The following is a 115,343-nucleotide window of genomic DNA, read 5'->3' as shown; positions in this document are numbered from 1 at the left end:
GTTCCACGGGCGCTCCGAGTCCACATTGCCGAACTGCATGGCCCACGAAATCAGGTCAAACTGGATGTTCAGGCTGGAAGCATCCTGCGCCAGGACGTTTTCCACCGGCAGATCCAGCAGTTCCGCCCAGATAGCGCGGATATCAGTAATGCCTTTGGCGTTGCCGTAATTGCGGACGTCCTCCCCAGAAGCCGAAATGTAATCCGGCGCTGGGAGACCCAGCAGGGCGTTTGCGAAATCAAGCTGCTCCGACGACGGCTTACCACGAGTCAAATTCAGTGCGAGGTTACGGGATTTCAGTTCCTCATATGCCTTCGCAAACTCATCCTTGTGTGCCGCCAGCTGCTGAACATCGAAGGAATCCACGGCCATGGTGTACGCACCCTCCCAGGTATCGGACATAAGTTAAAACCTGACAAAACTGGCACGGAAAGCTTTTCCCCGCGCCGCATCCGGCTTTGCAACCAAGTGTAAGGCATACCCCGGATTGGGATTTCTACAACTTCCCCGACAGCGCATCCAGACGCTGCTTACTCGGCCCCTCCAAGCCGATAATTTCCACCTCTTTGCCCCGGTCAGCAAACTTGACCCGCACCGAATCCAGCGCCGCCACCGTGGAAGCATCCCAAATCTCAGCCTCAGACATATCGATGACAATCCGCTGCGCAGGATCGGTGTAGTCGAATTGGTACACCAGGTCGTTACTGGAGGCGAAGAACAACTGACCCCGCACCTTGTACGTCCGGGAGTGGGCGCTGGGGTCGTCGTCAAGCACTTCAATCCTGACCAGGTGAGCGACACGGCGCGCGAACATCAGCGACGCCACGACCACACCCAAAATCACCCCGATGGCGAGGTTATCCGTCGCCAGCGTGGCGATGACCGTCACCAGCATCACCGCCGTCTCCGAACGCGGCATCAGACGCAACGTCCGCGGGGAAATCGAGCGCCAATCGACCGTGTCCACCGACACCACGACCATCACCGCAACCAGCGCCGCCATCGGAATCACTCCAACTGCAGAACTGAGCAGAAGGACCAGAATGAGCAGGAAGACACCGGAAAAGAGCGTCGTCAAGCGAGTGCGTCCCGACGATTCCTTCACACCCACCATCGTCTGACCGATCATCGCGCAGCCAGCGATGCCGCCGAAGAAACCGCCCGCGATGTTCGCCACGCCCAGCCCCCACGTCTCGCGGGTCTTGTCCGAATGTGTGTCGGTGATGTCGTCCACGAGCTTCGCCGTCATCAGCGATTCCATGATGCCGACAATCGCCACGCCCACCGAATACGGCGCAATCAGCTGCAGAGTCTCCCAGTTCAAGGGCACATTCGGGATCAGCAGCTGCGGGAGGGATTCCGGGAGCTCGCCCATATCGCTCACGTTCGGCACGCGCCAATCCGCCACCACCGCAACAAGCGTGACGACGAGCACAGTCACCAGCGGAGCCGGAATCGCGGTGAACACGCGGGGCAGGAACACCATAATCGCAATACCAAAAGCGACCAGCGGATATACCAGCCACGGCACATCGATGAGATGCTCCAGCTGCGCAGTGAAAATGAGGATGCCCAGCGCGTTAACAAAGCCAATCATGACCGCGCGCGGAATGAAACGCTGCAGCTTAGCGATACCCAGCGCCGCAAAAGCAATCTGCAACACACCCGCGAGCAGCACCGTTGGAATGAGGTAATCCATCCCGTACGTCCGCGACAACGGCGCGACGACGAGCGCAACCGAACCAGCGGCAGCAGTAATCATGGCCGGGCGGCCACCCGTAAAGGCAATCACGATGGCCATAATCACCGAGCTAAACAGCCCCACCGCCGGGTCCACGCCCGCCAGGATGGAAAACGAGATGACCTCGGGGATTAGCGCGAACGACACCGCAGCACCGGCCAGCAGCTCGGTGCGCAGGCGCTTCGGTGAAGAAACTGCGAACCGGAAGGAGTCCCACACGCCCATTGGCGCTGGGGTTTCTCGGGTTTCTGGTGGTCCTGGAGTTTCTAGCGGTTCTCGTGTTGTCTGTGGTGGCACTCGCGTGTCGTCTGCATCGCTCATGCACAGTATTCTTCCAGACCAGCGAACGCGACCACTTGTGGCCAAGGTATTCACCTATCGATGCGCTGCAGCGTGGCCATAAGTGAATAGCTCATCGATAGGTGAAATGGCCTGGCCAATTTCGCGGGGATAAGTGCCGAAAAAACATCGATAGGTCACAGGAAACCGCCGACAAGTGCCCGAAACCTAGCCATAAGTGCCAGAAGAACGCCGGGGATAAAAAAAGGGGACCCCACGCACCCGTCAGAGCTCGCTGACCCTTGCTGCATTCCTGCCCTGGGGGAGTTCACGAGATGGACGCCACATGGGATCCGTGAAGACAGCCTACTACAGGCCCACGCAAAAAGTCACACTGCTAGCGCTCGCCGCACCGTTCAGCGAAGAACTGCCACACTAATCAGGGCGTTGCCACCACGGATTCGTCACCAGTTTCGTGACAGCATCCATGACAGCATCCATGACAGTTCCCCGCCTCCCCGCAGCCCCCGGCATACACTGCAAATCCGGGTTAAGTAAAGAAAAGTGTGTCCGCATGCCACCATAACCCCAGACCACACACCACAAATCACCAAAGAATAGCTCCCCGAAAGCTATTACCCACACCATCCCGCACCTCCGGCCACATTTGTGCTAACCGCACACCGGTTGGATTAAAGGATGACCACCAACCGCCCCAGCTGCCCACTATGCGGCAACAACACAAAGAAAAACGGCACCACCAGCAAATCAACCACCCGTTGGCGCTGCACCCACTGCGGACACTCCTTTACCCGCAACACCCAAACCCACAACAAAAACACCGCCACCATGGCTTTGTTCATCCAATGGGCCACCGGCACCCAATCTCTAACCACCTTCGCCGCACACCATGGCGTAACCAGGCAAACCATGCACCACCGATTCCGATGGTGCTGGTGGATCATCCCCACACCCACCATCGACTCATTCCGCATCCATGACCAAATCTTCCTCGACGCGACCTATCTAAAGTCCGGATGCCTCCTGATCGCAGCCAGTAAAACCCACGTCATCAACTGGACCTGGGCCAGACACGAAACCACCGCCGCCTACACCGAACTCCTACGCCCCATTGCCGCACCACTAATCGCAGTCACAGACGGCGGACAAGGTGCCCAATCAGCCATCCACCACTGCTGGCCAACAACACGCATCCAACGCTGCCTCGTCCACGCCCAACGAACAGTCCGCCGCCACACCACCAGCAACCCCCGCACCGATGCCGGCAAAACCCTCTACCGCCTAGCCCTGAAACTCACTCGCATCACCGACCTTGACCAAGCATCCACATGGGTCGCCCACCTGCACGAATTCGACCACACCTACCGGGAATGGATGAACGAGAAAACCACCATCAAAGACCCTGCTACCGGCGCCTACACCAAGGTCTACACCCACCAACGCGTCCGAGCGGCCTATCAATCATTGCTATCTCTGCACCGCAGAGACCTGCTGTTTACCTACCTGCAACCCCCACCAACAACCATCGACCCCGACAACCTTGCAGCAACAACAAACAGCCTCGAAGGTGGCATCAACGCCCCCATAAAAGAACTAGCCCGCAGACACCGCGGACTATCACTACCGCATCAACGCACAGTGATGGATTGGTGGCTGTATCTACATACAGAAGTCCCTGACGATCCGGTCAAGATCGCCAGGGACCAACGATGGGGTCAAGACGCACTTTCCACAGCAACAGACCTGATCACCCACAACACCACAGCCACTACCAATGACATCGGTGCACCAGCAGAATACGACACCGCCATCGACACCAGCTACCAACACAACCTCGGCATCCAAAAAGGCTGGATCAAATAACCGCAACACGCCCGGAAAAGACACACTTTTCTTTACTTAACCCGCCCCCGGCATACACTGCAAATCCACTCACCTGCATAAATACAAGAAAACCCCCGGCGTAAACCGGGGGTCTTCACTCTGCGGAGGATGTGGGATTTGAACCCACGAGGGATGTGACTCCCGCACGCGTTCCAGGCGTGTGACATAGGCCGCTAGTCGAATCCTCCAACGTCGTTAAAGACTACCCAACAAACCCCATTTTCCCAAAACGCGCCCCCTACCAGGGAAAACGAGGCATTTAAGCGGTACTTCTTCGCAATCGGTGCCACCAACAGCAACCAACTCCGGTTGCCGACTGCCGACTGCCGACTGCTGTTTCGCCCCCCCACTCCCGGAATTTTTCCGGGAGTTACTTAGCCAGCCGAGCAATCGCCGCCGAGGCCTCCTCCAGCTTGGCGTCCAACTCCTCCGGGCCGCCCTCAGCCGCATGCACCACACAGTGATGGAGGTGAGCATCCAGAAGAGTTAACGCCAACGACTTCAACGCCGAATTCACCGCCGAAATCTGGGTCAAAACATCGATACAGTACTCTTCGTTCTCAATCATCCGACCAATGCCACGAACCTGCCCCTCAATGCGACGGATACGGGATTCATAACGCCGCTTCTCCGCGAGGTAACCGGGATCAGTGGTGTCATGGCAGCAAGAATCGTCGTCAAGCGAATGCGATTGCGACGAACAACAAGACTCACTCATGAGTTACTCCTTTTTGAATAGCTGGTTGACTCGGAGAAAAACCGCGCAGACGCAGACTGTTGCCGACCACAAAAACCGACGAAAACGCCATCGCAGCGCCAGCCAACATCGGATTCAGCAACCCCAGCGCGGCGACGGGAATTGCCAAAACGTTGTAGAAAAACGCCCAAAAAAGATTCGAACGAATCGTGCGAAGCGTCCGGCGTGACAACCGCAGCGCATCCGCAGCCGCCAACAAATCACCACGCACCAGCGTGATATCCGCAGCCTCCATCGCCACATCGGTGCCCGTGCCCATCGCCATGCCCAAATCCGCCTGCGCAAGAGCCGCAGCATCATTGATGCCATCGCCGACCATCGCCACACACGCGCCGCCAGCCTGCAACTTCTCAATCGTCGCGACCTTATCCTCCGGCATCACTCCCGAAATCACATCCTCGCGAGCAATACCGACCTCATCTGCGACCCGAAACGCCGGGTCGGCGGCGTCGCCGGTCAGCAGAATCGGCCGCACCCCCCACTCCCGGAATTTCGCGACCGCAGCCGCCGACGTCAGCTTCACCGAATCCGACACCTCCAATGTGCCCAGGAGCTCGCCGTCGCGGCGCACCGCAACCACCGTCCCCCCACTCCCGGATTTTTCCCCGGAGCGACCGACCTCGATGCGGTGGCCATCCACGGTGCCTTCAACCCCCACTCCCGGAATATCCCGGAAATCAGAAACCGGGAGTAGAGAATCCGGATCCGCCGCGCGCACAATCGCCTGCGCAATCGGGTGGTGCGACGCCGCTTCCACCGAAGCGGCAAGTGGCAGCAGATTTTCGGGAGTGGGAGGGACCTCCGTCACCTCCATCACACCCGTAGTCACCGTGCCGGTCTTATCCAGCACAACCGTGTCGACCTTCCGCGCCGACTCCAGCACCTCCGGGCCGCGCAGCAACACACCCGCCTTGGCACCTTCACTCGTGCCGACCAGGAGCGCTGTGGGCGTCGCTAAGCCAAGCGCACACGGGCACGCGATGATGAGCACGGCGACCGCAGCCGTGACCGCCTCACTCGCGCCGTGCCCCGTAAACAACCACGCGCCCAGCGTGACCGCGGCGATCGCGATGACGGCGGGCACGAACACTCCCGAAACCCGATCCGCCAGCCGCTGCACCGGCGCCTTACCCGTCTGCGCCGCCTCGACCATCGCCGCCATCTGCGCCAACTGCGTCTCCGAGCCCACGCGCGTCGCCCGCACGAGCAGCCGCCCAGACGTATTGATCGTCGCCCCCGTCACCTCATCGCCAGGGCCGACCTCGACAGGCATCGGTTCGCCGGTCAGCATCGACGCATCCACCGCCGACGCGCCCTCCACGACAACGCCGTCCGTCGCGATCTTCTCACCAGGCCTAACGACGAACACCACTCCCGGACGGAGCTGTTCCACGGGCAGCCGCTTCTCCACTCCCGAACTTTCGAGAACGGAGACATCCTTGGCGCCAAGCTTCATCAACTCCCGGAGTGCCTGACCGGCGTTGCGCTTGGAGCGCTTCTCGAAGTAACGACCAATCAGCACAAACATGATGATGCCGGCCATCGCCTCGAGGTAGATGTTCATATCGGCATCACCAGGAGTGACCGTGAAGTGGAACTCGTGCTTGAGCCCCGGCAGCCCGGCACGCCCGAAGAACAACGCCCACACACTCCAGAGGAACGAAGCGGTCGTCCCCATAGTGATCAGCGTGTCCATGGTGACCTCGCCATGACGCAGATTCTTCAGTGTCGCGCGGTGGAACGGCCAGCCGGCCCACACAAAGACCGGCGCCGAGAGCGTGAGACACAGCCACTGCCAATTAGTGAACTGGAGGGCAGGGATCATCGACATTGCGATGACGGGAGCGGTGAGGATGACAGCGCCGATGACTCGGTTGCGCAAGTCTTCCAGCTCCCGGTCTTTCCCTTCGGGAGCAGCACCCGGTTCCTGTTCGGGCTCCTCCTGCGGAAGCTCAGCGGTGTACCCCGCTGCCACGATTGTGTCGATCAGTTGCTGCGGGTTGATGTCCGCCGGCGCCTCCACATGCGCCTTCTCGGTCGCATAGTTCACGCTCGCGTTAACGCCATCAAGTTTGTTCAGCTTGCGTTGGATACGGTTTGCGCACGACGCACACGTCATCCCGCCGACGGGGATATCAAGGGTGAGAAGTTGCTGCTCAGACATCCGCTTTCCTCTTTGGGGGTTTAGTTTGCGACCGCCTTGTAGCCAGCTTCATCCACTGCTGCGATTACGGCAGCGATGTCGATGTCTGCATCCGAGGTCACGGAAAGGAAATTCCGGGAGCGGTCAACCTGGACATCAGTGATTCCCGGGAGTTCAGAGACTTCCTCCCGCACCGATGCCTCGCAGTGTCCGCATGTCATGCCAGTAACAGTAAAAGTTTGATTAGCCATACCCCAAAGTATACCCCCTACGGGTATATCTGTAAAGCTATTCGCGCTGACGGTAGCCCGAGTAGGCCCGCCCCGCGAGAGCTGTCGGGTAGGCAAGGTTGAATTCGGGCGGCGCGTGCGGAGACGGCGGGTGGCGGTAGACCGCGCCGGAGCCGTCGTCACGCTCGAGGTGCCCGTTGAGGCCTTGCCTGTCGTCATCGTTGGCGGCGTTGTGTTCTTTGCAGGTCATGACCATGTTTTCCATAGTCGTGGCGCCGCCGTTTTTCCTGGCGACCAGGTGATGGGCCTGCCCGGCGTGGGCGGGGCGCGGGCACCCGGGCCACGCGCAGATGGGGTTGTCGAGGATCATCGCGATGCGCTGTTCCTCCGTCGCCAGGCGCGGGTTGTGTATCGGGAGTAGGTCGGTCGGAGTGTTGTGCTCGTCGTAGACCAGCACCCAGCCGGTGTCCGCGAGCAATGCCTCGACGAATTGTCCGGGAGTGAGGACGGAGCCGTTGGAGGTCGCCGCAAACCGCGGACTGTACTCCACGATGTCTTGCGCGGTTACGATGAGCGCGGGCTGGTAACGGAGCTTGTCGACGTCGTCAAGCGGCCCCTCCGACCCGTGTGCCAGGCGTTCTGCCAGCGCCTGACCGACACACCGATCCCGGGTGTAATCCTCGTGCGCTTTGGCGATTTCAGCTGCGCGCACGGTCAGCGGCGCGACCAGGTCGTCAATCATGTTCGCCGGACCGGTGACCTGCAGATGCTTCATCCCGCGGATGTCCGGATTCCGGGAGACGTGGGCGCGCAGGTGCTGCGGCGGCTCGTCGGTGCGGTTGAGCTCCTTGACCTTGGTGCGCATGTAGGTGTCGAGGCCCTCGAAGTCGTAGGCCGCGGCGGCGCGGGTGAAGTCCAGGCGGTAGTACTCCCGGATTTCGACGTTGTTGAGTTGCCCGGAGCGCTTGTCGATCTGCATGACCGTGTCCAGCGACAGCTTCAGCTCCCGGGCGATCGCGACGGCCTTGTCGCGGGATTCGACGTCAACATCCTTCTCGACCGTGCCGAACAGTCGCTCCGCACAGCGCAGCAGGCGCTTGAGCCGGAAGGGGTCGAAGCCGATGCTGGCTGCCAACTCCCGGTGCCCGGTGGATTTTTCCGGGAGTGCGGCGCGCAGGTCAGCGAGCACGTCAATACCCCGTGTCGCCAGCGCGCTGAGCAGTCCCAATGTCGTCATGGGGCTAAGGCTAGTTTCCGGGAGTGGGCGGCTTCAATCGCTTTTTGGCGTTGTCCACAGCCGTCGTAAAGCATGCACAATCTGCACAAACGGGCTTGACGACGCACTCCCGAAAGTGCCCTACCGGAACGCGACCTCTCCCACCGGCCGTCGCAACTTCCGGGAGTGGAGGGTGTCGGGAGCCGCGGCCATGTCCTCGCACGCGCGCACGGCGGCCATGAGGTGCTCTTCCTTGGAGGACTGGTAGAACTCGCGGGCGGATTTCGGGAGTTTGGGTTTGTCGTGCAGCGGCATGTCGGAGACGCTGAGTAGCGCGCCGTAGGGCACGCGGAAGCGGTAGCCGTTGGCGGCGATGGTGGCGGATTCCATTTCGACGCCGATGGCGGTGGATTTCTGCAGCTCTCGGTAGAGGTCGGCCTGGGAGCGCCACTCCCAATTGCGGTCGGAGGTCGACAGTACGGTGCCGGTGCGTAGGCGCTTTTTCAGCTCATCGCCGGTGAGTCCGGAGACGCGGGCGAGCGCGTTGGTGACGGCGAGCTGAATTTCCGCAATTGGCGGGATGGGTTTTTCCAGGGGCACGTAGTTGTCGAGGACTCCGTCGGCGCGGTCGTAGCCGTTGGCGAGAATCATGTCGCCGATGCGCATGCGACCGTCGAGACCGGCGCAGTGTCCGACCATCATCCAGCAGTGCGGTCGCGTGACGGCGAGGCAGTCGGTGATGGTTTTGGCGTTCGAGGGGCCGACGCCGATGTCGATGATGGTGATGCCGCATTGGTCGTCGCGGAGCAGGTGGTACGCCGGCATCTGCGAGGCGTGCGCGTGCTGACGGCAAACTCCGGGAGTGGGGATGGCGCCGATGTCGTAGCGCTGCCCACCCGGGCACGCCAGCGCCGTGTACCCGTGCGGATTTCCGGGAGTGAGGGTGGCGGCGTATTCGAGGAACACGTCCGTGTGCAGCTGGTAGTTGGTAAATAGCACGAAGCGCTGGATGTTTGCGGCGTGCGACCCGGTGTAGTGCTCGAGGCGCTGGAGGGCGAGGTCGATGCGCTGGGCGGTAAAGAGGCTCAAGGGTTTGATGAGCAGGCCCAGGTAGTCGGCTTCGCCGTCGGCGATGGTGTCGTCGATGCTGGCGGAGTCGATGGGGGTGAACGTCTTCTCCACTGCCGCCAGCATGCTTGCCGACGCCCCTTCCCTCCCCGCCGCTTCCTCGGCGGCCGCATCGAAGCCGCGGCACATCCGGAGTGGGATGGGCTGGTCGGAGACGCGCACCTCGACTTCGCCGCCGTGGTTGGCGAGCAGGTCGGTAATTTGCTCGATGAGGTAGGTGCGGAACATCACCGGGCGGGTGATGGTGGTGGCATACACTCCCGGACGGTCGACGAAGCCGTGTGACAGGGAGGGGTCGACATCCTCCACGGCGCTGCCGGCTGGAACGGTGAAGCGTAGTTCGGGGTAGTAGGCGCGCACCGGCCCACTCCCGGAATTTCCTTCGGTGGCGGCGGTGTACTGCTCGACTAGGTAGGCCATTCCTGCCCGGTGGATTTCGGTGAGCCGGTCGACGGCTGCGGCGGCGTCGGTGTAGAAGTCGCCTTCGCCTTCGGTGGGCCAGAACGGGGGTGTTGCGGAGTCTCGTACCTGCATAGCCCAAGGCTAGGCGGAGAGGTTCCCGCTCGCATCCGCGCCGCGCTCATCACGCCAGGCACGCTCACGCAACCAGCTCAGTGCCGGCTCCACACTCCCTCGCGGCTGCGGCGGACCTCAAAGACCTGGTGCACATGGTAGCCGCCGATGGTGGGGATGGTGAGGAAGTGACGACCGTCGTCAAGCTCGTGCCAGAGTATGCGGCCGTAGCGTACGCCGTCGCGGACGTGGGCGCTGAGGTAGTCGGCGCGTTGCTGGCCGCGGAGGGTGGCGTAGAAGGCGGGGTCGACGGGTAGTTGGACGAGATTCCGGGAGTGGGGGTCGATGTCGGCTTCTTGCAGCCGGATGGCGACGGGTCGGCCGTCGACGAGAAGGTCAGCGGTGTGACGGCTGAGATGGATGATGTGGACGTCGCTTATTGTGGTGTGCATTTGGCGCTCCTATTCGCTCTTCCCCGCAGGCGGTCTGTGGGGCTGATCTTCCTTTGGGGCACCGGGTCCGCGAATCGGGCGGTTGCCTATCGACGCTGTCAAAGGCCATTTCTCGTCGATATCTTGTGATCGTGCCGCCCACCCTAACACCAACTAGACAGCTTTGTCTACCATCTCCCGCACGCTTTACGACGAGGCCCCCACCTCCCCCTCCCGGAAGCTACCCCTTCCCCGTCAGCACCAGGACCACCAGCGCCACGTTGAGCGCGATGATGAGCCCGCAGATAACCCACGCGACCCGGCGCAGTAGTGGGGTGTTGGCCCAGATGCCCATCTCGGCACGCGAGGAGGTCATGCGCACCAGCGGGACCAGCGCAAACGGGATGCCAATCGACAGCACCACCTGACTGAGCACCAGCGCCCACGTCGGCTCCACGCCGCTGGCGATAATGAGCAGCGCCGGAATGATGGTGACTATTCGGCGCACCAGCAACGGCACGTGCACCTTCAGCAGGTCGCGCATAATCAGGTCACCGGCGTAGCAACCGACAGAGGACGACGCCAGCCCGGAGGCCAACAACCCAACGCCGAAGAGCACGCCCACCACGGGGCCAAGCACGCTGGTCACGGCAGCGTGAGCGCCTTCGATGGAGTCAGTCCCCTCCACTCCCGGAAGTGCTTCGGCCGCGAGACACAGCATGCCGATATTCACCGACCCAGCCAGCACGAGGGCACCGAAGACATCGATACGCGTGGCCCGTAGGTGCTGGCGCAGCGAGGAGTCATCTTCCACCTTGTACTCGCGGTCGCGCACCAGCCCGGAGTGCAGGTAGACCGCATGCGGCATCACGGTCGCACCCAGCATGGATGCCGCCAGCACCACGGTGTGCGCGCCTTGGAAGCGTGGCAGAATTCCGCTGGCCATCTCCCCGAGACTCAGGCCCGTGACAAACAGCCCGGCCAGGAACCCCACCGTAATGACCAGCAGGAACGTCACAATCACGCCCTCAAAAGTGCGTTGCGAACGCCCACCCTGAAGCAACAACAGCCCCAGCGAGACCACGCCAACAATGACACCGCCAAGCAGCATCGGCGTCCCAAAGAGCAGGTACAGCGCCGTGGCGCCACCAATAATTTCCGCCACATCCGTCGCTGCCGCCACAATCTCGGCCTGCACCCAGTACGCCAGCCGCCCCGGCCGGTTCGAACCGAAGCGGTCGGCGACACCTTCGGTCAGCGACCGCCCCGTCACCAGGCCGTACTTCGCCGACAGGTACTGCACAACCATCGCCATGAGGTTGGACACCACCAACACCCACAGCAGCAGATACCCATAGCTCGCGCCCGCGGACAGGTTCGCAGCCACATTTCCGGGGTCCACGTAGGCAATCGCCGCCACAAAAGCAGGCCCCAGCAGACTCATCATGGGCTTGCGGTTTTTCTCGCTTGACGACGTCACTTGCGACCCTTGTGCCCCTGAATCATTCACCCGGCCATTATTTCACGGCCTCGACACTAAATCTTCAATCAGCCCAAAATTTGGGCAGCCATGGTGCCACCGAGATTTACCAGGCGGTCGGAGATGTCGTCGTCAAGCGAACCGACAAACACGACGGGCTCGGCCGCAAGCTCCCACTTGTAGCCGGTCGTGATGGTTTTCATGGCGTTTTCCGCCCCGGTGGTGTCGAAGCCGCCGCGGATCCAGTAGGAAAATGGCAGCCCCTTGGTAACTTCCTGCGCCTCCCGGAAGGTGGTGTCGAAGAAGTGCTTGAGCGCGCCGGAGATGTATCCAAAGTTGGCGGAGGTGCCGAGCAGGATAGCGTCGGCGCTGGTCAGGTCATCGATGGTGGCGTCGAGAGCCTCGACAACCTTGACATCCACGCCCTCTAGCGCGGGATCGTTGGCGCCCTCGAGCGCGTGACTTAAGACCTCCTGCAGGAGCGGGGTCGGGGAATGGTGGACGACTAGAAGAGTAGGCATGTCCCGAGGGTATCGGCAGTGATAGGGTAAGCGCAGGTTTCAGCAACAATCCAATGTTTATCAATTCGAGTAAACGTGGCGTCCAGTAAGAAAGCCTCAAATTCGTACTGAACTAGGCGGCAATCGAAGAACGGAAAAATAGATGGAACCATACATCGGAATTGCAGTTTTTGAGTTAACAAAGCAAAGAGATTCAACCTCGGCGAATGAGAGCTTCTTCCGTGAGGACTTATACATTGTCTTTGCCGATTCTGATAGCGCCGCATACGCGCAGGTCGAAGCATTAGCCCACGAAAATGAATTAGCCCCAGAAGATCCTTCCCACTCGGGAGGATCTGTCACGTTGCGCCACATCGTCGATGTCGCCCCCGCTCTTTACGGTCGCGTCGATACAGACATCGACATCTATTCTCGCCACTTCGCATCCCTCGAGGATTACAAACGCTTCGAAATGAAATTAGGTGGCAAAGATCCTCTAGCGGAATCCTAAGACCCATATCATGAACCGCTCCCGCAATTTTGCAGTTGCTGCACTTCTCTTAGCCTTGACCTGCTACATTGGACTGTTTTTCGTCAGCACTGCGCTCTCCGATGCCTGGACAATCCCCCTCGCCGTCGGAGTCTTCGGATTCGGCCTGGTTAGCTTTCTTGCAGCACTGAAGGCCCGGGCAAACGGTTTGACAATCGTGGCGGCACTAGTTGCATTCGCACTCTTGCCCCTAACGTATGTACTAGCCGTAGTTCTCGGCAGCCCCTAGAAAATCACCTGTTCGCGAGGAATTTCCAGACCCGCACGCAGGGCTTCCGGGAGGTCAGCGATGGAGTCGAGCTCTACGCTCCCGCCGCCATCGCTAGCATCACCGCCACCGCTCAGCGAATCCAGAATCCACCGCTGCGCTGCATCCACCGACACCTCGCCGAGAGTCACGTCGCCATCGCGCTTGGACAGTCGCCGCCCTTCAGAGTTCACCACCAGCGGAACGTGCACGAACGAAGGTGCGGTGTGACCGAGCAATCCGGCTAAGTACGCCTGCCGCGGGGCCGAGGACATCAGGTCATCGCCACGCACAACCTCGGTGACACCCTGCTCGGCATCATCGACGACGACCGCCAGGTTGTAGGCCCACATGCCATCGGCACGCTGGAGGACAAAGTCATCGATCGGAGCGGCAATCTCGCCATACAGCTCATCGGTCGCGGCCCCCTCACTCACCTGCGATTTCAGGCGTATCGACGGCCTTCTCCCCGCCGCCGCAAATTCGGCCTTTTTCGCGGAGAGGTGCTCGTCGTCAAGCGAACGGCACGTGCCGGGATACTGCCCTGGCACGCCATGCGGCGCGGAGGAGGCGGCGAGGATTTCACGGCGCGTGCAGAAGCAGGGATAAGTCAGGCCGCGTTGCGTGAGGTCGGCGAGCGCGGATTCATACAGGTCAGAGCGTTCTGACTGGCGGACCGGGGCGCCATCCCAGTCTATGCCGATGGCCTCGAGATCGGCGAGCTGCTGCGCCTCATACTCGGGGCGGGAGCGCTGGCGGTCGATATCTTCGATACGCACGATGAAGCGACCGCCCTGCGCGCGGGCGTGCGCCCAGGCGAGAACCGCGGTGCGCAGGTTTCCCAGGTGCAGCCGACCGGTCGGCGAAGGGGCGTAGCGGCCGGTGGGTAAAGTGGAATTAGTCAACCGTTGGGAACTGGTCACAGGAATATGTTAGCGAGACCCCAAGATGATAGTTGAAATCTTGGGGAAAGATCTCCGGTTGAATAATTCAAATCATCTTGGAGGAAATTCATCTATTACTCGAAAGGCATTCATGACCTCTCAATAAAATCAAGGGTTAATGTATGCGTGACTTTTTGTAAGCGGATCTTTTAGAGGAGAACAATGTCATCACGTTTGCGCGTAAATTGGCTAGCATCGATTTCCATTATCGGACTAGTCGGGCTCTTCCGTTTTTAGAGTGCGTTGATCTTCCCCTGCAGCTGTCCGGAGTGGATCAAGCACCGCAAGATGTAGTGGTTGAGATTCCTGAAGCCCAGGGCGATCCCGCGCAGGTGCTCGAGCCTGCCGTTGATGGATTCGACCGGCCCGTTGGACGCGCCGATATCGAAGTAGGCCAACACGTCCTCACGTCGGCGCCACAAGGTGCGCCCCAGTTGGGCGAGCTCCTCCAGACCTGCGGGTAGTCCCTTACGCAGGCTGTTGATCACCCGGCTCATGAGCTTCTTGCCCTCTGATTTCTTCGGATGCCCGTACGCCGCGATCATGTCCTGGTAGAACAGCCAGGTCACCTCGAGTGCCACGTAGTCATCGTCGGTGGCCCATAACAGGTCGAGTCGTTGTTTCTGCCGCTGCGTGAGGTAGTTCGTCCTGGTCAACAAGGTCCGGCGGTACTTGTACAGCGGGTCGTCTTTGCGTCCGCGTCGTCCGGTGGTCTCTCGTTGGAGTCGCTGCCGACAGCCGGTGAGCTTGTCGGCAGCCAGATGGACTACGTGAAACGGATCCATCACCTTGGTCGCGTCCGGGAGGACCTGGTCGACGGCGGAGGCGTAGCCGGTGAAGCCATCCATGGTCACCACCTGCACTTGGCTGCGGAAGCTAGGGTCGCGTTCCTGCAGCCAGGTGCGCAGCACTTCCGCACTGCGTCCGGGACGCAGGTCCAGCAGTCGGGCCGGACCACGTCCGTCGACCAGTGGGGTGAGGTCGACGAGGATGGTCACCAGGTTCGACGGCTGACCGGGCTTTCGAGTGTGCTTCCAGACATGTTCATCGACGCCGAGGATGCGCACCCCGTCCAGGTGGTGCGGGTCGTCGTAGACAAGCTGGCGGCAGGCATCGAGTGCGACCTGGTTGACCAGGTCCCAGCCGATGCCGAGTGCTTTGGCGGTGGCAGAGACACTCATCCGGTCAATCGCCAGGCGCTGGAGGATCCAGCGGGTGACGCGGTGGGTGAGCTTGGATCCGTCATCCGCGCAGGCCAGGGATGTCTGGAAGATCTTCCTCGGACACGACGTGGCTGTGCACAGGAAGCGGGGAACGCGGACATCCAGGCGGCTGGGGAAGCCGACGACGGGAAGATCAACGAGCCGGCGGAGGATGTGATCGCGTAGCTTCCCTGGGTGCCCGCACTCGGGGCAGGTATTGCTCACGGCCACCGGTGCGGCATCGATGATGGTGATGGTGCCCGCGTCGGCGGCACCGGTGATCGTCAAGCCGATCTCGGCGGTGCGGCAGATGGTGTCGGCGACGAGGTTGCCAGTAGGCTTCACGGTGCGGGTCCCTGGTGTGTTCAGATGATTGTGTAGGAACTTTCATCTTCACACCGGGGACCCCCTATATGTTGTGGTGACCCGCTGAACCCACCGTGGTCTTCTTCACCCCGCTACGCACTCCGAAACCGGAAGAGCCCTTTTGCAAGCTGTTAAGCTAACTTGTGGAACATATGCCGAACCTTATCTATACGGCTATTCGGGCGGCGGGGTTGGCAAATAAATTTACCAATAGCTGGCTGGTATCCTTTTAACTCTGTCAAGCAGACTCCCTGCCCATTTGTGAAATAAGTTAAATCGTTCCTGTATTCTTGAATACATCTGGCAGGGATTTCTCCTTTCAGAATGACCTCGTCATTCTTTACCTGAGTACTTACAATATCTGCACAATACCTTGGGGCATCATGATACGCCCGTGAGAGATATTCCTGCGGTGCATAAATTTCAAAGTGGAGATATGGCTCTAATAGTTCTGTCCCTGCTTTTTTTAAAGCCTGCTCCAATACGATAGGGGAAAGCAGCCGAAAGTCTGCGGGGGTACTTACAGGACTATAATACAATCCATATTCAAAACAGATTTTACAGTCTGTCACTTTCCATCCATACAGCCCCTGCTCGCAGCCATAAAGAACCCCCTCCATAACCGCATTTTGGAACGATTGGTTTAAATATCCAAGTGAAACTCTGCTTTCATACTGCACTCCGCTTCCAATAGGGAGCGGCTCTATGGACAACCCGACAGAAGCCCAGAAAGGATTTGGCGGGACTTCTATGTGGATGGTATATTCTGCTTTTCTAAGCGGTCTTTCCATATATATAACAGTAGGCTCTTTTATTTCTGCCTCCACATGGTATTTTTCCTCAAGGATGGCACAAATGACTTCCATCTGCACATTCCCCAAAAAAGAAAGTATAATCTCATGCGTTGTAGTATCCACATAATATTTTAAAAGAGGGTCGCCATCTGAAATTTCTGTAAGTGCCCCAAGCAATATTTCCCGCTGTTCAGATTTCTTTACTGCAATCGTTGTTTGGAGCATAGGGAGAGGATTTTCAATAAATTTTCTCTGCGGCAACAGCATTTCGTTCCCCAAAATACTGTTTAGCTGCAAAACATCATTTGGTAAAATTACAATATCACCAGAGCAGGCTGTATCGGATGAATATAATTCACCGTTTGTCGGAACACACATCTCTGTGATTTTTATTTTCTCTTTTTCAGATATTTTAATAACATCCCTCAAATGCAATGTTCCGCTATATATACGCACATAAACAAAACGCCGCCTTTTCTCTGAATATTCAATCTTAAAAACCTGCCCGCATAGTTCAGATTGACCTTCAGGCGTTGATGAATAAAACTTACTGGCAATCACTTCTATAAGCTGCCGAATCCCCAGATTGTTTTTAGCACTTCCGTGATAAACGGGAAATAACGTTCCGTTTTGGAATCTCCTGTTTTCTTCCTGTTCCAGTTCTGACATTTTAAACGGTTTCCCTGACATATATTTCTCTAATAGTTCATCGTTTCCCATAATTACCGCATCCCACTGTTCCATATCGTCATTGTCCGTTACATTTATATGGGGATGCTGCCCAACCTTTTGCTTCACTATAATTTCCGAAGAAAGCTTTGCTTTCATTTCTTGATATACCATTGGCAAATCAATCCCCTCTTGGTCAATTTTATTGATGAAAAAAATTGTCGGAATCTTCATTGTCTGTAGTGCATGAAACAGTATACGGGTCTGTGCCTGTATGCCATCCTTTGCAGAAACTAATAATACTGCTCCGTCTAATACGGATAAAGAACGGTATACTTCCGCCAAAAAATCCATATGGCCTGGCGTATCTATAATGTTGACTTTTACAGGCTCTTCCGTTTTTAGAGTGCGTTGATCTTCCCCTGCAGCTGTCCGGAGTGGATCAAGCACCGCAAGATGTAGTGGTTGAGATTCCTGAAGCCCAGGGCGATCCCGCGCAGGTGCTCGAGCCTGCCGTTGATGGATTCGACCGGCCCGTTGGACGCGCCGATATCGAAGTAGGCCAACACGTCCTCACGTCGGCGCCACAAGGTGCGCCCCAGTTGGGCGAGCTCCTCCAGACCTGCGGGTAGTCCCTTACGCAGGCTGTTGATCACCCGGCTCATGAGCTTCTTGCCCTCTGATTTCTTCGGATGCCCGTACGCCGCGATCATGTCCTGGTAGAACAGCCAGGTCACCTCGAGTGCCACGTAGTCATCGTCGGTGGCCCATAACAGGTCGAGTCGTTGTTTCTGCCGCTGCGTGAGGTAGTTCGTCCTGGTCAACAAGGTCCGGCGGTACTTGTACAGCGGGTCGTCTTTGCGTCCGCGTCGTCCGGTGGTCTCTCGTTGGAGTCGCTGCCGACAGCCGGTGAGCTTGTCGGCAGCCAGATGGACTACGTGAAACGGATCCATCACCTTGGTCGCGTCCGGGAGGACCTGGTCGACGGCGGAGGCGTAGCCGGTGAAGCCATCCATGGTCACCACCTGCACTTGGCTGCGGAAGCTAGGGTCGCGTTCCTGCAGCCAGGTGCGCAGCACTTCCGCACTGCGTCCGGGACGCAGGTCCAGCAGTCGGGCCGGACCACGTCCGTCGACCAGTGGGGTGAGGTCGACGAGGATGGTCACCAGGTTCGACGGCTGACCGGGCTTTCGAGTGTGCTTCCAGACATGTTCATCGACGCCGAGGATGCGCACCCCGTCCAGGTGGTGCGGGTCGTCGTAGACAAGCTGGCGGCAGGCATCGAGTGCGACCTGGTTGACCAGGTCCCAGCCGATGCCGAGTGCTTTGGCGGTGGCAGAGACACTCATCCGGTCAATCGCCAGGCGCTGGAGGATCCAGCGGGTGACGCGGTGGGTGAGCTTGGATCCGTCATCCGCGCAGGCCAGGGATGTCTGGAAGATCTTCCTCGGACACGACGTGGCTGTGCACAGGAAGCGGGGAACGCGGACATCCAGGCGGCTGGGGAAGCCGACGACGGGAAGATCAACGAGCCGGCGGAGGATGTGATCGCGTAGCTTCCCTGGGTGCCCGCACTCGGGGCAGGTATTGCTCACGGCCACCGGTGCGGCATCGATGATGGTGATGGTGCCCGCGTCGGCGGCACCGGTGATCGTCAAGCCGATCTCGGCGGTGCGGCAGATGGTGTCGGCGACGAGGTTGCCAGTAGGCTTCACGGTGCGGGTCCCTGGTGTGTTCAGATGATTGTGTAGGAACTTTCATCTTCACACCGGGGACCCCCTATATGTTGTGGTGACCCGCTGAACCCACCGTGGTCTTCTTCACCCCGCTACGCACTCCGAAACCGGAAGAGCCCTTTTACATCCTCCCACTGAAAAGATGTCACTGCTGTCTGGATAGTGATTCCCCTTTGACGCTCCAAATTCATTGTATCTGTCCTTGTTGTGCCTTTATCTACGCTCCCTGGTTCTGCAATTGCACCACTGGTATACAATAAACTCTCCGTTAATGTTGTCTTTCCTGCGTCAACGTGAGCCAGAATGCCTAAGTTAATTATTTTCATGTGATTTTCCTCCTATCAACACCCAAAAAAGGGCATAAAAATACCCAGTGATAAATACTCCTATCACTGGGTAAATAACTCCAATAGCCCCAAAACACTTATATGTTTTCGGGCATATAAAATTACATGATAAAAGTATTCTTAAACTGGGTACAAAAAACTAAGCCCCATATTAAAAGTGAAACGGGACTGCTACTTTTTGTTCCCACTATCAAATTGACAGTTTATTTAAGAATACCTTGCCGCATATTTATTAACTCCTTGTATAATACTGAATCTAATTATATTCCTTAACCCTTTATTTGTCAAGCTGACAAACTAAAGCAGAAAAAGCGGCAGGATTTCCCCCTGCCACTAATCAGGCTCTTCCGGTTTCGGAGTGCGTAGCGGGGTGAAGAAGACCACGGTGGGTTCAGCGGGTCACCACAACATATAGGGGGTCCCCGGTGTGAAGATGAAAGTTCCTACACAATCATCTGAACACACCAGGGACCCGCACCGTGAAGCCTACTGGCAACCTCGTCGCCGACACCATCTGCCGCACCGCCGAGATCGGCTTGACGATCACCGGTGCCGCCGACGCGGGCACCATCACCATCATCGATGCCGCACCGGTGGCCGTGAGCAATACCTGCCCCGAGTGCGGGCACCCAGGGAAGCTACGCGATCACATCCTCCGCCGGCTCGTTGATCTTCCCGTCGTCGGCTTCCCCAGCCGCCTGGATGTCCGCGTTCCCCGCTTCCTGTGCACAGCCACGTCGTGTCCGAGGAAGATCTTCCAGACATCCCTGGCCTGCGCGGATGACGGATCCAAGCTCACCCACCGCGTCACCCGCTGGATCCTCCAGCGCCTGGCGATTGACCGGATGAGTGTCTCTGCCACCGCCAAAGCACTCGGCATCGGCTGGGACCTGGTCAACCAGGTCGCACTCGATGCCTGCCGCCAGCTTGTCTACGACGACCCGCACCACCTGGACGGGGTGCGCATCCTCGGCGTCGATGAACATGTCTGGAAGCACACTCGAAAGCCCGGTCAGCCGTCGAACCTGGTGACCATCCTCGTCGACCTCACCCCACTGGTCGACGGACGTGGTCCGGCCCGACTGCTGGACCTGCGTCCCGGACGCAGTGCGGAAGTGCTGCGCACCTGGCTGCAGGAACGCGACCCTAGCTTCCGCAGCCAAGTGCAGGTGGTGACCATGGATGGCTTCACCGGCTACGCCTCCGCCGTCGACCAGGTCCTCCCGGACGCGACCAAGGTGATGGATCCGTTTCACGTAGTCCATCTGGCTGCCGACAAGCTCACCGGCTGTCGGCAGCGACTCCAACGAGAGACCACCGGACGACGCGGACGCAAAGACGACCCGCTGTACAAGTACCGCCGGACCTTGTTGACCAGGACGAACTACCTCACGCAGCGGCAGAAACAACGACTCGACCTGTTATGGGCCACCGACGATGACTACGTGGCACTCGAGGTGACCTGGCTGTTCTACCAGGACATGATCGCGGCGTACGGGCATCCGAAGAAATCAGAGGGCAAGAAGCTCATGAGCCGGGTGATCAACAGCCTGCGTAAGGGACTACCCGCAGGTCTGGAGGAGCTCGCCCAACTGGGGCGCACCTTGTGGCGCCGACGTGAGGACGTGTTGGCCTACTTCGATATCGGCGCGTCCAACGGGCCGGTCGAATCCATCAACGGCAGGCTCGAGCACCTGCGCGGGATCGCCCTGGGCTTCAGGAATCTCAACCACTACATCTTGCGGTGCTTGATCCACTCCGGACAGCTGCAGGGGAAGATCAACGCACTCTAAAAACGGAAGAGCCACTAGTCGTGAGCCTCCTCTGTCTCCTGGGCATCGCAAATGGGATGTACACATTGAGCAAACTAGCTAACCAGACTGCCGTTATGAGTACAGCAGCTATTACGGCAAAGACAGATCGCGCGCTGCTCTACTGCTTAATCGCTCTTGCCAGCCTGATTGTAAGCTGTTTTACATTTATTGTTAACGGAATGCGCAGTAAGCGTGGAGCTAAGAAAACAAATAATTAAACCCGCTCATCCTCTAACTCCTGCGGACTCAAACCCACAGGAGTTAGAGGATGAGAGGCAAAGTCGGCCTCGAAGACTTCATCGGCACTCGCTTGGAGCCCTAAGCGGCAGGTAACATTCCCTCCCGTGACAAATAACGAAAACCTGCCCAAGTCTGGGCCGGGCAACGCCGAGGCTGCCGCTGTGAGCACCTCGCACGCGCCCGAGAACGCAACTAAGTCCGACTCCACAGCAACCACGCCACGCCACATCCCGGTACCGAAATCGCTGTACCCGATGTTCACGGCCATTTTCATTGGCGTGCTGATTGTCTCCAACATCACCGCCACCAAGGGCGTGGAAATCTTCGGCCTGGCCACCGACGGTGCCTTCTTCCTCTTCCCCTTGAGCTACGTCATCGGCGACGTGCTTTCCGAGTGCTATGGCTACAAAGCCACCCGCCGCACCGTGTGGACCGGTTTCGCCATCCTCGCCGGCGCAATGCTCTGCTTCTTTGCCGCCATCAAGCTCCCGGCGGCACCGTGGTACGAGAATCAGGAAGCATTCGCCACTGTGCTGGGCACCGTCCCGCAGCTTGTTCTCGCAGGTCTGGCCGGTTATGTCGTCGGTCAGCTGCTCAACGCCTGGTCGCTCAACGCCATTAAGAAGCGCACTGGCGAAAAGGCTCTCTGGGCGCGCCTGATGGGCTCGACTGTGGTTGGCGAGTTCGTCGATACGCTCATCTTCTGCTCCATCGCCGCCACCGCTATCGGCATCGATACCTGGGGTACCTTCGTCAACTACGTCATCGTCGGCTTCATCTGGAAGACCGCCGTCGAGATTGTAGTCATGCCAGTCACCTACGCCGTCATCGCGTGGGTCAAGCGCCGCGAAGGCTACTACGACACGCGCGTTCCCGCTTAACGACGAAAAAAGTGCCGCGACCTCGCCTGAGAAGCGAGTAGTCGCGGCACTTTTTGCTTTTACTTCACATCCCGTTTGGCATTGACCCAATGAGCAACGCCAACAGCCACAACAATCCAGGCCACCAGCACCACGATGTTGAACCACATCGGCTGCGTCATGCCGGCCTCAAACCCGATGCGTGGATTCTCCGGATTTGCCATCAGACCGCCCAATTGCGTCGACAACTGCTGAATGCGTGCACCCGGCGTGACCAGCCACAGTGGCCGGAAAATCGCATACGCCAGCGCCGCGAACTCCAGCATGCTTTCCACCACCAGAATCCACACCAGCGGAATAGCGACAGCGGCCACGCGCGAGCGCGTCAGCACTCCCAGCGACATCGCGATTAGTCCAAACACTACAAAGCCAAGCACTCCGGCGAGCATGTCCGTGGCAGCGTCGCCGCCCTTGAACTCCACGCGCGGGGAAACCGTCACCGATAGCCAAGCAAGCGCCACACCAATGACCCAACAGACAGCAATCAGCACAAGGGTCAGCGTCATCCGTGCCGAAAGCCACAGGCTCCTTCGGTCCTGCGTCAAGAACGCATGCGCATTCATCTGATCGTTGTACTCACCCGCCAGGGTGGAGCCACCAAAGGCAATCACGATCATGTTGAAGATCACGGTCCCCAACAGCAGCATTTCCCAATCAGCGGTCGCACCAACGTCCGCCGCCATGCTGAAAGCCGCCATAGGCCCAGCTATCGAGCCGATCAACAACACCACATACACCCACGTGCCACGCAGGCTGGCTAGCTTCGTCCATTCCGACCGCAAAGCGTTTCCAAAACTCATCTCAGTCACTCCCCTACTGCCCAATCGCCTGCGCGCGGTATTCCTGCGATTCCTGGGTCGCAGCCAGGAACTTTTCCTCCAGGTTGTCGCGCTTCGTGTGCAACCGCGTCACGAGCAGCCCCTCACGCAGGGCAGCAGCCGCAATGTCGCGGCGGAGTTGCTGCTCGCTGATGCCGTCGTAAAGCGGAATGCGCAATTGCTTATCGACGTCAACCCCCTGCGCGACCGGCCCTAACGCCTGCAGCAGCCGAGCGGGGTCATCGACCTCCACTTCGATGACCGTGCCGTCGGCGAGGAATTCGTCCATGCTGTACTCGCCGATCATGCGGCCGCGCCCGATGACGACGATGCGGTCGGCGGTGAGCTGCATCTCGGAAAGGAGGTGCGACGACACGAGGACAGCGCAGCCCTGTGCGGCCAGCGCCTTGATGGTGTGGCGCATCCACGAGACGCCTTCGGGATCGAGGCCGTTGACCGGCTCATCCAAAATCAGATGCTGCGGCTTGCCGAGCAGAGCTGCCGCCACTCCCAGACGCTGCTTCATACCCAGCGAGTAGCCGCCGACCTTGTCCTTTGCAGCCTCGGTCATACCGACCTGCTCGAGGCACTCTTCCACGCGGGTGTCGGGGATGCCGGCGCCGCGGGCGAGGGCCCGCAGATGAGCGCGGCCCGAACGAGCCTTGTTGTGCCAACCGGCATCCAGAATTGCGCCGGCAATGCTGGGCTTATTCTTCAGCGTGGAAAAGGGCTGGTTGCTGTAGGTGTTGCCCTGGGAATCCGTCCCGGTGAACAAGGCCTGGCCTGTGGTCGGGGCATCGAGGCCCAGCATGCAGCGCATGGTGGTGGACTTGCCGGAGCCATTTGGGCCGAGAAAACCTGTCACTACACCGTCGGGAACGGTGAAGGACAGGTCATCGACGGCTAATTTCGAGCCATACTTCTTGCTGAGTCGTTCAACCGTGATCATGTCCTCCATGATGCCGGTTGAGACTGCCTCGCGCAGTAGAGCTAGGTCTAGTTTTGGGCTTCCCCCCCCGGGCCCGCCCAGCCGTCACTTCACGCCACTGGACTGATTCGGGTGTTCCCTGCCACTTCACGCCACTGGACTGATTCGGGTGTTCCCTGCCACTTCACGCCACTGGTGTCACCTCATGCCACCTCCACAGATGGCACGAGGTGACATGGCTGTCGTGAAGTGCGAAAAGGCAGAAGCCTAGCCCCAGCCCAGCCACAGCCCAACCGACCCAAGCACTCCCCAGCACACCCCAGCCCAACCGACCCAAGCACTCCCCAGCACACCCCAGCCCCAGCCGACTCCTAATTCCCCACCGCACGGCCACCGTTGGCGTAGTAGCGGCCCATGAACTCATCGCGATACTCGAAGAACCGGTCCTCCAGGATCGCAGCGCGAATGTTCTCCACCAGCTGCACCATGAAAAACAGGTTGTGAATCGTGCACAGCGTGCCAGCCAGGTACTCCTTGGCCTTCAACAGATGATGCAGGTAGGCCCGGGAATAATTCAGCGAAGTGTAGGAGGGCACCTCCGCATCCACGGGTCGGAAGTCGTTCTTGAAGCGGGCATTCGTCAAGGTCATCCGGCCATCGAGCGTGTACACACCACCACGGCGGGCAAGCCTGGTCGGAGCCACGCAGTCAAAGGTGTCGGCACCGGCCTCGACAGCGGCGAAAATATCGTCCGGCTCGGAAATCCCCAGCAGGTGGCGGGCGCGGTCGTCGGGAAGCTCGTCGTTGACCCAACCGCAGATCAGGCCCAGGTTCTGCTTCTCAATCGCCCCACCAATGCCATAGCCGTGGAAGCCGAGCTGGCCGGCATCCTCGAACTCGCGGGAGAGCTCCACCAGCCCGCGGGCGGCCTTGCGGCGCAGGTCTTCGTACTGCGCACCCTGCACGACACCGAATAACTGCTGGATGGGCAACTGGTCGTCGTCAAGCGAATGAACATGCGCATCGACCTGACCGCGCGAAATCGTCAGCTCGTTGTGAGCCTCCAGGCAACGGCGCGCCCAGCGGTGCGTGCGCTCGACGGATGCCTCCTGGTAGCCGCGGGTGTTCATCAGCGTGGTGAGCTCGTCGAACGCCATCATGATGTCGGCGCCCAGCGCGTGCTGAATACGCATGGACACCTCGGGCGTGAAGCGGTGCTCGGAGCCATCGATGTGCGAGCGGAAAGTCACGCCGTCCTCGTCGACGAACGCGTTGCGCTCTTTGCCCTCGGCGACGATGTCATCTTTCTGCATGCCGGTGACGTCCATCGCGAGGGTCTTTTTAAAGCCCGCGCCGAGGCTGAGCACCTGGAATCCGCCGGAGTCGGTGAATGTCGGGCCGTTCCAGTTGGAGAACTTTGCCAACCCGCCGGCCTGGTCGACGATTTCCTCGCCGGGCTGCAGGTACAGGTGGTACGCATTCGACAGCATCGCCTGCGCGCCGGTGGATCGCACCTGCTCGGGCGTGAGCGTCTTCACGGTCGCCTTCGTGCCGACCGGAATGAACGCCGGCGTAGCAATATCGCCATGCGGGGTGTGGATGGTGCCAGCACGTCCGCGCGCGCCTTCGATTTGCTTTACGACGTCAAAGCCCGTCGTCCTCGACTGCGACATGAAGCTCCTTGGTTGTGGTCCAGTGCTAATGCCTTGAGGTTACCTGGGCGCTATTCGCACGTTACTCAGCGCTGTCGTTTTCCTCGGATTGGGCAGCGTTTTCCGGGTCCCACACGGCGCGGCTACGACGTGGCGCTTCCTCTTCGAGTCCTTCGCGCTTCATCAGTTCCGCAACCGTAATCTTCTTCCGCTTACGAGCCGGGCTGTAGTACGGGCGGACCTCGACGTCCTTGGCATTTTCCGGGTTCGGCTGGGCGTCGGTTGGTTCAGCTGGTTCGGGCTGCATGAGCTGTTCGGTCGGCTCTGCCTGCTCCGGCTGCTCTGTCGGCTCCGGCTGTTCGGCCTGCTCCGGCTCAGCTGGTGCCGTCGGGGCGGACGGTTCGGCCTGCTTGGCCTGGTCAACGGGCTCGAGCTCTTCCAGCTTTGCCTTCTTCCACCTCGGAATCCAGCGGTTACGCTTCTTGGTCGCAACCGCCACAGCGGTACCACCTGCTGCGCCCGCTGCGCCCGCCGCGCCCGCCGCAGCGGCTGCACCAGCACCGACTTCACCATCGGCACTGTCTGCTTCGTCCTCGTCAGCGTCCGTGTCGCCAAAGCCACGCCCAGCACCTTCGCTTTCAGGCAACAGGGACTCACCGCGAGCCATACGCTCGCGGCGGCCCTTCTCCACCAGCTCCTCGGAAACCTCTTCCAGGGCAGAGCCTTCGACATCCACAGAAGGCAACACCTTGTCCAGCCACTTCGGCATGTACCACGTAGCGCGGCCAAGCAGGAACATGGATGCCGGGATGAAGGTCATGCGAATAACGAAGGCGTCGAAAAGCACTGCGGCACCCAGCGCGAAGCCGAATACCTTAATAATCGCCAGGGGCTGCCCGGCGAAAGCCGCGAAGACGGAGATCATAATAATCGCAGCGGCAGTGACCACACGAGCGCCGAGAGTAAAGCCCTCAACGACCGATTCTTCGACCGCGTTGTACTTCGACTCTGGTGAGGATTCACCCTTGTTGTGGGTGTAATGCTCGCGCATGCGGGAAACCAGGAAGACCTGATAGTCCATGGCCAAACCGAACGTCACGCCGATGAGGAAGATTGGCACAAAGCTGACCAGCGGACCCGGAGTGCTAATCACGCCCCAGAGGCCGTCCTGGAAAAATGCCACTGTGACACCGAATGCGGCTGCGACAGAGAGCAAGAAGCCCACACCCGCAGTCAACGGCACCATCAGGGAACGGAAAATCATCAGCAGCAGGATCACTGCCAGACCCACGACAACGCCCAAGTAGAGCGGCATTGCGCCCTGGAGGCGGTCGGTGATGTCAATTTCAATAGGAACCAGACCAGTGACACCGGTGAATAGGCCGGTGGTCTGCTCAATCTGCTTCTGCTGATCGCGCACCGCGTTCATCAGCTGCTTGGTCGCAGGATCGAGTGGACCCGACTTCGGGGTCATAATCATCTTGACCGCAGTGCCGTCATGATTCATGCCAATCATCTGGATGTGCTCGACACCGACGTTGGATTTGAACTGGTCGACAGCGTAACTATAGGAAGCCTTGCGGGCGGCCTCGATGTCAGAGAGTTCCGGGTTGGTCTGTCTCAGGGACTCGATAAGTGGTTTGAGCACCGGTGCATCGGGCTTCACATCGTCCGACTTGGCAATAATGATGAGCTGAGAGTTACGTCCCGCACCGAAGCCCTCTTCAATCATGGTGATGGCCTTGCGGTTCGTGCTGTCCTTAGCCGCAGTAGAGTCGGACGGCAGCGCCAGCTTCAAGTGCATGGCCGGGTAGGCCAATGCCAACAGCAAGACGATACAGCCGACCAGGAACAACCCTGGGGCCTTGTGCACGAAAGTGACCCAACGTCGCCCCATCGTCATCTCACCGAAGAAGGAAGAGCGACGTTCCTTGCGCGGGTTACGCGAGGGGTTGCCAGCAACACCGGGCACGCGACCAGCGAAGACCTTGTCGCCCAGCAGAGACATAACTGCCGGCAGCAGAGTCAGAGAGACCAGCACTGTGAAGGCCACCGTGATTGCAGCCGAAATACCCATCAGGGACATGAACGGCACCTTGGCAACCGTCAGCGCCGCCAACGCGACAATCACAGTAAGACCTGCGAAAACCACAGCGGAGCCAGCCGTACCGGTAGCCATGCCGATGGCGTCTTCGTTGGTCATCCCTCGGGCTCTTTCTGCCCTGTAGCGAGAGAGGATGAACAGTGCGTAGTCAATACCGACAGCCAGGCCGAACATGACGGCAAGCACCGGGGTAATCGAGTTGACGTCAGTGAATGCTGTCATCAGTGTCACGCCGAAGACACCGATGATGATGCCCACTACCGCCGTCACAATAGGCAAGAACGAAGCCACCAGAGAGCCGAAGGTGACAACCAGCACGATAAACGCCACGGTCACACCGATAATCTCCGAAGTCGGAGCTACCTCAATCGCGGGCTGCATGCCCGGACCAGAGGCCTCGACCTTGATACCTGCGTCACGGCCAGCCTGCATCGCGTCGAGAAGCGCCTGCATATTCTCCGGCTCGATGTCCTGCGGCATCTTGGCATCGAAAACGAAGGTGGAAATACCGTAGCGACCGTCATCGGACACGGTACGCATGGCATTGGCATCGGCCTCGGCGACATCCTTGGGCAGGCCGGCGGCCATGCCCTGTTCCTTGACCATCGCCTGCATCTTCGGATTGAGGTCTACCGGGTTGTGAAGTTGCAAATCGTCGGCGATTTGGCCGACATTGTCGCGGATGCCGTTAATGACCTGGTCAACAGCTTCTTTATTCTGTGGGTCATCGAGCCTCTGCCCCTCGGGGGCCTCGAAGGCAACATAAATACGCTGCTCGCGAATTGGGTTCGGAACATCGGGGAACTTTTCCTCAATCACGTGTGAAGCCGTTGCCGACGGCATGCCGGGGATCGAGAACTGGTCGATGAACCCCTTCTGGAATGCGGCAACTGCACCGCCCAGCCCCGCCAAAACCAGGAACCACGCGATGATCACAGTCCATTTATGCAGGTAGGAGAACCTGCCGAGTTTGAACAAGGCCTTTGCCATGTCAAGTTTCCCTTACGTCTAATATTCGCCTGGACCGCCCCCAACTGCAGCTTCCCCAAGTTCGCGCTACCCAAGCACTCCCTCGGACTTCACCTGCAGTTTGAAGCCTCTTCGCTACTCCGATGCTAGCGACCACCCCGGATTGGCCAACATCAACTCTGGCGCTGACGCGGTCACTGGGGGCGGGCACGACATAAAAACCGGAAATACTTTTGCTAAGAGTAGCGGACTTCCCGGATAAACGTGAACAATGGGGTGTGTGTTACTGATGTTAATTTTGTGATTTAGGTGCTCCAGGTCGGACGCCTCACCATTTGCCGCTTTACGACGGACACCTCCCACACCTCCACCACACCCAGGCAATCAGGGCCGATTAAATGCAAAACCCCCGGGGCTCCTACTTAAAGGAACCACCGGGGTTTTTATTGGCGGTGACGGAGGGATTTGAACCCTCGGTACGGGGTTACCGCACAAAGCATTTCGAGTGCTTCACCTTCGGCCGCTCGGACACGTCACCGCTAGAAAACGTTACAGGTAGCCCCTTTATCTACCAAATCCCCAGGTCAGGGCGCCCAGGCCTTCGCCAAGCCGCTCTCGCTGCACTACATCCTGCGCCACCCCAAGCCCGTCAACCCTCCACCGCGCTATTCGGGGTGGCCAACGCCCGCTGAGATATGTAAGGAATAGTCTGTAGCTTGAAATCTAGAAACTTAAACACAGAAGTACAGCCACACAGAAAGGGTTCTCCCTCATGATTCGTTCCGCCATCATCGGCTACGGCAACTTGGGCCGCAGCGTCGAAAAGGTCATCGCTGACCAGCCGGACATGGAACTCGTCGGCGTTTTCTCCCGTCGCGATTCGCTGGACACTGAGGCCCGCGTACTCCCGGCGGCGGATGTCGCAAAGTACAAGGATGAGGTAGACGTACTGTTCGTGTGCCTCGGCTCGGCCACCGATGTCCCGGAGCAGGCCCCTGAGCTGGCAAAGAACTTTACGACGGTCGACACCTACGACAACCACCACGAGATTCCGAAGCACCGCGCGGCCATGGACGCCGCCGCCCGCGAAGGTGACAACATCGCCATGATCTCGACCGGCTGGGATCCGGGCCTGTTCTCCCTGAACCGCGTCCTGGGCGCTGCTATCCTGCCGGGCGCAGACCAGATGACCTTCTGGGGACCGGGTCTGTCGCAGGGCCACTCCGATGCCGTGCGTCGTGTGCCGGGAGTGAAGAAGGGGGTCCAGTACACCAAGCCGAACCCGGAAGCTATCGAGGCCGTAAAGAAGGGCGAGGGCGCAGACCTGAAGGGCAACGAATGCCACCTGCGCCACTGCTTCGTCGTCGCCGAAGAGACCGGCAACGCCGACGAGGACGCCAAGCTCAAGGAGCAGATCCGCGAAACCATCGTGACCATGCCGGATTACTTTGCCCCTTACGAGACCATCGTGGACTTCATCTCCGAGGAGGAGTTCGACCGCGATCACCAGGGCATGCCGCACGGTGGCCAGGTCATTACCCGCGGCCAGGCCGGTACGTCCGGTCACGTCATCGAGTTCGGCCTCGACCTGGATCGCAACCCCGACTTCACCGCAGCTGTCCAGGTTGCCTACGGTCGCGCTGCCTACCGCCTGAAGCAGGCCGGCGAGACCGGTGCCCGTACCGTCTTCGAGATCGCCCCGTACCTACTGTCCGCCGAACCACTGGATGACCTGGTGGCCCAGAAGCTGTAGCCAGCCCCAACGCTGGCAGCCGGCCATCGAAACACAAAGAACCCCAACCACCTCCGCATATCAGAAGCGGAAACGGTTGGGGTTATCTCTACCCGAGAACTAAGCGCTTTACTTGTCAGTCAGCTTGCCCAGGGTCTCAGTGGCCTTGTCCTTCAGATCCTCAGCACCCTGCTTGACCTTCGAAGCAGCCTGCTCGCCCTTGCCCTGGTTTGCCAGATCCTCGTTGCCAACGGCGTCGCCGGCAGCTTCCTTAACCTTGCCGCCCAACTCGTCGGCCTTGTTCTGCAGCTCGCTCATTATGTAAGCCTCCTATGTAAACGACTTATCTATTCTCTAGAGCCACCGTCTAGCAGCTCCACCAGTTCCGACGGTACGTGAAAATGAAGGCTCGTCACGGCCACGACGGGAATTGTGACCTAACTGTGACCCCGCTCACGCTTCCAACTGCCGTTGCCGTTCGAAGAATTCCCGCAGGTAAACGGAGCATTCGTCGGCAAGCACACCCCCGCGCACCTGCGGCGTGAATGCGTGGGCGGGATCGCGGATGACATCGGCGATAGAGCCGCACGCGCCGGTCTTGGGCGACCACGCGCCGAAGACCACGCGCCCCACGCGCCCCATGACGCACGCGCCGGCGCACATCACGCACGGCTCCAGCGTCACGACCAACGTGCACTGCTCCAGCCGCCAGCCGTCACCAACGACGCGGGTGGCCTCGCGCAACGCAATGACTTCGGCGTGGGCAAGCGGGTCACCATCAGCTTCCCGACGGTTCGAACCCCGGCCCACAACCTTGCCCTCGGCATCCACGACCACAGCTCCCACCGGCACATCCCCGGGTGCCGTGTGAGCAGCTTCGGCAATAGCCAGGCGCATCCACTCTTCGTCGAGAATGTCCTGTTTTCGACGGGGTAGCGCGCTTGGCCTCTCGTGCAAATGACCTTTCTCAGAGTTAGTCGTCATAGGGGTCGTAGTCGTCATCGTCGCCGTCGTAATCCAGGTCGGCGACATCGGCTAGTTCCTCGGCACACCCCAACTCCTCGGCGATGGCCAGAAGCTGCTCGGACGCCCACAGCGACTGATCGTCACAGATGGACTCCAGGGCTTCCTCCGAACAGCCCAGGTCAGCGAGGATATCCATGTCCCCCTCAGCCCAGGCATCGACATCGTCGAGCTCGTCCTCGTCGAGGTCGGGGATATCCAGATCCAGCTCGTCGAACACATCTGCCGCAATGTCATCGGTCACGGCAGCGGTAGCGTCGGAAAGCACTACGCGCAGCGACCCAACTCCCTGGCGCACGAGAATGAAGTAGTCGTCGTCGATATTGAGCATTCCGACAGCAGCGCGTTCCGAACGCAGATTGCGCAGCGCCTGTGCGGCGTCAGCGAGCGAATCGGTGGCGTCATCCCCGAGGTCGACGACGCGCCAACCGCGCTCCCCCATAGTTACGGCAACCGCGAAGGAGCGGTCGTCATCGGAGGTGTACCCTCCGGAAAAGGTCGTGCTCATAACCCACAACGCTAGTCGCTGTATGTCATGCTTGTCAGGTGAGCAATTTCGAGTCCCCCTCCCCTGCTTCGTCCTCCCTGTCAGCTGCACAGCTACCCGCGGTATGCATCCTCGGTTTGGGCCTCATCGGTGGCTCCATGATGCGCGATCTGCGGGCTCATAACGTCGAATGCTTCGGTTGGAATCGCTCGTCCGCAACGGTCGAGGAAGCCACGAAGGAGGGATTCGACGCCAGCACAGATCTTCAGGCCACGCTCGAACGTGCTGAGGCCAGCCGCGCGCTCATCGTGATCGGCACCCCCATGACAGTCGTCGGCACGATGCTCGACGCCATCAATGAGCACGCCCCCAGCTGTGGCATCACGGATGTGGTCTCCGTGAAGGCGGCCGTCGCCGCCGAGGTCTCCGCTCGCGGGATGGAGGAACGCTTCGTCGGCGCGCACCCAATGGCGGGTTCCGCGCAGGCGGGCTGGTCCGCCACACTCGAAGGGCTTTTCGACGGCGCCCCCTGGGTCATCACCTACGACCTGGCAGCTGCTGCCGATGCTGCGGGCAAGCCCGTCCCGGAGCGCTGGATTGAGGTCTTTTCGCAGGTCGCCAACTTGGGAGCAGCTCTTGGCAGTCAGCTCATTCCAGCGCTAAGCGATCACCACGATGCCAGCGTCGCCCGCATCTCCCACATGCCACACCTAGCAGCCTACGCAATTGCCGCCGCCGGTGAAGCCGGTGGTCCTCTGGCCATTTCGCTGGCGGCCGGCTCTTTCCGCGACTGCACCCGCGTCGCCGCCGCTGCTCCCGACATGGTCATGTCCTGGTGCGAGAACAACACCGAACCCGTGCTCGCCGCGCTTGACGACGTCATCGAGCGCCTCACCGCCGCGCGCACCCAGTTGGCCACCGAGGGAACCGCTATGGACCTGGCCAAAACCGGTCAGATTGCCCGTGTCCGCTACGAGGCCCGCCCCGCTCACCGCCCGGTTTTCCGACTGCGCGTCGGCGAGGGCGATTGGATCAACCAGTTGAAGTTGGCCGAAAGCGTCGGCGGCCAGGTAGATGTGTTCTAGTGTGGAACTATGTTTTCCCCCGAGCTGCACACCAGCCTCGCCGGCATCACTGTCGTCAACTTCGCCATTAACGTTCCGGGACCACTGGCCGCTCAGTACTTGGGCCAGCTAGGTGCCCGGGTGATTAAGGTCGAACCACCCACAGGCGACCCGCTCGGTTCCTTCGGCCGCCCCTGGTATGAAGCTATGTCCGCAGGTCACGAGATTATCCAGGCGGATCTGAAGAGCGATGAGGGCCGCGCACAGCTGAGCTCGCTGATTGATGAGGCCGATGTGGTCATCACCTCGGTTCGCCCCTCCGCACTGGAACGCATGGGGCTGGCGGGTCTCCACGAGCGCCCGAATGGGCCGGTGCATATCGACATTGTCGGTGACACCGACGCTCCGGAAACACCTGGCCATGACCTGACTTACCAGGCGGAAGCCGGAACTCTCACGCCTCCGGCCATGCCTCCGGTACTGTTGGGCGACATCCTGGGCGCACACTTTGCGGTCACCGCTGCCCTTGCCGGGTTGATTAAGCGGGCGGGTGCGGGTGCAGACGTCGTAAAGCAGCCTGGACTGCACTGCCGCATTGGCCTGAAGCAGGCGGGTGAGGCCGGTGCCGCACCGCTGAAGTACGGCATGACGGCGCCCGGCGGACTACTCGGTGGCGGCCTGTGGACGTACGGCCTCTACCCCAGCGCCGACGGCTACGTGGCCGTGGCAGCGCTGGAGCCGCACTTTGCCGCCGCCCTGACCGAGGCCACACGCGCGAGCAACCGCGAGGAGCTTGCGGATTTCCTCCGCGAGCGCACCAACGCCGAAATCATGCAGCTTGCCAGCGAAAAGTCGCTGCCGCTGGCTGCAGTGAAGTAAGCGGGTCAGTTTAAGGCCGCGCGCCTCGGGGGTCGGGGCCTGGAGCCTTACGCGGTCAACCCCGCGGCCTCTGCGGTGAGCTCCACCGAACGCAGCCGGTCAGGAACCTTCAGCGATTGATGAGCCACAATCAGCTCATCCGCCGTCGAGTACTCACCGAACTGCGCAATCTGCTCACGCACCTGCGCCACCGTGCCGACTGCCGTGTGACGGAACATATTCTGCACCTGGCACCCCTGCGGAGTATCCATCAGAACCTCCGCCTCATCGTCAGTGAGGTGATGCCCACCGCGACTCAGGAACCGCCCGACCATGTTCCTGCGGGTAGCGAAGTACTGCTGCTGCGCGTCCTCTTCGCTTTCCGACGCAATCACATTCATGGCCGCAAAAGCGTACGGCTTATCCAGCTGCTCAGAAGGCTGGAACTGCTCGCGGTAGACCGCGATGGCATCGCGAAGCGCGTCCGGAGCGAAGTGCGAAGCAAACGCGTACGGCAAGCCGAGCGCCGCTGCGAGTTGAGCACCAAAGAGCGAGGAGCCCAGGATGTACAGCGGCACATGGGTGCCGCGACCCGGAATTGCGTTGATGCCCTTGATCAGCGACTCGTCGGAGAGGTAACCGCGCAGCTCCTGCACATCCTGCGGGAAGGAATCGGACGAACGCGGGTCACGCCGCAGGGCGCGCATAGTGGCCTGGTCCGTGCCCGGCGCGCGACCAAGCCCCAGCTCGATGCGATCCGGGTACAGATTCGCGAGCGTGCCGAACTGTTCCGCGACCGTCAGCGGTGCATGATTCGGCAGCATGACGCCGCCGGAGCCGAGGGTGATGCTCTCGGTTTTTGCAGCCACGGCTGCGATAAGAACTGCCGGCGACGAGGACGCGATGGAGTTCATATTGTGGTGCTCTGCGTACCAAATACGCTGATAACCAGCCCTTTCCGCTGTCTGCGCCAAATCGATGGAGCCCTGTAGGGCGTCGGCGTGGGACTGCCCCGAGGCTACGGTAGCAAGGTCAAGAATGGACTCAGTACGAATCATGGTTCCACAGTCTAGACCGTTAGGCGGATATTGCGAGTTTGAGATGCTTCGAATACTGAGGCGCTGGGTTTTGGGGTTTGGGGATTCGGGTGCGGGTGGCTCGTGGGTGGCTCATGGGTGGCTCGTGGGTGGACGGGCTCATGGGTGGCTCGTGGGCGGTATTCACTTGTCGATGAGGTATTCACATATCGATGAGCTATAGCCTGGCCACAAGTGAATAGCTCATCGATATGAGGGGTTAAGTAAAGAAAAGTGTGTCCGCATGCCACCATAACCCCAGACCACACACCACAAATCACCAAAGAATAGCTCCCCGAAAGCTATTACCCACACCATCCCGCACCTCCGGCCACATTTGTGCTAACCGCACACCGGTTGGATTAAAGGATGACCACCAACCGCCCCAGCTGCCCACTATGCGGCAACAACACAAAGAAAAACGGCACCACCAGCAAATCAACCACCCGTTGGCGCTGCACCCACTGCGGACACTCCTTTACCCGCAACACCCAAACCCACAACAAAAACACCGCCACCATGGCTTTGTTCATCCAATGGGCCACCGGCACCCAATCTCTAACCACCTTCGCCGCACACCATGGCGTAACCAGGCAAACCATGCACCACCGATTCCGATGGTGCTGGTGGATCATCCCCACACCCACCATCGACTCATTCCGCATCCATGACCAAATCTTCCTCGACGCGACCTATCTAAAGTCCGGATGCCTCCTGATCGCAGCCAGTAAAACCCACGTCATCAACTGGACCTGGGCCAGACACGAAACCACCGCCGCCTACACCGAACTCCTACGCCCCATTGCCGCACCACTAATCGCAGTCACAGACGGCGGACAAGGTGCCCAATCAGCCATCCACCACTGCTGGCCAACAACACGCATCCAACGCTGCCTCGTCCACGCCCAACGAACAGTCCGCCGCCACACCACCAGCAACCCCCGCACCGATGCCGGCAAAACCCTCTACCGCCTAGCCCTGAAACTCACTCGCATCACCGACCTTGACCAAGCATCCACATGGGTCGCCCACCTGCACGAATTCGACCACACCTACCGGGAATGGATGAACGAGAAAACCACCATCAAAGACCCTGCTACCGGCGCCTACACCAAGGTCTACACCCACCAACGCGTCCGAGCGGCCTATCAATCATTGCTATCTCTGCACCGCAGAGACCTGCTGTTTACCTACCTGCAACCCCCACCAACAACCATCGACCCCGACAACCTTGCAGCAACAACAAACAGCCTCGAAGGTGGCATCAACGCCCCCATAAAAGAACTAGCCCGCAGACACCGCGGACTATCACTACCGCATCAACGCACAGTGATGGATTGGTGGCTGTATCTACATACAGAAGTCCCTGACGATCCGGTCAAGATCGCCAGGGACCAACGATGGGGTCAAGACGCACTTTCCACAGCAACAGACCTGATCACCCACAACACCACAGCCACTACCAATGACATCGGTGCACCAGCAGAATACGACACCGCCATCGACACCAGCTACCAACACAACCTCGGCATCCAAAAAGGCTGGATCAAATAACCGCAACACGCCCGGAAAAGACACACTTTTCTTTACTTAACCCGATATGAGCGCAGGCAAAGCCAATACCGCGCGCATAAGTGCCGGAAAACCATCGATAAGTCGGGCAGACAAAAAGACCCGCACCTTACCGGTGCGGGTCTGCGTTGTGCGCCCGAAGGGATTCGAACCCCTAACCTTCTGATCCGTAGTCAGATGCTCTATCCGTTGAGCTACGGGCGCATTTTGTTGTTATTCAGCGACTCTGGGGTAATTCCCTCGGCCCCTGCAACGAATAGATACTTTACTCATCCTGCTAAGTTTTACAAAATCGCCTGTTCAAGCAACCTTTTCGGCACTTATTCAAGTACATATTCGTTGCACATTAACAACAGGTTTCGTAGCGGTTACCCCGGCCTATCCGAACAGGACCGACCGAGGTACCCCTGACCGAGGTAACGAAGAAACCGAGGAACTACTCGCCGCGGACCCAGCGGACAGCGTTGCCAAAGATGTCCTGCTCACCAATGCCCGGAATATTGCGCATCAGCCCCTCGCGGAAACGCTCCGGGTGGCCCATCTTGCCCAGAATCCTGCCGTCAGCACTGACAATGCCCTCAATGGCGTAGGAAGAACCGTTCGGGTTGGCTGGCGCTGTCATCGTCGGCACGCCCTCGGCATCGACGTACTGGAAAGCGACCTGGCCGGCCTCGAACAGGCGGCGGGCCTCGTCCTCGGAGACCACAAAACGGCCCTCACCGTGAGAAACCGGCATGAGGTGGGTCTGGCCTGGCTCGAAATCGCGCAGCCACGGGGAATCCACGGTCGCGACGCGAGTAGTAGCGATGCGGGACACGTGACGCAGCTGGCGGTTGTGGGCCAGGGTCGGCGAGTCCTCGCGGAGCTGCGCAGGGTCGCCGTACGGCAGGAAGCCGGACTTGACCAGCGCCTGGAAACCGTTACAAATACCGAGCACAAGACCGTTGTCGGCCACGAACTCCTTGACGGCGGCTGCGACATCGTCGGAACGCAGGAACGCGGCGATGAACTTGGCGGATCCGTCCGGCTCATCACCCAGGGAGAAGCCACCGGAGAATGCCAGAATGTCGGCATCCTGAAGCTTCTCGATGAACGCCTTCGTGTCCTCCGCCAGCATTGCCGGGGTCAGGTTGCGGATTACGTGGAACTCGTAGGTAGCGCCCGCTGCGACGAATGCCTCGGCCATGTCGTACTCGGAGTTGGTACCCGGGAAGACCGGCAGCAGCACGTGGACATCCTTCTTGCCCGGGCTTTGCAGGTCGGTCTTGGTCTCGCTGACCTGGTTAGCGAACTCCGGCAGGGCCTCACCCTCGTAGTCATTGAGCGGGAATACCTCACGGTAACCGGACTCCATTACCTCCAGAGCCTCGGCGACAGTGAAGGACTCCTCACCGAAGCGCAGCGTGCCCGAATCGTCGGTGGTACCAATCTTCACAGCGCCCTCAACATCCTGACCAGCCGGAACAGCCACAACGATGGAGCCCAGCGGAGCCTCCGGGAGGGATACCTCCAGGCCCACGCCATTGCCCACAGCCATGTTGACCAGGGACGCAGCCAGATCCGCATTGGTAACAGCCGAGGCCGCAGCCGGACGCAGCTCGCGCACAGCGGCAAACAGTTCGTTGAGCTGCTCGTAGTTCGGTTCCCCGGACTCGAGCGGCTTGTGCGCAAACAGGTAGAGGTCGAAGTTACCTGCCGGGATTGCAGCGGATACGGCGTCGGTCTCGTCCATCGCGGCAACTGCGAAGGTCACCAGGGTCGCCGGCACGTGCAGGTCCTCACCGTAGGTGCCGGACATGGAGTCCTTACCGCCAATGGCCGCAACCTGGAAGCCGTCCTGAGCCTCCAGCAAGCCAAGCAGAGCCTGCGCAACCTCGCCCCACCGCTTCGGATCCTGGTCCAGGCGCTGGAAGTACTCCTGCACACTCAGCCAGGCACCGCGCGGATTGCCACCGGCCGCTGCGAGCTTAGCCAGTGCCTCCACGACGGAGTAGGAACCCATGAGGTACGGGGACTCGTCGGCAAGCGATGGCGAGTAACCCCAGGTCATGATGGATGCGGTGCTCGTGCCGCCATCGACCGGCAGCGTCTGGATCGACGCCTGCTCGTCGGTCTTCTGCGTCGCACCGCCGTACGGCATGAGCACGGTGGAGCGGCCGACGGTCGAGTCGAACTGCTCGATCATGCCCTCCTGGGAGCCCGCCGTCGCCGCACGTAGCGACTCCAGCACGCTCGCCGGTGCCTGCTTTACGACGCCGCCCTCCGCAGCAACCATCTCGACGTTCTGGGCGCGGTCGGCGCCGTTGGTGTCGATGAACTCACGGGAGAGGTCGAACACGACCTCGTCGCCCATGAACATGCGCAGCCGACCGGTGTCGGTGATGTCTGCCAGCGCGACGGCCTCAATGTTCTCCTCGGCAGCGGCGGCGATGATGAAGTCGGCATCCTCCGGGCGCACGACCAGCGCCATGCGCTCCTGGGACTCGGAAATCGCGATTTCGCGGGCATTCAGACCGGCGTACTTCAGCGGCACGCGCTCGAGGTGAATATCAATGGAGTCAGCCAGCTCACCAACCGCAACGGACACGCCACCAGCGCCGAAGTCATTACAACGGACGATCTTGGTGGCGACATCCTCGCGGCGGAACAGGCGCTGAATCTTGCGCTCGTTGACCGGGTTACCCTTCTGCACCTCGGCGCCGGAGCGGCCCAGCGAGTCCTCATCGTGGGCCTTCGACGAGCCGGTCGCACCGCCGACGCCGTCACGGCCGGTGCGGCCACCGAGCATGATCACCACATCGCCCGGCGCAGGTTCGAGGCGCTTGACGTTGTCTGCCGGGGCAGCGGCGACGACGGCACCGAGTTCCATTCGCTTAGCGACGTATCCCGGGTGGACCAGCTCGCGCACACCAGTGGTGGCCAGACCGATCTGGTTTCCGTAGGAGGAGTAGCCGGCTGCGGCACGAGAGGAGATATCGCGCTGCGGCAGCTTGCCCTCGAGGGTCTGCTCGCGCGGAGTGTTGATGTCACCTGCGCCGGACAGACGCATGGCCTGGTAGACCCAGGAACGGCCTGACAGCGGGTCACGGATTGCGCCGCCGAGACAGGTGGAGGCGCCACCGAACGGCTCGATTTCGGTCGGGTGGTTGTGGGTCTCGTTCTTGAACATGAGCAGCCACTTGCGGTCATCGCCCTCGACGTCGACGTAGACGGAGCAGGCGTTGATTTCCTCGGAAACTTCCTGGTCATCCATCACGCCCGTGCGACGCAGTTCGCGGCCCATGATGGTGCCCATGTCCATCAGGGTGCGTGGCTTGTGAGTGCGGCCGTTGAGTTCACGCAGCTCGTCGTAGCGACGCAGCGCGCGATCCAACTGCGCGGCAAAGCGCGGCTCGTTGTTCTCGATGGAGGTCAGCTCGGTGTTGAAGGTGGTGTGGCGACAGTGGTCTGACCAGTAGGTATCCAGCGCGGACAGCTCCACCTCGGTCGGAGTGCGGCCCTCGGAGCGGAAGTAGTCCTGGATGGTCTTCAGATCGGCCAGCGACATGGCCATGCCGTCGGCTGCGAGCAGCTCGGCCAGGCCTTCGTCATCCAGCTCGGTGAAGCCCGGGTACTCCTTCAGCGGCTCAATCTCGCCCATGCTCGGACGGCGCAGGACGTTCAGGTTCTTCTCCCCCGACTCGACCGGGTTAATGAGGAAGGAGCGTACGGCGTCATTCACCGGAGCGTCGAAAACATACAGCGTTGCCGAGGTGATCTGCGCGCGGGTTTCCGGGCGGAGTAGCCGCAGGGCCTGCTCGGCGGCATCGGCACGCTGGTCGTACTGGCCAGGAAGAGGCTCGACAGCAAGGTAGTTCCCCAGCTCGGCGGGCGTCGGGAGCTCGGCCAGCTCGTCGACACGCGAATCAGCAACTACCGACTCACGCAGCGCGACGAGGTCCTCCTCCGTCGCATCGAAAGCATCGTAGAGATAGTAGATTGCCACCTCACCGTCCTGGCCGATCGAGGACAGCAGCGTAGCTTCCTCATTGCGGAACTCGGGCTTACGGCGAACGGCTAGACGGGCGTCCATCAAGGCTCCTATCGAAATACGGGGAGGGCAACCGGGGTCTAAGTCTATTGCAACTGTTCAGGATAGGAAAATGTCCCTCGGTACGCGAGGTGGACGGCGCGGGGCGGAGGCGGCGCGGGGCGGAAGCCCCGATTGACCAAGTACAAGGCCAGGCTAATCGGATTCGGTCGGGCAAAGGCTGCGCGGGGGTGTTGGAGGTACGGCCGTGGCGGCTCAGAGAGGTGGCGAGTCGGTCGGCAGGTCCGGGTTGGTGCCTGTTGCTGCGCTTTGCTACCTGTTGCTGCGCGTTGCTGAAGCAAGGGAGCTGGTTCGTTGTCTTATCGATGCATAGTTCACCCATCGATTCGCTATAGCCTGGCCACAAGTGAACAGTGCATCGACAAGTGCACACGTAGCACCCACAGCGTGCGCATAAGTGGCGCAAAACCATCGACAGGTCACGAGAAACCATCGATATGTGACCGAACCCTGGCCACAAGTGAAGGACCTCGCTGCCCCCGCCCCGCAATGCCCCGGCTCGCGCTGCCAGGTAATAAATACAAAAGACCCGCACCTACAAGGTGCGGGTCTACATGGTGCGCCCGAAGGGATTCGAACCCCTAACCTTCTGATCCGTAGTCAGATGCTCTATCCGTTGAGCTACGGGCGCGTGTGGCGGAGGCGAGAGGATTCGAACCTCCGGCCCGTCGCAAGACAGGCAACTCCTTAGCAGGGAGCCCCATTCGGCCGCTCTGGCACGCCTCCAAAACCACTGGCATCGGTCCCGCTTCAGCAAAGCTGTTCGCCATTGCGTGGACGAGACCAAATAACCGCAGCCAATCCTACAGAACACAAGAATTGAAAAGCAAAACACCCGCGGAGCCACCAAATACGGCGCCACAAATAGCGACCACACCTTGGGATTTTGCGGGGATTCTGTACTGCCCAATCCGGGCCATGTTCTACAGTTAGGCCTATGACCAACGATGCATCTTCAGTTCAGCCCAAAACCCGCGCCGACCTCGAGCAGGTTCCGGCCTATGTCCCGGGCAAGGCTGTGCCCGGCGCGCTGAAGATCGCGTCCAATGAAATGACTCAACCGCCACTGCCCTCGGTGGTGGAGGTCATCTCGCAGACCATCGCTGACCCAACCACCAGCCCGAACCGCTACCCCGACATGGGCGCGGTTGACCTGCGCATTAAGCTCGGCGAGCACCTGGGTCTGCCCATGGAGCAGGTCGCGGTCGGCTGCGGCTCCTCCGCTCTGTGCCTGCAGCTCGTGCAGGCCACCTGTGCGGATGGGGATGAGGTCGTGTTCCCGTGGCGCAGCTTCGAGGCCTACCCCATTCTCGCTCGCGTCGCCGGGGCTACTCCGGTGCCGGTGCCGCTGGATGCGCAGGGTCGCAATGATCTTTCGGCAATGGCTGCGGCTATCACCGACCGCACGCGCCTGGTTTTCGTCTGTAATCCCAATAACCCGACGGGCACGACCATCACTCGCGAGGCATTCGCGGAGTTTATGGCGCAGGTTCCGGGCGATGTTGTGGTCGCTCTCGACGAGGCGTACATCGAGCTGGTGGACGAGGCCACTCATGCTGCTACCCCGTTGGCGCATGAGCTGCTGGATACCTACCCCAACCTGGTTGGCCTGCGCACATTCTCCAAGGTCTACGGTTTGGCCGGGCTTCGTGTGGGCTACATGTTCGGCCCGGAGAAGCTTGTGGAGGCCGTGAATAAGGTCGCTATCCCCTTCTCCGTAAACACTCTCGCGCAGATTGCCGCGCTCACCTCGCTCGACGCACAGGAAGAGCTCACCGCCCGCATTGCTGAGGTCCGCGCACAGCGCGTCGCCGTCACAGAGGCCATCAACGCCGCCACCGGCCGCGAGACGGTGCTGCCGAACTCGCAGGCCAACTTCATTTGGATTGACGAGGGTCGGATTGCGGATCTCTCTTTGCTTGACGACGTCTCGGTGGCCACCACCACGGATCTCGGTGACTTCCTGGCGCAGCGCAACATTCTCATCCGCTGCTTTGCCGGCGAAGGTGCTCGCATCACCATCACTACTGAGGAAGAGACCTCGCAGCTGCTGGCTGCGCTAGGAATTGAGCGCTAACAGCTATCGCTCAGCTAGCAGCTACCGGCGCGGCCGGTGGTCGCGCCACCGCTGCGCTCAATCGCCTTTGCGATGCGGTCAAGCATTTGCTGGCCGGTCTCATAGGTGCCGTCGTCAGGCTGGGCTGCGATAGCGACACCAACGAAGGTGCCCGGCTTCTTGCCCGGCAGATAGCCGAACTGCCGCACAAGGTAGACACCTTCATCATCTGGGCCCCACCCACCCTTGAAGTGGGCACCGCGGATGCGTCCGAGGCCGTAGGACTGCTCGTCGGCAATCTGTCCCATGAGGTCAGCGACCTTTGGGCCCGCCTCGATGCACTGCAAATTGGCGCCGAAAATAGCCTGGTCGCGCAAATCCCACTGCGTCTGCCCGAAGACGGTGTATTCCGCACGGATGCGGTCAGTGCCCATGACGGTGCGGGTGTCGTGGCCCTCTCGGAGAATCTCGTCGGTGGTCGCGCCCGCGGTCGCGTCATCGCCCAGGGAGTACCACATGGACTCAGCCGCATCGTTATCGGAAACCGTGATTGCGGCTTCGACCAGGGAATCCACGCCCGATTGGCGCACATAAGCCACCGCAATCGGCACCTTGGAGGTAGACCAGGCCGGACCCGTTTTGAAGTCACCTGTGGCAACCACTTCGGAATCCTTATCCGGCGTTGCCAGAGCGGCGCCGGCCAGACCACCGAGTTCCTTTTGCGCGGACTTCACTGCCTCGACAACTTCGCGAGGCATCTCACCGGGCACAACTTTCCCGTCGGAGGATGCTCCGCCGGGGCCGTCGTCAAGCGGATTGGATAGCGTCGGCGACGGCATGTCCGCCGAGTCGGTGCCGATGGTGCAGGCGCTAAGGCCGAGCGTGACGACGGCGGTTGCGGCCAGAGCTACTCGGAGACGTTTAGACAATGTGCACCGTCGCATTCGTACCGCCGGTACAAGTGACAACCTCACCGTTATCGCGGCAGGTCATGCTGTATGTCTTGCCTGTTGTTGGGCTGCTAGCGGTGACAGTACCGTTGAGCTTCTTCGTAAGTTGATACTGCTCAACGAAGGAATTGCGGACGTTGGTGGCAAACTGACAGGTCGTCGTGTTACCGCCGACATCTTCTGCATATACCAAGTTCAAATCACCCGGATCGCCTGAGCCGGAGCAGTGGCGCCAATTCGATGGCGGCTGGAACCCTTCAGCGCGACGCTTCTGCTCAGCAGTCGACGACGTGGAGGAATCCTCAGCACTAGCGGACTGAACCGACTGGGGCGAGTTGCTGCCGGCCGAATTCACTCCCTTCGAATCGGAGAAGTAGAAGTAAGCCATTGCGCCGACGAAGAGAGCGACCGCAACGAGTGCCAGGACAATAACCGCGATGGTCAGCCCCTTGTTGTCATTGCGCGGCGCAGCAGCCGGACCAGCTTGCGGACCTGGAACATAGGGGGCAGGGCGGTATGGTTCAGGCTGCTGGGACTGTGGATACTGCTGCTGCAGATACTGGGTCTGCCCCTCAGGCTGCTCCCACTGTGACCCATCCACAGCGCTCCACGCATTTGCCGGCGTATCAGCGGACGGTTGATCATCTGACGTGCCCGGATTTATGCTCCACTCACCGAACGAGTCGTCCGAGTGGTTGCTCCGATTCGTTGCCATTGTTCGACCTTTTCCCTCAATACCGTCCGCCAGCATGACGCTGGGTTTGTATTACAGCAAGACCGAGCTTACCGGTTTTAGCAATTTGCCCGTATTGTTTCAGGCCACAGTACACGTTGGTCGGAGCAATTAAATTACCTCCGCAAAATTACCTGTGGCAGATTTCGGACACACGAAACCCCCGACCGCATGCGACCGGGGGTTTACGTTCTGCAATTCGCTCTCTATCCGGGGGAAGTTTTTACTTATCCCTCAGAGAGAACTGCCGCTAATCGCGACCTCGAACAGTCGTTAGAACGGCCACCACGACGGCTTCGCATTCTTGTTCACGACTACCTTTTCGCCGCCAACGACCCAGTTCGCGGTCGGGTTAAAAGCCGCGCCCAAGTTGGCGTAGCCGCCGTTGTCGAACTCACCTTCATAGCCTGGAGCCCTGTACGTGAAGTCAACGGAGACAGACTTCGAACTGCTGACAGTCGGGTTGTCCTTGAAGACACCGAGGAAGCCGCCCTCCGTCCAAGACAGGCGCACCTGACGATTACCGTTGCGCTCGGTGTTGACGTACTCCCCCTCCTTCAGCGTGTAAATACCGCCACCGAGGATATTGTCCTGCGACTGGCGAGTCACACGAACGAGCTCAAAGTCAGCCGGGATGTTGTGGCCGATTCCCCGCAGTTTGCCTTCGCCATTGACGCCGACGACCTCAATACGGATGGTGACCTCGTCACCCGGTCGGACCTCCTTACCGCGGATAATCTGCGAGTAAACATCAGCAGACCAAATCGGGCCACCGACAGTGCCGAGCTTCACCTTCGGGGCGCTCGAGCCCGGCAGGGTCAGACCAGGCGAATTAAGTCCTGGCGAGTTCAGACTCGGCGAGGGCAGACCCGGGGACTGCGCCATGGCAGGAGCGCCGAAACCGAAGGTCAAGCCAGCTGCGAGGGTAACTGCGGCAATGGCGGTACGGGAGCGACGTCGCGGACGAGAGGCCTTAGTGGTCTGGGCGTGTGCGTTGTACATGTTGAGAAGCTTTCTGTGAGACCTGAGAACTATCGAGATGAAAGTGCGCAGATGGAAACTACTTAGCGGTTAATGCCCGGCGACGGCAGCCCCGGCGACGGCAGCCCCGGGGACTGGAAGCCCGGCGACTGCAGGCTCGGGGAGCCCAGCGAGCCACCCGGAACACCCGGAATACCCGGAGCCGGCGCCTCCCGCTTCACAGTGAGCTTCGGCCCCATGTCATGCAGCTTCTCCACCGAATTGCTCGGGTTGAAGTGGATTTCGGTTCCCGTATTCAACGCACCGTCGGCAATCGCGTCCGTGACGCGGTACTGCCACTTGAAACTCACAGTCGACGTGGTCGGGGAGCCCCATGCCTGAAAGATGGTGCCGGCCTTAAACTCCACCGCACCGTTGTTAACGATTTCCAGCCACTTATCCGACTCGTTCGGATCCGCCCACTCATCGTCGCCGACCTTGTACGTCGCCGAGTTGGCCACGTACTGCAGGCCATCCGGAATGACATCGGTCATTCGCTGAATGTAGGACTTCGCACCCCAGATGTTGTTGTCCGTGTAGGTCAGAGTAAAGGTCACGACATCGCCAGGCTTGACGACGGCACCCGCGACACCATTGACCTCAACGGATCGCGTCACATTGGAGTTCTTCCAGCTATGCGTCGCGCTGGAGGAACCAGTACCGGTGACTTCGCCAATGGCGTCGGTGACGGTCTGAGTGATGGAATCAATGCTCGGCAGTTCCTGAGCATGTGCGGTATTACCGAATCCCGCAAAGGTCATACCTGCGGCTAGAGAGAGTGCAGCAATGCGAGCAATGCTGCGGTTACGTACGGTGCGAGTTGCCATCTGTCACGGGCTCCTTTTAACGATGCGAAGACTTGTGGTCGGAGTAGGCCAACATGGGGGTTCTCCAGTAGGAATGCACGCGTGATGCATCGGCGTGCGATTCACTTGGCGATAGTTAATACGACACCTATCGACGGCGGCAACAAGTAGCCATTTTTCGAACATCAACCTAAAAATCGAAAACTATGTCGCCACATCGGTCACACCAGTCACATGTCCGCACATGCGTTACAGGTTTGGGCCGGCTGGAATACTTTTAACTATAGAAATACACACTGCCCTGAAATGGCTATTCCCCACCGCTGCCGAAATTGACCCCATTTTCCATCCCGCGACAAAACACCCCAGCTTGCCCCCTGTAACGCTGTTCAGGGGTATCCAAAGAGCCCAATTACATGCCCGTCCGACCACCCCATAACGGGGTTAACCACGAAAACCGCCCAAAGGTCCAACTATCCGTCGCCGACCTCAGTACATACGCCAACTTTTAGGAGAAATGGAGAAACCCCCGGTAGAAGATCTACCGAGGGCTCCCAGCTGCGGAAGTAGAGGGATTTGAACCCCCGGAGGTGTGACCCTCGCTGGTTTTCAAGACCAGTGCATTCGGCCGCTCTGCCATACTTCCAACGCCAACATCATAACCGCATACCGCCGTAAGGCAGCAAACGCCCTCATAACACCCCTTGCCAGCACCTTTCGCAAGCCCTTCATCGGAAACCACACCCCAAGCATCCACCTCTACAGACATAACTATTTTTGCTAATTGCAAAAGAGCTTGAAATACCGCGTGCATAACCAGTTTTTGCATTACCTTTGAAGACTATGAAGGCAATCATTCAGACTGATCTTTCCAACCCCCGCGCCCTGGAATGGGCCGATGCTCCGGAACCGACTCTCGAGGATGGGCAGGTGCTGGTCAAGGTCAAGGCCGCTGGCGTAAACCGTGCTGACCTACTGCAGGCCGCTGGCCACTACCCGCCACCGAAAGGCGTGACCGACACTCTCGGCCTGGAGTGCGCGGGTGTCATTGAAGAGGTCAAGGGCGACTCTCAGGGCTGGAAAGTCGGCGACGAGGTCTGCTGCCTTCTCTCCGGTGGCGCTTACGCCGAAAAGGTCGCAGTCCCGGCCGGCCAGATTCTCCCACTGCCACATGGCTACTCATTCACCGAGGCCGCATCCGTCGTCGAGGTTGCCTGCACGGTGTTCTCGAATGTCGTGATGATTGCCGGCCCCAAGGAAGGCGACCTACTGCTGGTCCACGGTGGCGCGGGCGGCATCGGCACTTTCGCTATTCAGATGGCCAAGCGGCTCGGTGCTCGCGTCGCAGTCACCGCCGGTTCAGCGGAGAAGCTGGCTAAGTGCAAGGAGCTCGGCGCCGACATCCTCATCAATTACAAGGAAGAGGACTTCGAGGAGATCGTTGCAGCTGAGGGTGGCGCCAATGTCATTCTGGACATCATGGGCGCAAAGTACCTCGACCGAAACGTCAAGGCCCTGGCGAAGGACGGCCACCTGGTCATCATCGGCATGCAGGGAGGCGTTAAGGGCGAGCTCAACATCGGCCGCCTGCTGAGCAAGCGCGGCTCCATCACCGCCACCGGCCTGCGCTACCGCGATCTCGCTGACAAGGCTCGCATCGTCAACGCCACAGAGGACACCATCTGGCCAATGCTTGCCGACGGCACCGTCACCCCTCAAATTCATGAGGTCATGGATATGCGCGACGCAGCCAAGGCCCACGAGCTGCTCGACAGCGGCGCGGTCAGCGGCAAGATTGTGCTGACCGTCTAGTTAACCGGCTACCTAGCTAACCGAGCGAGGCAACTGCCCGCACGAGCTGGTCAATGTCGTGCGGCGTATTGAACGGCTGGAGGCCAACTCCCACGGCGCCTCCAGCCTCATCGATGCCCATGGCCTCCAGCAGTGGCGATTCGTATGCATCAACAATGCTGGTCACGAGGCCATTATCCAACAACCTATCCACGACCACCTTCGCCGACACCCCATCGACGAGGAAGCTAACGCGCGGAATGTGCTGTGCCCGCGACACACTCGCGAAAGAATCATCTTCGGTATCCATGCCGATGATGTACACCCGCGGCAGGGTCATCAACGCCGCAATTAGGCGTTCCGACAACGTCGTCAAGTAGCGAGAAACCTGCGGCATCGCCGTTTCAATGCGATGCCTACGTGACCCCCTCGCCGTGCTATCCAGCGATGCCAGGTGCAGCACCGATTCCGACACTCCGCCAAGCAACGCCGGCGACACTGGGGAAACCTCGATCCGCTCGACGCCGCGCACATTCGACACATAGCTTAACGACGTCATGCGCTCGAACATCTCGGGATCCTTGAACACCAATGCTGCGACCTCAGGCCCGCCCAGCACGGAGGCATCAACCAGCATGATGTCGGCGCCCAGCTTGCTCATCGACACATCGCGGTAGGCGACAATATCCGAGGCATCGACCAACACCCAGGCGTTGGAGTACTCATGCACCCGCCGAGAAATGTCAGCTACCGGGGCAATGGTGCCAATGAACGGATCCGCGGCCGGGACGACAACGAGGCGAGTGTGCTCGTCTACGAGCTCGTCGAACTGCCAGGACGGCAACGTACCCGAGGACAAGTCAGCCTCAGCAATGCGGACTTGAGCTCCGTAGAGATTGGCTGCTCGGCGTAGTGGTGCGTGTACGACCTGCGAACCAATGCGAGAAATCACCAGATTAGAGCCGAGCGTCAAGCGTCGACTCATTGCGGACGTGAACTGCTCCATGAGCACCGCACGCGAAGATCCCAACACCACACCGGCGACCGGGCCGCCAGTGAGGTCGGCAAAAGCCCGGCGCGCACTGGCGGTTAGTTCCGCTGCAGCGGGAACGCCCGAGCTGCGCGACTGGCCATGAGCTCCCGCCCCAGTCTCACCAGGAAGGGACTTCTGGGCATTGCGAAATGCAGAAATCATCGCGGCCTGGACACGCTCGGGTACCTGGGTGCGTTGACCCGCATTGAGGTATGTCCACCCGTCGGAAAGCGACGAGTAAGCACCCCTGGTTGTCGGCACATCGAAGGCCATGAAAACCCTTTCCCGGTTTCGAATTCAAGCTGCGATATCTATTTCAGAGTTAACTGTGCAATCACCCACGAATCGAGCATCCATGCCCCGAACCGTGTATCGATTGCACATCTTAGTTGGAACCAATTCTATCGAAGCAACCCCCTATAGGATAATCTTTATCCCTTTTTAGTAGTTGCTTAAAATTGGCTGAACTTTTCCTGCCTGTAGCCATGCGCAAGCACTCCCGATGCGTGAACCATATGCACCAGCTGCATGCCATAAAGCAGTTACAGCGGCGATTGTATGTAAGTTTTCCAGGGTCACATAACCAGTCACATAACCAACCGTGGAAACAGCCTCAGAAGCACCACGTCACCACCAATGACGACCGTCCCACGCGACCGTTGTTCGCTGTCACGACATGGAATAATGGCTCGCCCAGTGCCGTCGGTATTCAATCTAAACCGCCCTAGCTAGTATTTTGGAGACGTGACTAACGCAGAAAATGATCGCCAATCCGCAGCTGCAGCCGACCAGCCGGCCAATACTGTGCGCAATGGCTCCGCTATCCGCACGGAGGAAACTCTCCGTCGCGACATTGCGCGCATAACTGACGCAACGGGTGAGGCACCGGCTTTCAAGTCGCGTTCCCGCACCATGGGCGCTGCCTGGCAGGATCTGGTTACCGGCTTCGGCCAGCGCGAGCTGTGGCTGCAGCTGGGCTGGCAGGACATCAAGCAGCGCTACCGCCGCTCCACGCTTGGCCCACTGTGGATCACCATTGCCACCGGCGCCATGGCCCTCGCTCTCGGCCTGCTGTACTCGCTGCTGTTCCAGCAGGAGCTGGCGTTCTTCCTGCCACACGTGACCGTTGGCCTGATCATCTGGGGATTCATCTCCGGCTGCGTGCGCGAGGGCGCAACCGTCTTCATTGAAAACGAAGGCCTGATCAAACAGTTGCCCAGTGCGCTGAGTGTTCACGTCTACAGGCTGGTGTGGCGTCAGTTGCTTTTCCTGGCCCACAACATGGTGATCTGGCTGATTCTCGTGCTGGTCTTCCGTCCGGATTTGGGCTGGAACTTCTTCCTAGTCATCCCAGCGATGGCACTGCTGGTGGTCAACGGTGTGTGGGTGACGATGTTCTTCGGCATCATCGCTACGCGCTACCGCGACGTGGCACCACTGCTGGATTCCCTAATTCAACTGGTGTTTTACATGACTCCGATTGTGTGGACCACCAAGACACTGGAGGAACAGGGCGGTGCCGTCGCCGAACGCGCACGCATCGCAGAGATCAATCCCCTGTTCCACTACCTGGAAATCATCCGCGCCCCATTGACCGGCCAGCCGGTGGATACCTACCACTGGTGGATCGTCCTCGCCTGCACCGCAGTTGGCCTGTTGCTGGCACTCGGGGCCATGCGCCTGTGGCGCTCCCGCGTGAGCTACTGGGTTTAGGCCGCAAAGGCCGTCGTAAAGCGAATAGAACTAGCAAGGGATAAGCATGGTCAGCATTGATACTTACAACGCGTGCGTTGACTTCCCCATTTTCGACGCCAAATCGCGGTCGATGAAGAAGGCGTTCCTCGGCGCCGCGGGTGGTGCGATTGGCCGCAATGACTCCAATGTCGTGGTCATTGAGGCGCTGAAGGACATCAACATCCATCTGCGCGAGGGCGACCGCGTCGGCTTGGTAGGCCACAACGGCGCGGGTAAGTCCACGCTGCTGCGACTGCTGTCGGGCATCTATGAGCCCACGCGCGGTGCCGCCGATGTGCGCGGCCGTGTGGCTCCGGTGTTCGACCTCGGTGTCGGCATGGACCCGGAGATCTCAGGCCTGGAAAACATCATCATCCGCGGTCTGTTCCTGGGGCAGACGCGCAAGCAGATGAAATCCAAGCTCGACGAAATCGCAGAGTTCACCGAACTCGGCGACTACCTGCACATGCCACTGCGCACCTACTCCACCGGTATGCGCGTGCGACTGGCGCTCGGCGTGGTCACGTCCATTGAGCCGGAGATTTTGCTTCTCGACGAAGGCATCGGAGCCGTCGACGCCGCATTCATGGCGAAGGCCCGGACGAAGTTGACCGAATTGGTCGACCGCTCCGGTCTGCTGGTGTTTGCGTCGCACTCGAATGAGTTCCTGGCGCAGCTGTGCGACACGGCGCTGTGGATTGATCACGGTACGGTTCGACAGGCAGGGCTTGTCGACGAAGTGGTCGAAGCCTACGAAGGTAAAGAGGCCGCCGACCAGGTGCGCCGCGTGCTCGCGCAGCGACGGTAGTAGCTTCGCGGGGAGTCCGGGCGCGGTTCCCCCCATCGTGGCCGAGCGAGCGGCTCGCGGGCAGCCGGCCGGCGGCTGGCGGGCGGCACGGATGCTTGGAATTGCCCACCCGGAGCAACATGGCAAGATAGACAGCAATAAAAACAGTAATAAACGGTACTTCCCCCGATGGAGAACGAAGTGAGCGAAAACTCGGCTGACCACCCAAAGCACGATGAAGCAGCAACGGCCGCAATCGTGGTGACTCACAACCGCATCGAGGACCTGCGTCAATCGCTTCCCATCGTTGCCAGCCAGACCCACATGCCGAAGTGGCTCATCATCGTCGACAACGGCAACGACCCGAAGGTCAAGGAACTCGCCGAGCAGGTGGCGGCGCAGCAGTCGTCGGAAAGCGGATCGGCGCCGGAGATTCACTACGTCGGTTCCAAGACGAACCTGGGCGGCGCTGGTGGTTTCGCACTGGGCATGCTGACTGCGCTGTCGCTCGGCGCGGAGTGGATTTGGTGCGCCGATGACGACGGGCGCCCGGAGGACTCCTACGTGCTGAAGGCGCTGCACAGCTGCGCGCGACGCCACCAGCTCGACGCTGTCTCGCCGGTGGTCTGCGATATTAAGGCTCCGAACAAGCTGGCATTCCCCCTGCGCCGCGGGCTGGTGTGGCGTCGTCATCGCGAGGAGCTTTTCGAAAGCGGAATCAACCCCAAACTCCCGGCAGTGAACGACTCTGAGGGGCGGAGATGGTTCACCAATTTCGCAGATCAGAAGGCTGCGACCGGACTCGAACTGCCTAGCGACCTCGAAACCATCGACGGCAACCACGACCTCCTGCCCGGCATCGCATCCCTGTTTAACGGCGCACTGTTTAGCGCCCGCTCGCTGGAACAGCTCGGCGTTCCCGACTACCGCCTGTTCATCCGCGGCGACGAGGTCGAATTCCACCGCCGCCTGGTCCGCTCCGGTCTCCGGTTCGGCACATGCTTGACGACGGCCTACTTGCACCCCTCCGGTTCGGGTGAATTTGTTCCCATTCTCGGCGGCAAGATGCACACGCAGTACCCGACCAATGACTTCAAGCGCTACTTCACCTACCGCAACCGCGGCTACCTGATGAGCCAGCCTGGCATGCGCAAGCTCATGCCACAGGAGTTCCTGCGCTTCGGCTGGTTCTTCCTGGTCCAGCGCCGCGATGTCCGCGGCTTCTACCGCTGGTTCAAGCTACTGAAGCAGGGGCGCGCGGAGAACTTCGAGCGCTTCGATCCGAAGTCGAAGTAGTTCGGGCTGGCGTTGCGGCTGGTGGGGCTGGTGGGTTCGGGCAAGCGCTGAGGCTGATGAGGCTGGTGGGGCTGAGGCTGTGGCGCTGGCCTGCATATTTGATCTCGCCCGGGTCGTGTAGTCCGCATTTCGAGTGCTCAGTGCGCAAAAGTGTTACCTAACCCCTGGTTCCCTTCTCCTCCACTGACATATCGATGAGGTATTCACTCATCGATGCGCTACAGCCTGCGCATAAGTGAATAGTCCTACGATAAGTGCGCGGGCCAGGCCAACAGCGTGGCCATAAGTCCTGAAAAGTCATCGACAAGTGGCGGAAAGTTGGCCATAAGTCAGCACAATTGCAATAGGTCAGAAGCCGAACTCAGCGGGAGTCGCGCGAGGCCGGTGCATTTTCCAGAAGCTGCAAACGCTGCTTACGCTCCTGGATTCTGGACTCACGGAGCTGCCGATCTTTATACGGGACAGTGGCTTGACGAAAACGCCCAACTTCGGACGAAAATACCAACCCACCGGCCTGAATGCGCTGCCTCTGTCGAATAGCGAACTGTCGCAAGACCTCCACGCAGTCCCCATTAATGACCTGTGACCATTGGAAGCGGAGTACATCTAAGTGGAGGTTTCGCAGACGCTTCTCGCGAGCTTGCTCTTTCAGAAGCACAGTCTCCGTAGCTGCTACCCCGCCACCGGAATACTTAGTCAGCCCATCGAACTCAATGATCAAATTCAGATGAGGCACATAAAAATCGACGCGCCCAATGAATCCTTCACTGTCATAGAACTCGACTTGCTGCATGAGCACGCATTTTTCGTCGTAAAGCGTGGCAATTCCTGAGTCGATTATGCATTTCTTTGTGATTGACTCACCGATAGTTTCGCTGTGTGCGCTGGCAGTTCGAAGGAGCTCACGGGCACGACGGGTCCCCGGCGAGCGTGGGTAATTTGTGAGGACGGTGTGCAGTTCTTCGAGGTCACACCACTGTCGCAGTGCGGTGTCAACGATGACTGGCCCGTTTTCGGACTCGGCGGTGCGGCAGATATCGATGACGGTTTTCGGCACATCGGTAACGCAGCGCCCACCAATGCGAACGATGTCTTGTTCGAGGATTTTGCCACCGACATGGCGCAATCCGCCGCCAGGTCGGCGCAGGCCGGAATTGGCAAGCGCGATTGTGGCATTTCGAACAAGCACCGGGATGCCATGCAACGCAGCGGCTGCTTCGCCCGTAATGATTGTCCCGGAACCTGGCTTGACCAGTGCCTTTATCTGCAGTTGAAAACGTTCGAATGCTGACAGCGCATTCCAGCGAGAGCACTCGATGTAGGTGCCGTACGCCAGTCTGAGCAGGGATCCATCTCGAATATTTGCGCTTCCGACGTGCCCGTGCAGATTATCCAGCTCTGACTTGGCACTGACATATTCACAAGGATGCTTGATTTGTTTCTGCGAAGCCGCGTGGATGAGGCCATCGGAATCGTAAGTCCAGTTAGGCATTGGTTTAGGCACGCTCTCCGAGGATGGTTGCAGCTTGGCTGCGGGAATTGGGATTTGTGCCTTTAGTTATGGTCGACCCCGCGGAAATTGGCAGCAGAAAAGCCGCCGAATTGCCCGTTTCTGTGGACAATTTGGCGGCTGTGGATAACTGCGTAGAGACTAGTTCAGGCTAATTCCGCGGCGCATTCTCGAGAACGATTCCAGAAGGAACTCCCGGGTCAGATGGCCAGTAGTATTCGTCGTCGGCGAAGGTAATTGTTGTGTGCTCACCATCGTTGTGCAGAGCGGGATTGACTACGGCTTTTTCAATCACACGCGTATCCGGCCCGCCTTGCCCAGATAGCTTCGCCGTTACCTCGGTCGGCTGATCCAACACCAAGATGGCATAGGGACCTTTATCCTGCGCACCAGGATTTGGATCCTGTCGCTGCTCATAGGCAAGAACCTCCGCTCTGGTCTGGAACACTTTCACGGTTCCCGTGAGCGAATTGGCTCCAGACGCTGTCGCCGAAGAATCCGAGTCCGAAGGCCCAGACTGCGAACCCGAAGCCCCAGACTGCGAACCCGAACCAGCCCCCGACTCCGAAGCCGACTGCCCCGCCGTCGGATTCGGGCCACCGTTGCCACCGTTACCACCATCAGCGCCAGTACCATTCGAGCCCGAGCCCGGCGCGCAGTCATTACCAGCAGCAATGGCCTCGACGACATCCAGGTTGTCAGCCGGAATCCAGTTAAACTGTTCGAACTCCCCGGCACCCGGATTCGCAGGCGTTTCCACCAGCTCATTGCCCTGGCGCGTCACCAGCAAATCTTCCTGATCGCGCCCCATCCTCTCTGCAGAAAACGAGAACATACCCGGCTGACCAGTAGCTCGCTGAAGAGCGCGACGTACACCGCCCACAGAAGTCACGCCGTCATGGTAGGAATTCTGAAACTGAATTTCCTGACCATTCTCGTCAACGCCGTAGACACCAATCGCATCAATTTCGGCGCTCATCGCACTTGTGCCATAGTTCAGCACCAGCTCGGGCACGCACCCATCATCAAGATGCACGAGCGCATATTTCATCGCCCCACCGGGGCTAACTTCTCCGACAAAAGTCTGCAGTGGCGCCGGGTTCGCCAGCACCTGCTTGTACACAACGACGGCCTTCTCCGCCTGCGCCTGCACCTGCGCATCGCCATTTTCGCTTGACGACGACGCCCCACCCTCGGCAGCCGCCGAATCGCCACCCCGTTCCCCAGAAACCTGGAGGAAAAGGAACAGAGCCAGCAACAGGATAATCAACACCAGCAGCACCAAGATGGTGATGAGCTGCTTGCGGGTTTTGCCACCTGAGCTAGTCGAAGGCGTGGGTGTGTGCGTGGTCATGATTGAAGAACTACTCGCCTTGGAAGAATTTTTCCCAGTTGTCTTCGCTGGTCAAAGATGGCACGGCGGCACGCCACTGCTTCGCAAGGTCGTCCCACTTGGAGGACAGTTCGCGCATGAGGCTGATGGTCTCGGCGCGCATGGACTTTTCCTTATCCAGGTCGCGGACCAGGTGACGCACACCGTTCTGGGAGGCATCGGTAACCCAAACATCGTCGAAGGTGGAAATGTGCCACCAGAAGGAGTCCTCGAAGGCCACAGCCACCGGTCCCGGGCGCTTCTTACCCATCTGCGTATAAGCCAAACGCTTTGCCATCGTCTTGTTTTCGCTGGAAATCTCGTGTGACGGCGGGCGAACCGGAGTCAGACCACCCGGCATCTCGTGCATCGGCAGCAGCTCGGTCTCCGGGAAGTTCTTTCGACCAGCAGAAATGCGAGCGAAGTCGCCCTGCGATGCGTTCTTCAGCACCTCCGGGCCACGCAGCAGGTCACGAACAGCTTCCATCTGCGTCCAGGCCAGGCCGTAGCGCATGGAGACCAGGTTCGAGAGGATTCGTCGTGAAGCGACGTTGACCATGTCCTTTGCGGTGACATCGCCGTGCATGGTGGCGGCGATGAGGGAGTTGCGCAGGCCGAAGTACTGGGCGGCGTTTTCGATGTCCTTCCAGTAGAAATCGGCGTGCCAGACGGCGGCGCCCGGAATGGTGTCAGTCGGGTAGCCGGCCTTGGCGGCGCGGAAACCGTAGTCGATGTCGTCGTACTGGAAGAACAGCGGCAGCGCCAGGCCAATCTTCTTAATGACCTCGGACGGCACCAGGCAGGTCCACCAGGCGTTGTAGTCAACGCCCAGGCGACGCAGCTGGTGGTACTTGCGCACGTCCACGTCGGCGTAACCGAACTTGGGGTCGTTCTCCTCGACCGTCAGCGCCTTCCAGTTGTAGGTCTCGCCGGTGCGGAAGAGGCTGGTCGGGTTGAACAGGAAGAGCATCTGCGCACCGAGCAGCATCGGCTTTTCCGCGCATACGGCCAGGGCGGATAGGCGCAGGGTGGTTTCGGGCTCGGGGCGGATGTCGTCGTCGGTAAGCAGAACCATGCAGTCGCCCGCAGCGGTGGCGTCGCGCATGCCGCGGGAGAAACCGCCGGCGCCGCCGAGGTTCGGCTGGTGGACAACGTTCAGGCGCTCGCCGAGGATCTCCTTGGCCTGGATGAAGTCGGCTTCGTCGGCCGGGTGCTGTTCGCCCTGGTCAACGACGCGGATGGTGCGAACGCGCTCAAGGGCTGGCAAATCCTCAGCCAGCGTAGCGACGGTTCGAGCACAGTCAACCGGTCGGTTATAAGAACAAATGACCAGGTCAGTCGGAATATCGCGCTTGATAGCCGACTTGGGCACAACATAGCGGACATCGGAAATCTTTGCGCCTGCGTCCTCGGTGTCGAAGCGCAGGTGAATGGCACCGCCATCGGCGAAGCGGTCCAGCGGAACGGTCAGGCGAACCTCTTCATTGGCAGAACCCGACATCGGCGAATGCTCACCGGTCCAGTTGCCGTCGGCATCCGAGCCGCCCGCTGCCCAGGAGTCCTCCAAGCGGAGGTGGCCCCCAATATCTTCGGTGTAGGCCAGCACACGCGCGGAACCGACCACGCGCGCACGGATTTCGACCTGCTTAATTGAGGTCCAGCGCTGCCAGTAAGAAGCTCGGAAGCGACCGAAGTAGGTGTCAGTGCGCACCACGGTGTGGCGACCGAGCGTGATCGAGTTACGGGTGGCCTGCACCGAGCTGTCGTAGGCGCCAACGCCTTCGACTCGGTAGTACAAATCCGGCTCCACCCAGTCTGCGGGCGGAGCAAACAGCACGCGCTGAATAGTCAGCATGTCAACATCGGTTTCGGCGGTCAGCTGAGTGGATTCCTTATTAGAAGCAGTCGAAGTCACGTCCCCCAGCGTATCGCGCTATTTCACACGGAAGATGAATACACGCTGAATGATGAAGTTAATTACCGTCGCAACGCCCTGTGCGACGACGAATGCGCCGAACTGTGCCCACTGCGCGTTCCAATCCCAGGCCTCGACAAGCCAGGGCTGCAACACATTAAAGATGCCGACCTGTGTGGCGTAAGTAATCAAGTACAGCACCGCAACTGCCAGCACCTTCTTCGCCGAGGACTTCGACTTGAAGGTCCAGCGGCTGTTAATGATGTACGCCGTAATCGTGCCGAAAACCCAGCCGACCGTCTTGCCCCAGAAGTTGGTCGCCCCGAAGACGTTGAGCATGATGAACGTCAGGCCGAAGTCCACTACCGCCGCGATGACACCGGAGATGATAAAGCGCATCATCTGCACTTTCAGTCCGTGCTCGTCCTTGGTCTCCGTCGCCATTGGCACTGCGGCCGAGTCCTCTACGACAAAACCGTTTTCGTGGGAGCCGTTTCCGAGCTTGCCGTTGTCGCGGTTCGGGTTTTCATTTGCTGTTTCATTCGCTGACACGCCTAGGAATTCTAGGCCACCGGCCAGCTAACAAACAGCCAGCGCGAACATAAACAGGCAATAAAGAGGAGAAAAGAACTAACGCCGCAGCGCCTCACGCAGCAGATCCAGCCGCTCCACCGGCGAGAGCGCATCCTCCCCAGCTAGCCCCAACGCGCTCATCTCCGCCCAACTAGCCGCCGCCAATTCCTCAACGTCCTCGCCGGATAGCGGGATGCCCTCGTCGCTCTCCCAGCCGAGGCGCTCCATGACATGCGCCGCCACATCATGCCGTAGCTCATCCGAGGTCAGCGCCGCCAAACACAGCAGCTCCACCAATGCCGCATCGTGCCCGGCTGGGTCTTTCTCGGCGTCCTCTATAGGCAATGCGCGCAATCGCTTAACGACGCTCTCCCCCGCCTCCCCGGTCAATTCAAGCGCGGTTGATTCCGACCTCTGCAGGTCCAGAGCCTGTAACAGGGGCACGAATTCAAACACCCCCGACCTCTCGATGATGTCCACCACATCGGCACGAGCGGTGGCCAACGTATTTTGAATAGAGTCCCGTCCGGTCAGTTCCCTATTGATTGCGGCAATATCTACCGGCTCCTCCGCGTCCATATCCCCCAGTGCGCGGATAGAGCCCGAGCCACCGATACACAGGGCATCCGGGGTGGCCTCATCGCGGGCAAAAGCTTCCCTGACCTGCAAGGTATGTTCCCACAGCCCCCACTGCCAGATAAGAGTATCGCCGGGACTTTGCAGCACCTCGGCAACTGTGGTGGATAAGGGAACATCGACGACTCCGACCGCTGCGGGTCTGCCGCCAGTCACCAGCTGCGCCGCAGACTCCACCGCAGAGCTGGGCAGGTGAAACTTCGTCGGCACGCTTTCGTCGCCCCACCCAAAGATGACCGCTAACACGCGGGACAGGCTTCGCAGATCCATCTGGTCATTGACCCCGAAGACGCGGTGGGCACTGCACGGTTCTTCCTCTAAAGAGGCACCGATAATGAGCGTGGCCGGTTCCGTGGCCACGCGAACGCCTGGGAAGGCGACTACGTTATCGGTCTGTGCTGCCATACCTCACAGCGTACGCAGGAAAAACAATGTGGCCTGGATGGCAAAAACTCGCTACAATGCGCGCGTTTTTACCAGCGGAATCTGGCGCGGCTCCGCACCCCATGGCTCTACCAAGTACTTGCGACGCAGGCGCTGCGACTCCACCGCGGTCCACTGCGCCACCAGCTCTTCTACCCCGCGGGCAAGCCCCAGCACCGGCCCTGCGACTTTTTCGCCCACATGCGGAAAATCAATAACCTCCACGTCGTTGACCTTGGGGAACCGCGGCTCCGTCAGATTTCCCTTGCCGGGCTTGGCCTTCTCTTCCTTCGCGGCAGCACGCAGCTGTCCGATGTGGTCACGAATGCCGGCCACCGATGCCGGCAGGTCCACCACCGTGGCCCCTGCCTGTTCAATCGCATGCGATAGCAGGTCCGCCCCCTCAGCGCTCTCTGCACTCTCTGCCGCAGCGTCACCGTCACCATCGCCCGCGGTCACAGACGCAACAAAGCAACCGGTGAGCAGATTGGTGGCGGTCTCCAGGGCTCCGTCGTCAAGCGGATCCACCAGCCATGCACCCGACAACCTCTCGCCTGCAAAGGACGGCGAGAGCTCCACATGCCAAATGACAACGGGCGATGTGGAACTACATACGGCAAGGGTCTGCGGAGTAGCAGCAGGCGTGGAAGTCATGAGGTTGATGGTATCGCGAGTGACGGATCCCACGCGGGGTAGCCTTTATCGCATGTTCGACTTTTTCAAGAAGAAGCCGCGTGAAACCATCAACATGGCCGCCGAGTACACCAACACCCCGCTGTCGAACCAGATGGTCATGCTATTCGCCGAGGAACTGCCCATCCTCGACAGCAAGGAACGCGCACAGGTCTACCGCGCACTCGAGGCGTACGACGGGCCGCAGATCACCTCGCAGGAAATGCTGCCGGAAGAGATCCGAAAAATTATGGATCTATAGTCTCTCCGTACATTTCGCTTGCTTTCCGACGGCCCGTGCGCGACCTCAAGCGTGACCAACACCTCGGAGCGTCACGGGCGACGGAGCCGGTGCAAAGGGGTAGCCTAGCCTTGATGTCCACTAACACTAACGGCAAGTCCAGCACCGATGCTTCGAACGGTGCCTACGGAGCCGTACACACAGAAGCCAGGACCCTGACCGGTTGGGGTCGTACCGCCCCCGCTAAGTCCCAGGTGCTGTCGACGCCGGACTTGGATGAAATCGTTAACGCCGTCAAGGCTGTCGCAGACCAGAACTCCGACAAGCCTGCCCACCTGCGCCGCGGTGTAATTGCCCGCGGTATGGGCCGCTCTTACGGCGACCCCGCCCAGAACTCGGGCGGTCTGGTCATCGACATGCAGAAGCTCAACAAGATCCACTCCATTGACCAGGAGTCGGCGATTGTTGATGTCGACGGCGGTGTCACGCTGGACCAGCTGATGAAGGCCGCACTGCCCTACGGCCTGTGGGTGCCGGTGCTGCCGGGAACTCGCCAGGTCACTATCGGTGGTGCCATTGGTCCGGATATTCACGGTAAGAACCACCACTCCGCAGGTTCCTTCGGCAACCACGTGCTGTCGATGGAGCTACTGGTCGCTGACGGCCGTATCCTGCACCTTGAGCCGGAGGGCTCTGCAGACGACCCGGACGGCAAGCTGTTCTGGGCAACCGTCGGCGGCATGGGCCTGACCGGCATTATTGTCCGCGCTCGGATCAAGATGACCAAGACCGAGACGGCCTACTTCATCGCCGACGGCGACATGACCCACACTCTGGACGAGACCATCGAGTTCCACTCCGATGGCTCCGAGGAGAACTTCACCTACTCTTCCGCGTGGTTCGACGCCATCTCACCGGAGCCGAAGCTGGGACGCGCCGCAATTTCCCGCGGTTCGCTGGCAACCTTGGCTCAGCTGGAGGAATACGCCCCGAAGCTGGCCAAAGATCCGCTGAAGTTCAACGCTCCACAGCTGGTGACTGTGCCGGATATTTTCCCGTCCTTCACCATGAACAAGCTGACCATGATCAGCATTGGTGAGCTGTGGTGGCTGAAGTCCGGTACCTACCGCAACCAGGTGCAAAACCTCACGCAGTTCTACCAGCCGCTGGATCTCATCGGCGAGTGGAACCGCGGATATGGTTCCAAGGGCTTCCTGCAGTACCAGTTCGTTGTTCCGCGCGAGGCCGTCGAGCCGTTCAAGGAGATTGTCCGCGATATCCAGCGCTCCGGCCACTACTCGGCACTGAACGTATTCAAGCTGTTCGGCGAGGGTAACCGCGCTCCGCTGTCCTACCCGATGCCGGGTTGGAACGTCTGCGTGGACTTCCCGATCAAACCGGGTCTCGGCGCCTTCCTCGATGATTTGGATAAGCGCGTCATGGAGTTCGGCGGCCGCCTCTACCTGGCCAAGGAGTCGCGCACTTCCGCCGCTAACTTCCACCAGATGTACCCCGAGATGCAGAGCTGGCTGGACACCCGCAATGAGATTGACCCACACGGTGTCTTCGCCTCTGACATGTCGCGTCGACTGGAACTGCACTAAAAGAACCGAGAGGATTTAAGCCCCAATGATTAATGCTGTAGGCGCTGCCCAGTCCATCCTACTGCTCGGCGGCACTAGTGAAATCGGTCTGGCCATTACCGCCGAGTTCCTGAAGAAGGGCCCGGCCAAGGTCATCCTGGCTTCCCTGCCGAACGATCCGCTGCGCGAAGCCTCCGCTGAAAAGATGAAGGCCGCCGGCGCTTCCGAGGTGGTCACCCTCGACTTCGACGCAACGGACTTCGACTCCCACCCGGAGGTCGTCGATAAGGCATTTGCCGACGGCGACGTGGATATCTGCATCGTCGCGTTCGGCATGCTTGGCGACGCCGAGGAGCTCTGGCAGAACCAGCGCAAGGCCGTCCTGGCTGCGAACATCAACTACACCGGCGCGATGTCGATGGGTGTTCTGGTTGGTCAGAAGTTCAAGGCGCAGGGTCATGGCCAGTTCATTGCCATGTCCTCCGTCGCTGGTGAGCGTGTGCGCCGCTCCAACTTTGTCTACGGTTCCACCAAGGCCGGCCTGGATGGTTTCTACCTGAACCTGGGCGAGGCCCTGGAGGAGTACGGCGTCAAGACCCTGGTTATCCGCCCTGGTCAGGTCCGTACCCGTATGTCCGCTGACGTGGACGAGGCCCCGCTGACTGTGAACAAGGAAGATGTCGCCAAGCTCGCGGTGAAGTCCATCGAGGCCGGTAAGACATTGGTCTGGGCTCCGCCGGCATTCCAGCTGGTGATGATGGTGCTGAAGCACATTCCGCGCCCGATCTTCAAGAAGCTGCCGATTTAAAAGTAAGACTCGGGGGACTTGATAGAACTCAGCGGAGCTTGACGGGCTGACGTACCCACCTTTAGCTCCGCCGTTCGTCGGAGTCCGGTTCCTGTGCAAAACTTGAGGGCATGGTAGACAAGCAGGCCGAAACCTCGAGCGCTGACACCACGGGTGCCGACAACACTAGCGCCAACACAACGGGCGCACGATCCTACAGTGAGCTGGTTGACGAAGATCGCTACGAAATCTTCAACGATGACCAGCTCTCCCTCAAGGCTGCTCTGACCTACCTGTTCGCAGCGCTTGTGGGCGGTTCGGTTATCGCTCTAGTGTCCTGGTTTGTGTTCCACCGCCTGTCGCTGCCGGCCTTTGGCGGCTCGCAGCTGACCAGGGCGGTCGCAACAGCGATGATTGTCATCACTCTGACGCTCACCACCGTCCTGCTGTATTTCTTCGCCACCAAGGGCAAAGATAATCGCCCCCGATGGCTAACGTGGTTGACGTATCTGATGGCTTACATGTCACCGGCCATTTTGGTGGTCTCTGCCGTCGGCCTACCGATGGGCTCGACCAAGCTGTGGTTGGACGGTCTGTCTGTCGACCAGGAGTTCCGCACCGAATACCTCACCAGGATGGCCTCGGAGCCTGGCCTGCACGACATGTCGTACATCGACATCCCGTCTTTCTACCCCGCTGGTTGGTTCTTCCTGGGCGGACGCCTGGCCAATATTCTTGGCATTGCCGGCTGGGAGGTCTTCCAGCCCTGGGCGTTGATTACACTCGCCGCTGCTGGCTGTGTTTTGGTTCCGGTGTGGCAACGCCTGAGTGGCTCCCTGCCCGTAGCCACTGGCATTGCGCTGACAACCACGGCCGTCGCCCTGGCCACTGTCGCCGATGAGCCCTACGCCGCAGTCGTTGCTATGGGTCTTCCGGCGATGACCGTGATGGCCTGGCGCGGTCTCACCGGCGCCTGGTCCGCCATGTTTGGCGTGCTCGTCTTCCTGGGTATTTCTGCGACTTTCTACACTCTTTACACTGCCGTAGGCGCGCTTATTGTGGTCGTGTTGGCCGTGGTCGCGTGGACGTCGTCAAGCTCTTGGATGCCTGTAGTGCGTCTGATCATTATGGGCGTGGGATCGATGCTGATTGCGGCGACGGTGTGGGGGCCGTACATGCTGGCGGTTGCGACAGGGGCACCGCGCTCGGGCGCGACAGCGACGCACTACCTGCCCCCGGAGGGTGCGCAGCTGCCTTTGCCGATGCTCGCCGCCAGCGTAATCGGTGTGCTGTGTTTCATCGGCGTCGTGCGCATGCTGGTCAGCGCCACGGAGCCGGATGCCCGCGCGCTCGGCCTGGGCACGCTGGTGCTCTATGGCTGGGTAGTGGCCTCGATGGTGGCGACGCTGCTCGGACGCACGCTGCTGGGGTTCCGCCTCACCGCACCGATTACGTTCATGCTGATCGCGGCTGGTGTGGTCGCGCTTGCCGACGCCCGTCTCAACGGCATCGAGAAGTATTGGCCGCAGGCGGCACCAGCTCACATTGCCAAGCGCGTTTCCGCGGTAATGGCGGCAGTCTTGCTGCTGGCGGGCATTGGCTACGCGCAGTCGATTCCGAATAAGTTGCATGGTGCCATCGACTTGGCGCATACCGACACCGACGGTAACGGCGAGCGCGCGGACCGCTTCCCACCGAATGCCGGGGCGTGGTACTCAGCGGTGGACCAAACGCTGAAGGAGGCCGGGCTCGATCCGGCCCAGACAGTGGTGCTGACGGATGAGAAGAATTTCCAAGCACTCTATCCCTGGTATGGATTCCAGGCACTGACCAGCCACTACGCTAACCCTCTGGGTGAGTTTGACCGCCGTAATCAGGCATTGGAGGAATGGTCGGAGATTCGCGATCCCGATGAGCTCGTGCAGGCCATGGATGCAACGCCGTGGCGCGGACCGGATGCCATTGTGCTGCGGGGCGAGGTTGAGACACCTGATGGCGAGGATGCCGCTCCACTGACGTTGGACATCGCGGATGATATCTATCCGAACAATCCGAATGTGGTCTTCCGGAGCCTGAATTTTGCCCGCTCTGCATTTGAGAAGCACTGGGAGCTAAACCAGGTCGGCCCGTTCGTAGTGGCGGTTCGCAAGTAGGTATTCGCAAGTAGGTATTGGGCGGCTATCCCCTGCTGTAAACGTGATTCCTGTTACTAATGTGGAAACTGTGATGTAACTTTCGCGTTGCAAACTCAAAGAAAAACGCCAATTACCGTAGTATCTTTCCTTGTGACTGCCGAAACTAAAGAAATCAAAGAAAGTGTCGACGGCTCACCCGAAGTGACCATCGACCGCGTGGAGAGACCGCCTATGGACGGCCCCTCTCCTACGACACTGACTCGTTGGACAGCGATTATCGCTGGAATCGTCGGTTTCATTTGCTTTGTCATCACACCGTTCCTCCCGGTCGTGAATACTCAGTCCTCCGTGTCTTGGCCTCAGCGCGACACACTGAACTCAGTGGATGCACCGCTTATGGCGCAGGCACCGTTGGATCTGAGCATCGATCTGCCTCTGTCCCTGACGGATGAACTTTCCGACAAACGGACGACCCTGTTGTCGACTATCCCCCCGACCGCGGATAAGCCGACCAAACGGGGCCTGATGGTGCGTTCGGGCAAGGACGGCCTCGACGTCATTCTGCGCGACAGCGTGGTGATGAGCCTGGATAAAAAGGAGCTTGCCAGCAACAAGGGCAAGATCCTGGAGATCCGCTCAAACGAGCATGAGACCACCGTCAACATCGACGGCGCCAAGAACTCAGATGGTGAGAAGCTCACCGCCACCACACACGGCGATTACCGTCCGCAGGTCACCGGTATCTACACTGACCTGCCCGCTGACGGCGACGCGGCCAAGGCCGTAGCCGATGGACTCGATGTCCACATGAACATCGACTCCCGCTACACCTCACACCCGACAGTGGTGAAGTACATCGTCATGTACTTGGGTCTGCTTCTGACGCTGGCTTCCCTCGTCGCGTTGGCTCGCATTGACCGTATCGACGGTTCCCCTTTCACTCCGCTGTTCAAGCGCGGTGCGTTGAAGCCGACTCCGCTGGACATCCTGGTCGGCACGATTTTGGTTGTTTGGCACTTCATCGGTGGCAACACCTCCGATGACGGTTACATCTTCACCATGGCGCGCGTCTCCGACGAGTCGGGCTACATGGCGAACTACTACCGTTGGTTCGGCGCGCCTGAGTCACCGTTCGGCAGCCCTTACTACGACCTGCTGTCGCTGATGGTGAAGGTGTCCACCTCGTCACTGTGGATGCGACTACCGGCGCTGCTGTCCGCACTGCTGGTGTGGTTCATTATTTCCCGAATGGTTATCCCACGCCTCGGCGAGAAGATTGCCCAGCGCCGGGTGGCCTACTGGTCTGCTGCTGGTGTGCTATTGGCCTTCTGGCTGCCGTACAACAACGGACTGCGCCCGGAGCCGGTCATTGCTCTGGGATCCCTGCTGACCTGGGTATTCATTGAGCGCGCAATTCTGACTCGACGCCTGCTGCCAGCTGCAGTCGCAGTGGTTATCGCCACGCTGGCACTGGGCTCGGGCCCAACGGGCCTAATGGCAGTTGCTGCCCTGCTCGCAGGCATCCCGATGCTGGTGCGCATTGTCGTTGAGCGCCATAAGGCTCTCGGTGGTGGTTGGCAGGCCCCACTGATGCAGATTGCGCCGTTCCTGGCTGCGGGCACCGCAATCTTGGTCGGTGTCTTCGGCGACCAGACTTTGGCCACGGTCCGCGAGTCCATTCGCGTCCGCAGCATCATCGGCCCGTCGGAGCCTTGGTACAACGAGTACGTCCGCTACTACTGGCTGGTGCTGCAGTCGGTCGACGGCGCCTTCCCGCGTCGTTTCCCAGTTCTGATTGCACTGGCGTGCTTGACCATCACGATTGCCGCGCTGCTTCGTCACCGCACCGTTCCGGGGGCTCTGGCCGGCCCGTCGGCACGCCTGGTGTTCATGTTCATCGGCACCATGTTCTTCCTGACCTTCACGCCGACAAAGTGGACGCACCACTTCGGCGTGTACGCGGGCATCGCGGCTTCCCTGGCAGCACTTGCCGCTATGGCCATTAGCCATTGGGTAGCAGGTAACCCGCGCAACCAGCTGTTCTTTGCCGGTGGTATCACCTTCATCCTCGCTTTCTCGCTGATGGGCATTAACGGCTGGTGGTATGTGTCGTCCTACGGTGTGCCGTGGTTCGACAAGACTATTCAGTTGCGCGGCCACCAGCTGGGTTCAGCAGTATTGGCTCTAGCCTTGCTACTGCTGCTGGCTGGTGCCGTAATGAACTTCGTCCAGGAGTTCCGCACCAAGCCGAAGTCGCAGGAAAAGTCGGCACGCGCGCGCCGCATCAATGCAGTTGCATCGTCCCCGATTGCAGTGACGACGCTGCTGGTGACGATGTTCATGGTGGCTTCACTGGGCAAGGGCGCAGTATCGCAGTACCCGGCATACTCGGTCGCCGCTGGTAATATCCGCTCCTTGGCTGGTCAGACATGTAATATGGCGAGCGATGTGCTGATGGAAACCGATCCGAACGATGGCTTCCTGAATACCGTCGATGGCAAGCCGCTAGCGGAATCGTTGCGCGGTGGCGGCAAGAACCGTGGCTTCGACCCGAACGGCGTCCCGTCAAATATGAAGGCCGAAGCTGTGGACGCCAGCCAGAGCCAGGCAAGTACTGCCGACACTGATGATCAATCTACTGATCCGGAAGCCACAGTTGAGGGCGGTTCCGCGTCGGGCACCGACGGCGGCAAGCGCGCCGACAAGGGTGTCAACGGCTCGCAGGTCGAGCTGCCATTTGGCTTGGATCCGGATAAGGTGCCGGTGCTTGGCTCCTACTCCGAGGACATTCAGCGTCCTGCAAGCCTGGAAACTTCCTGGTTCCAGCTGCCTGAGATTGACGAGGACCACCCGCTACTCGTCGTATCGGCGGCTGGCCGTATCTTCCACCACGACATCAACGGTGTGGCTCAGCAGGGTCGCAAGCTGGTGGCAGAGTACGGTCGCAAGGGCGGCGACGAGGATGGCTTCGAGGTCCTCTCCGAGTCGGAGCCGATTGATATCGGCCCTGCTCCGACCTGGCGTAACCTGCGCTTCCTGACCGAGGAGATCCCAGAGGGAGCGACCGCTGTGCGACTGGTCGCGGAGGACAATGACGTCTCCGAGGATCAGTGGCTGGCACTGACCCCGCCGCGCCTGGCCGAGCTGCAGTCGATGACTGATGTCATTTCGCCGGAAACTGCGACTATCCCGGACTGGCCGGTTGCCTTCCAGTTCCCGTGCCAGCGTCCGTTCGACCACTACGCAGGTGTCGCAGAGCTTCCGGAGTACCGCATCACTCCGGACCGTGGCCTGAAGGTCGTCGGTGCAGATGTCTGGCAGTCGGTCGATGGCGGTGGTCCGCTCGGATTCTCCGACGCTGTGAATGAGGCTACGTCCGTACCGACTTACCTCAAGAACGACTGGCGCCGCGACTGGGGTTCCGTCGAGAAGCTCTCGCCGCGTCCGAATAAGGACAAGGTCAAGCCGGATGTCGCCGAAATTGAGTATGAAGATATCACTCGCTCGGGTCTATACTCGCCCGGGAAGATGATTGTGAAGGATCCCTAGGCGAAAGAGCCTCGGTGCCTCCTTCACCTAAGGAGACCGAGTGACTGCACAAACCCGTTCCATCGTTGTCGCCGCAATGGTTGTGACTGACCCGGTGGGACGGGTTTTGTGCGTTCGTAAGCGGGGTACGGATACGTTCATGCTGCCCGGCGGGAAGTTCGAGCCGGGTGAGTCCGTCGATCGCCCGGAGGTCACCGCCGCTCGCGAGGTCTCCGAGGAGCTCGGCGTGGACATCGACCTATCGCTGTTGCGTCCGTGGAATATCGCCCGTGCGGCCGCCGCCAACGAGGCGGGCTTCGAGGTCGTCGGCCACCATGTGCGCTATGTCGGCGAGTTCACCGATGAGCTGGCGAACGTTCAGCCCCACGCCGAAATTGAAGAGGTCCGCTGGCTCGACCCCTGGCTACCGACCGGGAAAATCGCCCCTATGCTGGTCGAAACCACTCTGCCGAAGCTTCGCGAAGAGCTGCCCCAGCTTGCCGCTGGCCGTGAGCAGCCACAGCGCGCACTGTCGTCACTGACTGTCTTCTGCGGCTCCGGCTTCGGCAACGATCCCGCCTGGCGCGTCACCGCCGAACGCCTCGGCCAGACACTCGCGGAAAATCGGGTGGAGCTCGTCTACGGGGGCGCGGCGATTGGTCTTATGGGCACGGTTGCTAACGCGTCGCTTGACGACGGCGGCAGTGTCACCGGTGTCATCCCCGAGGTCCTGGTCAAGAAGGAAATTGCCCATCCGCGGCTGACTCACCTGGAAACTGTTGCGACTATGGCCGACCGCAAGTCGCGCATGTATGAGCTTGGCGATGCTTTTGTTGCGCTCCCCGGCGGCGCGGGCACGCTGGAGGAGTTCTTCGAAGTGTGGACCCAGCAGCACCTGGGGATTCATGCCAAACCGGTGGCGTTGCTGGGTCCTTCGGGCTTTTGGGAGCCGCTGTTGGCTCTGCTCCGCAACGTTGTTGATGCGGGTTTTGTGCGGCCGGAGCTTCTCGATGCGCTTATTGTCGTCGACGACGTCGACAAGCTCCTGCCTGCGTTGATTGCGTGGCGTGCGGGGCGGACGAAGTTTTAGCCTGCCCCAGACCCCACAACACACTGCTAGTGAGCAGCAGCCAGCTGCTGCAGCTCAGCTTCGGTGCCGTTGAAGACGTCCTCGTCCACGTTGGTCGGGATGCCATCGACGCGGCCGGTGGAGGAACGCTGCCAGAAGGCCATACTCTCCCAACCGCCCGGCAGTGAGGTCGGAGCGCTGTCTTCGTAGGCGGCGAGCCACAGCGGGTAGTCGGTGAAGTCGGTCGAGTTACCCATCGGGTTCTGCCAGAACCAACGGTAGGTGTAAATCATCGGGGTTTCGCCGGTCTTTTCCTCTACGCGCTCGAGGAAGTCCTTGGTCCACTTCTGCAGCTGGGTCGGGTTGAGGCCATTGTCCAGCTCGATGTCCAGCACCGGCGGCAGTGTCTTGTCTGTGGAGATTTGCTCATCGCGCTGCTGCAGTGCTTCTACGTACTGGTCAGCCTGCGCGGTTGCGGAGCGATCCGGGTGTGCCTTGTGGTAGCTGCCCACATACAGACCGGCCTTCGCTGCAGCGATGGAGTCCTCGAGGAAGTACTTCTGGTCACCTTCGACACCGTCGGTGGCCTTGATGAAAGCGAACTTCTGGCCGCTGGCTGCGACCTCGTCCCATTTCAGTGCGACGCCACCTGGGCGCTGCCACTTGGAGACGTCCACGCCGGTCGGCCCCATGTGGAAGCCGGTGCGAGCCGAGTTAGACGATGCGCTGGTAGCCGAACCAGTTGAGGAACCGTTGGCACCAGAGCCCTGCGACTCCTGAACAGTCAAAAAGTCGAGCGACCCCTTGGAATCAGCAGCGGACGGGTTGGAGTGTGCAGATGCGTCCTGGGGTTGCGCGTCAGCCGGTGCAATAACACCCAAGGTCAGCGGCGCAACGGCCACGATACTTGCCAAAGTGGCGCGGCCCGGGCGTCGCTTCAGCACCGCGGTCGCGGAAAGTGGAAGAAATTTCATGGTTTGCACCTTACCCCCTAAATCACTTTAGCCCCATTCGTAATCCTAAACTTATCCCGCCCCTCCAGTCACAGCTTCAATCCGCCCTTGCCCCTAGACTGGCGGCATGACAAATAGCACTAATACTGAGACCCAGTCCGCAACGTCCCAACTCTCAACGACTCCTCGCCCACAGGATGACCTCTACTTGGCCACCAACGGTGAGTGGGTTAGTAATCACGTCATCCCGGCTGACCGCCCCATCGATGGCGCCTTTTACAAGCTGAGGGATGAGGCGGAGGAAAACGTCCGCGAGCTCATCACCACTGCCGCCGATGCGGATCAGAATTCCCGCGTCGCTCGCTTGTACAACTCTTTTATGGACGAAGCCGCTATTAATAACGCCGGCGCAGCTCCTCTCGCGCAGGATCTAGAAATGATTGCCTCCGCCGAGAACGCGCATGAGCTGGCGTTGGCGCTCGGCCGCCTCGACCGCCTCGGTGTCGGTGGTGCGCTCGGGTACTGGGTAGAGAAGGATTCCGGCTCGGACCTGGATGCTCTCTATCTGTTGCAGTCGGGCCTCGGCCTCCCGGATGAGGCTTACTACCGCGAGCCTGGTCACGCCGACACCCTCGCTGCCTATGAGCAGCATGTTGCCGCTATGTTGAAGCTTCTCTCCTCGCATGACGACGGCGCGGGGGAACTCTCCACCGCGCTTGCTGCATTCGAGTTGGTGGACCCGGCCGCTGCGGCGGCGCGCATCGTGGCTTTTGAAAAGCGTATTGCCGCTGGTCACTGGAATGTGGTCGATACCCGCGATGCACTGAAGACCTATAACAAGACGGCCATTTCTGACCTCCCCACCGGCTTCCCGGTCGCGGAGTGGCTCGCGGCCACCGGTGTCAATGAGACGAACCAGACTGCCATCGACACCATCGTGGTGATGATGCCGTCGTACTTCGAGCACTTGAGCAAGTTGTGGCAGGACACTGACCTGGCAGATCTGCGCCTGTGGGCACTGTGGCGCGTCCTCCACCAGCGCGCCGCCTACCTGTCGGATGACTTCTCTGCGGAGAGCTTTAACTTCTACGGCCGCACCCTGCAGGGTTCGACCGAGCAGCGTGCACGCTGGAAGCGTGGTGTTGCCTTTGCGGACGGGGCGGTTGGACATGACGTCGGCAAGCTGTATGCGGAAAAGCACTTCCCTCCGGAGTACAAGGAGCAGGTCCTGGAACTGGTGGACTACCTGCTGGCGGCGTACCGGGAGCGAATTTCGAAGCTGCCGTGGATGACGAAGGCGACACAGGAGCGGGCGCTGGAGAAGCTGTCGCTGTTTAAGGCCAAGATTGGCTACCCGGAGCGTTGGCGTGATTACTCGGCGATGGAGCTCGGGGATTCACTGATGGACAATGCTCGCGCTGCCAGCGCTTTTGCGCATGATTATGAGGTGGCAAAGCTGGGAACCCCGGCCAATCGTGATGAGTGGCATGGCACTCCGCAGACGGTCAATGCCTTCTACAATCCGGTGGTCAATGACATCACGTTCCCGGCTGCGATTTTGCAGTCGCCGTTCTTCTCACCGGACGCTTCCCCGGCGGAGAACTTCGGTGGCATCGGTGCGGTTATTGGTCACGAGATTGGTCATGGTTTTGATGACCAGGGCTCGCAGTATGACGGTCACGGCAACCTTCACCAGTGGTGGACCGATGAGGATCGCGCAGCTTTTGAGAAGCTGACCTCCGCACTGGTGGACCAGTACGAGGGCCTGGTTCCGCAGGCTCTGCGCGAGCAGGCCGAGGAGGGCGCTGACCTGCCCGGTGTCAACGGTCGCTTCACCCTGGGAGAGAACATCGGTGACTTGGGCGGGCTTGGTATTGCTGTCGTCGCTTTCCGCCGTTTCCTCGCTGCCCGCGGAAAGGAACTCGGGTTGGAGGACACCCCCGAGACCTACCGTGACCTGTTCAAGCAGTGGGCACTGGTCTGGCGTTCCAAGATTCGTCCGGAGTTTGCACGCCAGCTGCTTGCCATCGACCCGCACTCACCAGCGGAGTTCCGCTGCAACGTCATTGCCAGCAACATCGATGAGTTCCATGAGGCCTTCGGCACTTCAGCGGGGGACGGCATGTGGCGTGAGCCGAATGAGCGCGTGAATATCTGGTAATTCTGCGGGAACTCAACCTGCGCTGCGATACCCTCCGATGCCTTCCGCAGCCTCCGGGGACAGCAAACGCCTCACCGTTTACTACAAATGCAAAAGCTGACTTTTTGTTTTTGCAAACGTGGAACTAAAATCACAGGTGAGGCGCACGCTTTCCCGATGACCAAGTCGGGCAGGGTCCCAATCAAGCGAGGTTCCTGTTACAAGTGCGCTTACTAAGTGCTCTTGCTGGAGGAGGCCGCTGTGGACACCCGCGACATCCAAGCACTCACCGCCGTCAAACTCTATTACGGCGAGGGGCTCACACAGTCTCAGGTTGCAACCGAACTCGGGGTTTCCCGCCCAACGGTCTCTAAACTGCTCAACCTTGGCCGTGAGCGCGGTTACGTGCGCATTGAAATCCACGATCCGCGCGAGGAAGCCTCAGAGACCGCTACGCAGATGCGGGATCGCTACCAGCTCAACGATGTGCGCCTGGCGCAACCGGCACGCGCTGGCAACGCAGTCTTACTCCGCGAGTTGGGGCGTGTGGGCGCCGAGCTTCTCGACGAGCTGGTGGTCGACGGTACCCTCGTCGGTGTTTCGTGGGGTAAGACCATGTACTCCGTATCCACGCAATTGAAGTCCAAGGATGTCTCGGGCGTGGAAATTGTGCAGCTCAAGGGAGGAATGAGCCACTCGGATAAGTCCACGAACGACATCCGCACTATTGGCGGTTTCTGCCACGCCTTCCACGCCTATGCCCGCACATTGCCGCTGCCGGTGATTTTCGATTCGGTCGAGACCAAGCGGATCGTGGAACAGGATCGGTTCATCGCCAGCGTATTGGCGCTTGGCCGGACGGTGGACATTGCCGTTTTCACTGTCGGCGCAGTCGACCATGACTCGCTGGCCTTGAACTTGGGGCAGCTGTCGGCAACCGAAAAGGACTTACTCGTGGAGCGCGCAGTGGGCGATGCCTGCTCACGCTTCTACCGCCCGGACGGTGGCATTGCGCTGCCAGAGGTCGATGCCCGCACGGTAGGTATCAGCCTCTCTGACCTGCGCCGGATCCCCACTCGGGTACTAGTGGCCGGTGGCGCGCACAAGGCCGAGGCCATCGACGTGGCCCTTCGAACAAAGTTGGCCACTCATCTGGTCATTGACGATGCCACTGCCGAGCGCCTACTTTCGCTGGACTCATCGGACTCATCGGACTGACCGGGCTCGCCAGTCTCACCGTCTAGCCCCTGCCCCTCCCTCTGCCACGGAATAGCCGTCTCGGGACGCATCAGTACAAAGAACTGACACCCGGGCCTGAGAAGCGCCTCTGCCCTCTTCGACCGATAGACTTAAGCGAGCGCAGATGTCCGCATAGATGTTGCAGCCGCTGTCAGGTCGGAGAGGACGATTCTTTAGGTGTCACCAGCACAGCAGATCAAGCACACACTCCAGGCCTACGAGTCGGCAGACGCATCTTTTGCTCAGTCCGCGAAGAAGTTGCCACCCGTGGGGTGGAAAGGAGCGCTCTACGCTCTCAAGCGTGCGGGTATCGAGTTTTTCTTGGAGCTCGGTTTCGACGCTGCCGCGAAGTTGACTTACTACACGGTGCTGACCTTCGCGCCTGCACTGCTTGCGATTTACTCAATTGCCACGCTGATGCTGGCCGGCTATACAGAAGACCTCAACCGACTGACCGAGGATTTCATCCGCAGCTACATCCCGGCTGAGTATGCCGAACCGATTCGCAATGTCATCTCAACGATTATCGGCTCCGCCACGGGCGGTCTCGTCGCACTGACTATCGGTATTGTTCTTGCGCTGATTTCGTCGTCGGCCTACACACGCGCATTTTCGCGCACGGGTAACTCCATCTATGGCGTTTCCGAAGGTCGCACGCTAATTCGCTACCACCTGCTCATGGTCGCCATTACGCTATTGCTGCTCATTGGCACGGTGGTACTGCTCATTGCGATTATTGTCAATGACCAGCTAGTTATCACCATCGTCGAACCGGTTGCCCGCCCGTTGGGCATTGAATCGACCACGCGACAGGTCATTGACTTCTGCATCTCCGTCTGGAGTTGGCTGCGCTGGCCGGTCATTATCGTCATGTCAATGATTCTGATTGGCTCGCTGTACTACTTCACACCGAACGTGCGCATGCGCAAATTCCGCTGGCTCAGTACCGGTTCGGCACTGGCAATTATCAGCTCGCTGGGTATTGGCAAGGCATTGCAGCTTTACCTGTTCAACTTTGCGGCTTCAAACCCCTACGGCGCCATGGGTGCCGTCATTGCTCTCATGACTGCACTTTGGGGCATTAATGTCGTCGTGGTCTTCGGCTTTAAGCTGGATGCCGAGGTTGAGAGGATGCGCCAACTGCGCGCCGGCCTGCCCGCAGAGCGATACATCCAGCTTCCACCCCGAGCTACCGCGGCCGCCGAGGGCGAGCAGAAGATCCATCAGAATCTAGAAAAGCAGGCGGCCGAATTCCGAACTGAGGAAGAGCTATAGCGCAATCACACCCACAATTGCAGCGTTGAGCAGGTTGGTGCACAGGCCCGCAATCAGCGCCAGCGGACCGTTCTTGGCAATCTCACCGCGACGTTCCGGCGATAGCGCACCGAAGGAACCGATCTGAATTGCAATGGAAGACAGGTTGGCGAAGCCAGCCAGGGCGAAGGTCGCCAGCATGATGGACTTCGGATCCAGCGAGTCGACGTGCTCCGAGAACGAGGTGTAGCCGACGAACTCGTTCAGAATCGTCTTCTCACCAATGAAGCTACCGACCAGCCCTGCGTTCTCCCACGGCACACCAATCAGCCAGGCAATCGGCGCGAAGACCAGGCCGAACAGCCCCTCCAGCGACCAGTTTTCCTGACCGAACCAGCCGCCGATGCCGCCAATCATCGCCGACAGCATCGCAATCACAGCGATGAACGCAATCAACAAACATGCCACAACCACAGCGATACGACCGCCGGCCAACGCACCCGCCCCGAGCGCGTCAATGACGTTCTTCGACTCAGTGTCGCGGACATCCTTCACCGACGCATCCAGATCGGATTCCTCCGTCTCCGGCCAGAAAGTCTTCGCAATCAGCAGCGAGCCCGGCGCGTTCATTACCGATGCCGCCAGCAGGTACTCCAACGGCGCACCGAGCAGGGAGTAACCGATCAAGGTCGATCCGGCCACCGACGCAAAACCGCCCGACATACATGCGAACAGCTCCGACTTGGTCAGTTTCGGAATATACGGCTTAACGACGAGCGGAGCCTCCGACTGCCCGAGGAAAATCACCGTGGAAGCGAAGACGGACTCCACCTTCGAGGTTCCCATAATGAACTTCAGTGCGGACCCGACATATTCAACGAAGTACTGCACTACCCGCAGGTAGTAGAGGGCGCCGAGGACCGCGCCCAGGAAGATAATCACTGGCAGCACGTTGAGCACGAAGACGAAGTTTTTACCCGTGCCGTCGAAAAGATTACCGAAGACAAACGAGGTGCCCTCATTTGTAAAGTCGATCATCTTCTCAATGGCACCGGCCACGCTCTTCAACGCCTGGAAGCCGGGTTCCCACTTCAGCACTACCAGCGCGAACACCGCTTGCAGCAGCAGGCCAACGCCGAGTGTGCGCCAGTTAATGGCTTTCCTGTTCTTTGAGATAGCAATGGCAAATCCGATGACGAGGATGATGCCCAGTAAGCCTTGCAGTCTATCCATGACTAAGGTCTTCTTTCTTGATAAAAGAGGCTGTGGTGATGATGCCTACAGGTCCTCGGGACCAAAGGCGTAAGGGAGAATTTTTTCAAAGTCAATGCTGGCCGGAGCGCCTAAACCACCATTTTCCGGGCGCTTGGATTCCACAATGACACGCTTGCACCCAAATTCGTGCAGGACCTGCCGACAGGCACCACAGGAGTGGCACGGTGCCGCCTTTCGCCCGACAATGGCACAGGCCGCAATCTTATGGTTGCCGCCATGCTCCGCGACCATGCGGAATACGGCTGTGCGCTCTGCGCAGTTGGTCAACCCATAGGACGCGTTTTCCACGTTGCAGCCTGTGACCACCGTACCGTCGTCAAGCAGAAGTGCGGCACCAACCGGAAAACCTGAATAGGGAACGTACGAGTTTTCCGTGGCGGCGTAGGCCTTAGCCAGCAGTTCTTCGTCTGAGATGTGGGACATTGTGCTCTCCCTCCCCGAGCCTGTTCGAGGTGTTTATGCAAACATACTTATGTGGGTACAAATGGAAAGTTAACTGTTGACATTTGTTCTAGTGCTGATGATAATCGGAATCAGCAGAGTTCACAAGACCAATATCGCTAAGCACAATCGCCTATAAAAGGAGCGAACAATGGCTGAAAAGTTCGATGTAGTTGACGTCATCAAGGTAAAGCGTGATGGCGGTGAACTCAGTCCGGAAGAGATTTCCTGGGTCATTGACGCCTACACTCGCGGCGTCGTGGGCGATGAACAGATGGCGGCGCTGAACATGGCCATCTTCATCCGCGGCATGAATCGTCGCGAAATTGTGGATTGGACTCAGGCGATGATTGACTCGGGCGAGACCATGAGCTTCGCATCGCTGAGCAAGCCCACCACGGACAAACACTCCACCGGTGGTGTCGGTGACAAGATCACGCTGCCGCTGGGCCCACTGGTGTCCTCCTACGGCGTGGCCGTCCCGCAGCTGTCCGGCCGCGGCCTCGGCCACACCGGCGGCACCCTGGACAAGCTGGAATCCATTCCGGGCTGGCAGGCTGATGTTCCGAATGACCGTTTGATGCAGATCCTGGAGGATTCCGGCGCGGTCGTCGCAGCAGCCGGTGCGGGCCTGGCACCTGCGGATAAGAAGATTTACGCGCTGCGTGACATCACCTCGACGGTGGACTGCATTCCACTGATTGCCTCGTCGATCATGTCCAAGAAGATTGCGGAGGGCACCTCCAGCTTGGTGCTGGATGTCAAGGTCGGCTCGGGCGCCTTCATGAAGGATCTGAATCAGGCCCGCGAACTGGCCCGCACCATGGTTGACCTGGGCAACGATGCGGGCGTGAATACCCGCGCACTGTTAACGGACATGTCCACTCCGCTGGGCCTGACCATCGGCAACGCCCTCGAGGTCCGCGAATCGGTGGAGGTTCTCGCTGGCGGTGGCCCCGCGGACGTCGTGGAGCTGACCTGTGAGCTGGCCCGAAACATGCTGGAGCTGGCCGGCGTACACGATGCTGACGTGGAGCAGGCTCTAAAGGACGGCCGCGCAATGGATTCGTGGAAGAAGATGATCCGCGCTCAGGGCGGCGATCCGGATGCCGCGTTGCCGGTGGCACCTCACACGCACGATGTGGTTGCGCAGGCTGACGGTTACCTGACCAAGCTGGATGCACTGGCTCTCGGCGTTGGTTCCTGGCGCTTGGGCGCGGGACGTGCTCGTAAGGATGATCCGGTGCAGGCCACCGCCGGTATTGAGATTTTCGCCAAGCCGGGAGACAAGGTGGTCAAGGGTCAGAAGCTGCTCACGCTGCACACTGAAACTCCGGATAAGTTCGAGCGCGCTCTCGAGTCCATCGAGCCGGGCATTGAAATCGGCGACACCGCGCCGACAGCCGAGCGCGAGATTATCCTCGATCGCGTGTCCTAGAAAATTTCTGACGGGCTCGCGCCGGCGCCACTTCCCCGCCCCGAGCCCGCCATCTCCCTACTTTGACGCTCTCTCCCAAATTTCCGAAAGGACTTGATTTCTCCCATGACTTCCCGCGCTGATGTTGCCAAGATGATTGACCACACCCTGCTCAAGCCAGAAGCCACCTCTGACCAGGTCAAGGCTCTTATCGCCGAGGCCGCCAAGCTCGGCACCTACTCCATCTGCATCTCCCCCTCGCAGCTCCCAGTCGAGGTGCCTGAGGGCCTGCACATCGCCACTGTCGTAGGCTTCCCCTCCGGTGCGGTGAAGGCCGAGGTCAAAGCCACCGAGGCCGCCCGCGCCGTGGTCGATGGTGCCGAAGAGATTGACATGGTCATCAACATCGCCTTCGCCAAGGAGCACCGCTTCGACGACCTTGAGGCCGAAATCAAGACTGTTCGCGATGCCATTCCGGGCAAGGTTCTGAAGGTCATCATCGAGTCGGCCGCCCTGACCGATGAGGAAATCATCGCAGCTTGCAAGGCCTCCGAGTCCGCAGGCGCAGACTTCGTCAAGACCTCCACAGGTTTCCACCCAGCTGGCGGCGCTTCCGCTCACGCCGTGAAACTCATGCGCGAAACCGTGGGCGACCGCCTTGGAGTCAAAGCCTCTGGCGGTATCCGCGATGCCGCTGCCGCTGAGGAAATGATCGCCGCTGGCGCCTCTCGCCTGGGCCTTTCTTCCTCCGCCGCTGTCCTCGACGGTCTGAAGTAGGCTAACCCCGATGCTCTCCGAACAGCTACAAGCCACCATCACCGATTGGATCGCCCACGATCCGGACTCGGCCACCGCCGCTGAGCTCTCCTCGCTTTACGACGAAGCCAAGGCCGCCAACCCCGATGCGATTGCCGAGCTGGAAAGCCGTTTCGCCGGGCCACTCGAATTCGGCACTGCAGGTCTTCGCGGTGTCGTTGCCGCTGGTCAGTCTCGCATGAACCGTGCCACGGTCATCCGTGCCACCGCTGGCCTGGTTGCGCATCTGAAGAACATTGTGGGCGACGACTTCACCGTGGTCATTGGTTGCGATGCCCGCCACGGCTCCGCCGATTTTCACCGCGATGCCGCCGCGGTTGTCGCCGCAGCCGGTGGCAAGGCCCTGGCTCTGCCACAGCAGCTGCCCACACCGGTGACCGCCTTTGCCGTGCGCCACCTCAATGCCGATGCCGGCATCATGGTCACGGCCAGCCACAATCCACCGAAGGACAACGGCTACAAGGTTTACCTCGGTGGCCGCGCGGTGGAGTCGGATTCCCGCCGAGGCGTCCAAATCATCGCGCCCCATGACAAGCAAATTGCGGACGCCATCGCCGCTGCTCCACCGGCTGATGAGGTCCCGCGTGACTTCGATGCCGTCGAGCAGGTTGGTCCTGAACTACTGGACGCCTATGTGAAACGGGCGGCTGCGCTCGCAACGACGTCGTCAAGCGAAGAGAAGCAGGCAGCGAAGATTGTTCTCACCCCGATGCATGGTGTCGGTGGCGAGACCATCGTGCGCACACTGAACGCGGCAGGTTTCTCGAATGTCAGCGTGGTCGAAAAGCAGTTCGCGCCGGATCCGGAGTTCCCGACGGTATCGTTCCCGAACCCGGAGGAAGCCGGCGCGCTGGATCTTGCGTTTGAGCTGGCACGTGCCGAAGACGCGGATGTCATCATCGCGGCTGACCCGGATGCGGACCGCTGCTCGGTAGCTATTCCGGACAGCGGCGTCGATGGCGACTGGCGACAGCTCTCCGGCGACGACATCGGTGCGTTTCTGGGTGAAGTCATCGCTGCGGATGCCGAGGCCCGTGGGATTGCGACCGTGACCAATGATGAGGGCGCAGAGTTTCCGGCCACAATGGCTAACTCGATTGTGTCCTCACGCCTGCTGGGCAAGATTGCCGCAGGTCACGGACTGAATTATCGCGCTACACTGACCGGCTTTAAGTGGATTGCTGGTGTGGACGGGCTCGTCTTCGGCTACGAGGAGGCCATTGGCTACTGCACTGACCCGGCAGTCGTGCGAGACAAGGACGGCGTATCTGCGGCGGTGCGTGTCGCCGACGCGGTGGCGCGACTGAAGGGCCAGGGTCTTGGCATCCAGGACCTTCTGGATGATGTCGCCCGTGCCCATGGTCTCTACAAGACCGCACCGTTGACCTTCCGTGTCGAGGACCGCTCGCTGATCACCAAGGGCATGGACACTCTGCGCGCCAACCCGCCTGCACAACTGGCTGGTTCGAAGGTCACGCAGGTCACGGACATGAATGATGGCCTAGACATGGTCGATGCCAAGGGCGAGAGCTATCACATCCCTCCTACCGACGGCATTCTCATCCTCACCGAGGCCAACGACCGCGTCATTGCCCGGCCTTCCGGCACGGAACCGAAGCTGAAGTGCTACCTGGAAGTCGTGCTGCCGGTCGCTTCGTCCGCGATTCCACACGTGGCCGCGGCCGAGCGGCTCGACCAGATTAAGGCCGAGCTCAAGGAAATCCTGGGGATGTAGCCACTAAGCAGCTACCAGCTACCAGCTACACCTCGCAACAAACTGGGGTGCGCATGAACGAAACGGCCGAAAAATGGCCGTGGGGTTTCACGCGCGCCCCAGTTTCACATATGCAGCCCGGAGTCTTGGACCGGCTCATGAGTTACTGACTAGGTTTATGACAAAAACAAGCAGAAATTAGTGCCGAAACTGACATAAACTTAGGCAGTTTCTCGATGGTCACAACCTCATTTGAAGCTCACCACCTCATTTCGGGTCTAGCTAAACCCGTCCTTGCCGCATTTTGCGGACGACATGCGTCTCCTAACATGCTTTACAGTTTTCCCAGTAATACAATAAAAGCCGTTAACCGTGTCCCCAGGGGATGGAGCACCATTCGCTACGCGGGTTGGGCTCATCACAGGGGGAACACTTCCTCCTCGTGATTGGTACGTCCAGCATGTCGCATAACGAGTTCCCCAGCTCAGACCCCAACTACAATTCGAATCCTTCCACCGGTTCTTTCGGCCCCGTGTACCCGAACCAGGCACCTCAACCCCAACCACAACCACAGCCCCAGCCCCAATTCGCTGCGCAGCCGGCACCAACTTTCGCTTACGCAGCCCCGGCGTATCCGCAGCAAAGATCAGGTACTTCCGGCGCAATGATTGCGCTCATTTCAGTGCTGGTCGTGGTCCTGCTGGGCCTGGTTGGCGCGGTACTTTATGTCACCCTGAGTAAAGATGACTCGGTAACTGCGGCCGACACACAGACGGCTGCCACTACACAGGCCGCTGCCGATACTTCGAGCCAGCCCAACCCACCGGTCACACAGACTGAGACCGTGGTTGTTCAAGATTCGAGTGGCTCATCCGGTAATTCGGGCTCGTCTCGCTCATCGGGCCTGGCTGGCGGCAACCTCTCCAGCGCATGGAAGGGCACGTCCTCAACGAGCGATCCGTTCGTTCGAAATGTACACAGCGCCTACGTCCGCTATCGCAATTCCACTGGTGCGGAATCCGGCACCATCACGGCCTACAGCCCAACGACTGGCCTGACCTACAACATGTGGTGCCGTCCTGCTGGCGGCAACATCAAGTGCACGGGCGGCCGTAACGCAGTGGTGTACATCGGCTAACGCATACCGCCCACCGCCACAGTCGCAACACTCCAGTCCGCGCCCTCCGCCGCAACCTACGCCACTGCGTCGTCCAGACCACCAGCTAGGTCATGGAAGATCGCTCGGTTGAGACGAAATGCCTTCTTCGCCTCGTCGACCACGGCATCTTTATCGGCATCCGAAATGCCCAGCTCAGACAGACTCCGTCGGTAGCCGTCGCGGTAGGGCTTAATTTTTCCGATAGCGGAGAAGTCATAGAATCGGGTTCCCTCCGCACCGATGCCGTAGTGCTTGGCCAGCATGGACGCAATCACCTGGCCACCAGAAAGATCGCCCAGGTAGCGAACGTAATGGTGTGCCAATGCGGCGTTGGCGTTGCCGTTGCTTTCGATTTCACGAAGCTCGGCCACGTAGTTCTTTGTCGCCTCCACTGGCGAGATCTTTTCCCGCCAGTCAGGCCCCACCAAATGCTCAAGGTCGGCCGCCAGAGCCTCCAGGCGCTCCAGCTGCGCATCGTAGACCGCGCTGACCTGCGGCGATTCCGCAGTGGATCGCACTGCCTGCTCCAACGCTTCGTACACAAAGTAGAGCTGACCAGTTAGATCGATGGCCGCCTGCGCATTCAGTTCACCCGCAAGCAGCCTCGACATGAAGTCGGAGTTCTCCGCTTCACTGTGGACACCCGCAGTCTCCACTTTGAGTCGCTCTGCCAAGGGCTGAGCAGCCAGCTTGTCATCCTTTTTAATCGTGTTTTCAACCATGATTTTCTTCTTTCTCTGCGAGGTTCGGAGACTGGGGTGAGAGGTTTTTGTCCGCGCGTTGAGGTACCAGCACTGGGTTGCCCGCGGAGTCCTGAAGCACTTCCACACCGATGCCGTAGACTTCGCTGACGGTCTGTGCATCCAGGGTTTCCGCAGGCGGGCCTTGCTTTACGACGCGCCCCTGCGCCACCACCACAACGTGATTGGCATACGCCGCTGCGGCGGACAAATCGTGCAGGACTACAACCACGGCTTTGCCCGCCGCCGCGCGGGCGCGCATCATTCCCATGATTTTTTCGGCGTGGTGGAGGTCCAGAGCCGCGGTCGGTTCGTCGAGAAGTACGACGGGAGTGTCCTGGTAGAACACGCGCGCGCTGTGGACGCGGGCGCGCTCGCCGCCGGAGAGGGTCGGGACTTCCCGGTCAAGGAGGTGCGCGACGTCGCATTCAGTGATGACTTCCGCGAGCAGCTCCTCGTTCGGGCAGCCCCAGGGGTTGCGTCCGAAGTCGATGACCTCGCGGCTGGTGAATGGCACGGACAGTTCTTGGCTCTGCACCAGGACAGCGCGGTAGCGGGCCAGGTCGGCGATGGAGAGCTCGGCAATGGAGTGCTCGCCGATCCGGACGTCGCCGCCGCTGAGCTCATGGTCGCCGGAAAGCGCTGCGAGCAGTGTCGACTTTCCGGCACCATTCGGGCCGACCAGCGCGGTGACTTTTCCGGGCTCGGCGACCACGGAAACATCGTTGAGGATGCGGTGACCATCCAGGGTGATGCTGACATTTTCGGCAGAAATTCCCAGGCCAGAGTGGATTTCCATTAGTGCACCGCCCTCTTCGAACGCAGGAGCAGCCAGAAGAACAGCGGGCCACCGACAATCGAGGTGAGCATTCCCAGCGGCAGGTCCGCACCGGTAATCATGGTGCGGGCCGCGAGGTCGGCCAGCGTTGTGGCCAGCGCCCCGCCGAGGATGCATGCGGGAATCAGCGTGCGATGCGCTGGCCCCAGCAGCAGTCGTGCAGCGTGCGGCACGACCAGGCCGATGAAGACGATGATGCCGGAAAATGCCACTCCAGCCGCCACGACCAGAGACGTGCCGAAAATAATGGCGCGACGCAGCGTAACGACGTTAATACCCAGGTGGCGGGCTTGCGCTTCACCAAGACTCAGAATGTCCAGCTTGCGGTAGCTGACCCACATGGCAATTACGGCCGGAACTGTCACCAGCGTAATGATGACAACCTGCGTCCAGGTGGCGCTGGCAAACGAGCCCATCTGCCAGAACACAATGCGGTCGCGGGCAGCCGTGGAGGCTACGAATGTCAGGAGCGAAACCAGACCACCACAGATGGAGTTCACAGCCACACCGACCAGAATGATTCGAGCGATATCGCGGCCACCGTGCGCATTGGCGGCCACAATAGCCGTGGCTACCGCGCCACCAATAAAAGCTGAGACCGCAATGGCCCAGCTGCTGGCGAAGACACTCAACACTCCGCCGAGCACTCCGGAAAGCCCGGCGGCGGTGCCCAAAACTGTGGCGGTGGCAGCGCCGACCGCGGCGCCGGAGGAAACGCCGATGAGGCCGGGTTCGGCAAGCGGGTTGCCGAACACCGCTTGCAGCGCCACACCTGCGAGGGCTAGTCCCGCACCAACGAGGCAGGCCAGCGCGATGCGCGGCAATCGCACTTGCCACAGCACGGTGTCGATGGGCTCTGGCGCGTCACCGAGACCGCCATTGAACACTAGCCTCACCATTGAGCTCAGTGATTCGCCGATGGTGGCGCCGAACTGCCCCACGGAGGCCGACCAACCTATTGCCAGCACAAGCGCTAGGGCGAGCCCAATGAAAACGGCCGCCTGTCTGAACGGACTAGTTTTGTTCGCGGTTGTCTGCATTGCTCAGCCAGTCACTTCCCCGCAGTCTTGTCAGCGCCATCACCAGCACCGCCACCGTAGAGAGCATCCGCAATGGCGCGAATCGCACGCGGCGACTGCGAGTCAAAGGACAGCAGCTGCGAATCGGGCACGTCCACAACGGACTCATTCTGGCCCGCCGGGGTCTGTGCGATACCCGGGATTTCCTTCAAGCCTTCAATCCCGCCGACGGACTCCAGGCCACCAGACATAACCAGGATGGTGTCTGGAGCCGCAGCGATGAGCGACTCTGGCGTAATCGGCGTGAACGCACCCTCAATACCCACGCCCTCACCGGCATCGACACCGCCGAGACGAGTGATCAGAGAACGCCCACCAGAATCCGGTCCCGCAATCATGGCCACACCGGTTCCGCGCACGTAGAGAATCATCATCTTGCGGCCATCGGCCTTGGCCTGCGCGTACTCGGTCGCAGCCGCCAGCTCCTTGTCCAGGTGCTCCTTCACCGGGCCAACTTGGTCAGCCAGGCCGACTGCGCCCGCGACTTCGTCGATAAGCGTGTTGATCGTCTCGGGAGTGCGCTCGTCCGACACATGGACGACGGTGATCCCCGCTTTTTCAAACGTGTCGAAGACACGGCTAGGGCCAATCGTGCCATCGGTAATGATGAGCTCCGGCTTTAGCTTCATCACCGACTCAGCATTGACTGCATGCCCGCCGATGGTGAGGTTCGGCAAATCCTTTACCGCCGGGAAATCGGAGGTGGAGTCGCGCCCCACCAGACGGTCTCCGAGGCCAAGCGTGTAGACCGCACGACTGAGTGCTCCCGCCCGGTCAAGCGTGAGAATACGCTGGTAGTCCTTGTCCGCCGCCGGTTTCGGGTCTTTCAGCAGCACTTCGGGGTTTTCCGAAGGCAGGTTCGCATGCGCGGCACCGTGAGCGGAAATGTTGTCGGCGCGCGGAACCGTCGTCACGCCAGCGCTTGACGACGATGCCCCCTCCCTCGCGGCATCATCGGAACCACAGGCGACTAGTCCTGCGACTAGGACAACACTCAGCAGTGTTCCGGCAAGACTGCGAACGCGACAGGCAGGCACGGTGAACATATTCCCCCTCTGTGAGCTGACGCTGCACGGAGATAGACGACAAAAAGAATGACTAAATAACGACTAACACTAGTAACAAAGAGCTTAGAAAGGACTTTGCTCTACTCACCCAAAGAATCTTAGGCTATCTTTTAGTTCTAGGTTAGCCTACCCTTAAATAAAGATAGTAATTTCTACAGTTTTTCGGAAGGACGTTACCTCCTATGACTACTCGTACACTCCAGCGTCGCGCGGCTTTCCTGGCTATTCCGGCCGTCGCCGCACTTCCACTTCTCGCCGCCTGTGGCGCAGATGACGCGTCCGATGCCGCGCAGGATGCTGCCAACGCCTCGGAAACCACCAGCTCGGCTGCAGATCAAGAAACCGACACCGACGCCAGCGCCGGCGAAGTAACCATGGAGGCCGAGCCGGTCAACGACCTCTCCGAGGGCGATGTCATCTCCGTCGACCTGTCTGGTCTCGACCCCGACTACGGCTACTACGCCGCACTCTGCGCCGCCGAGAAGGCTCCAGGCAACCCCGTCCCGGACTGCACCGGCGACCGCAGTGCCGGCACCCAGTCGCAGCAGTGGATTACCAAGAAGTCCGGCGGCACCACCACCATCGCCGACGACAACACCGCACACTTCGAGCTCAGCGTCGTCCCCACCGGCGAGGCCGTGGACTGCACCCAGCAGGACTGCGTGCTGAAGCTCTTCGGTGACCACAGCGAGGGCTTCGAGGACATCACCGAGATCCCGGTTACTTTCGCAAAGTAGCCAAACCGCACACGCGCAGGCGTCGCAGTCCTAGGCTAAGAGCCATGGAAACCGACCAGCCTGCGACTGCTTTAGAAGCGGCACCGCGCCGCATCACACTCCTGCCCGGCGACGGCATCGGCCCTGAAATCACCGATGCCTGCCGAGGACTCATCGCCGATGTCTTCCCGCACTGGGAGCTGACAGAGGCACAAATTGGCTGGTCCCAGTGGTGCGCGCACGGCAATCCCGTCCCGCAGGAAACTTGGGAAACACTCGGACGCAGCGACGCCGCTCTGCTCGCGGCGATTACCTCCAAGCCCGCTCGCGAGGCTGAGGAAGAACTAGCACCGCATCTGCGCGGTACCGGCCTGATCTACCGCTCCCCTGTTCTCCAGCTGCGCCAGCGCCTCGATCTCTTCGCCAACATCCGTCCGGTCACCCTGCCCGGCGCGGCTGCCGACTTCACCATCGTCCGCGAAAACACCGAGGGCCTCTACAGTCACGACTATCTCCTTCCGTCTCACGACGCCCCGGCCGACTCCCCGCACCACCACCTGTGGGCAGAGGTGGTGGAGGACTCGACGGTGGCTCGCGCCGTCGATAAGCGTGGCGAAGTTGCGGTTTCTTTGCGCGTGACGACGTCCTTTGCGTGGCACCGCCTTGCGCGACAGGCGGCCAAGTTGGCTCTCGCGCGGCAGGCGGCAAACCCCGATTCGGAGGCCACGCCGATGGTGACGGTGGCGGACAAGCCGAATATCCTGCGGGACTCTGCGCGTGTGATTCGCGGGGCAGTTGAAGAGGTGGCGGAGGAGTATCCGCAGGTCGCATTCGATTTTGCCAATGCGGATGCCGTGGCAATGCAGCTGGTGACCGACCCCGCGCGCTTTGATGTCATCATCGCGGAAAACCTTATCGGCGACATCCTCAGTGACATTGGTGCAGGACTGATTGGCGGGCTGGGGCTGGCGGCATCGGCGAATGTGGGCGACAACTTCGCGGTGTTCGAGCCGGTGCACGGTTCGGCACCTGACATTGCGGGGCATGGCATTGCCAACCCGGCTGCGTTTTTGCTCTCTACGGCTATGTGCGCGGAGCACCTTGGGGCACCGACCTCAGAACTTGCGCCCGCTGCCAAGCTGCGCGAGGCCGTCTACGCCGCGACGCGCACTGCACCGACGCCAGACCTCGGCGGCACTGCGACTACCAGCGAGTTTGTGGCTGCGGTGCGAGCGGAGCTGGGGTTGTAGGCATTGACTCGATTACGAAGCGCAATTAAAGTGGTTGCTATCAATCCCAGCCGTTGACCCTCCGCCGATAAGGAGAGCGCCGATGACTGGGATTACTCATAGGGGGAGGGCCAAGAAATATGAGTAGAAACAGATATAGTGCTGCGCGAGCTGTGCCTTTACGCGAGATCACTACAGCAGTGCTTGTTGATGGTGGCTTTTACCGCAAACGTGCGGCAACACTGTTTGGTCATAAGACCGCAGAGGATCGCGCTGATGAACTGGTCAAGTACTGCCATCGCCATATACGTGAATCGCGCGCTGGACTGTACCGAATCTTTTACTACGACTGCCCACCGTCACAGCGGGTTGTTTATCACCCATTGCTCCAGCAGCAAGTCAACCTTGGTAAAAGTGAACTTTTTACCTGGACCAATGACTTCTTCGCTGCATTGGCTAAAAAACGAAAGGTTGCGATTAGAAGAGGAGAGCCTCTTGAAACTCAAGGTGGGTGCACCCTAAAAGAGGCTCCGCTCAAGAAGCTTTGCCGTGGCACTATCGATGTTTCACAGCTGACCGAAAATGATTTCACCCTTGATATTTCTCAGAAAGGAGTGGACATGCGAATCGGTCTCGACATCGCTTCTCTTGCTGAACAACGACATGTAAATCAAATCATCATGATTTCGGGCGACAGTGATTTCGTCCCTGCAGCCAAACATGCCCGCAGATCTGGGATAGATTTCATTCTCGACCCGATGTGGGCCCCGATTACCGATAGCCTTAGGGCGTGTCTCTTATATGCGTAACCAGACCAGAATCGCCGCAAGCACCACTCCCGCGCGATACGTGACCGCGAGCTTGTCATAACGCGTCGCAAGCCCGCGCCACTGCTTCATCAACCCAAAGGCCCGCTCGACCACGTTGCGGTCTTTGTACAGCTCCGCATCAAACCCGGGCGGTCGCCCGCCAGCACGACCCTTACGCTTCCTGGCAGCGATCTCATTAGACTTCTCCGGAATCACCGCGGCGATGCCGCGCTCACGCAGATACGCGCGGTTCACCCGTGACGTGTACCCGCGATCAGCAAGCAACGCATCAGGGCGCGTCCGCGCCTGCCCGCACCCAATTCTCGGGACCCGAATATCGCCGAGGACTTCCTGCAACATCGCGCCATCATGGCGTTGCCCGCCCGTCACCACAATCGACAGCGGCCGGCCATGCCCCTCGACAGCAAAATGTACCTTCGTGCTCAACCCTCCGCGTGATCTCCCGATCCCGTGACCTGCCGGTTCAATCTCGCATAACGGCAGATTCTTGTAATTCGATAGAGCCCCCTGTGTCCTGATCAGGGCGCGGCAGGTTCGTACCGTGCTGATGAGCACGGTTGATCGTCGCGTCGATTGACACGTTCCAGTCAATGTCGCCCACTGCATCGGCCTCGGCGAGGATGTGCGCGAATACGCGGTCCCAGGTGCCGTCGGTTGCGTAGCGGCGATGCCGCTTCCACACCGTCTGCCAGGGACCATACCGGTCGGGGAGATCTCGCCACGGGATTCCGGTGCGGTACCGGTAGATGATGCCCTCTACAACGCGGCGGCTATCACCAAACGGGCGGCCTTTACGGCCCTCATTCGTTGGCAGAAGTGGTTCAACTCGCTCCCACTGTGCATTCGTGAACTGCGTAAATCTAGACCGTTGTGACACACCTCAATCATGCTCGAGCACAGGCCCACAATTAGGAGACACGCCCTAGCGAACACATTGATGGCATTCGCGAGTGCGTAAGCAAACCACCCAAAAACGAAGACGATCCTTTACACGTTAACTACACCGGAAAACAGGACCCTGAGGACGACGAAGAAGAGCTCTAGCTCCTACTGGAACTGGCTGAGGTCAATGCCTTCCAGCGGGTCCGACTCGCGGATGTCGTCCTCCGGTGGCAGCGGCACCTCGCAGAGTACAACCGCCGCACCACACGGGTCCTGCACGGTTGCCAGCGGGCCGAACTCGGTGGCCTGCGGGGCAACGAGCACGGAACCGCCCAGTTCCTCAGCCTTGGCGACAGCAGCGTCGATGTTCTCCACGCCAAGGTAGGCCAGCCAGCCAACGAAGCTCTTATCTGCCGCATCGGTCTGTGCAGCAACCGAGCTGGCTACCAAGCCAGCGAACGGAGCACCATCTTCCATCGCGACTGCGAAAGTGCCGTGCTCGTTCTTGTTGCGCACTGCGATTTCCCAGCCAAAGAAGTTGTGGTAGAAGTCCGCGACCTGCTCAAAGGTCTCCTCCGGGCCTGCGACCAGCTCGAACCACACCGGGGTGCCGGGCTCGCCCGCGGCGATGAAGGCCTGCTCACCCGGCTGTTCCAGTAGCCCAATCAGGCCACCGGCCGGGTCGGAAACGACGGCCATCGTGGAGCCGTCGACAAGCGGGGTCGGTTCCTGGAAGACCTCGGCGCCGAGCTCACGCGCCTTCTCGACGGCACCAGCGGCGGAGTCGACATGGAAATTCACGCGCCACTGGTTGACGAAGGCATCCTCAGCGTCCTTATCGGCCTCAAGCAGCACCGACACCGGCATTCCGGACAGCATGGCAACGCGGCGACCAGCGGATGCCTCGCGGGCATCCTCATGGATTGGCGCGGTATTGCGATAAGCCCACCCAAGAACGCCGCGGTAGAAGCGCTCGGTCTTACGCGGTGCGGCGGAGAGCAGATCTACGCGCAGGGGCATGCCAAATTCGGCGGGAAATGCGGGCATGAGTTACAAGTTCCTCCACTTTTCAGGATCAAAGTCATCATCGGCGGTGGCCTCATCAAAGTAGTCATCATCGACTTCATCGGCGGTGGCCACGCGTGCCGACATACCGGCAACAGAGACGACGTCCCCTGGACGCAGCACCTTGCCACGGCGAGTGTCGACCTCACCGTTCACGCTGACCTGGCCCTCGGCAATGAGTTCCTTGGCCAGACCGCCCGTTTCCACCAGGTTTGCCAACTTCAGGAATTGCCCAAGACGGATAGACTCGTCCCGGATTGCGACATCGATAGGCTCCATGTCCTTAAGTGTGTCATACCCGGTGAAAATGGTCGGAGTTTGGTTCGGGTCTGGTTCGGGTTTGGAGGCTTGGGAGACCTGGGCGCCACCCCATTTAAACTTCTATTTCGATAAAAACCTCGAACCGCGACGCGGATGAGGCAGCACACCCTAACATCGTTCTCATGTCTAATTCACGGTCCCCGAAGTGGCTCCGGATTGCCAGCGAAGCGCCACCTCGCCCTCCGCTGCGCCATATTATCGCCGCCTCGGTAGCCGTGAGCCTGCCGCTGATGACCCTGGCGCTCATCTCAACTTCTGTCTCTGACCTGCTATTTTTACCCCCTATTGGCGCTGCCATGGCACTTATCGTCGGCGCACCGAACTTACCCCTGGCTCAGCCACGAAATGTCGTGGTCGGACACCTCATCGGCTGCACGACTGGCATCGCAACTCTGCACATGTTGGGTTCGACCATCATTGCTGCAGCGGTTGCCGCCGGCGTTGCCTTCGCGCTCATGCTTCTTGCTCGCGCGGCTCACTCCCCTGCCACCGCTACCGCTATGGTCACCGTGCTAATGCCACACGGCCATGGGCTTGCCAACGACTTCCGCTTCATAGGCTTCATTTTCGCTTCGTCAATCATGATCGTGGTGCTTGGCATACTCGCAAATCGACTGCGCGGCCTTCGGTATCCCACCTACTGGTGGTAGGTGGATTCGGGGTCACGCACTCCGGCTATATACGGCTATCAGTGGGATAATGACACTCATGCCAAAGCAGTGGATCAACAACACGACGACCGAAAAGATTGTCATCGTCGGCGCTGGTGGTTTTGGGCGAAACGTGGTCAGCTTCATTAAGGACATCAATGACTACGCAGCAGCCAACGGCCTACCACCGCAGTGGGAAATCCTAGGCATTATTGATGATGGCACCCCAGACATGACCTTTTTCCACAAAATGGGCGTGCAACTCTTGGGCAAAACCGAAATCCTCGCGGACTTGCCCAAGGGGGCCTACTACACAGTCGCAATCGGCAGCGGCGCTGCTCGACGTTCGATTGCGCAACGCGCAAATGTCGAAGGGCTCATGCCTGCTACCCTGGTTCACCCAGACACCAGCATTGGCGCGCTGGTCACGCTCGGCGAGGGCACAGTCATCTGCCCCGGAGCGCGCCTGACCTGCAATATTGAGGTAGGCAAGCACGCCCAAATCAATATGAATGTCACGATTGGCCACGATGCGGTGCTGCGGGACTACTGCACAATCTTCCCGCTCAATGCCGTGTCGGGCTTTGTCACACTTGGCGAGGCCTGCACACTAGGAGCCAACTCCGTAATCAACCCCGGCCTCACCGTTGGTGAGGGAGCGTACATCGGATCCGGAGCCGCAGTTACTAGAGATGTCGATGACTACACCGTTGTCGCCGGTGTTCCTGCAAGTGTGATTAAGAACCTGCGCTAGCCGAGACGTCCTTATCCGACGAATTCTCATCCGACGAACCGGTGAACTCGGTCATAGTCACTTGCCCCTCTTCCGAGATCCCTTCACGCTTGAGCACCACCAAGATCGTGTCGAGCAGAATCTTCGCATCGAGCAGTAGCGACCAATTATCCACGTACTGCACGTCATACTCGAAACGCTCTTCCCAGGTGATGCCATTGCGGCCCGAGACCTGGGCAAGCCCCGTAATTCCCGGTGGCACCTCATGGCGGCGTGCCTGGCGCGGCGAATAGCGCTCTAGGTACTTCATGCGCAGCGGGCGCGGGCCAACGAGGCTCATGTCTCCACGCAGTACATTGATGAGCTCCGGGAGCTCGTCCAAGCTTGTGGACCGAAGGAATTTTCCCACTTCGGTGAGGCGGGACGCATCGTCGACAAGCCCCTTTGCCGGATTGACGTGGTGCATCGTCCGGAACTTGAGGATATTAAACGGCTCACCATCCTGGCCCGGGCGTTCCTGGCGGAATAGGACTGGCTTTCCCATGGAAAGTCGCACTGCCAGAGCCGTAGCGCCCATAACTGGCGACAGCACAATCAAGCCCGCTGCAGATGCCGCGATGTCGACGCCACGCTTAATTACCCGTTGCGCGCGGATGCTCAGTGAATCCATTGGTTATCTCCTATTTTTCGTTGAACATTTCGCGCAGAAGCTTTTCGGCACGCGCATCGACTTCCGCATTGGAACGGTTCCTGACCAGCCATCCGATTGCACCCACTGCACCGGCCGCGGCAAACGACGCTGCCGCAACGCGCAGCTTCTTGTTGTCATCCTTGTTGTCAGGCGCACTTTGCTTGACGACGGCCACCGCTGGCTCCGGCTCCGGCACAGCCGGCTCCGCGGTATCGGTGACCATGACTGGTTCGGGATCGGCTGCGGGTTCTGGTTGCGGTTGCTCATCCAGCTCAAGTGCTGGTCCATCAGCGGTTTGCCCGATGGGACTTGGCTTTTGCACTGCCTCAGAAGCAAGATTGCCTTCCGCGCCACTTTCGGTCGACTTAGTTTTGTCGCCGCGGAACAAGGAAACAATTCCAACCACGAAGGCAACGAAAAATGCGATTGCAATTTCAAGGCCAATTCGCGGCAGGGTCCGGAACCAGTAAATATGCAGGCCGCCCCAAACCAGGTCACCTAGACCAGCCGCGAAAGTCACTGCGGTAATAAACAATGCTGGTGCCCACCAGCGCGTCTGCAGTGCAGCATGTCCGCGAGTAACTGACCAGTTAAACAGGGCAATGCCGAGTCCGAGTGCTAATCCGCCGATGACGACACCAATGCTGCCCCACATCCAGTACCACTCACCGGTAGCGTTAGCGGCCACCGAATACCAGTCGTACTTCGGGATTGCCTTCTCTGGCTTCCAGTACTTAACCAGCTCGTACCCCACTGCACGAGGCAAATCCCAGCTCTCCGGCGCAATCGGCGTTAGCGGAGTCAGCAGATTTTTTCCGCCTTGAAATTCAAAGCGTCCCTGCTCATGCAGGTCGACCAGGTTGGCAAAAGTAACAAAGGGGTCAGTCAAGGACTCCAGACCTGTGCGGTTGGCTGAATTACCCTTATTGATGCTCTCCTGGTGAGCTTTACGCAGCGTTGCAAACACCATCAACGCACCGGGACCCATAAGAATGGCCAGAAGTTTGATCCAAAAACCACGAACACGAATCGCGAACAACACCAAGAGGCCAAGTCCCACGGCGGCGATACGCAAACGGCCTTGTCCACTATGAATATCTAGGACATATACCGCCGACATACCTAGCACTACCGGTAATGAAAGCACCAGGAGAATCACCGATCGCGACCACCAGGCACCAAAAGCGACCAGCAGGATTCCCACAATTGCTGGGGTTTCAATGATGATGCCGGGCAATAACTCCGAGGCGCGGAATTGGTACGAAAACGCGTACAGCACAAGTCCGATGAAGATGAAAAGCCACCGGCCAGGCAGCACCTTTTTATCGAAACGAATTTCTCGACCCAAGCGCCAAGAAATCATGGTCACGAGAAAGGTCAGCAAGTAGGTGAGGCCAACGGTCGTGCGCAACGCTTCGGCTGAAACTCTTGTGTCATCCCACGCTTCGTAAGCAGGAAAAGCTGCCGTAAACAGGGTCACAAGCGCAAATACGCCCAACGGTGTGATTGTCCGACCGCCGTTGCCCAAGAACGTACGCAGGCAGAACAAAGCCAACAAAATGGTACCGATCTGCGCACCCTGCAGCGGATCCGTCCACGATGTCACTACGACGACTGAGAACAGCCACAGAACCGCCTCGATAGCTGTCAGTTGCGATATCCGGGCTATTCCCACATCGATAGCTTTGGTCATCCCAGCACTTCCTTCAAAACACCTATCACCCGCGCGACGTCGTCATCGTCCAGCGCCGGACCACTAGGAAGAGTAATGCCGCGGGAGAAAAGATTCTCAGCAGTGCCGTTGATGGTCGCCCGCGCGCCCTCGTATACCGGCTGCAGGTGCATCGGCTTCCACAGGTGACGAGCCTCAATTTTGGCCTCACCAAGTGCTGCAATCACGCTGTCCGGGGTCAGCACGCCCTTATCGACGGCCTCCTGCGGCAGCACAATTGAGGTCAGCCAGCAGTTTTCGGTGAAACGCTCGTCGGAGTCAGAGAGCAAGCGGGTACCTTTACCAGGGGCATCGTCGTCAAGCGAGGCGAGCAGATTGATGTACGCATCGCGAATCTGGCGGCGGCGAGCAATCATGCCGTCCAGACGCGAGTGCTGCGCCCGCCCCAGTGCGGCAAGGAGATTGGAAAGTCGGTAGTTGTAGCCGATTTCGGTGTGTTCGTACCAAGCGACGGGCTGACGCGCCTGGGTGGACAGGTAGCGCGCGCGAGCGATGAGATCGGCATCATCGGACAGCAGCATGCCACCGCCGGAGGTGGTCATGATTTTGTTGCCGTTGAAAGACAGCGCGGCGGCACGGCCGAAACTGCCGGCCGGCTGACCATGGACGCTGGCACCGAGCGCCTCGGCGGCGTCCTCGATGAGCGCGATGCCGAGTTCTTCCAGGCGTGGCGCGAAGGCCGGGTAATCGGCGCAGCGGCCAAAGAGGTCCACAATCATCACGGCGGGAACGCTCTTGCCCTCGGCAAGCAGCTCATCGACGGTGCCGAGCAGCAGCTCAGGGTCGATGTTTCCGTCCTCTGCGGCATCGACGAACACCGGCGTAGCACCAACGTAAGCAATGGCGTTGGTCGTGGCCGCGAAGGTCATGGTGGAAACCGGAATGTAGTCACCTTCACCGATCCCCAGCGCAAGCAGCGCCAAGTGCAGGCCAGCGGTGCCAGACGACAGCGCGAGCGCGTGCTCAACACCGCAGCGCTTGGCAATCTCCGCTTCAAACGCGTCTACTTCGGGGCCCAACGGAGCCACCCAACCAGAGTGGAGCGCGCGAACGACGGCCTGTTCTTCTGCTTCGGTGACTGTCGCGAGCGAAAGGAAGATCCGCTCATTGGGCTTGTTAGCGTCGGCGTTAGTCATTACTTCTGCACCTTTCGGACGCGGTTGAGTACCTCGATGAGCTGGTTGTACAGGCTGTCACGGGCAAAACGCTTCTCACCCAGTTCGCGGTTTCGCTGTCCCGCTGCGCGCATCTCATCGCGGTCGGAGATGATCTCAGCGAATCGCTTGGCCGCGGTCGGAATATCGCGCGAGAGACGCCAACCGGCATCGTGCTCGGTTGCGGCTTCCTCCAGCCAGCCACCATGGTTGAACACCACCGGACGCGATGCGGCCATGGCATCGAAGACCTTGTTCAGGGAGTTGCCCTCCAGGCAGGGGTCATCACGCAGCGGCGATAGCGCGATATCGGCGGCAGACACGTACTTGGCGACATCTTCCTTCGGCTGACGGCCGAGGAACATCGCATCGGCATCGAGGCCAGCGTCCTTGGCGCGCTGATACAGCGCGTCCGAGTCGCTTCCCTGCCCCAGCAGGACAAAGCGCACATTCTCCACGCCATCACGACGCAGCTGCGCCGCCAAATCCACAAGCCACTCCAGCTGGTAGGACATGCCAAAACCACCGGCATAGACAGCTACCACGTCATCGCCCCAACCCTGCTCCTTTCGGAAAGCAGCGCGCTGATCGGCCGGGACATCAAAACGCTCAAAGTCCGACGCATTCGGAATCACGGTCACGCGCTTCTTCGGAGCGACCTCTTTGACGCCATCGGCCATCGACGGCGACAGCGCCACGACCTCGCTCGATGCCGCATAAAATGCCTTCTCCAGCTGCTTGGCCAGGAAAATTGCCACCGGATTATTGAGGTAGCCCAACTTGATCGGCACCTCTGGCCACAGGTCACGAATTTCTGCCACCAACGGCGCACGCTGGGTAAACTTCGCCACAATTCCCGGAACCGCCACAGTCAGCGGGGTCGAGGACGCGTAGATCACGTCGGCAGGCACACGGGCAGCGACCGCGGAGGCGCGCACCAGGAAGTTGAAGAAACTGACAATGCGCTCGCGCTTCGACATTTCATTGCGGTATGGAATCGCTAGACGACGCACGTGGATGCCATCAACCGTTTTATCCATGGCCTCATCGCGACCACAGATCATTGTCACCTCGTGGCCTGCGGCGGCCATTCGGCGGGCAAACTCGTAGGGTCGGGAACCACCCGGCTCACCGGGGAGAACAAAGTGCTGGTGGATATAAGTGATTCGCATTGTTTAGGCTTCCTCGATTACGTCGACGGGGAGTTCTTCGGTGGTAGTTGATGGATTCTTCTGGCCTCCGGTTGGCCGCATTAGCGCCACTGCCGCGACCACGGCTGCTGCAAAATAGACAACTGCGCTGGTCCACGCGAGACCGAGGGCATCTCCGAGAAGAATGCCAATCGGGTAACAAATGACAGCGATGACGGCGGAAATAAGTTCCACTCGGCCAATTCGACGGGGATTGTCACTGCCGAGAATTTCACCGCACAGGTGTCGGTAGCAGCCGAGCACCACGGCCGCGATAGTCAGTGGCAGCACCAACTCCCGGGCAGGCTCAAACTCATGGCCGAATACCGGCACGATAAGGAAGTAGAGTGCCACCCCACCGAGCGCACCAAGTGCCCCGTACGCTGCAGTGACTATGCCAAGGTGTCGGAGCACACGAGATGGGGTGAGTTCGCGACCCCTCTGGTCGCTGGTGCGCTGATCGGCGACTGACTGCGCGATCCAGTACAGCGGTTCCGTCGCCGTCGCCACGACTACGAAAAGACCTAACGACGCCGGTGAGGCCAGCGCCGGCAGCAAAACGCGACCCAAGCGTGTGGTCGTCAGCGGCCCCAGACCCGATGCGATGAATGGGGCATTTGTTCGAGCCGTCTCTACCACTCCGCCAACACGGGAATCGGTGTGTTTGCGTGACTTCGCTAGCGACCAGATTGCCAGTGGCAGTGCCGGGAAGATATAGGCCGCAGCCCACCAGCGCCAGTCTTCGACTCCGGCGAAATATAGCGCAGCGCTAATAAGCAGTACTGAGCCCTGGAAACCGATGAATACTACGACGAAGAAGGACACTCGATGGCGGCTGATAGCCATGGCACGAACCATGGAAAATGACACGGTAACCAAGGCGACGACGCCGGCCATCGCCGTCCATGGTCCGTAGACGACACCTGCAATGGCACAGGCAATCAGAGCGACTACAGTCATGGCGAAACCACTCGGAATGAGACCGTGGTCGTAATCATCGCGGCGCAGCAAAAGCCGATCGGCCCCAAAGCCGACGAATGGCGCCACAATATAGGCGAACTGCAAAACGGTAGCGACCTCGCCTCGACCGGCGGGCCCCAGCACTCGCGCGGAAAGAATACTGACCACAAAGGCGACGACTGCGGCGAGCGCTGAAGCTGCCGAAATCGTCGCAACTGTTCGAACTCTTTGCGCCAGCTGCCCGGAGTTAGAGGAGCTGGTGGTTGTCACGGTGGGGAGTCATCCTAACTATTTTGCTTTCGAGCTAGCGGTTGCAAGTGATTGTGCACCGGTGGGATGCGCCTCAATACTGCTTTGCGCCCCACCGTGCTCTGCAAGCCAACGACGTGCCGCATCGTGATCATGTGTGCACGGAAGAATCCGCGAATTCAGCCGTTCCGGCTCAACACGTACCTCAGTGATTAGCGGATGACGATCACCGATCTTGGGAACCTCGCGGTCATCAACCAAATCCTCGGAGATTTTCTCACCTTCGCGAAGACCCGTGTAGACAATCTCTACGTCTGCGTCATGGAGCCTGATCAGGTTCTCCGCCAGCTCAGCAATCTTGACCGGCTTACCCATCTCCAGCACCAGAGTCTCACCGGACTCTGCAATAACGGTAGCCTGCAGCACCAGCTGCGATGCCTCCGGAATGGTCATGAAGTAGCGCTGAACGTCAGGATGCGTCACCGTCACCGGGCCGCCCTCTTCAATCTGACGCTGGAAAGTCGTAATGACTGAACCACGCGAGCCAAACACGTTACCGAAGCGGACAGATGCCCAGACACCTTCGTGAGTTTTCCCCATGTGCGCAGTCAGACGTTCCGCAGCGCGCTTGGATTCACCCAGAATCGAGGCCGGGTTCGCAGCCTTGTCCGTGGAAATATTAATAACGGTTGAAACGTTGGCCGCAGCCGCTGCATCCAGGACGTTCTGAGTTCCGATGACATTGGTTTGAACTGCTTCTGCAGGGTAGCTCTCCAACAGCGGCAGGTGCTTGAGAGCTGCAGCATGGTAGACAACATCGGGCTTGCGCTCGGTGAAGATCTGCGTCAGCATTTCCGCGTCACGGATATCAGCCAGGACGGTATCGGAGCCGTCGAGAAGCGCCGAACCCGTCAGCGACAGCTGCGTGGCATGCAAGCCGCCCTCATCGCGATCCAGCATAATCAGTTCTGCCGGCTCAAAGCGGTGAACCTGTCGGCAGATTTCGGAACCGATAGAACCTCCAGCGCCGGTAACCAGCACCTTCTTACCGCGGATTATGGAAGCGACCCTGGATTCATCCAGGTGCAGAGGCTGACGGCCAATGAGGTCGGCGATGTTAATTTCGCGCACCTGCGAGGTAGCGACAGCACCACGGTGGCGCGAGTACTCTTCCACCGGCGGCAGAATGAGCAGGCGCAGCGACGATTCCTCACAAATGTGGTTGAGGACGTTGATGCACTCAGTGGACAGTGGCTCATCAGTAGCAATGATGACCGACTGCGCCGAAGTGCGCGATGCGAGCTCACCCAGCTGATCAATTCCACGAATCACGCGGAGACCATGGATACGAGAAATATGGTTCTCGCGGCTTTCCTTGGGATCGACGATTCCAACCAAGTGGAAGCGGTTCTCACGGGAGATACCGGAATCCGTAAGACTGTTAATAAAGAACTTGGCTCGACGGCCTGCACCGAGAACAATCAAGCGATCATCCGTCTGACGGGAGCCAAAGTTGTTGGTAATCCAGCGAGCGAGAGTTCGGGTATAGATACTTGCCAAAGTTGCGACACAGCCACCTGCGAACGGAACGTACCACGCAATTTCCGGGAAGGTCTTCAGGATTTGAGCTAACCCAGTGGCTGCGGTAGCGCCGCCCATGCTGATGCTCAGCAGAACAATATCTTCAGTTCGACTGCCGGGCCATACGCGTTGTGGGTTGGTGTACTCCCCGAGCAGCAGGCCGAGCAGGACGATGACGGCCACGGCGACAGCGACAACCAAAAAATTAGTGCCTGATATTTCAGAGAAAGATACCAATTCACCGCGGACGATTCCGTTAGCGGCGGACAGCGCAATCAGCCAGGCGAGTACGTCAAATACGCACCAGGCGAGCTGCTTCCAGTCTCGGATAAACATTCTTATGCCTTTTACTGCTGGTTAAATTTTCTTACGCACAATGCGTTCCACAGGCTTGGCATACTATGCGATATGAACTACATTTACAGCCCCCTACTACAAAGGGCTACCCCATCGTTCGGGTAGCCAAAAAGCCACCTTTACCACTCATCATTCTCCCTGGCAAAACAACGTTTCACCAACTGTTTACTGAAGCTTCAATCTGTTTACATTCGTCTAACTAGCTGTACAAACTAGCTTCTAACGTAACCACTTCCTGACGATTGCAATTAATGCACAATCACCTCTTTATTGAGATGTTTATTCAAGGAAGTATTTGCGTGAATACTCAAACAATCGTTTTTGACAAAAGGGTTACACTTCCCCGTGAGCACATCATCAACGCGTCGGGCACGCGCTTTCATCACCCGGAAGCCCTTCCTTACTACCCTGATGCTGATTCAAAACCGGATGGGTCAGACACAGAAGACCACACAGTTCTGGCAGGCCCACAAAAACGGCGAAGACCCGACCAAATAAAAGCACTCTTACATGCGCCCATATTAAATGCGCACCCAGTATGCGTATTATTGATATATGTCGTCGCACGCCACACCAGAACCCCAATCCCCCACAACCAAACCGCCTACTAAGCCTGGCAAGAAGCGCCGCATGTCCTGGCATCGCAAGGCCGGTATGCCAGTGCGCTGGTGGTTCGCCTCCATCATTGTGGCAGCACTCATTCACCCTTTCGTCACCGATAGCCGTTGGCTGTTGGTGCATCTCTTTACCCTCGGCGCAGTCACCAACTCCATCCTCATCTGGGGCCGCCACTTCACCGAAAAGCTACTGAAAATCGACGTGCCCGTTGGCAATCGGAAGATTCAGTTGGCAAATATTTACCTGCTCAACGTAGGTATTGTCGCAACGGTCGTCGGCAAGCTCGGTGACTGGTGGCCGGTGACCACCGTCGGCGCGGCGGTCGTCGGCGTCGCCGTCGCATGGCATGCGATTTCCCTCGGCCGCGACCTGATGGCGAAGCGCGATCGGCCATTCGCCATTTCCGTTGCGCACTACGTCGCGTCGGCATGTCTACTGCCCATCGGCGCTGCACTCGGCGCCATCCTCGCATCTCCAAAGGGCAAAGCGCTTCACGACGACCTCCTATTGGCACACGAAGCCGTCAACCTCATTGGCTTCCTCGGGCTCGCGGCCTGCGGCACGCTCATCACCATGTTCCCAGCGCTGTGGCGAACCCAGATGTCGCCGCATTCCCGCCCGAAGCTGGCACTAGCAATACAGCTCATAGGTATCGCGATTACCGCGATCGGTGCACTGACCAGCATCAACTGGATCGCCTCGGTCGGCCTTGGCATCATCACTATCGGCTGGGTCATAGCCGCCATCCCGTGGGCGCACAACGTCATGACCGTCGCTAAAGACCCCCGCGACCGCCTCAGCTACCCGGCGCTGTCTGTCGCGGCCGCCATCGTATGGCTAATCGGCACACTCACAGTCGCCACAGTCAAGGCGCTTGACGACGGCTTCGTAATCTCATCCCTCACGCTGCCGCTGGTAATCGGTTTCGGCGCCCAGTTGCTTATCGGCATGATGAGCCAACTCCTGCCCGCCACCATCGGCGGAGGTGCTGGCCCAGTCTCTGCCGGTATGAAGGAACTTGACCGCGCGGGCGCATTTCGCTGGTCGACCATCAATATTGGTCTGGCACTGTGGCTAATGCCGCTGCCTTCCTGGACCAAAGTGGCGGTCTCCGCAATGGTCTCCCTTGCCTTGGTGTCTTATCTGCCACTTGTCGGCCGGGCCGCAAAGGCACAGATTGGTGCGCTGAAGGAACGCCAGAAGGCACGAGCTAACAAGGAAGCATCGCCGAAGCCGGTCGAGCTGCAAGCAACCGCGCGTCGTCTCGGTGCTCAAACTACCGCTGCTCTGGCTGTATTAGGCCTGGTAGTAACCGTCGGCGTTGCGCTGAGCGGTAGCGGTGGCGGTACGAGCAGCATTGAAACCACCGGCGATGTTGCGCCCACCGGAGAAACCGTCGAGGTCACGGTCACTGCCAACGATATGACCTATACCCCGAACGTCATTGAGGCGAACCCCGGCGACCGCCTGGTCATCACCATGGTCAACGCGGATTCCCAAGTCCACGATCTGCGCTTGGCCACCGGCGAGGACACCGGCCGAGTCTCCCCCGGCGACTCCGCCACCATCGAAGTGCCGGTCGTCCCTGGCGACATTGACGGTTGGTGCACCATTGCTGGCCACCGCCAGATGGGCATGACGCTCACAGTTAATGCAGGTGGTTCGAATCATTCACACCACACTGGGAACAGCAGCCACTCCGACCTCGCAACGCCAGGCGCACTCGGGAATGTCGGCGAGCTACCCGGCCCGGATTCCCCCACCATCAACCCGCTATTAGAACCCGCCGAGGACGCCACGGTTCACCACGTCACGCTGCGAGCCAGCGAGTTCACCGGCTACGCTGCCCCTGGCGTCGAGCAGCAGCACTGGGTCTACAACGGCAAACCGCTGGGGCCAACTCTGCGCGGCAAGGTGGGCGACGAGTTCGTCGTCACGCTCATTAATGACGGCACCATGAGTCACTCCATCGACTTTCACGCCGGCATTGTTTCGCCGGACGAGCCAATGCGCGACATCGCCCCTGGTGAGAAGCTTGAGTACCGCTTCCGTGCTGACCGCGCGGGCATCTGGATGTACCACTGCGCAACCATGCCCATGTCCATGCACATCGCTGCCGGTATGCACGGTGCCGTCATCATCGACCCACCGAATCTCACTGATGTTGACCACGAGGTTCTTCTGGTGCAGTCGGAAAGCTACTGGGGCGAGGACGGCCCCGACGCCGACAAGACCATGGCCGAGGACCCCGATATCTACAAGTTCAACGGCTACCCCGACCAGTATCTCACCCACCCAATTCGCATTCGCGCAGGTGAGACGGTACGTTTCTGGGTACTTGCCGCCGGCCCCAACAAGGGCACGAGCTTCCATATCGTCGGCACGCAGTTCCATCGCGTGTACAAGGAGGGCGCGCTTTTGCTTGACGACGGCGTGGGCGGTGCCCAAGCCCTTGACCTCGGTGCCGCGCAGGGTGGTTATGTTGAGGCCGAATTCCCGGAGCCTGGCACGTACCGCTTTGTCGACCACCAGATGGTGCATGCCGAAATGGGGGCACGCGGCAACATAGTGGTGAACTAAACCAGGGTTTACAACTTAATTGGAGCATCCTCCGGCTCGACAGCGCGCGGCAGATTGGACTCGCCCATCAAGTACTGGTCCACGGCCTCGGCGCAGGCGCGACCTTCGGCGATAGCCCACACAATCAGGCTGGCCCCGCGGCCATTGTCACCGGCCACGAACACCGGACCGTCGAAGTTCTGCTCGATGTCGCTGCGCACGGCGAGGTAGTCGTCGTCACGCATCATCATACCGCGATCGTTGAACTGAATCCCCAGTTCATGGGGCAGACCGCCGCGCTCCGGACCGGAGAAGCCCAGCGCGATGAGAACTAGGTCGGCGTCGAGCTCGAAATCCGTATCCTCCATGGGCACACGCTTGCCATCGATGACCTCGACCTCGTTGGCGGACAGGCCGGTCACGTGACCGTCCTCGCCGTGGAAGGAGACGGTGTTGACGTTGAAGACGCGCTTGCCCAGGGTCTCGCCGGTGACGCGAGCGTTGAAGCCGAGTGCCTCGGTAACCTCTGGTGGTTCGGAACCGGTGATGGTGTACTCGCCCTCTTCGTGGGCAGTCGCCACACGCCAGACCAGCGGATACATCGGCCACGGAGTCGACGCCGCACGGGACTTCGGCGCACGCGGGCGAATATCGAACTGCGTGACGGACGCCGCTCCCTGGCGCAGCGCGGTACCGAAGCAGTCAATGCCGGTGTCACCGCCGCCAATGACAACGACCTTCTTGCCCTTCGCATCAATCGGCGGGGTGTCGAGCTCGCCTGCGGCAACGCGGTTGGCACCCGGCAGGTACTCCATAGCCTGGTGAATACCCTCCAAATCACGGCCATCGACAGGCAGGTCGCGGGCCAGTGACGCGCCGGTAGCTAGGACCACTGCATCGAATTCGGCCAGGTCAGCAGCCGTCGGTGAGATGTTGGTGCGGAACTCAGTGCCCTCGATTTCCATCTGCTCGAGACGACGGTCGAGGAAACGCTGCTCCATCTTGTAGTCCGGCACGCCGTAGCGCATCAGACCACCAATCTTGTCGTCGCGCTCGAAGACCGTGACATCATGCCCGGCGCGAGTCAGCTGCTGTGCTGCAGCAAGGCCCGCCGGCCCGGAGCCGATGACAGCGATGTGTTGGCCGGTGTCGAAAGTCGGCACAATCGGCTGCACCCAGCCCTCATCGAAGCCGCGTTCAACGATGGCCAGCTCGATGTTCTTAATGGTCACGGCATCATCATTGATGCCGAGCACACAACCGCCCTCGCACGGAGCCGGACACAGGCGACCGGTCCACTCGGGAAAGTTATTGGTGGCGTGCAAGCGCTCGAAAGCCTCGTGCCAGCGGTTCTGACGAACCAGGTCATTCCACTCCGGAATGATGTTGCCCAGAGGACAGGCCGAGTGACAAAACGGCACGCCGCAGTCCATGCAGCGGGTCGCCTGCTGTTGCAGGTGCTCCTGACTAGCCTCCTCATAGACCTCTTTCCAGTCCATCAGACGCAGCGGAACCGGGCGATGAGCAGGCTCTTCGCGCTGGAATTTCATGAAACCCTTCGGATCAGCCATTGGTTACTGCCTCCATGATTGCCTCGTTGATGTCAGCGTCGTTGTCCTTTGCCTTCGCGACTACGTCGAGAATTCGGGCGTAATCACGCGGCATAATTTTGATGAACTGTGCGGCCGGGAACCGAGTCTTAGAACCCGTGAGCTTGCGGTGCTTCGACAGCGTTGCCTCCAGCCAGCTGATGTCCTCATCGTCGAGAGGCACGATGTCGACCAACTCGGTGTTGATGTTCGCCCGCGTCGCCTCGTTATCCAGCAGGTAGGCGATACCGCCACTCATACCGGCGCCGAAGTTGTGACCGACCGGGCCCGCCACTACGACGCGGCCACCGGTCATGTACTCGCAACCGTGGTTACCGATGCCCTCGACCACGGCCGTGGCACCGGAGTTACGCACGCAGAAGCGCTCACCGACAGTGCCGCGGACGAAGATCTCACCGCTGGTGGCACCAAAACCAATGACATTGCCGGCAATGGTGTCGGTAGCCACATCCGCGGTCGGCGGGGCCGAACGTGAAGGTCGAACCACAATCTTGCCACCGCACAGGCCCTTGCCGACGAAGTCGTTGGCATCGCCCTCCAGCTTGATGGTCACACCGGCCGGCAGGAACGCACCCAGCGAGTTACCGGCGGAACCGAGCAGGTTGACGACGATGGAGTCGTCGGCAAGCCCCTGCTTACCTGCGACTTTGGTGACTTCATACCCCAGGCGCGTGCCCACGGAACGGTTCACATTGCTGATGGCATGGTGCAGCGATACCGGTGTCGGCGCCAGCCCATTCGCGCGCGCCGTACGCAGCGCGGGCTGCGCTTCGTCGATGAGGCGCTCATCCAACGCGCCCTCAAGGCCGTGGTCCTGCGCCTTCGTGCAGTAGGAATCCTGGTCCGCAAAGAAGGGGCTTTCGGCAACGTGCAGGATTCGCTCCAGGTCAAGCTTTGCGACGCGCGGAAGGTTGTCGAGATCCTTGCGCGGACGCAGGCACTCGGCATGTCCGACCGCTTCGTCAATGGTGCGGAAACCCAGCTCAGCGAGGTATTCACGGACCTGCTGGGCGATGAAGGTGAAGAAGTTGACCACGTGCTCGGCACGGCCGGTGAACTTGCTCCGCAACTTCGGATTCTGGGTGGCAATACCGACTGGACAGGTGTCCAGGTGGCAGACGCGCATCATGACGCAGCCCTCAACCACCAGCGGAGCGGTGGCAAAACCAAACTCCTCAGCACCCAGCAACATCGCGACCACGACATCACGACCGGTCTTGAGCTGGCCATCGCACTGCACGCGGATGCGGTCGCGCAGCCCGTTGAGCATCAGGGTCTGCTGGGTTTCAGCGAGCCCCAGCTCCCACGGACCGCCGGCGTGCTTGAGACTGGTCAGTGGCGAGGCACCAGTGCCGCCATCGTGGCCGGAGATCAGCACGACGTCGGCATGCGCCTTCGAGACACCAGCGGCGACGGTGCCCACGCCCTGCTCGGAGACGAGCTTGACGTGAATGCGGGCGCGCGGATTGGCGTTCTTGAGGTCGTAGATGAGCTGTGCCAGATCCTCGATTGAGTAGATGTCGTGGTGCGGTGGCGGCGAGATCAGACCCACGCCCGGGGTGGTGATGCGGACTTCCGCGATCCACGGGTAGACCTTGTTCGGTGGCAACTGGCCACCCTCGCCGGGCTTTGCACCCTGGGCCATCTTGATCTGGATGTCGGTGCAGTTGGACAGGTAGTGGCTGGTCACACCGAAGCGGCCCGATGCGACCTGCTTGATGGCAGAGCGTTTCCAGTCGCCGTTGGCCTCCATTTCGAAACGGTCTGGGTCCTCGCCGCCCTCGCCGGAGTTGGACATGGCGCCCAGGCGATTCATAGCGATGGCCAGCGTCTCATGTGCCTCCGCAGAGATGGAGCCATAGCTCATTGCGCCGGTGGAGAAACGCTTGACGATGCTCGAGACCGGTTCGACCTCTTCAATGTCGATCGGCTCGCGATCTGAGGCGAACTCGAGCATGCCGCGCAGAGTTGCCAGCTGCTTGGTCTGCTCATCAACCTTGTTGGTGTAGTCGCGGAAGACCGCGTACTGACCAGTGCGGGTCGCATGCTGCAGCGTGTAGATTGTCTCTGGGTTGAATAGGTGGTACTCGCCTTCGCGACGCCACTTGTACTCGCCGCCGAGATCCAGCTCACGGTGTGCCTGCTCTTCCGGACGCGGCAGGAATGCGCTGCGGTGACGGGCGGCAACATCTTCTGCGACCTCGTCGAGACCAATACCTTCCAGCGGAGAAACAGCGCCGGTGAAGTACTCGTCCAGGAACTCCTGCGACAGACCGACGGTGTCGGCCAGCTGAGCGCCACGGTAGGACTGCAGTGAGGCGATACCCATCTTGGACATGACCTTCAGCACGCCCTTGGAGGCAGCCTTGCAGTAGTTCGAGCAGGCCTGATCCAACGTCAGAGCTCCGAGCTGGTCCTTCATGCGCAGCTCATCGATGGTTTCGAAAGTCATGTATGGGTTAATGGCATCGGCACCAAAGCCCAGCAGCATGGCCATGTGGTGCACCTCGCGGGCGTCGCCAGCCTCAATGATGAGGCTGGCGCGCGTGCGAGTGCGCTCCTCCACCAGGTGGTGGTGGACCGCGGAGGTCAGCAGCAGCGACGGGATGGGGGCAAAGCGCTCGTTGGACTCACGGTCAGACAGCACAATCAGTCGGGCACCACGGTCAATGGCCTCAGAGACCTCACGGCGAACACGACGGATAGCGTTGCGCAGGCCACGGCCACCGCGGGCGACCGGGTACAGGCCAGAGATGACCTCGGCACGGAACTCGGAGTACTCCTCGTTCTTGCCCGCCTGGCACAGGGTGACAAAGTCGTGGTTGTCCAGGATTGGATGCTCAAGCCGGATGCGACGGGCGGCATCGGCGGTGGGCTCCAGGATGTTGGTCTCTGCACCCAGCAACGTATTCATGCTGGTGATGGACTTTTCGCGCAGCGAGTCCAACGGCGGGTTGGTAACCTGCGCGAACCGCTGCGAGAAGAAGTCGAACAGCATGCGAGGGCGGTTGGACAGTGCCGCAATCGGCGTGTCTGAGCCCATCGAACCCAGGCCCTCCGCGCCGGTGAGTGCCATCGGGCGGATGATGAGGTCAACGTCTTCTTCGGTGATGCCGAAGACGCGCTGTCGTAACACCGCGCGGGCATGCGGCATGTACTGGTAGCGCTCTCGTGGCAGGTCGGTGATGTCGACCAGGCCCTCTTTGATCCATTCCTCGTATGGCCCGGTGGCGGCCAGCGTGGACTTAATCTCCTTGTCCTCAATAATGCGACCGGCCTTCATGTCCACCAGGAACATGCGCCCCGGCTGCACGCGCGTGCGCTGCACAATCTGCTCCGGCGGGATATCCAGGACACCAGCTTCGGAGGCCATCACCACCAGGCCCTCGTCGGTCACCCAGATGCGCCCCGGGCGCAGACCATTGCGATCCAGGGTGGCACCGATGACCTGGCCGTCGGTAAAGCAGATGGCAGCGGGGCCGTCCCACGGCTCCATCAGGCAGGCGTGGTACTCGTAGAACGCGCGAACCTGCGGGCTGAGATTGTCGTCGTGCTCCCAGGCCTGCGGAACCATCATCATGACCGCATGCGGGAGACTACGACCACCGAGATGCAGTAACTCCAGGGCCTCGTCGAAACGCGCAGTGTCAGAACCGTTGGGGTCGCACACCGGCAGCGCGCGGTCGATGTTGCCCAGCTTGCCAGAGCGAATTAGCGACTCGCGGGCGCGCATCCAGTTCTCGTTGCCGCGCACGGTGTTGATTTCGCCATTGTGAGCGACGTAGCGGTACGGGTGTGCCAGCGGCCAGGACGGGAAAGTGTTCGTGGAAAAGCGTGAGTGCACGATGGCGAGCGCGGAAGTGACTTCCTTCTGCTGCAGGTCAAGGTAGAAATCCTTCAGCTGCGGAGTAGTCAGCATGCCCTTGTAGACGATCGTGCGGCTGGACAGCGACGGGAAGTACACGGTGTCGCCACCAGAGCCCTCGCCAGCGCCCTGTTCACCCAGCTCACGCTCGCAGCGCTTACGCAGGAAGAACATCTTGCGGTCGAGATCGATATCGCTGAGCTGGCGACCCTCGTAGTTCTTCGCGGTAACGAAGAGCTGACGCAGCACCGGCATAGCCTGGCGAGCCATCTGGCCAAGCCCGTCAGCGTTAATCGGCACATCGCGCCATGCCAAGATCTCGATGCCCTCTTCGGCGCAGATGTCTTCAATAGCCCGGATGGCATCAAGGGTGGCCATGCGCGACTGCGGCAGGAACGCAATACCGGTGGCGTAGGTGCCAGCCGGCGGCAAAATGACGCCTTCCTTGCTCAGCTCAGCACGGTAGTAGGCATCCGGAACCTGAATGAGAATGCCGGCACCGTCGCCGGTGGTCTTCTCAGCGCCGGCGGCACCGCGGTGGTCGAGGTTGACCAGTGCCTGGATGCCCTTTTCCACAATGTCATGGGTCTGGCGACCGTAAATGTCGGCAACAAAGGCCACGCCACACGCATCATGTTCGTTCGACGGGTGGTAGAGACCTTCCCTCTGAGGACCACGAGGCAATGTGGTCGCTGTTTCGGTCAGAGTCATGGCTGTCTTAGCTGTCATGGCTGTTTTCCCCTTGTAGGTGCAATGTGCCAATTGGGGGACACGGGTTATCTATATTTCCAACTGTTTTAACAATGCACATTCATCTAGGCGTATTGCAATACGTATTTAGGGAAATTGCTATATTTACCCACCCCCGAAGGAGCTAGAACACCCTTCCCGTTCGACTAAAACCGGGCTTTTACTACCCGCTTTAACGCCATAACCCCCTAATCGAGCTACCACCCCCGCTAACTACGCACAATTGTTCGATTCTTTAGCAAACCTCCCTCCATACCCAATCCGCCCCCACCGCTATGGTTAGCTCCATGCTCGCCAACCGTCGTTTCCGCTCGCCACTGCAGGGCCTCGCCCTCCTTATCGGCGCAGCGACAATCCTCAGCGGCTGCACGGCCCCCACAGCCCCCACTCCAGAGAGCCAGTCATACAGCCCGGCACCGGCACCCGCATTTACGCCCGAGCCAGAGGAACCCGCGCCCGAGATTCCCGAAGCGCCCCACACCCCCGCCGCCCCGGACACCCCAGCGCCCGGCACATCGCCTATCGACGGCATCCGTAGCGCCCTCAAACAGCTGGAGGTAAAAGGGCGCGCACCGAAAACCGGCTATGCGCGCGATGAGTTCGGACAACGTTGGAGTGACGACGTCTCTGCCGAGTTTGGGCACAACGGATGTGACACGCGAAACGATATTTTGAATCGTGACCTTATTAATAAGGAGTACAAACCAAATAGCCACGATTGCGTCGTGCTTTCAGGGCAATTACTGGATCCCTATACCGGCACGATGATTGAGTTCCAGCGTGGCCGCGATACCTCTTCTGCCGTTCAAATCGACCATGTCGTAGCCTTAAGCGACGCCTGGCAAAAGGGGGCACAGCAACTCCCGCCCGAGGTTCGGCAGGACTTTGCCAATGACCCCCTCAACCTCTTGGCCGTCGATGGCCCCGCCAATCAACAGAAGCGGGATAGCGATGCCGCATCCTGGGTACCCGCCAATAAGCCATTTCGCTGCCAGTATGTCGCTCGCCAGGTGGCAGTAAAACAGAAATACCACCTGTGGCTCACACAGGCGGAGTACGATGCCATCGACCGTTGGCTCTCTACCTGCACACCAGAGGATGAGCCCGCACTTGCCGCCCTAACCCTGAATTAGGGCAACTTCCTCCGGCGCTCACCGATGCCACACACCGAGGCTCAAGCCGGCGAATATGTCACCTATTTAGCTACGTGTTCGCAACCTCCGCCCCTCCTAGTCGCGAACATTTCTATTTTTCTGAAGATTCCTAGCCCCCTAATTTCTGGGGGCGACCGCCATTCAGCTACTGCCCGCCCCGTCAAACAAACCAACCGAAAACCCCTGGGTTCATAGAGTTATATACGTCAATATCAGAATTGAATTCGTTACCGCAGTGTTATCATTTCGTTATATTCACTGCTTTCTGTCGGTTTATAACTGTTTGATAACACTGTATCCTCTAGCCCGTACGCGAAAAGGTACCCGTCGTAAAGCATTGCGCACGCCGACTGCGTATTTTTTACTTTTCTTCGTGGAAACTACTTTTTGACGCGGCACAGGTTTGTTAAAGTCTGGTTGTTACAAAATCGCACTACCGTGACTGATGGTGTCAGTGTGACTAAAGAGTCGCTTGGCGCTATTAATCGCTTGTCCATCATCTTGGAGGATTCTCACCCATGGCAGCTGAAATGAAGGCTCCGGAAGTACCACTTGGGCTCCAAATCAAGGCTTTTGCCCAGTCGATTCCACCACTCCTGCGTACTGGTGCCCTGTACATGACTCCGAAGACGGCGCCGAAGATTCTCGATTACCTGCGTCGCCTGAAGTTCTCCGTCGCCAGCCTGATTTCCATGAGTGCGCTGCGCTACCCGGATCGCCTCGCCCTTGTCGACGATGACGGTGAACTCACCTATTCTCAGCTGCTTGACAACTCTCACGCCCTGGCTCGCGCCTTGATGGACCGTGGCATGACCCAGAAGTCCAGCTTCGGCGTTATCGCACGCAACGGCCGCGGCATCATCCTGCCGATGGCCATCAAGGGATTCATCGGCTCCGAAATTATGCTGATGAACATCGGCTCCGGCCCGACTCAGATTCGCGGTGTCGTTGACCAGAATAAGGCCAAGTTCCTGTTCGTCGATGACGAGTTCCTGGGCAACCTGCCAGAAGACCTCGACGATGTCACCGTCGTTATTACCTCCGTGACCAAGCCGGAGACCCGCAAGAACGCGGGCAAGAACTTCGTGTTCATGGAAGACCTCATTGAAGAAGGTCGTACATCGAACGCCAAGCTAGATCCGAAGCCGGAGCAGGGACGCATCATCATCATGTCCTCCGGCACCACCGGCATCCCGAAGGGTGTCCTGCGCAATGAGCCCAAGACACCGGCAACCGTGGGTGCAATCGCCGATCGTATTCCGTGGCGCCGCAACATGGTCATTCACCAGTCCGCATCCATGTTCCACGCCTGGGGCTGGGCAAATGTGCTGATTGGCATGGCTACCGGCTCCACCATTGTCACCATGCGTGTCTTCGACCCGAAGAAGGCTGTTGACCAGTGTGAACAGTACGGCTGTAACGGCATGATTTCCGCGGCCTTCTTCCTGCGCCAGATCAAGGATGTTCTGGATGAGGAGCCGAACCGCAAGATTGGCCCGTTCCGCTTCATTGTCTCCTCTGGTAACGCCATCCCGGGCTGGCTCGTCTCCGCGCTGACTCACCGCTTCGGTCCGGTTATCTGTAACTTCTACGGCTCCACCGAGGCCGGCCTGTGCTCCATCGCATCCGGCGCGGACCTCGCAGCCCGCCCGGACTCCGCAGGTCGCCCGGCAATTGGCGCCAAGGTTCGCATCCTGGGTGACGACGGCAAGGAAGTCGAGCCGGGTGAGGTTGGCATGATCCACACCGCTCAGGAGCTCTCCTTCATCGGTTACCTGAACAAGAAGGACAAGTTCACCACCGTCGATGGCCTGTTCCAGATTGGTGACCTCGGCCGTATCGACCAGGACGGCTACCTGTACATCTGTGGTCGCTCCGACGACATGGTGATCAAGGGCGGCGAGAACGTCTTCCCACGCGAGGTCGAAGAAATTCTGGGCCCGGTGCCGGGTATCGCCGATGTCTTCTGCCACGGCAGCAACGAAAACGACGAGATTTTCGCTGACCTGTTCCTCTACGTTGTCCGCGAGGACAATGAGGCCGGCAAGAACCTCACCGAGGACATGCTGCGCGAGTACGTCCGCGAAACTCTGGCCGAGCACTCCACTCCGGACCGCGTCTTCTTCGTCGACTCCCTGCCGCGCAACGCCATCGGCAAGGTTGTCCCGCGCGAGGTCAAGGCAATGCACGAGCGCCTGAATCTGGACGCTCAGTAAGAAGCCTGTACACGAAAGTGTGCCCACCGGCTATCCGCCTGGTGGGCACACTTTTTGCTTATTTCCGCTACCTTTTACACGGCTATCCGCGCGGGCGCACCTGGATTTCATCCACGTTGGCATCCGCTCCGGTATCAACGGCCAGACGTACCGCGGCTGCGATTGATTCAGGCCGCATGAACTTCGTGCCGTCGTAACGCCAATCCGCATCATCGCGGTGCCAATTCGACTGCAGCTGAACCTGCATATCGGTATCGACGCGCCCGGGGTGCACGGAGCTGACTCGTACCGCGCCACGCTCTTCCTCGCGCAGCGCATCGGTGAAGGCCCGCAGCGCGAACTTCGACGCCGCATACGGCGAAGTACCAGCTGAAGCGCGAAATCCCGAGCCCGAGTTGATTGTCACCAGCGTGCCCTCCGCCTTGCGCAGCGCTGGCAGCAGCTGGCGTGTCAGGTCGGCGACGGCGACGACGTTGATGTCCATAATTCGCGACCAGTCCGCACGCGAAACCTCCGCCACGTCCCCATCGACGTACACGCCCGCCGAGTGCACGAGCACATCCAGCCCGCGCCCACCGAGCGCCTCCAACAGCTTTGCCACTTCCGCGTTTACGGCGTCGGTATCACCCAGATCAGCAACGAATACGCTTGCCGACGGCAACTGCGACGCCACCTTCTCGGCAGACTCAGCACTGGTAGCGCCCACAATGACATGGTGGTCACGGGAGAGATCCTTGGCGACCGCCAGGCCAATACCACGGCTTGCACCCGTGACCAGGGCAATCTTGGTGTCAGCGGCAATATCGATGCTCATGTACGGCTCCTCTATGTAGTCGGTTTACTTCTTCGGCTTCGCGCCGCCCACCTGGTCGATGGGGGTCACCTGCAGGAAGTCAATGTTGACGCGCTTCGGACGGGTGGCCGCGAACACAATGATGTCGGCAACATCATCGGCGGTCAGCGACTCAACGCCATCGTAGACCGCTGCGGCCTTGGTCTCGTCGCCGTCGAAACGCACGAGTGAGAAGTCGGTGTGGACGCGCCCCGGATCGATTTCGGTGACGCGCACGCCATCGGCAGCAACCTCTTGACGCAGGACTTCCACCAGCGCGCGCTCAGCGTGCTTGGCTGCGTTGTAACCGGCGCCGCCGGTGTAGACCTGACGGCCGGCAATCGAGCCGACGGTGAGCACAATGCCGCTAGTGGACTTCAATGCGGGCAGCAGCGCGCGGGTGACGCGCAGGGTGCCCAGCACGTTGACCTCGTACATCCAGCGCCACTTTTCCTCGACAGCGCCTTCAACCGATTCCATGCCCCAGGCGCCACCGGCGTTGTTAACCAGCACGTCGACGCGCGGTTCAGCCTTAGCCAGCGCCGCCACATCGTCGTCGGAGGTGACGTCAACCTTGTAGACCGTCGCTTCACCGCCGGCAGCGCGAATCTCCTCCGCGACAGCCTCCAGCTTGTCCTCGCGGCGGGCTCCCAACACAACGCGGAAACCTTCAGCTGCGAACTGCTTGGCAGTGGCTGCACCAATACCGGAAGAAGCACCGGTAACTACAGCTACTTTCCTGCCATTAGTTGAAGTTTCAGAGGTCATGAGGGCTCAACTCCTTGCTACATGCGTCTACTAATATTCCCGACTGTAGTCATACGACACCCTCCTGCGCCGAAGACTGCGCGTGCTTTACACCTGATGTTCCACGTGAAACGTATATAAAACTGTGCCGGAATTTTTCCGATTCACCTCATACACAGCCGCTAAAACCGCGATACTGGTTGCATGTCTGACCAGCCTCACTTCCCACATCTTCTCTCCCCTCTCGACGTCGGTCCTCTAACTCTGCGCAATCGCATCATCATGGGCTCAATGCACTCCGGCCTGGAAGATCGCACCCGTGATATCCCCAAGCTGGCTGCCTACCTGGGTCGGCGCGCCGAAGGTGGCGTGGGGCTCATCGTCACCGGCGGTTATGCTCCCAACATCGAGGGTTGGCTGACTCCGGCCGGTTCGATGATGGCGTCGAAGCGCATGGCGGACAATCACCGCCGCGTTACTGACCTCGTGCACTCCCACGGCAGCCACATCGTGCTGCAGGTGCTGCACGCCGGTCGTTACAGCTACAGCCCGCTGGCCCGCTCCGCCAATACCGGTCAGTCGCCGATTAGCCCGTTTAAGGCTCACCGCCTCACTGGCTTTGATGTCTCGCGCACCATTGGCGCCTACGTCCGCGCCGCGAAGCTCGCGAAACGTGCTGGTTACGACGGCATCGAGGTTATGGGCTCCGAGGGTTACCTGCTCAACCAGTTCCTGGCCGAGCGCACTAACCACCGCTCGGACAACTGGGGCGGCAGCGCCGAGGCTCGCATGCGCCTGCCCATCGAAATTGTCCGTCGCATTCGCGCCGAGGTGGGCGAGGACTTCCTGCTGCAGTACCGCATTTCGCTGCTTGACCTGGTGGAAGACGGTCAGACCTGGTCCGAGACCACTGAACTCGCTCAGCGTCTGGTCGAGGCTGGCGTCGATGTCTTCAACACGGGTATCGGCTGGCACGAAGCACGCGTCCCCACCATCGTTACGTCCGTGCCGCGCGCCGCATTCACGGATCTGACGGGTCGTCTCCGTTCGCTTGTCGACGTCCCGGTGGCAGCCTCCAACCGAATCAACCGCCCCGAGGTTGCGGAGAAGATCCTCGCTGACGGCAATGCGGACCTGATTTCCATGGCCCGCCCACTGCTGGCTGACCCGGACTTCGCCATCAAGGCGGGCGATGGTCGAGCTGACCAGATCAACACCTGTATCGCCTGTAACCAGGCCTGCCTGGACCACACCTTCGCGGCCAAGCGCTCCACCTGTTTGGTCAACCCAAAGGCGGCTTACGAAACCGAGCTGGTTTCTGTACCGGTTGCGAAGGACAAGGCCA

Annotated in this window: 89 protein-coding genes, 6 tRNA genes, 1 other RNA gene, 3 pseudogenes and 1 riboswitch (2 of these 100 cut by a window edge); of the genes and pseudogenes, 37 read left to right on the top strand and 62 right to left on the bottom strand. The window is 59.9% G+C overall.

Going from position 1 to position 115,343, the window contains the following annotated elements; genetic code table 11:
* The 3 genes from HMPREF1206_RS02755 to ffs all read right to left on the bottom strand — a co-directional run.
* Positions 1-372: the start of an aminotransferase class I/II-fold pyridoxal phosphate-dependent enzyme gene (locus HMPREF1206_RS02755; RefSeq protein ID WP_172620247.1), read on the bottom strand. The gene continues 900 nt to the left of window position 1, outside the view; the window shows 372 of its 1,272 coding nt (coding positions 1-372); its start codon is at positions 370-372; its stop codon lies beyond the left edge, outside the window.
* 124 nt (positions 373-496) lie between these two features.
* Positions 497-1,966, bottom strand: coding sequence for a SulP family inorganic anion transporter (locus HMPREF1206_RS02750; RefSeq protein ID WP_016421869.1), 1,470 nt, complete (start codon positions 1,964-1,966; stop codon positions 497-499).
* Between the two features lie 317 nt (positions 1,967-2,283).
* Positions 2,284-2,378: signal recognition particle sRNA small type (gene ffs / locus HMPREF1206_RS10915), an RNA gene on the bottom strand.
* Between the two features lie 341 nt (positions 2,379-2,719).
* Here ffs and HMPREF1206_RS02745 point away from each other — a divergent pair.
* Positions 2,720-3,904 carry an IS256-like element IS3503 family transposase gene (locus HMPREF1206_RS02745; protein ID WP_011018353.1) on the top strand — a complete coding sequence of 395 codons (1,185 nt, stop codon included), beginning with the start codon at positions 2,720-2,722 and terminating at the stop codon, positions 3,902-3,904.
* Positions 3,905-4,027: 123 nt separating this feature from the next.
* On the opposite strand, the gene HMPREF1206_RS02740 is transcribed toward HMPREF1206_RS02745, so the two are convergent.
* The 9 genes from HMPREF1206_RS02740 to HMPREF1206_RS02700 form a co-directional block, all read right to left on the bottom strand.
* Positions 4,028-4,113 (bottom strand) — tRNA-Ser (locus tag HMPREF1206_RS02740).
* 182 nt (positions 4,114-4,295) lie between these two features.
* Positions 4,296-4,643 (bottom strand): metal-sensitive transcriptional regulator, encoded by a 348-nt coding sequence (locus HMPREF1206_RS02735; RefSeq protein ID WP_016421867.1) that lies wholly within the window; start codon positions 4,641-4,643, stop codon positions 4,296-4,298.
* The gene (locus HMPREF1206_RS02730; RefSeq protein ID WP_016421866.1) at positions 4,636-6,846 is read right to left on the bottom strand and encodes a cation-translocating P-type ATPase; all 2,211 of its coding nucleotides are present in this window, start codon (positions 6,844-6,846) and stop codon (positions 4,636-4,638) included. The genes HMPREF1206_RS02735 and HMPREF1206_RS02730 overlap by 8 nt, the downstream gene beginning before the upstream one ends.
* A gap of 20 nt (positions 6,847-6,866) precedes the next feature.
* Positions 6,867-7,076: a heavy-metal-associated domain-containing protein gene (locus HMPREF1206_RS02725; RefSeq protein WP_016421865.1), complete on the bottom strand. Its 210-nt coding sequence runs from the start codon at positions 7,074-7,076 to the stop codon at positions 6,867-6,869.
* A gap of 37 nt (positions 7,077-7,113) precedes the next feature.
* Entirely contained in the window at positions 7,114-8,292 is a 1,179-nt protein-coding gene (locus HMPREF1206_RS02720) for an HNH endonuclease signature motif containing protein (protein ID WP_016421864.1), read from the bottom strand.
* A gap of 120 nt (positions 8,293-8,412) precedes the next feature.
* Complete coding sequence (locus HMPREF1206_RS02715) at positions 8,413-9,933, bottom strand: AMP nucleosidase (protein ID WP_016421863.1); 1,521 nt, start codon at positions 9,931-9,933, stop codon at positions 8,413-8,415.
* A gap of 77 nt (positions 9,934-10,010) precedes the next feature.
* Positions 10,011-10,364 (bottom strand): hypothetical protein, encoded by a 354-nt coding sequence (locus HMPREF1206_RS10905; protein ID WP_016421862.1) that lies wholly within the window; start codon positions 10,362-10,364, stop codon positions 10,011-10,013.
* A 10-nt stretch (positions 10,365-10,374) separates the two neighbouring features.
* Positions 10,375-10,495, bottom strand: a riboswitch (SAM riboswitch).
* An 89-nt stretch (positions 10,496-10,584) separates the two neighbouring features.
* Complete coding sequence (locus HMPREF1206_RS02705; protein ID WP_016421861.1) at positions 10,585-11,823, bottom strand: Nramp family divalent metal transporter; 1,239 nt, start codon at positions 11,821-11,823, stop codon at positions 10,585-10,587.
* Between the two features lie 68 nt (positions 11,824-11,891).
* The gene (locus HMPREF1206_RS02700) at positions 11,892-12,344 is read right to left on the bottom strand and encodes a flavodoxin family protein (RefSeq protein ID WP_016421860.1); all 453 of its coding nucleotides are present in this window, start codon (positions 12,342-12,344) and stop codon (positions 11,892-11,894) included.
* 142 nt (positions 12,345-12,486) lie between these two features.
* Between HMPREF1206_RS02700 and HMPREF1206_RS02695 the strand changes: the two genes are divergently transcribed.
* A complete protein-coding gene (locus HMPREF1206_RS02695; RefSeq protein WP_016421859.1) occupies positions 12,487-12,834 on the top strand; it encodes a DUF4288 domain-containing protein in 348 nt (115 codons plus the stop codon).
* Positions 12,835-13,098: 264 nt separating this feature from the next.
* Here the strand turns inward: HMPREF1206_RS02695 and gluQRS are convergent, their stop codons facing one another.
* From gluQRS to HMPREF1206_RS10900, 5 genes and pseudogenes are all read right to left on the bottom strand, one after another.
* Positions 13,099-14,043 carry a tRNA glutamyl-Q(34) synthetase GluQRS gene (gene gluQRS / locus HMPREF1206_RS02685; RefSeq protein WP_016421857.1) on the bottom strand — a complete coding sequence of 315 codons (945 nt, stop codon included), beginning with the start codon at positions 14,041-14,043 and terminating at the stop codon, positions 13,099-13,101.
* Between the two features lie 254 nt (positions 14,044-14,297).
* Positions 14,298-15,611, bottom strand: coding sequence for an ISL3 family transposase (locus HMPREF1206_RS02680; RefSeq protein ID WP_016421854.1), 1,314 nt, complete (start codon positions 15,609-15,611; stop codon positions 14,298-14,300).
* A 152-nt stretch (positions 15,612-15,763) separates the two neighbouring features.
* Positions 15,764-17,488: pseudogene (gene tet(O) / locus HMPREF1206_RS02675) on the bottom strand (tetracycline resistance ribosomal protection protein Tet(O)); the annotation flags it as partial.
* A gap of 8 nt (positions 17,489-17,496) precedes the next feature.
* Positions 17,497-18,810 carry an ISL3 family transposase gene (locus HMPREF1206_RS02670; RefSeq protein WP_016421854.1) on the bottom strand — a complete coding sequence of 438 codons (1,314 nt, stop codon included), beginning with the start codon at positions 18,808-18,810 and terminating at the stop codon, positions 17,497-17,499.
* 140 nt (positions 18,811-18,950) lie between these two features.
* Positions 18,951-19,157: pseudogene (locus HMPREF1206_RS10900) on the bottom strand (GTP-binding protein); the annotation flags it as partial.
* A gap of 500 nt (positions 19,158-19,657) precedes the next feature.
* Here HMPREF1206_RS10900 and HMPREF1206_RS02665 point away from each other — a divergent pair.
* The 3 genes from HMPREF1206_RS02665 to HMPREF1206_RS02660 all read left to right on the top strand — a co-directional run bounded on the left by HMPREF1206_RS02665 (position 19,658) and on the right by HMPREF1206_RS02660 (position 22,113).
* Positions 19,658-20,971 carry an ISL3 family transposase gene (locus HMPREF1206_RS02665; RefSeq protein WP_016421854.1) on the top strand — a complete coding sequence of 438 codons (1,314 nt, stop codon included), beginning with the start codon at positions 19,658-19,660 and terminating at the stop codon, positions 20,969-20,971.
* 95 nt (positions 20,972-21,066) lie between these two features.
* Positions 21,067-21,210: a hypothetical protein gene (locus HMPREF1206_RS10895; RefSeq protein ID WP_224783815.1), complete on the top strand. Its 144-nt coding sequence runs from the start codon at positions 21,067-21,069 to the stop codon at positions 21,208-21,210.
* A 126-nt stretch (positions 21,211-21,336) separates the two neighbouring features.
* On the top strand, positions 21,337-22,113 hold the full coding sequence (locus tag HMPREF1206_RS02660; protein ID WP_016421852.1) for a queuosine precursor transporter: 777 nt from the start codon (positions 21,337-21,339) through the stop codon (positions 22,111-22,113).
* Positions 22,114-22,172: 59 nt separating this feature from the next.
* Here HMPREF1206_RS02660 and HMPREF1206_RS02655 read toward each other — a convergent pair whose 3' ends face one another.
* From HMPREF1206_RS02655 to HMPREF1206_RS02635, 5 genes are all read right to left on the bottom strand, one after another.
* Complete coding sequence (locus HMPREF1206_RS02655; RefSeq protein WP_016421851.1) at positions 22,173-22,952, bottom strand: ABC transporter permease; 780 nt, start codon at positions 22,950-22,952, stop codon at positions 22,173-22,175.
* Positions 22,953-22,965: 13 nt separating this feature from the next.
* On the bottom strand, positions 22,966-23,919 hold the full coding sequence (locus HMPREF1206_RS02650) for an ABC transporter ATP-binding protein (protein WP_016421850.1): 954 nt from the start codon (positions 23,917-23,919) through the stop codon (positions 22,966-22,968).
* A 350-nt stretch (positions 23,920-24,269) separates the two neighbouring features.
* Positions 24,270-25,571, bottom strand: a complete 1,302-nt coding sequence (gene tgt / locus HMPREF1206_RS02645; protein WP_016421849.1) for a tRNA guanosine(34) transglycosylase Tgt — start codon at positions 25,569-25,571, stop codon at positions 24,270-24,272.
* Positions 25,572-25,632: 61 nt separating this feature from the next.
* Complete coding sequence (locus HMPREF1206_RS02640; protein WP_016421848.1) at positions 25,633-28,644, bottom strand: MMPL family transporter; 3,012 nt, start codon at positions 28,642-28,644, stop codon at positions 25,633-25,635.
* 426 nt (positions 28,645-29,070) lie between these two features.
* Positions 29,071-29,161, bottom strand: a tRNA-Ser gene (locus HMPREF1206_RS02635).
* Between the two features lie 234 nt (positions 29,162-29,395).
* On the opposite strand from HMPREF1206_RS02635, the gene HMPREF1206_RS02630 reads away from it, so the two are divergent.
* Positions 29,396-30,376 carry a diaminopimelate dehydrogenase gene (locus tag HMPREF1206_RS02630; RefSeq protein ID WP_016421847.1) on the top strand — a complete coding sequence of 327 codons (981 nt, stop codon included), beginning with the start codon at positions 29,396-29,398 and terminating at the stop codon, positions 30,374-30,376.
* A gap of 108 nt (positions 30,377-30,484) precedes the next feature.
* Here HMPREF1206_RS02630 and HMPREF1206_RS02625 read toward each other — a convergent pair whose 3' ends face one another.
* The 3 genes from HMPREF1206_RS02625 to HMPREF1206_RS02615 all read right to left on the bottom strand — a co-directional run bounded on the left by HMPREF1206_RS02625 (position 30,485) and on the right by HMPREF1206_RS02615 (position 31,886).
* Positions 30,485-30,673 carry a CsbD family protein gene (locus tag HMPREF1206_RS02625; RefSeq protein ID WP_016421846.1) on the bottom strand — a complete coding sequence of 63 codons (189 nt, stop codon included), beginning with the start codon at positions 30,671-30,673 and terminating at the stop codon, positions 30,485-30,487.
* Positions 30,674-30,808: 135 nt separating this feature from the next.
* The gene (gene tadA / locus HMPREF1206_RS02620) at positions 30,809-31,387 is read right to left on the bottom strand and encodes a tRNA adenosine(34) deaminase TadA (protein ID WP_016421845.1); all 579 of its coding nucleotides are present in this window, start codon (positions 31,385-31,387) and stop codon (positions 30,809-30,811) included.
* Positions 31,329-31,886 (bottom strand): tRNA adenosine deaminase-associated protein, encoded by a 558-nt coding sequence (locus HMPREF1206_RS02615; RefSeq protein WP_005510946.1) that lies wholly within the window; start codon positions 31,884-31,886, stop codon positions 31,329-31,331. Before HMPREF1206_RS02615 ends, tadA begins: the two co-directional genes overlap by 59 nt.
* Positions 31,887-31,924: 38 nt before the next feature.
* Between HMPREF1206_RS02615 and HMPREF1206_RS02610 the strand changes: the two genes are divergently transcribed.
* Together HMPREF1206_RS02610 and HMPREF1206_RS02605 are read left to right on the top strand one after the other, a co-directional pair.
* The gene (locus HMPREF1206_RS02610) at positions 31,925-32,950 is read left to right on the top strand and encodes a prephenate dehydrogenase (protein WP_016421844.1); all 1,026 of its coding nucleotides are present in this window, start codon (positions 31,925-31,927) and stop codon (positions 32,948-32,950) included.
* Between the two features lie 9 nt (positions 32,951-32,959).
* Positions 32,960-33,808, top strand: coding sequence for a CoA transferase (locus HMPREF1206_RS02605; RefSeq protein ID WP_016421843.1), 849 nt, complete (start codon positions 32,960-32,962; stop codon positions 33,806-33,808).
* A gap of 47 nt (positions 33,809-33,855) precedes the next feature.
* On the opposite strand, the gene HMPREF1206_RS02600 is transcribed toward HMPREF1206_RS02605, so the two are convergent.
* A complete protein-coding gene (locus HMPREF1206_RS02600; RefSeq protein ID WP_016421842.1) occupies positions 33,856-34,845 on the bottom strand; it encodes an LLM class flavin-dependent oxidoreductase in 990 nt (329 codons plus the stop codon).
* A 387-nt stretch (positions 34,846-35,232) separates the two neighbouring features.
* Here HMPREF1206_RS02600 and HMPREF1206_RS02595 point away from each other — a divergent pair, with 387 nt between their 5' ends.
* The gene (locus tag HMPREF1206_RS02595; RefSeq protein WP_011018353.1) at positions 35,233-36,417 is read left to right on the top strand and encodes an IS256-like element IS3503 family transposase; all 1,185 of its coding nucleotides are present in this window, start codon (positions 35,233-35,235) and stop codon (positions 36,415-36,417) included.
* 149 nt (positions 36,418-36,566) lie between these two features.
* Here HMPREF1206_RS02595 and HMPREF1206_RS02590 read toward each other — a convergent pair.
* From HMPREF1206_RS02590 to HMPREF1206_RS02575, 4 genes are all read right to left on the bottom strand, one after another.
* Positions 36,567-36,639: transfer RNA gene (locus HMPREF1206_RS02590), tRNA-Arg, on the bottom strand.
* Positions 36,640-36,871: 232 nt separating this feature from the next.
* Complete coding sequence (locus tag HMPREF1206_RS02585) at positions 36,872-40,507, bottom strand: phosphoribosylformylglycinamidine synthase (protein ID WP_016421841.1); 3,636 nt, start codon at positions 40,505-40,507, stop codon at positions 36,872-36,874.
* Between the two features lie 573 nt (positions 40,508-41,080).
* Positions 41,081-41,156: transfer RNA gene (locus HMPREF1206_RS02580), tRNA-Arg, on the bottom strand.
* A gap of 3 nt (positions 41,157-41,159) precedes the next feature.
* Positions 41,160-41,251: transfer RNA gene (locus tag HMPREF1206_RS02575), tRNA-Ser, on the bottom strand.
* Between the two features lie 211 nt (positions 41,252-41,462).
* Between HMPREF1206_RS02575 and HMPREF1206_RS02570 the strand changes: the two genes are divergently transcribed.
* Positions 41,463-42,602: a histidinol-phosphate transaminase gene (locus HMPREF1206_RS02570; protein ID WP_016421840.1), complete on the top strand. Its 1,140-nt coding sequence runs from the start codon at positions 41,463-41,465 to the stop codon at positions 42,600-42,602.
* A gap of 14 nt (positions 42,603-42,616) precedes the next feature.
* Here the strand turns inward: HMPREF1206_RS02570 and HMPREF1206_RS02565 are convergent, their stop codons facing one another.
* From HMPREF1206_RS02565 to HMPREF1206_RS02545, 5 genes are all read right to left on the bottom strand, one after another.
* On the bottom strand, positions 42,617-43,510 hold the full coding sequence (locus HMPREF1206_RS02565) for a hypothetical protein (protein WP_101688002.1): 894 nt from the start codon (positions 43,508-43,510) through the stop codon (positions 42,617-42,619).
* Positions 43,503-44,246, bottom strand: coding sequence for a hypothetical protein (locus HMPREF1206_RS02560; RefSeq protein ID WP_016421838.1), 744 nt, complete (start codon positions 44,244-44,246; stop codon positions 43,503-43,505). The genes HMPREF1206_RS02565 and HMPREF1206_RS02560 overlap by 8 nt, the downstream gene beginning before the upstream one ends.
* A gap of 291 nt (positions 44,247-44,537) precedes the next feature.
* Complete coding sequence (locus HMPREF1206_RS02555; protein WP_016421837.1) at positions 44,538-45,266, bottom strand: hypothetical protein; 729 nt, start codon at positions 45,264-45,266, stop codon at positions 44,538-44,540.
* A 62-nt stretch (positions 45,267-45,328) separates the two neighbouring features.
* Complete coding sequence (locus HMPREF1206_RS02550) at positions 45,329-46,111, bottom strand: hypothetical protein (RefSeq protein ID WP_016421836.1); 783 nt, start codon at positions 46,109-46,111, stop codon at positions 45,329-45,331.
* 540 nt (positions 46,112-46,651) lie between these two features.
* Positions 46,652-46,736: transfer RNA gene (locus tag HMPREF1206_RS02545), tRNA-Ser, on the bottom strand.
* A 197-nt stretch (positions 46,737-46,933) separates the two neighbouring features.
* Between HMPREF1206_RS02545 and HMPREF1206_RS02540 the strand changes: the two genes are divergently transcribed.
* Positions 46,934-47,902 carry an NAD(P)H-quinone oxidoreductase gene (locus HMPREF1206_RS02540; protein ID WP_016421835.1) on the top strand — a complete coding sequence of 323 codons (969 nt, stop codon included), beginning with the start codon at positions 46,934-46,936 and terminating at the stop codon, positions 47,900-47,902.
* Positions 47,903-47,918: 16 nt separating this feature from the next.
* On the opposite strand, the gene HMPREF1206_RS02535 is transcribed toward HMPREF1206_RS02540, so the two are convergent.
* Positions 47,919-49,187, bottom strand: a complete 1,269-nt coding sequence (locus tag HMPREF1206_RS02535) for an aminotransferase class V-fold PLP-dependent enzyme (RefSeq protein ID WP_016421834.1) — start codon at positions 49,185-49,187, stop codon at positions 47,919-47,921.
* A gap of 471 nt (positions 49,188-49,658) precedes the next feature.
* Here HMPREF1206_RS02535 and HMPREF1206_RS02530 point away from each other — a divergent pair, with 471 nt between their 5' ends.
* The 3 genes from HMPREF1206_RS02530 to HMPREF1206_RS02520 all read left to right on the top strand — a co-directional run bounded on the left by HMPREF1206_RS02530 (position 49,659) and on the right by HMPREF1206_RS02520 (position 52,731).
* Positions 49,659-50,627 (top strand): ABC transporter permease, encoded by a 969-nt coding sequence (locus HMPREF1206_RS02530; protein ID WP_016421833.1) that lies wholly within the window; start codon positions 49,659-49,661, stop codon positions 50,625-50,627.
* Between the two features lie 46 nt (positions 50,628-50,673).
* A complete protein-coding gene (locus tag HMPREF1206_RS02525) occupies positions 50,674-51,456 on the top strand; it encodes an ABC transporter ATP-binding protein (protein ID WP_005510871.1) in 783 nt (260 codons plus the stop codon).
* Positions 51,457-51,624: 168 nt separating this feature from the next.
* Positions 51,625-52,731 (top strand): glycosyltransferase, encoded by a 1,107-nt coding sequence (locus HMPREF1206_RS02520; RefSeq protein WP_042388319.1) that lies wholly within the window; start codon positions 51,625-51,627, stop codon positions 52,729-52,731.
* Between the two features lie 361 nt (positions 52,732-53,092).
* Here the strand turns inward: HMPREF1206_RS02520 and HMPREF1206_RS02515 are convergent, their stop codons facing one another.
* The 6 genes from HMPREF1206_RS02515 to HMPREF1206_RS02490 form a co-directional block, all read right to left on the bottom strand.
* On the bottom strand, positions 53,093-54,223 hold the full coding sequence (locus HMPREF1206_RS02515) for a hypothetical protein (RefSeq protein ID WP_016421831.1): 1,131 nt from the start codon (positions 54,221-54,223) through the stop codon (positions 53,093-53,095).
* A gap of 169 nt (positions 54,224-54,392) precedes the next feature.
* Entirely contained in the window at positions 54,393-55,595 is a 1,203-nt protein-coding gene (locus tag HMPREF1206_RS02510; protein ID WP_016421830.1) for a hypothetical protein, read from the bottom strand.
* A 10-nt stretch (positions 55,596-55,605) separates the two neighbouring features.
* Positions 55,606-57,528, bottom strand: coding sequence for a glycosyltransferase (locus tag HMPREF1206_RS02505; protein WP_016421829.1), 1,923 nt, complete (start codon positions 57,526-57,528; stop codon positions 55,606-55,608).
* Positions 57,529-57,546: 18 nt separating this feature from the next.
* On the bottom strand, positions 57,547-58,080 hold the full coding sequence (locus tag HMPREF1206_RS02500; RefSeq protein ID WP_016421828.1) for a GtrA family protein: 534 nt from the start codon (positions 58,078-58,080) through the stop codon (positions 57,547-57,549).
* Positions 58,081-58,158: 78 nt separating this feature from the next.
* The gene (locus HMPREF1206_RS02495; RefSeq protein WP_016421827.1) at positions 58,159-59,142 is read right to left on the bottom strand and encodes a hypothetical protein; all 984 of its coding nucleotides are present in this window, start codon (positions 59,140-59,142) and stop codon (positions 58,159-58,161) included.
* Positions 59,143-59,193: 51 nt separating this feature from the next.
* Entirely contained in the window at positions 59,194-59,847 is a 654-nt protein-coding gene (locus HMPREF1206_RS02490) for a hypothetical protein (protein WP_016421826.1), read from the bottom strand.
* Between the two features lie 19 nt (positions 59,848-59,866).
* Between HMPREF1206_RS02490 and HMPREF1206_RS02485 the strand changes: the two genes are divergently transcribed.
* The 6 genes from HMPREF1206_RS02485 (at position 59,867) to HMPREF1206_RS02460 (ending at position 69,196) form a co-directional block, all read left to right on the top strand.
* Positions 59,867-60,094, top strand: a complete 228-nt coding sequence (locus HMPREF1206_RS02485; protein ID WP_005510976.1) for a hypothetical protein — start codon at positions 59,867-59,869, stop codon at positions 60,092-60,094.
* 113 nt (positions 60,095-60,207) lie between these two features.
* Entirely contained in the window at positions 60,208-61,677 is a 1,470-nt protein-coding gene (locus HMPREF1206_RS02480) for an FAD-binding oxidoreductase (protein ID WP_016421825.1), read from the top strand.
* A gap of 25 nt (positions 61,678-61,702) precedes the next feature.
* Positions 61,703-62,464: a decaprenylphospho-beta-D-erythro-pentofuranosid-2-ulose 2-reductase gene (locus HMPREF1206_RS02475; RefSeq protein WP_016421824.1), complete on the top strand. Its 762-nt coding sequence runs from the start codon at positions 61,703-61,705 to the stop codon at positions 62,462-62,464.
* Between the two features lie 110 nt (positions 62,465-62,574).
* Positions 62,575-64,596 carry a galactan 5-O-arabinofuranosyltransferase gene (locus HMPREF1206_RS02470; protein ID WP_016421823.1) on the top strand — a complete coding sequence of 674 codons (2,022 nt, stop codon included), beginning with the start codon at positions 62,575-62,577 and terminating at the stop codon, positions 64,594-64,596.
* A gap of 132 nt (positions 64,597-64,728) precedes the next feature.
* Positions 64,729-68,127 carry an arabinosyltransferase domain-containing protein gene (locus HMPREF1206_RS02465; RefSeq protein WP_016421822.1) on the top strand — a complete coding sequence of 1,133 codons (3,399 nt, stop codon included), beginning with the start codon at positions 64,729-64,731 and terminating at the stop codon, positions 68,125-68,127.
* 40 nt (positions 68,128-68,167) lie between these two features.
* On the top strand, positions 68,168-69,196 hold the full coding sequence (locus tag HMPREF1206_RS02460; protein WP_016421821.1) for a TIGR00730 family Rossman fold protein: 1,029 nt from the start codon (positions 68,168-68,170) through the stop codon (positions 69,194-69,196).
* A gap of 26 nt (positions 69,197-69,222) precedes the next feature.
* On the opposite strand, the gene HMPREF1206_RS02455 is transcribed toward HMPREF1206_RS02460, so the two are convergent.
* Positions 69,223-70,149 carry a glycoside hydrolase family 25 protein gene (locus HMPREF1206_RS02455; RefSeq protein WP_016421820.1) on the bottom strand — a complete coding sequence of 309 codons (927 nt, stop codon included), beginning with the start codon at positions 70,147-70,149 and terminating at the stop codon, positions 69,223-69,225.
* Positions 70,150-70,255: 106 nt separating this feature from the next.
* On the opposite strand from HMPREF1206_RS02455, the gene HMPREF1206_RS02450 reads away from it, so the two are divergent.
* From HMPREF1206_RS02450 to HMPREF1206_RS02440, 3 genes are all read left to right on the top strand, one after another.
* Positions 70,256-72,289, top strand: a complete 2,034-nt coding sequence (locus tag HMPREF1206_RS02450) for a M13 family metallopeptidase (RefSeq protein ID WP_016421819.1) — start codon at positions 70,256-70,258, stop codon at positions 72,287-72,289.
* 240 nt (positions 72,290-72,529) lie between these two features.
* A complete protein-coding gene (locus HMPREF1206_RS02445; RefSeq protein ID WP_016421818.1) occupies positions 72,530-73,486 on the top strand; it encodes a sugar-binding transcriptional regulator in 957 nt (318 codons plus the stop codon).
* A 198-nt stretch (positions 73,487-73,684) separates the two neighbouring features.
* Positions 73,685-74,782, top strand: coding sequence for a YihY/virulence factor BrkB family protein (locus HMPREF1206_RS02440; protein ID WP_016421817.1), 1,098 nt, complete (start codon positions 73,685-73,687; stop codon positions 74,780-74,782).
* On the opposite strand, the gene HMPREF1206_RS02435 is transcribed toward HMPREF1206_RS02440, so the two are convergent.
* Positions 74,777-75,994 (bottom strand): NupC/NupG family nucleoside CNT transporter, encoded by a 1,218-nt coding sequence (locus tag HMPREF1206_RS02435; RefSeq protein WP_016421816.1) that lies wholly within the window; start codon positions 75,992-75,994, stop codon positions 74,777-74,779. The genes HMPREF1206_RS02440 and HMPREF1206_RS02435 overlap by 6 nt on opposite strands.
* Before the next feature lie 45 nt (positions 75,995-76,039).
* The gene (locus HMPREF1206_RS02430) at positions 76,040-76,459 is read right to left on the bottom strand and encodes a cytidine deaminase (RefSeq protein ID WP_016421815.1); all 420 of its coding nucleotides are present in this window, start codon (positions 76,457-76,459) and stop codon (positions 76,040-76,042) included.
* A gap of 169 nt (positions 76,460-76,628) precedes the next feature.
* Between HMPREF1206_RS02430 and HMPREF1206_RS02425 the strand changes: the two genes are divergently transcribed.
* The 4 genes from HMPREF1206_RS02425 (at position 76,629) to HMPREF1206_RS02410 (ending at position 81,562) form a co-directional block, all read left to right on the top strand.
* Entirely contained in the window at positions 76,629-77,915 is a 1,287-nt protein-coding gene (locus HMPREF1206_RS02425; protein ID WP_016421814.1) for a thymidine phosphorylase, read from the top strand.
* A 105-nt stretch (positions 77,916-78,020) separates the two neighbouring features.
* Positions 78,021-78,671, top strand: a complete 651-nt coding sequence (gene deoC / locus HMPREF1206_RS02420; protein ID WP_016421813.1) for a deoxyribose-phosphate aldolase — start codon at positions 78,021-78,023, stop codon at positions 78,669-78,671.
* 10 nt (positions 78,672-78,681) lie between these two features.
* Positions 78,682-80,445 carry a phospho-sugar mutase gene (locus HMPREF1206_RS02415; RefSeq protein WP_016421812.1) on the top strand — a complete coding sequence of 588 codons (1,764 nt, stop codon included), beginning with the start codon at positions 78,682-78,684 and terminating at the stop codon, positions 80,443-80,445.
* A gap of 643 nt (positions 80,446-81,088) precedes the next feature.
* Positions 81,089-81,562 carry a hypothetical protein gene (locus tag HMPREF1206_RS02410; protein ID WP_231367165.1) on the top strand — a complete coding sequence of 158 codons (474 nt, stop codon included), beginning with the start codon at positions 81,089-81,091 and terminating at the stop codon, positions 81,560-81,562.
* A gap of 56 nt (positions 81,563-81,618) precedes the next feature.
* Here the strand turns inward: HMPREF1206_RS02410 and HMPREF1206_RS02405 are convergent, their stop codons facing one another.
* Genes HMPREF1206_RS02405 through HMPREF1206_RS02390 form a run of 4 tightly spaced genes read right to left on the bottom strand, consistent with a single transcriptional unit; the run spans position 81,619 to position 85,286 of the window.
* Positions 81,619-82,305 carry a heme oxygenase (biliverdin-producing) gene (locus HMPREF1206_RS02405; RefSeq protein WP_016421810.1) on the bottom strand — a complete coding sequence of 229 codons (687 nt, stop codon included), beginning with the start codon at positions 82,303-82,305 and terminating at the stop codon, positions 81,619-81,621.
* Positions 82,298-83,122: a heme ABC transporter ATP-binding protein gene (locus HMPREF1206_RS02400; RefSeq protein WP_016421809.1), complete on the bottom strand. Its 825-nt coding sequence runs from the start codon at positions 83,120-83,122 to the stop codon at positions 82,298-82,300. The genes HMPREF1206_RS02405 and HMPREF1206_RS02400 overlap by 8 nt, the downstream gene beginning before the upstream one ends.
* A complete protein-coding gene (locus tag HMPREF1206_RS02395) occupies positions 83,122-84,201 on the bottom strand; it encodes an iron ABC transporter permease (protein ID WP_016421808.1) in 1,080 nt (359 codons plus the stop codon). Before HMPREF1206_RS02395 ends, HMPREF1206_RS02400 begins: the two co-directional genes overlap by 1 nt.
* An 11-nt stretch (positions 84,202-84,212) precedes the next feature.
* Positions 84,213-85,286 carry a hemin ABC transporter substrate-binding protein gene (locus tag HMPREF1206_RS02390; RefSeq protein ID WP_016421807.1) on the bottom strand — a complete coding sequence of 358 codons (1,074 nt, stop codon included), beginning with the start codon at positions 85,284-85,286 and terminating at the stop codon, positions 84,213-84,215.
* A 203-nt stretch (positions 85,287-85,489) separates the two neighbouring features.
* Here HMPREF1206_RS02390 and HMPREF1206_RS02385 point away from each other — a divergent pair, with 203 nt between their 5' ends.
* From HMPREF1206_RS02385 to HMPREF1206_RS02375, 3 genes are all read left to right on the top strand, one after another.
* The gene (locus HMPREF1206_RS02385; RefSeq protein WP_016421806.1) at positions 85,490-86,044 is read left to right on the top strand and encodes a neocarzinostatin apoprotein domain-containing protein; all 555 of its coding nucleotides are present in this window, start codon (positions 85,490-85,492) and stop codon (positions 86,042-86,044) included.
* A gap of 44 nt (positions 86,045-86,088) precedes the next feature.
* Positions 86,089-87,273 (top strand): isocitrate/isopropylmalate dehydrogenase family protein, encoded by a 1,185-nt coding sequence (locus tag HMPREF1206_RS02380; protein WP_016421805.1) that lies wholly within the window; start codon positions 86,089-86,091, stop codon positions 87,271-87,273.
* Between the two features lie 119 nt (positions 87,274-87,392).
* Complete coding sequence (locus HMPREF1206_RS02375) at positions 87,393-88,061, top strand: NYN domain-containing protein (protein WP_016421804.1); 669 nt, start codon at positions 87,393-87,395, stop codon at positions 88,059-88,061.
* Here HMPREF1206_RS02375 and HMPREF1206_RS11090 read toward each other — a convergent pair.
* From HMPREF1206_RS11090 to HMPREF1206_RS02355, 3 genes and pseudogenes are all read right to left on the bottom strand, one after another.
* Positions 88,050-88,959, bottom strand: a pseudogene (locus HMPREF1206_RS11090) (IS5 family transposase). The gene HMPREF1206_RS02375 and the pseudogene HMPREF1206_RS11090 overlap by 12 nt on opposite strands.
* A gap of 170 nt (positions 88,960-89,129) precedes the next feature.
* Positions 89,130-90,011 (bottom strand): VOC family protein, encoded by an 882-nt coding sequence (locus tag HMPREF1206_RS02360; RefSeq protein ID WP_016421801.1) that lies wholly within the window; start codon positions 90,009-90,011, stop codon positions 89,130-89,132.
* A 3-nt stretch (positions 90,012-90,014) separates the two neighbouring features.
* Positions 90,015-90,308, bottom strand: coding sequence for an RNA-binding S4 domain-containing protein (locus tag HMPREF1206_RS02355; RefSeq protein WP_005510922.1), 294 nt, complete (start codon positions 90,306-90,308; stop codon positions 90,015-90,017).
* A 164-nt stretch (positions 90,309-90,472) separates the two neighbouring features.
* Here HMPREF1206_RS02355 and HMPREF1206_RS02350 point away from each other — a divergent pair, with 164 nt between their 5' ends.
* Together HMPREF1206_RS02350 and HMPREF1206_RS02345 are read left to right on the top strand one after the other, a co-directional pair.
* A complete protein-coding gene (locus HMPREF1206_RS02350) occupies positions 90,473-91,000 on the top strand; it encodes an HPP family protein (protein ID WP_016421800.1) in 528 nt (175 codons plus the stop codon).
* Positions 91,001-91,058: 58 nt separating this feature from the next.
* Positions 91,059-91,754: a NeuD/PglB/VioB family sugar acetyltransferase gene (locus HMPREF1206_RS02345; protein WP_016421799.1), complete on the top strand. Its 696-nt coding sequence runs from the start codon at positions 91,059-91,061 to the stop codon at positions 91,752-91,754.
* Here HMPREF1206_RS02345 and HMPREF1206_RS02340 read toward each other — a convergent pair.
* Genes HMPREF1206_RS02340 through HMPREF1206_RS02315 form a run of 6 tightly spaced genes read right to left on the bottom strand, consistent with a single transcriptional unit; the run spans position 91,738 to position 99,626 of the window.
* The gene (locus tag HMPREF1206_RS02340) at positions 91,738-92,403 is read right to left on the bottom strand and encodes a sugar transferase (protein WP_016421798.1); all 666 of its coding nucleotides are present in this window, start codon (positions 92,401-92,403) and stop codon (positions 91,738-91,740) included. The two genes, HMPREF1206_RS02345 and HMPREF1206_RS02340, sit on opposite strands and share 17 nt — an antisense overlap.
* Before the next feature lie 10 nt (positions 92,404-92,413).
* Positions 92,414-94,117 carry a hypothetical protein gene (locus tag HMPREF1206_RS02335; RefSeq protein ID WP_016421797.1) on the bottom strand — a complete coding sequence of 568 codons (1,704 nt, stop codon included), beginning with the start codon at positions 94,115-94,117 and terminating at the stop codon, positions 92,414-92,416.
* The gene (locus HMPREF1206_RS02330) at positions 94,114-95,292 is read right to left on the bottom strand and encodes a DegT/DnrJ/EryC1/StrS aminotransferase family protein (protein WP_016421796.1); all 1,179 of its coding nucleotides are present in this window, start codon (positions 95,290-95,292) and stop codon (positions 94,114-94,116) included. Before HMPREF1206_RS02330 ends, HMPREF1206_RS02335 begins: the two co-directional genes overlap by 4 nt.
* Positions 95,292-96,482, bottom strand: a complete 1,191-nt coding sequence (locus tag HMPREF1206_RS02325; RefSeq protein ID WP_016421795.1) for a glycosyltransferase family 4 protein — start codon at positions 96,480-96,482, stop codon at positions 95,292-95,294. The genes HMPREF1206_RS02330 and HMPREF1206_RS02325 overlap by 1 nt, the downstream gene beginning before the upstream one ends.
* 3 nt (positions 96,483-96,485) lie before the next feature.
* Positions 96,486-97,730 carry a lipopolysaccharide biosynthesis protein gene (locus HMPREF1206_RS02320; protein ID WP_016421794.1) on the bottom strand — a complete coding sequence of 415 codons (1,245 nt, stop codon included), beginning with the start codon at positions 97,728-97,730 and terminating at the stop codon, positions 96,486-96,488.
* Positions 97,731-97,748: 18 nt separating this feature from the next.
* Positions 97,749-99,626 carry a polysaccharide biosynthesis protein gene (locus tag HMPREF1206_RS02315; protein WP_016421793.1) on the bottom strand — a complete coding sequence of 626 codons (1,878 nt, stop codon included), beginning with the start codon at positions 99,624-99,626 and terminating at the stop codon, positions 97,749-97,751.
* A gap of 366 nt (positions 99,627-99,992) precedes the next feature.
* Between HMPREF1206_RS02315 and HMPREF1206_RS11085 the strand changes: the two genes are divergently transcribed.
* Positions 99,993-100,145, top strand: a complete 153-nt coding sequence (locus tag HMPREF1206_RS11085) for a hypothetical protein (RefSeq protein WP_155877870.1) — start codon at positions 99,993-99,995, stop codon at positions 100,143-100,145.
* A gap of 132 nt (positions 100,146-100,277) precedes the next feature.
* Positions 100,278-102,845, top strand: a complete 2,568-nt coding sequence (locus tag HMPREF1206_RS02310; RefSeq protein ID WP_016421792.1) for a multicopper oxidase domain-containing protein — start codon at positions 100,278-100,280, stop codon at positions 102,843-102,845.
* A gap of 8 nt (positions 102,846-102,853) precedes the next feature.
* Here the strand turns inward: HMPREF1206_RS02310 and HMPREF1206_RS02305 are convergent, their stop codons facing one another.
* Together HMPREF1206_RS02305 and gltB are read right to left on the bottom strand one after the other, a co-directional pair.
* Entirely contained in the window at positions 102,854-104,395 is a 1,542-nt protein-coding gene (locus HMPREF1206_RS02305) for a glutamate synthase subunit beta (RefSeq protein WP_016421791.1), read from the bottom strand.
* Positions 104,388-109,010: a glutamate synthase large subunit gene (gltB, locus tag HMPREF1206_RS02300; protein WP_042389023.1), complete on the bottom strand. Its 4,623-nt coding sequence runs from the start codon at positions 109,008-109,010 to the stop codon at positions 104,388-104,390. The genes HMPREF1206_RS02305 and gltB overlap by 8 nt, the downstream gene beginning before the upstream one ends.
* 326 nt (positions 109,011-109,336) lie before the next feature.
* On the opposite strand from gltB, the gene HMPREF1206_RS02295 reads away from it, so the two are divergent.
* Both HMPREF1206_RS02295 and HMPREF1206_RS02290 read left to right on the top strand, forming a co-directional pair.
* On the top strand, positions 109,337-110,182 hold the full coding sequence (locus tag HMPREF1206_RS02295; RefSeq protein WP_042389021.1) for an HNH endonuclease family protein: 846 nt from the start codon (positions 109,337-109,339) through the stop codon (positions 110,180-110,182).
* A gap of 539 nt (positions 110,183-110,721) precedes the next feature.
* Positions 110,722-112,419 carry an AMP-binding protein gene (locus HMPREF1206_RS02290; protein WP_016421788.1) on the top strand — a complete coding sequence of 566 codons (1,698 nt, stop codon included), beginning with the start codon at positions 110,722-110,724 and terminating at the stop codon, positions 112,417-112,419.
* Positions 112,420-112,501: 82 nt separating this feature from the next.
* Here HMPREF1206_RS02290 and HMPREF1206_RS02285 read toward each other — a convergent pair whose 3' ends face one another.
* Positions 112,502-113,233 carry an SDR family oxidoreductase gene (locus HMPREF1206_RS02285; RefSeq protein ID WP_016421787.1) on the bottom strand — a complete coding sequence of 244 codons (732 nt, stop codon included), beginning with the start codon at positions 113,231-113,233 and terminating at the stop codon, positions 112,502-112,504.
* 24 nt (positions 113,234-113,257) lie between these two features.
* Entirely contained in the window at positions 113,258-114,019 is a 762-nt protein-coding gene (locus HMPREF1206_RS02280) for an SDR family oxidoreductase (RefSeq protein WP_016421786.1), read from the bottom strand.
* Positions 114,020-114,202: 183 nt separating this feature from the next.
* On the opposite strand from HMPREF1206_RS02280, the gene HMPREF1206_RS02275 reads away from it, so the two are divergent.
* On the top strand, positions 114,203-115,343 hold the 5' portion of the coding sequence (locus HMPREF1206_RS02275) for an FAD-dependent oxidoreductase (RefSeq protein ID WP_016421785.1). Its footprint extends 920 nt past the window's final position; the window shows 1,141 of its 2,061 coding nt (coding positions 1-1,141); its start codon is at positions 114,203-114,205; its stop codon lies off the right edge, out of view.

The organism is Corynebacterium sp. HFH0082 (genome assembly GCF_000411235.1).
Classification (GTDB): Bacteria; Actinomycetota; Actinomycetes; order Mycobacteriales; family Mycobacteriaceae; genus Corynebacterium; species Corynebacterium jeikeium_D.
The sequence above is the reverse complement of the archived record's forward strand: the minus strand, read 5'-3'. Positions and strand labels throughout refer to the sequence as shown.

Bases quoted from the DNA above. Each gene is read 5' to 3' on its own strand.
- HMPREF1206_RS02375 (WP_016421804.1), top strand. From the start codon at position 87,393: ATGAGTAGAAACAGATATAGTGCTGCGCGAGCTGTGCCTTTACGCGAG.
- HMPREF1206_RS02395 (WP_016421808.1), bottom strand. From the start codon at position 84,201: ATGCAGACAACCGCGAACAAAACTAGTCCGTTCAGACAGGCGGCCGTT.
- HMPREF1206_RS02595 (WP_011018353.1), top strand. From the start codon at position 35,233: ATGACCACCAACCGCCCCAGCTGCCCACTATGCGGCAACAACACAAAG.
- HMPREF1206_RS02425 (WP_016421814.1), top strand. From the start codon at position 76,629: ATGGCTGAAAAGTTCGATGTAGTTGACGTCATCAAGGTAAAGCGTGAT.
- HMPREF1206_RS02430 (WP_016421815.1), bottom strand. From the start codon at position 76,459: ATGTCCCACATCTCAGACGAAGAACTGCTGGCTAAGGCCTACGCCGCC.
- HMPREF1206_RS02725 (WP_016421865.1), bottom strand. From the start codon at position 7,076: ATGGCTAATCAAACTTTTACTGTTACTGGCATGACATGCGGACACTGC.
- HMPREF1206_RS02515 (WP_016421831.1), bottom strand. From the start codon at position 54,223: ATGCCTAACTGGACTTACGATTCCGATGGCCTCATCCACGCGGCTTCG.
- HMPREF1206_RS02450 (WP_016421819.1), top strand. From the start codon at position 70,256: ATGACAAATAGCACTAATACTGAGACCCAGTCCGCAACGTCCCAACTC.
- HMPREF1206_RS02715 (WP_016421863.1), bottom strand. From the start codon at position 9,933: ATGCAGGTACGAGACTCCGCAACACCCCCGTTCTGGCCCACCGAAGGC.
- tadA (WP_016421845.1), bottom strand. From the start codon at position 31,387: ATGTCGCCGACCTGGATTACGACGGCGACGATGACGACTACGACCCCT.
- HMPREF1206_RS02615 (WP_005510946.1), bottom strand. From the start codon at position 31,886: ATGAGCACGACCTTTTCCGGAGGGTACACCTCCGATGACGACCGCTCC.
- HMPREF1206_RS02735 (WP_016421867.1), bottom strand. From the start codon at position 4,643: ATGAGTGAGTCTTGTTGTTCGTCGCAATCGCATTCGCTTGACGACGAT.
- HMPREF1206_RS02555 (WP_016421837.1), bottom strand. From the start codon at position 45,266: ATGTACAACGCACACGCCCAGACCACTAAGGCCTCTCGTCCGCGACGT.
- HMPREF1206_RS02700 (WP_016421860.1), bottom strand. From the start codon at position 12,344: ATGCCTACTCTTCTAGTCGTCCACCATTCCCCGACCCCGCTCCTGCAG.
- HMPREF1206_RS02730 (WP_016421866.1), bottom strand. From the start codon at position 6,846: ATGTCTGAGCAGCAACTTCTCACCCTTGATATCCCCGTCGGCGGGATG.
- HMPREF1206_RS02415 (WP_016421812.1), top strand. From the start codon at position 78,682: ATGCTCTCCGAACAGCTACAAGCCACCATCACCGATTGGATCGCCCAC.
- HMPREF1206_RS02405 (WP_016421810.1), bottom strand. From the start codon at position 82,305: ATGGTTGAAAACACGATTAAAAAGGATGACAAGCTGGCTGCTCAGCCC.
- HMPREF1206_RS02585 (WP_016421841.1), bottom strand. From the start codon at position 40,507: ATGGACGCCCGTCTAGCCGTTCGCCGTAAGCCCGAGTTCCGCAATGAG.
- HMPREF1206_RS02540 (WP_016421835.1), top strand. From the start codon at position 46,934: ATGAAGGCAATCATTCAGACTGATCTTTCCAACCCCCGCGCCCTGGAA.
- HMPREF1206_RS02330 (WP_016421796.1), bottom strand. From the start codon at position 95,292: ATGACTAACGCCGACGCTAACAAGCCCAATGAGCGGATCTTCCTTTCG.
- HMPREF1206_RS02310 (WP_016421792.1), top strand. From the start codon at position 100,278: ATGTCCTGGCATCGCAAGGCCGGTATGCCAGTGCGCTGGTGGTTCGCC.
- gltB (WP_042389023.1), bottom strand. From the start codon at position 109,010: ATGACTCTGACCGAAACAGCGACCACATTGCCTCGTGGTCCTCAGAGG.
- HMPREF1206_RS02400 (WP_016421809.1), bottom strand. From the start codon at position 83,122: ATGGAAATCCACTCTGGCCTGGGAATTTCTGCCGAAAATGTCAGCATC.
- HMPREF1206_RS02290 (WP_016421788.1), top strand. From the start codon at position 110,722: ATGGCAGCTGAAATGAAGGCTCCGGAAGTACCACTTGGGCTCCAAATC.
- HMPREF1206_RS02380 (WP_016421805.1), top strand. From the start codon at position 86,089: ATGGAAACCGACCAGCCTGCGACTGCTTTAGAAGCGGCACCGCGCCGC.
- HMPREF1206_RS02535 (WP_016421834.1), bottom strand. From the start codon at position 49,187: ATGGCCTTCGATGTGCCGACAACCAGGGGTGCTTACTCGTCGCTTTCC.
- HMPREF1206_RS02410 (WP_231367165.1), top strand. From the start codon at position 81,089: ATGATTGCGCTCATTTCAGTGCTGGTCGTGGTCCTGCTGGGCCTGGTT.
- HMPREF1206_RS02480 (WP_016421825.1), top strand. From the start codon at position 60,208: ATGTCCACTAACACTAACGGCAAGTCCAGCACCGATGCTTCGAACGGT.
- HMPREF1206_RS02285 (WP_016421787.1), bottom strand. From the start codon at position 113,233: ATGAGCATCGATATTGCCGCTGACACCAAGATTGCCCTGGTCACGGGT.
- HMPREF1206_RS02335 (WP_016421797.1), bottom strand. From the start codon at position 94,117: ATGACCAAAGCTATCGATGTGGGAATAGCCCGGATATCGCAACTGACA.
- HMPREF1206_RS02280 (WP_016421786.1), bottom strand. From the start codon at position 114,019: ATGACCTCTGAAACTTCAACTAATGGCAGGAAAGTAGCTGTAGTTACC.
- HMPREF1206_RS02655 (WP_016421851.1), bottom strand. From the start codon at position 22,952: ATGAGTTTTGGAAACGCTTTGCGGTCGGAATGGACGAAGCTAGCCAGC.
- HMPREF1206_RS02485 (WP_005510976.1), top strand. From the start codon at position 59,867: ATGTTCGACTTTTTCAAGAAGAAGCCGCGTGAAACCATCAACATGGCC.
- HMPREF1206_RS02750 (WP_016421869.1), bottom strand. From the start codon at position 1,966: ATGGGCGTGTGGGACTCCTTCCGGTTCGCAGTTTCTTCACCGAAGCGC.
- HMPREF1206_RS02525 (WP_005510871.1), top strand. From the start codon at position 50,674: ATGGTCAGCATTGATACTTACAACGCGTGCGTTGACTTCCCCATTTTC.
- HMPREF1206_RS02650 (WP_016421850.1), bottom strand. From the start codon at position 23,919: ATGATCACGGTTGAACGACTCAGCAAGAAGTATGGCTCGAAATTAGCC.
- HMPREF1206_RS02600 (WP_016421842.1), bottom strand. From the start codon at position 34,845: ATGATTCGTACTGAGTCCATTCTTGACCTTGCTACCGTAGCCTCGGGG.
- HMPREF1206_RS10905 (WP_016421862.1), bottom strand. From the start codon at position 10,364: ATGCACACCACAATAAGCGACGTCCACATCATCCATCTCAGCCGTCAC.
- HMPREF1206_RS02345 (WP_016421799.1), top strand. From the start codon at position 91,059: ATGCCAAAGCAGTGGATCAACAACACGACGACCGAAAAGATTGTCATC.
- HMPREF1206_RS02640 (WP_016421848.1), bottom strand. From the start codon at position 28,644: ATGGCAAAGGCCTTGTTCAAACTCGGCAGGTTCTCCTACCTGCATAAA.
- HMPREF1206_RS02625 (WP_016421846.1), bottom strand. From the start codon at position 30,673: ATGAGCGAGCTGCAGAACAAGGCCGACGAGTTGGGCGGCAAGGTTAAG.
- HMPREF1206_RS02355 (WP_005510922.1), bottom strand. From the start codon at position 90,308: ATGGAGCCTATCGATGTCGCAATCCGGGACGAGTCTATCCGTCTTGGG.
- HMPREF1206_RS02385 (WP_016421806.1), top strand. From the start codon at position 85,490: ATGACTACTCGTACACTCCAGCGTCGCGCGGCTTTCCTGGCTATTCCG.
- HMPREF1206_RS02435 (WP_016421816.1), bottom strand. From the start codon at position 75,994: ATGGATAGACTGCAAGGCTTACTGGGCATCATCCTCGTCATCGGATTT.
- HMPREF1206_RS02295 (WP_042389021.1), top strand. From the start codon at position 109,337: ATGCTCGCCAACCGTCGTTTCCGCTCGCCACTGCAGGGCCTCGCCCTC.
- HMPREF1206_RS02550 (WP_016421836.1), bottom strand. From the start codon at position 46,111: ATGGCAACTCGCACCGTACGTAACCGCAGCATTGCTCGCATTGCTGCA.
- HMPREF1206_RS02470 (WP_016421823.1), top strand. From the start codon at position 62,575: ATGGTAGACAAGCAGGCCGAAACCTCGAGCGCTGACACCACGGGTGCC.
- HMPREF1206_RS02475 (WP_016421824.1), top strand. From the start codon at position 61,703: ATGATTAATGCTGTAGGCGCTGCCCAGTCCATCCTACTGCTCGGCGGC.
- HMPREF1206_RS02455 (WP_016421820.1), bottom strand. From the start codon at position 70,149: ATGAAATTTCTTCCACTTTCCGCGACCGCGGTGCTGAAGCGACGCCCG.
- HMPREF1206_RS02390 (WP_016421807.1), bottom strand. From the start codon at position 85,286: ATGTTCACCGTGCCTGCCTGTCGCGTTCGCAGTCTTGCCGGAACACTG.
- HMPREF1206_RS02520 (WP_042388319.1), top strand. From the start codon at position 51,625: ATGGAGAACGAAGTGAGCGAAAACTCGGCTGACCACCCAAAGCACGAT.
- tgt (WP_016421849.1), bottom strand. From the start codon at position 25,571: ATGTCGCAGTCGAGGACGACGGGCTTTGACGTCGTAAAGCAAATCGAA.
- HMPREF1206_RS02340 (WP_016421798.1), bottom strand. From the start codon at position 92,403: ATGGATTCACTGAGCATCCGCGCGCAACGGGTAATTAAGCGTGGCGTC.
- HMPREF1206_RS02605 (WP_016421843.1), top strand. From the start codon at position 32,960: ATGTTTTCCCCCGAGCTGCACACCAGCCTCGCCGGCATCACTGTCGTC.
- HMPREF1206_RS02315 (WP_016421793.1), bottom strand. From the start codon at position 99,626: ATGTTTATCCGAGACTGGAAGCAGCTCGCCTGGTGCGTATTTGACGTA.
- HMPREF1206_RS02350 (WP_016421800.1), top strand. From the start codon at position 90,473: ATGTCTAATTCACGGTCCCCGAAGTGGCTCCGGATTGCCAGCGAAGCG.
- HMPREF1206_RS10895 (WP_224783815.1), top strand. From the start codon at position 21,067: ATGAGTACAGCAGCTATTACGGCAAAGACAGATCGCGCGCTGCTCTAC.
- HMPREF1206_RS02720 (WP_016421864.1), bottom strand. From the start codon at position 8,292: ATGACGACATTGGGACTGCTCAGCGCGCTGGCGACACGGGGTATTGAC.
- HMPREF1206_RS02695 (WP_016421859.1), top strand. From the start codon at position 12,487: ATGGAACCATACATCGGAATTGCAGTTTTTGAGTTAACAAAGCAAAGA.
- HMPREF1206_RS02560 (WP_016421838.1), bottom strand. From the start codon at position 44,246: ATGGCAACGAATCGGAGCAACCACTCGGACGACTCGTTCGGTGAGTGG.
- HMPREF1206_RS02630 (WP_016421847.1), top strand. From the start codon at position 29,396: ATGATTCGTTCCGCCATCATCGGCTACGGCAACTTGGGCCGCAGCGTC.
- HMPREF1206_RS02510 (WP_016421830.1), bottom strand. From the start codon at position 55,595: ATGACCACGCACACACCCACGCCTTCGACTAGCTCAGGTGGCAAAACC.
- HMPREF1206_RS02325 (WP_016421795.1), bottom strand. From the start codon at position 96,482: ATGCGAATCACTTATATCCACCAGCACTTTGTTCTCCCCGGTGAGCCG.
- deoC (WP_016421813.1), top strand. From the start codon at position 78,021: ATGACTTCCCGCGCTGATGTTGCCAAGATGATTGACCACACCCTGCTC.
- HMPREF1206_RS02305 (WP_016421791.1), bottom strand. From the start codon at position 104,395: ATGGCTGATCCGAAGGGTTTCATGAAATTCCAGCGCGAAGAGCCTGCT.
- HMPREF1206_RS02360 (WP_016421801.1), bottom strand. From the start codon at position 90,011: ATGCCCGCATTTCCCGCCGAATTTGGCATGCCCCTGCGCGTAGATCTG.
- HMPREF1206_RS02495 (WP_016421827.1), bottom strand. From the start codon at position 59,142: ATGGCAGCACAGACCGATAACGTAGTCGCCTTCCCAGGCGTTCGCGTG.
- HMPREF1206_RS02570 (WP_016421840.1), top strand. From the start codon at position 41,463: ATGACCAACGATGCATCTTCAGTTCAGCCCAAAACCCGCGCCGACCTC.
- HMPREF1206_RS02745 (WP_011018353.1), top strand. From the start codon at position 2,720: ATGACCACCAACCGCCCCAGCTGCCCACTATGCGGCAACAACACAAAG.